The organism is Aeromonas sp. QDB17, assembly GCF_027705305.1.
GTDB lineage: Bacteria > Pseudomonadota > Gammaproteobacteria > Enterobacterales > Aeromonadaceae > Aeromonas > Aeromonas caviae.
The window spans coordinates 167,163-250,924 of sequence record NZ_JAPDBP010000003.1; the positions used below are offsets into that span (position 1 = coordinate 167,163).

79 protein-coding genes, 4 tRNA genes and 1 pseudogene are annotated in these 83,762 nt (G+C 62.5%); 42 read left to right on the forward strand and 42 right to left on the reverse strand.

The genetic code is table 11. From position 1 onward, the window contains the following. From OKC41_RS04200 to leuS, 3 genes and pseudogenes are all read right to left on the reverse strand, one after another. A pseudogene (locus OKC41_RS04200) lies at positions 1-108 on the reverse strand (DNA polymerase III subunit delta); the annotation flags it as partial. Between the two features lie 27 nt (positions 109-135). After that, positions 136-618, reverse strand: coding sequence for an LPS assembly lipoprotein LptE (lptE, locus tag OKC41_RS04205; RefSeq protein WP_010673765.1), 483 nt, complete (start codon positions 616-618; stop codon positions 136-138). Positions 619-731: 113 nt separating this feature from the next. Further along, the gene (gene leuS / locus OKC41_RS04210) at positions 732-3,308 is read right to left on the reverse strand and encodes a leucine--tRNA ligase (protein ID WP_201894358.1); all 2,577 of its coding nucleotides are present in this window, start codon (positions 3,306-3,308) and stop codon (positions 732-734) included. 251 nt (positions 3,309-3,559) lie between these two features. Here leuS and OKC41_RS04215 point away from each other — a divergent pair, with 251 nt between their 5' ends. Beyond that, entirely contained in the window at positions 3,560-4,048 is a 489-nt protein-coding gene (locus OKC41_RS04215; protein WP_039041127.1) for a zinc ribbon-containing protein, read from the forward strand. Between the two features lie 84 nt (positions 4,049-4,132). Here OKC41_RS04215 and lnt read toward each other — a convergent pair whose 3' ends face one another. The 5 genes from lnt to miaB all read right to left on the reverse strand — a co-directional run bounded on the left by lnt (position 4,133) and on the right by miaB (position 9,823). Next, the gene (gene lnt / locus OKC41_RS04220; protein WP_201894357.1) at positions 4,133-5,662 is read right to left on the reverse strand and encodes an apolipoprotein N-acyltransferase; all 1,530 of its coding nucleotides are present in this window, start codon (positions 5,660-5,662) and stop codon (positions 4,133-4,135) included. 180 nt (positions 5,663-5,842) lie between these two features. Then, on the reverse strand, positions 5,843-6,724 hold the full coding sequence (gene corC, locus OKC41_RS04225) for a CNNM family magnesium/cobalt transport protein CorC (RefSeq protein ID WP_010673769.1): 882 nt from the start codon (positions 6,722-6,724) through the stop codon (positions 5,843-5,845). 95 nt (positions 6,725-6,819) lie between these two features. Next, complete coding sequence (ybeY, locus tag OKC41_RS04230) at positions 6,820-7,284, reverse strand: rRNA maturation RNase YbeY (RefSeq protein ID WP_039041101.1); 465 nt, start codon at positions 7,282-7,284, stop codon at positions 6,820-6,822. Continuing rightward, on the reverse strand, positions 7,281-8,339 hold the full coding sequence (locus OKC41_RS04235; protein ID WP_010673771.1) for a PhoH family protein: 1,059 nt from the start codon (positions 8,337-8,339) through the stop codon (positions 7,281-7,283). The genes ybeY and OKC41_RS04235 overlap by 4 nt, the downstream gene beginning before the upstream one ends. Before the next feature lie 50 nt (positions 8,340-8,389). Further along, positions 8,390-9,823 carry a tRNA (N6-isopentenyl adenosine(37)-C2)-methylthiotransferase MiaB gene (gene miaB, locus OKC41_RS04240; RefSeq protein WP_010673772.1) on the reverse strand — a complete coding sequence of 478 codons (1,434 nt, stop codon included), beginning with the start codon at positions 9,821-9,823 and terminating at the stop codon, positions 8,390-8,392. Positions 9,824-10,047: 224 nt separating this feature from the next. On the opposite strand from miaB, the gene OKC41_RS04245 reads away from it, so the two are divergent. Both OKC41_RS04245 and OKC41_RS04250 read left to right on the forward strand, forming a co-directional pair. Continuing rightward, complete coding sequence (locus OKC41_RS04245; RefSeq protein WP_270671759.1) at positions 10,048-11,211, forward strand: FAD-dependent monooxygenase; 1,164 nt, start codon at positions 10,048-10,050, stop codon at positions 11,209-11,211. 140 nt (positions 11,212-11,351) lie between these two features. After that, entirely contained in the window at positions 11,352-11,927 is a 576-nt protein-coding gene (locus OKC41_RS04250) for a cysteine hydrolase family protein (protein ID WP_042014506.1), read from the forward strand. A 36-nt stretch (positions 11,928-11,963) separates the two neighbouring features. Here the strand turns inward: OKC41_RS04250 and OKC41_RS04255 are convergent, their stop codons facing one another. Further along, the gene (locus OKC41_RS04255; RefSeq protein ID WP_104455459.1) at positions 11,964-12,845 is read right to left on the reverse strand and encodes a LysR family transcriptional regulator; all 882 of its coding nucleotides are present in this window, start codon (positions 12,843-12,845) and stop codon (positions 11,964-11,966) included. A gap of 114 nt (positions 12,846-12,959) precedes the next feature. Between OKC41_RS04255 and OKC41_RS04260 the strand changes: the two genes are divergently transcribed. Both OKC41_RS04260 and OKC41_RS04265 read left to right on the forward strand, forming a co-directional pair. Next, positions 12,960-13,184 carry a hypothetical protein gene (locus OKC41_RS04260; protein WP_010673776.1) on the forward strand — a complete coding sequence of 75 codons (225 nt, stop codon included), beginning with the start codon at positions 12,960-12,962 and terminating at the stop codon, positions 13,182-13,184. After that, positions 13,181-13,852: an HAD-IA family hydrolase gene (locus tag OKC41_RS04265; protein WP_270671760.1), complete on the forward strand. Its 672-nt coding sequence runs from the start codon at positions 13,181-13,183 to the stop codon at positions 13,850-13,852. The genes OKC41_RS04260 and OKC41_RS04265 overlap by 4 nt, the downstream gene beginning before the upstream one ends. Positions 13,853-13,873: 21 nt before the next feature. On the opposite strand, the gene OKC41_RS04270 is transcribed toward OKC41_RS04265, so the two are convergent. Next, positions 13,874-15,334, reverse strand: coding sequence for a diguanylate cyclase (locus tag OKC41_RS04270; protein ID WP_270671761.1), 1,461 nt, complete (start codon positions 15,332-15,334; stop codon positions 13,874-13,876). Between the two features lie 105 nt (positions 15,335-15,439). Then, entirely contained in the window at positions 15,440-16,042 is a 603-nt protein-coding gene (locus OKC41_RS04275; protein WP_010673779.1) for a nitroreductase family protein, read from the reverse strand. A gap of 291 nt (positions 16,043-16,333) precedes the next feature. Here OKC41_RS04275 and OKC41_RS04280 point away from each other — a divergent pair, with 291 nt between their 5' ends. Next, positions 16,334-17,878 (forward strand): sensor domain-containing diguanylate cyclase, encoded by a 1,545-nt coding sequence (locus tag OKC41_RS04280; protein ID WP_201894353.1) that lies wholly within the window; start codon positions 16,334-16,336, stop codon positions 17,876-17,878. A 241-nt stretch (positions 17,879-18,119) separates the two neighbouring features. Then, positions 18,120-18,593 carry a YMGG-like glycine zipper-containing protein gene (locus OKC41_RS04285; protein ID WP_039041096.1) on the forward strand — a complete coding sequence of 158 codons (474 nt, stop codon included), beginning with the start codon at positions 18,120-18,122 and terminating at the stop codon, positions 18,591-18,593. Positions 18,594-18,680: 87 nt separating this feature from the next. Here OKC41_RS04285 and OKC41_RS04290 read toward each other — a convergent pair whose 3' ends face one another. Both OKC41_RS04290 and OKC41_RS04295 read right to left on the reverse strand, forming a co-directional pair. Continuing rightward, positions 18,681-19,637 (reverse strand): D-2-hydroxyacid dehydrogenase, encoded by a 957-nt coding sequence (locus OKC41_RS04290; RefSeq protein WP_201894352.1) that lies wholly within the window; start codon positions 19,635-19,637, stop codon positions 18,681-18,683. A gap of 121 nt (positions 19,638-19,758) precedes the next feature. Continuing rightward, on the reverse strand, positions 19,759-20,529 hold the full coding sequence (locus tag OKC41_RS04295) for a DUF3530 family protein (protein ID WP_039041094.1): 771 nt from the start codon (positions 20,527-20,529) through the stop codon (positions 19,759-19,761). Between the two features lie 309 nt (positions 20,530-20,838). Between OKC41_RS04295 and OKC41_RS04300 the strand changes: the two genes are divergently transcribed. Genes OKC41_RS04300 through OKC41_RS04315 form a run of 4 tightly spaced genes read left to right on the forward strand, consistent with a single transcriptional unit; the run spans position 20,839 to position 24,160 of the window. Further along, positions 20,839-21,879, forward strand: a complete 1,041-nt coding sequence (locus tag OKC41_RS04300) for an isopenicillin N synthase family oxygenase (protein WP_039041093.1) — start codon at positions 20,839-20,841, stop codon at positions 21,877-21,879. Positions 21,880-21,900: 21 nt separating this feature from the next. Next, positions 21,901-22,713 carry a MetQ/NlpA family ABC transporter substrate-binding protein gene (locus OKC41_RS04305; RefSeq protein WP_010673785.1) on the forward strand — a complete coding sequence of 271 codons (813 nt, stop codon included), beginning with the start codon at positions 21,901-21,903 and terminating at the stop codon, positions 22,711-22,713. After that, on the forward strand, positions 22,710-23,504 hold the full coding sequence (locus OKC41_RS04310) for a methionine ABC transporter ATP-binding protein (RefSeq protein ID WP_010673786.1): 795 nt from the start codon (positions 22,710-22,712) through the stop codon (positions 23,502-23,504). Before OKC41_RS04305 ends, OKC41_RS04310 begins: the two co-directional genes overlap by 4 nt. After that, a complete protein-coding gene (locus tag OKC41_RS04315) occupies positions 23,489-24,160 on the forward strand; it encodes a methionine ABC transporter permease (protein WP_010673787.1) in 672 nt (223 codons plus the stop codon). The genes OKC41_RS04310 and OKC41_RS04315 overlap by 16 nt, the downstream gene beginning before the upstream one ends. Positions 24,161-24,254: 94 nt before the next feature. On the opposite strand, the gene efp is transcribed toward OKC41_RS04315, so the two are convergent. The 3 genes from efp to OKC41_RS04330 form a co-directional block, all read right to left on the reverse strand. After that, the gene (efp, locus tag OKC41_RS04320; protein WP_010673788.1) at positions 24,255-24,821 is read right to left on the reverse strand and encodes an elongation factor P; all 567 of its coding nucleotides are present in this window, start codon (positions 24,819-24,821) and stop codon (positions 24,255-24,257) included. Positions 24,822-24,866: 45 nt separating this feature from the next. Then, entirely contained in the window at positions 24,867-26,063 is a 1,197-nt protein-coding gene (earP, locus tag OKC41_RS04325) for an elongation factor P maturation arginine rhamnosyltransferase EarP (RefSeq protein ID WP_270671762.1), read from the reverse strand. Positions 26,064-26,155: 92 nt separating this feature from the next. Continuing rightward, the gene (locus tag OKC41_RS04330; protein WP_039041089.1) at positions 26,156-27,199 is read right to left on the reverse strand and encodes a GMP reductase; all 1,044 of its coding nucleotides are present in this window, start codon (positions 27,197-27,199) and stop codon (positions 26,156-26,158) included. Between the two features lie 392 nt (positions 27,200-27,591). Between OKC41_RS04330 and OKC41_RS04335 the strand changes: the two genes are divergently transcribed. Next, the gene (locus OKC41_RS04335; protein WP_041201491.1) at positions 27,592-28,071 is read left to right on the forward strand and encodes an ATP-dependent zinc protease; all 480 of its coding nucleotides are present in this window, start codon (positions 27,592-27,594) and stop codon (positions 28,069-28,071) included. 67 nt (positions 28,072-28,138) lie between these two features. On the opposite strand, the gene OKC41_RS04340 is transcribed toward OKC41_RS04335, so the two are convergent. The 7 genes from OKC41_RS04340 to OKC41_RS04370 form a co-directional block, all read right to left on the reverse strand. Beyond that, complete coding sequence (locus OKC41_RS04340) at positions 28,139-29,578, reverse strand: ATP-binding protein (protein WP_039039559.1); 1,440 nt, start codon at positions 29,576-29,578, stop codon at positions 28,139-28,141. Continuing rightward, a complete protein-coding gene (locus OKC41_RS04345; RefSeq protein WP_041212544.1) occupies positions 29,575-30,267 on the reverse strand; it encodes a response regulator in 693 nt (230 codons plus the stop codon). The genes OKC41_RS04340 and OKC41_RS04345 overlap by 4 nt, the downstream gene beginning before the upstream one ends. 81 nt (positions 30,268-30,348) lie before the next feature. Further along, a complete protein-coding gene (locus OKC41_RS04350; RefSeq protein WP_039039561.1) occupies positions 30,349-30,996 on the reverse strand; it encodes a tetratricopeptide repeat protein in 648 nt (215 codons plus the stop codon). A gap of 1 nt (position 30,997) precedes the next feature. Next, positions 30,998-31,846: an SDR family oxidoreductase gene (locus OKC41_RS04355; RefSeq protein ID WP_039039562.1), complete on the reverse strand. Its 849-nt coding sequence runs from the start codon at positions 31,844-31,846 to the stop codon at positions 30,998-31,000. Then, the gene (locus OKC41_RS04360) at positions 31,843-32,499 is read right to left on the reverse strand and encodes a TenA family transcriptional regulator (RefSeq protein WP_039039563.1); all 657 of its coding nucleotides are present in this window, start codon (positions 32,497-32,499) and stop codon (positions 31,843-31,845) included. Before OKC41_RS04360 ends, OKC41_RS04355 begins: the two co-directional genes overlap by 4 nt. Further along, positions 32,496-33,977 carry an AMP-binding protein gene (locus tag OKC41_RS04365; protein ID WP_201894348.1) on the reverse strand — a complete coding sequence of 494 codons (1,482 nt, stop codon included), beginning with the start codon at positions 33,975-33,977 and terminating at the stop codon, positions 32,496-32,498. Before OKC41_RS04365 ends, OKC41_RS04360 begins: the two co-directional genes overlap by 4 nt. Next, complete coding sequence (locus tag OKC41_RS04370) at positions 33,974-34,639, reverse strand: thermostable hemolysin (protein ID WP_201894347.1); 666 nt, start codon at positions 34,637-34,639, stop codon at positions 33,974-33,976. The genes OKC41_RS04365 and OKC41_RS04370 overlap by 4 nt, the downstream gene beginning before the upstream one ends. A 187-nt stretch (positions 34,640-34,826) precedes the next feature. Here OKC41_RS04370 and OKC41_RS04375 point away from each other — a divergent pair, with 187 nt between their 5' ends. Continuing rightward, complete coding sequence (locus OKC41_RS04375; protein WP_201894346.1) at positions 34,827-35,468, forward strand: class I SAM-dependent methyltransferase; 642 nt, start codon at positions 34,827-34,829, stop codon at positions 35,466-35,468. Between the two features lie 74 nt (positions 35,469-35,542). Continuing rightward, positions 35,543-36,763, forward strand: a complete 1,221-nt coding sequence (locus OKC41_RS04380) for a winged helix-turn-helix domain-containing protein (RefSeq protein ID WP_201894345.1) — start codon at positions 35,543-35,545, stop codon at positions 36,761-36,763. 10 nt (positions 36,764-36,773) lie between these two features. Here the strand turns inward: OKC41_RS04380 and OKC41_RS04385 are convergent, their stop codons facing one another. Next, positions 36,774-37,415 (reverse strand): TetR/AcrR family transcriptional regulator, encoded by a 642-nt coding sequence (locus tag OKC41_RS04385; protein WP_201894344.1) that lies wholly within the window; start codon positions 37,413-37,415, stop codon positions 36,774-36,776. Positions 37,416-37,508: 93 nt separating this feature from the next. Here OKC41_RS04385 and OKC41_RS04390 point away from each other — a divergent pair, with 93 nt between their 5' ends. After that, positions 37,509-38,207: a hydrolase gene (locus OKC41_RS04390; protein WP_201894343.1), complete on the forward strand. Its 699-nt coding sequence runs from the start codon at positions 37,509-37,511 to the stop codon at positions 38,205-38,207. A gap of 132 nt (positions 38,208-38,339) precedes the next feature. Here the strand turns inward: OKC41_RS04390 and frdD are convergent, their stop codons facing one another. From frdD to mscM, 7 genes are all read right to left on the reverse strand, one after another. Beyond that, a complete protein-coding gene (frdD, locus tag OKC41_RS04395) occupies positions 38,340-38,696 on the reverse strand; it encodes a fumarate reductase subunit FrdD (RefSeq protein ID WP_010673803.1) in 357 nt (118 codons plus the stop codon). A gap of 14 nt (positions 38,697-38,710) precedes the next feature. Continuing rightward, positions 38,711-39,109 carry a hypothetical protein gene (locus tag OKC41_RS04400; protein WP_010673804.1) on the reverse strand — a complete coding sequence of 133 codons (399 nt, stop codon included), beginning with the start codon at positions 39,107-39,109 and terminating at the stop codon, positions 38,711-38,713. A gap of 16 nt (positions 39,110-39,125) precedes the next feature. Then, a complete protein-coding gene (locus OKC41_RS04405; RefSeq protein WP_005298338.1) occupies positions 39,126-39,860 on the reverse strand; it encodes a succinate dehydrogenase/fumarate reductase iron-sulfur subunit in 735 nt (244 codons plus the stop codon). Beyond that, positions 39,853-41,637, reverse strand: coding sequence for a fumarate reductase (quinol) flavoprotein subunit (gene frdA / locus OKC41_RS04410; RefSeq protein WP_010673806.1), 1,785 nt, complete (start codon positions 41,635-41,637; stop codon positions 39,853-39,855). Before frdA ends, OKC41_RS04405 begins: the two co-directional genes overlap by 8 nt. A 515-nt stretch (positions 41,638-42,152) precedes the next feature. Beyond that, positions 42,153-44,030 carry a methyl-accepting chemotaxis protein gene (locus OKC41_RS04415; RefSeq protein ID WP_010673807.1) on the reverse strand — a complete coding sequence of 626 codons (1,878 nt, stop codon included), beginning with the start codon at positions 44,028-44,030 and terminating at the stop codon, positions 42,153-42,155. Between the two features lie 156 nt (positions 44,031-44,186). Next, complete coding sequence (locus OKC41_RS04420; RefSeq protein ID WP_039039570.1) at positions 44,187-44,864, reverse strand: glycerophosphodiester phosphodiesterase; 678 nt, start codon at positions 44,862-44,864, stop codon at positions 44,187-44,189. Between the two features lie 29 nt (positions 44,865-44,893). Then, positions 44,894-48,169 (reverse strand): miniconductance mechanosensitive channel MscM, encoded by a 3,276-nt coding sequence (mscM, locus tag OKC41_RS04425; RefSeq protein WP_045525588.1) that lies wholly within the window; start codon positions 48,167-48,169, stop codon positions 44,894-44,896. 153 nt (positions 48,170-48,322) lie between these two features. Between mscM and OKC41_RS04430 the strand changes: the two genes are divergently transcribed. Further along, complete coding sequence (locus OKC41_RS04430) at positions 48,323-49,657, forward strand: MATE family efflux transporter (protein WP_270671763.1); 1,335 nt, start codon at positions 48,323-48,325, stop codon at positions 49,655-49,657. Positions 49,658-49,744: 87 nt separating this feature from the next. Here OKC41_RS04430 and OKC41_RS04435 read toward each other — a convergent pair whose 3' ends face one another. Further along, positions 49,745-50,572 (reverse strand): M23 family metallopeptidase, encoded by an 828-nt coding sequence (locus tag OKC41_RS04435; protein ID WP_039039573.1) that lies wholly within the window; start codon positions 50,570-50,572, stop codon positions 49,745-49,747. A gap of 137 nt (positions 50,573-50,709) precedes the next feature. Between OKC41_RS04435 and OKC41_RS04440 the strand changes: the two genes are divergently transcribed. Both OKC41_RS04440 and OKC41_RS04445 read left to right on the forward strand, forming a co-directional pair. Next, positions 50,710-51,030: a hypothetical protein gene (locus OKC41_RS04440; RefSeq protein ID WP_201984914.1), complete on the forward strand. Its 321-nt coding sequence runs from the start codon at positions 50,710-50,712 to the stop codon at positions 51,028-51,030. Between the two features lie 40 nt (positions 51,031-51,070). Then, positions 51,071-51,853, forward strand: coding sequence for a BPSS1780 family membrane protein (locus OKC41_RS04445; RefSeq protein ID WP_201894340.1), 783 nt, complete (start codon positions 51,071-51,073; stop codon positions 51,851-51,853). 61 nt (positions 51,854-51,914) lie between these two features. Here the strand turns inward: OKC41_RS04445 and OKC41_RS04450 are convergent, their stop codons facing one another. Then, the gene (locus tag OKC41_RS04450; protein ID WP_201894339.1) at positions 51,915-52,829 is read right to left on the reverse strand and encodes a LysR family transcriptional regulator; all 915 of its coding nucleotides are present in this window, start codon (positions 52,827-52,829) and stop codon (positions 51,915-51,917) included. A gap of 120 nt (positions 52,830-52,949) precedes the next feature. Here OKC41_RS04450 and OKC41_RS04455 point away from each other — a divergent pair, with 120 nt between their 5' ends. The 3 genes from OKC41_RS04455 to oxyR all read left to right on the forward strand — a co-directional run bounded on the left by OKC41_RS04455 (position 52,950) and on the right by oxyR (position 55,553). After that, complete coding sequence (locus tag OKC41_RS04455) at positions 52,950-53,807, forward strand: Vmh family MBL fold metallo-hydrolase (RefSeq protein ID WP_201894338.1); 858 nt, start codon at positions 52,950-52,952, stop codon at positions 53,805-53,807. Between the two features lie 75 nt (positions 53,808-53,882). Beyond that, positions 53,883-54,527 carry a DsbA family protein gene (locus OKC41_RS04460; RefSeq protein WP_201894337.1) on the forward strand — a complete coding sequence of 215 codons (645 nt, stop codon included), beginning with the start codon at positions 53,883-53,885 and terminating at the stop codon, positions 54,525-54,527. Positions 54,528-54,656: 129 nt separating this feature from the next. Beyond that, complete coding sequence (gene oxyR / locus OKC41_RS04465) at positions 54,657-55,553, forward strand: DNA-binding transcriptional regulator OxyR (RefSeq protein ID WP_010673817.1); 897 nt, start codon at positions 54,657-54,659, stop codon at positions 55,551-55,553. Positions 55,554-55,623: 70 nt separating this feature from the next. On the opposite strand, the gene OKC41_RS04470 is transcribed toward oxyR, so the two are convergent. After that, positions 55,624-58,113 carry a penicillin-binding protein 1A gene (locus tag OKC41_RS04470; RefSeq protein ID WP_010673818.1) on the reverse strand — a complete coding sequence of 830 codons (2,490 nt, stop codon included), beginning with the start codon at positions 58,111-58,113 and terminating at the stop codon, positions 55,624-55,626. A 298-nt stretch (positions 58,114-58,411) separates the two neighbouring features. Between OKC41_RS04470 and tapM the strand changes: the two genes are divergently transcribed. The 19 genes from tapM (at position 58,412) to OKC41_RS04565 (ending at position 76,923) form a co-directional block, all read left to right on the forward strand. Then, complete coding sequence (gene tapM, locus OKC41_RS04475) at positions 58,412-59,473, forward strand: PilM family type IVa pilus assembly protein TapM (protein WP_041212565.1); 1,062 nt, start codon at positions 58,412-58,414, stop codon at positions 59,471-59,473. After that, positions 59,461-60,030, forward strand: coding sequence for a PilN family type IV pilus biogenesis protein TapN (gene tapN / locus OKC41_RS04480; RefSeq protein WP_039039579.1), 570 nt, complete (start codon positions 59,461-59,463; stop codon positions 60,028-60,030). Before tapM ends, tapN begins: the two co-directional genes overlap by 13 nt. Next, positions 60,027-60,623 (forward strand): PilO family type IV pilus biogenesis protein TapO, encoded by a 597-nt coding sequence (gene tapO / locus OKC41_RS04485; protein ID WP_041212566.1) that lies wholly within the window; start codon positions 60,027-60,029, stop codon positions 60,621-60,623. The genes tapN and tapO overlap by 4 nt, the downstream gene beginning before the upstream one ends. A 2-nt stretch (positions 60,624-60,625) precedes the next feature. Next, the gene (locus OKC41_RS04490; RefSeq protein ID WP_029314119.1) at positions 60,626-61,153 is read left to right on the forward strand and encodes a pilus assembly protein PilP; all 528 of its coding nucleotides are present in this window, start codon (positions 60,626-60,628) and stop codon (positions 61,151-61,153) included. A gap of 16 nt (positions 61,154-61,169) precedes the next feature. Beyond that, positions 61,170-63,395 (forward strand): type IV pilus secretin PilQ, encoded by a 2,226-nt coding sequence (locus OKC41_RS04495; protein ID WP_128344347.1) that lies wholly within the window; start codon positions 61,170-61,172, stop codon positions 63,393-63,395. A gap of 191 nt (positions 63,396-63,586) precedes the next feature. After that, on the forward strand, positions 63,587-64,105 hold the full coding sequence (gene aroK / locus OKC41_RS04500) for a shikimate kinase AroK (protein ID WP_010673824.1): 519 nt from the start codon (positions 63,587-63,589) through the stop codon (positions 64,103-64,105). A 17-nt stretch (positions 64,106-64,122) separates the two neighbouring features. Beyond that, a complete protein-coding gene (gene aroB / locus OKC41_RS04505) occupies positions 64,123-65,205 on the forward strand; it encodes a 3-dehydroquinate synthase (RefSeq protein WP_039039582.1) in 1,083 nt (360 codons plus the stop codon). Continuing rightward, entirely contained in the window at positions 65,195-66,751 is a 1,557-nt protein-coding gene (locus OKC41_RS04510) for an SPOR domain-containing protein (protein ID WP_109111868.1), read from the forward strand. The genes aroB and OKC41_RS04510 overlap by 11 nt, the downstream gene beginning before the upstream one ends. A gap of 70 nt (positions 66,752-66,821) precedes the next feature. Next, positions 66,822-67,694 (forward strand): Dam family site-specific DNA-(adenine-N6)-methyltransferase, encoded by an 873-nt coding sequence (locus OKC41_RS04515; RefSeq protein WP_029314124.1) that lies wholly within the window; start codon positions 66,822-66,824, stop codon positions 67,692-67,694. A gap of 190 nt (positions 67,695-67,884) precedes the next feature. Then, positions 67,885-68,559, forward strand: a complete 675-nt coding sequence (gene rpe / locus OKC41_RS04520; RefSeq protein ID WP_010673828.1) for a ribulose-phosphate 3-epimerase — start codon at positions 67,885-67,887, stop codon at positions 68,557-68,559. Continuing rightward, positions 68,546-69,211, forward strand: coding sequence for a phosphoglycolate phosphatase (locus OKC41_RS04525; protein ID WP_052814888.1), 666 nt, complete (start codon positions 68,546-68,548; stop codon positions 69,209-69,211). The genes rpe and OKC41_RS04525 overlap by 14 nt, the downstream gene beginning before the upstream one ends. Before the next feature lie 39 nt (positions 69,212-69,250). After that, a complete protein-coding gene (trpS, locus tag OKC41_RS04530) occupies positions 69,251-70,255 on the forward strand; it encodes a tryptophan--tRNA ligase (RefSeq protein ID WP_010673830.1) in 1,005 nt (334 codons plus the stop codon). Positions 70,256-70,375: 120 nt separating this feature from the next. After that, positions 70,376-70,591 carry a hypothetical protein gene (locus tag OKC41_RS04535; RefSeq protein WP_010673831.1) on the forward strand — a complete coding sequence of 72 codons (216 nt, stop codon included), beginning with the start codon at positions 70,376-70,378 and terminating at the stop codon, positions 70,589-70,591. A gap of 321 nt (positions 70,592-70,912) precedes the next feature. After that, a complete protein-coding gene (locus OKC41_RS04540; RefSeq protein ID WP_041212570.1) occupies positions 70,913-71,494 on the forward strand; it encodes an aminodeoxychorismate synthase component II in 582 nt (193 codons plus the stop codon). 279 nt (positions 71,495-71,773) lie between these two features. Beyond that, positions 71,774-72,991: an aspartate aminotransferase family protein gene (locus tag OKC41_RS04545; protein ID WP_201894333.1), complete on the forward strand. Its 1,218-nt coding sequence runs from the start codon at positions 71,774-71,776 to the stop codon at positions 72,989-72,991. Positions 72,992-73,066: 75 nt separating this feature from the next. Further along, positions 73,067-74,086: an arginine N-succinyltransferase gene (gene astA, locus OKC41_RS04550; RefSeq protein WP_010673834.1), complete on the forward strand. Its 1,020-nt coding sequence runs from the start codon at positions 73,067-73,069 to the stop codon at positions 74,084-74,086. Between the two features lie 67 nt (positions 74,087-74,153). Beyond that, positions 74,154-75,623, forward strand: a complete 1,470-nt coding sequence (astD, locus tag OKC41_RS04555) for a succinylglutamate-semialdehyde dehydrogenase (RefSeq protein WP_201894332.1) — start codon at positions 74,154-74,156, stop codon at positions 75,621-75,623. A 69-nt stretch (positions 75,624-75,692) separates the two neighbouring features. After that, positions 75,693-76,490, forward strand: coding sequence for a DUF1338 domain-containing protein (locus OKC41_RS04560; protein ID WP_103259708.1), 798 nt, complete (start codon positions 75,693-75,695; stop codon positions 76,488-76,490). Positions 76,491-76,671: 181 nt separating this feature from the next. Next, the gene (locus OKC41_RS04565) at positions 76,672-76,923 is read left to right on the forward strand and encodes a hypothetical protein (RefSeq protein WP_039039590.1); all 252 of its coding nucleotides are present in this window, start codon (positions 76,672-76,674) and stop codon (positions 76,921-76,923) included. A 39-nt stretch (positions 76,924-76,962) separates the two neighbouring features. Here OKC41_RS04565 and OKC41_RS04570 read toward each other — a convergent pair whose 3' ends face one another. Further along, the gene (locus tag OKC41_RS04570; protein ID WP_201894331.1) at positions 76,963-77,589 is read right to left on the reverse strand and encodes an HAD family phosphatase; all 627 of its coding nucleotides are present in this window, start codon (positions 77,587-77,589) and stop codon (positions 76,963-76,965) included. A gap of 164 nt (positions 77,590-77,753) precedes the next feature. Here OKC41_RS04570 and OKC41_RS04575 point away from each other — a divergent pair, with 164 nt between their 5' ends. Continuing rightward, a complete protein-coding gene (locus tag OKC41_RS04575; protein ID WP_042014545.1) occupies positions 77,754-79,118 on the forward strand; it encodes an MDR family MFS transporter in 1,365 nt (454 codons plus the stop codon). Positions 79,119-79,222: 104 nt separating this feature from the next. On the opposite strand, the gene OKC41_RS04580 is transcribed toward OKC41_RS04575, so the two are convergent. The 3 genes from OKC41_RS04580 to yqfB all read right to left on the reverse strand — a co-directional run bounded on the left by OKC41_RS04580 (position 79,223) and on the right by yqfB (position 81,011). Then, positions 79,223-79,609, reverse strand: coding sequence for a DUF1622 domain-containing protein (locus tag OKC41_RS04580; RefSeq protein WP_010673839.1), 387 nt, complete (start codon positions 79,607-79,609; stop codon positions 79,223-79,225). A 61-nt stretch (positions 79,610-79,670) separates the two neighbouring features. Further along, on the reverse strand, positions 79,671-80,591 hold the full coding sequence (locus tag OKC41_RS04585) for an alpha/beta hydrolase (protein WP_134996621.1): 921 nt from the start codon (positions 80,589-80,591) through the stop codon (positions 79,671-79,673). An 87-nt stretch (positions 80,592-80,678) separates the two neighbouring features. After that, positions 80,679-81,011 (reverse strand): N(4)-acetylcytidine aminohydrolase, encoded by a 333-nt coding sequence (gene yqfB, locus OKC41_RS04590; protein ID WP_041215617.1) that lies wholly within the window; start codon positions 81,009-81,011, stop codon positions 80,679-80,681. Between the two features lie 270 nt (positions 81,012-81,281). On the opposite strand from yqfB, the gene OKC41_RS04595 reads away from it, so the two are divergent. Further along, a complete protein-coding gene (locus OKC41_RS04595) occupies positions 81,282-83,114 on the forward strand; it encodes an SLC13 family permease (RefSeq protein WP_042014550.1) in 1,833 nt (610 codons plus the stop codon). Positions 83,115-83,358: 244 nt separating this feature from the next. Here the strand turns inward: OKC41_RS04595 and OKC41_RS04600 are convergent. The 4 genes from OKC41_RS04600 to OKC41_RS04615 all read right to left on the reverse strand — a co-directional run bounded on the left by OKC41_RS04600 (position 83,359) and on the right by OKC41_RS04615 (position 83,761). Beyond that, positions 83,359-83,442, reverse strand: a tRNA-Leu gene (locus tag OKC41_RS04600). 8 nt (positions 83,443-83,450) lie between these two features. Further along, positions 83,451-83,527, reverse strand: a tRNA-Met gene (locus OKC41_RS04605). 36 nt (positions 83,528-83,563) lie between these two features. Continuing rightward, a tRNA-Gln gene (locus OKC41_RS04610) sits at positions 83,564-83,638 on the reverse strand. 46 nt (positions 83,639-83,684) lie between these two features. After that, a tRNA-Met gene (locus OKC41_RS04615) sits at positions 83,685-83,761 on the reverse strand. Position 83,762: the final 1 nt, after the last annotated feature.

Here is an 83,762-nt window from a genome sequence, read left to right on the forward strand (position 1 = left end):
GTCGATGGCTTGCTCATTCTTGAACAGGGGATCGTCCCCAAAAATGAGATAGCAGGGCTTGAGCCCTGCCTTGAGATGATCCGCAAACTGCTCGGGATAGACTCTCATCAACACCCTCTCATCAAGATACGCGCATCAGAACTTGACCTGACTGAGCTGGCGAATAACCAGGTTGGCGGCCTGCTCCTGCATCTCCTTGCCCAGCTGCTCCTGCTCGCGGGAGGAGGCGAGTGCCGCATCCGGCTTGTTCAGGAAGCTGCGGTTGAAGGTGATGGGGAAGACCTGGGTCGGTTTGCCCGGCATGACCACGGTGAACTGGGTGCTGTAACTGAGCAGGTATTCGCGGTCCTGGCCGATGGAGTCGACGGAGGCGACCTGGCTGCGGCTACGAACCCCGGCCAGGGTCAGCACCGGGATGCCCTCCTTGTCGGCGAGCTGCACGCCAGCGGCCTTGAGACGAGTGGTGACCAGTCGGTAGAAGTCGCTCTTGTTGTCACCGACCACTTTCATGGTCATCAGCTCGGGGGGAATGGCGGTGCCCCGCATCTGAAAACCGCAGGCCTGCAGCAGCAGTCCTGCCAGCACGATGGCCATCCAGCGCGTGAAGATGGTGCCCATAAAAAAATCCTCTTTGCATGAAGGGAAGAGCGGCGGGCGCAGGGCCCGCCGTCATCATCCGTGTGTCGTCAGCCCCTGGCCCGGACCGTCGACCGCCGCCAGGGGAGGCGTCATCAGTTGGCCACGATGTTGAGCAGTTTGCCCGGCACGTACACAACCTTGCGCACGGTCAGACCGTCGGTGAACTTCTGTACGGACGCATCGGCCATGGCCAGCTTCTCGACGTCGGCCTGGCTTATCTCGGCCGGCACGGTCAGCTTGCCGCGCATCTTGCCGTTGATCTGCACCACCACCAGCTTCTCGGTCTCGACCATGGCCGCTTCGTCAGCCACCGGCCAGGCCGCGACATCGATGTCCCCTTCCTTGCCCAGCATCTTCCACAGCTCGAAGCCGATGTGCGGGGTGATGGGGTAGAGCATGACCACGACCGCTTCCAGCGCTTCCTGCATCAGGGCGCGATCCTGAGCGTCACTGCCCAGTTTGGCCAGGTTGTTCATCAGCTCCATGATGGCGGCGATGGCGGTGTTGAAGGTCTGACGGCGACCCACGTCGTCGCTCACCTTGGCGATGGTCTTGTGCAGCTCGCGGCGCACGGCTTTCTGGTCGCTGGTGAGGGCGGCGACGTCCAGTGCGGCAACGGCGCCACCGGATACGTGCTCGAAGGTGATGCGCCACAGGCGACGCAGGAAGCGCTGGGCACCCTCTACGCCGGAGTCGGACCACTCCAGGGTCATCTCGGCCGGAGAGGCGAACATCATGAACAGACGGACGGTATCGGCGCCGTAACGCTCCACCATCAGTTGCGGGTCGATGCCGTTGTTCTTGGACTTGGACATCTTGGTCATGCCGGAGTGCATCACTTCACGGCCTTCGAGGTCGACCGCCTTGGTGATGCGGCCCTTGTCATCACGTTCCACCTTGACGTCGAGGGGGCTGACCCAGACGTTGCCGCCCTTCTCATCCTTGTAGTAGAAGGCGTCGGCCAGCACCATGCCCTGGCAGAGCAGGCGCTTGAACGGCTCGTCGCTGTTCACGAGGCCCGCATCACGCAGCAGCTTGTGGAAGAAGCGGGCATAGAGCAGGTGCATACAGGCGTGTTCGATGCCGCCGATGTATTGATCCACCGGCAGCCAGTGGTTGGCAGCCGCCGGATCCAGCATGCCCTTGTCGTAGTCCGGGGAGCAGTAGCGGGCGTAGTACCAGGAGGACTCCATGAAGGTGTCGAAGGTATCGGTCTCGCGGAACGCTTCCTGGCCGTTATACGTGGTCTTGGCCCACTCTGCGTCGGCCTTGATCGGGCTCTGGATGCCATCCATCACCACGTCTTCCGGCAGCAGTACCGGCAGTTGATCTTCCGGAGTCGGCACCACGGTACCGTCAGCCAGGGTCAGCATCGGGATGGGGGCGCCCCAGTAGCGCTGACGGGAAACCCCCCAGTCGCGCAGACGGTAGTTGACGGTGCGCTTGCCCTTGCCGAGCCCTTCCAGCTTGTTGGCGATGGCGTCGAAGGCACCCTGGAAGTCGAGGCCGTCGAACTCGCCGGAGTTGAACAGCACGCCCTTCTCGGTATAAGCCGCTTCGCTCACGTCGACGTCGCCATCAACCGGCTTGATGACAGGCTTGATCTCGAGGCCGTACTTGGTGGCGAATTCGTGGTCACGCAGGTCGTGACCCGGTACTGCCATCACGGCGCCGGTGCCGTAGTTCATCAGCACGAAGTTGGCGACCCAGACGGGCACCTTGCGGCCATCCAGCGGGTGAATGGCGTAGAGGCCGGTGGCCATGCCCTTCTTCTCCATGGTGGCCAGTTCAGCTTCGGCCACCTTGGTGTTCTTGCACTCTTCGATGAAGGCGGCCAGCTCCGGATTGTTCTGGGCTGCTTGCAGCGCCAGCGGGTGGCCGGCGGCGATGCCCACATAGGTCACGCCCATGAAGGTGTCCGGACGGGTGGTGTAGACCTCCAGATGCTCAGTCTGACCCTCGATAGCGAAGCTGATGTTGACCCCTTCGGAGCGGCCAATCCAGTTGCGCTGCATGGTCTTGACCATCTCCGGCCAGCCTTCCAGATTGTCGATGTCGTTCAACAGCTCTTCGGCGTAGTCGGTGATCTTGATGAACCACTGGGGGATCTCTTTCTGCTCCACCGGGGTATCACAGCGCCAGCAGCAGTTGTCGACAACCTGCTCGTTGGCCAGCACCGTCATGTCGTTCGGACACCAGTTGACGGAGGAGGTCTTCTTGTAGACCAGGCCCTTCTCGTAGAGCTTGGTGAAGAACCACTGCTCCCAGCGGTAGTAGTCCGGCTTGCAGGTGGCCAGCTCCCGATCCCAGTCATAGCCCAGGCCCAGCATCTTCAGCTGGTTCTTCATGTATTCGATGTTTTCGTAGGTCCAGGGGGCCGGCGCCGTGTTGTTCTTGATGGCGGCGTTTTCTGCAGGCAGGCCGAAGGCGTCCCAACCGATGGGTTGCAGCACGTTCTTGCCATTGAGCCGTTGATAACGGGAGATCACATCACCTATGGTGTAGTTGCGAACGTGCCCCATGTGTAGACGACCAGACGGATAGGGGAACATGGAGAGGCAGTAGAACTTTTCCTTGTCTACTTTCTCCACCGCCTTGAAGGTTTTCTTGGCATCCCAGTGCTTCTGCACTGCTGGTTCTATGGATTGGGGAACGTATTGCTCTTGCATGGGTGACATCCGGATCTGTGAAATGAATAGATAAAACGGCTGGGAAATCCCGATAGAATACCCATATCCTGCGGCGGCAACAACCGCCAGCATCCGCCCGGTCTCGGGCCAGGTCCGGTACCCGCGAGGATTTGCAGAGCCGCAAGAGCCGCGAGAGTCGCAACGAAGTGAGAATGGCAACCGCCACCCGTATCCGCCGAGCCCGAGGTCAGGGTCTGGCTCGATCGGGATTCAGCAGAGGAGTGATGGCCATGGACAAACGTCGACAAGGGTATGAAGCCTTTATCGCCCAGCTCAAGAAGCAGTGGGAAGAGACGGAAGCGTTTCAGGGAGAGCGCCTCAACCGGATGATCGCCAAGGTGCAGGCCTATCTGGAGGCGGCCGGGGATCTGACCCAGGACGAGCTGGCGCTCATCGCCGAGTATGTGAAGCGGGATCTGGGCAACTATGACGAAGGGCGCAAGGATGATCAGGTGGAGGAGTCTGCCTTCATGCTGGCGCTCAAAGACACCGCCTGGTCCTGGCTGGCAGACGTGACCGACCGCACCCAGGTGGAGTGGCAGGAGTTGGCGGACGAGCTGGAACACAAGGGGGTCTACCGGGCGGGGGACTGGGTGGGACTCGGGGTGCTGGTGTGCGATCACTGCGAGTGGCGCCATACCGTGCTGCACCCGGAGCAGCTTGGCACCTGCCCGGAGTGCGGGGCCGATGAATATCACCGTGAGCCGCTGTCTCCTTGAGCCGCCAGACTGTGCCAAGCCATAAGCCAAACCATAAAAAAGGCGCCCAAGGGCGCCTCTTTTGTTTATCGGCGTTGTGTGGTCTTAGCCCTTGCGTGCCCAGGGGTGGGCACGGGGGCGCAGCCACAGGGCCAGCCCCAGCAGGGCGGCGGCCAGGCCATACATGGGCCAGCTGCCAAAACGCAGATAGGGGGTCACGCCGTGGGCGGGGCGTACCTCGGCACGCAATACTCCAGCCTCGAACTGCGGGATCTGGGCGATGATGCTGCCGTCTATCTCGGTGACGATGGTGATGCCAGTGTTGGTGTCGCGCAGCAGTGGGCGGGCCAGCTCCAGGGCGCGCATGCGGGCGATCTCCATGTGCTGCCAGGGGCCGATGCTGGTGCCGAACCAGGCGTCGTTGGAGACGGTCAGCAGAAAGTCGGTATCCGGCTGCACGTTGCGGCGCACCTCGTCCGGGAAGATGATCTCGTAACAGATGGCGGCGGCAAACTTGAGCCCCTTGGCGATCAGGTTCGGCTGTACCTCGTCACCCCGGCTGAAGGAGGACATGGGCAGGTTGAAGAAGGGGGCGATGGGACGCAGCAGATCTTCAAAGGGCACGAACTCGCCGATGGGCAGCAGGTGGAACTTGTAGTAGCGGTTCTTGTGCTCGTAGTAGTAGGACTCCTTGCCCTCAGCATCCTGTACCCCCATGCCGAGCACGGTATTGAAGAAGCGCTGCTGTTTCAGATCGTAATGGATGATCCCCGCCAGCAGGCCGGTGTCGTTCACCTTCATCGCCTTGTCCAGGCTCTCCAGATAGGTACCCATCTCCTTCTCGATGGCCGGGATGGCGGACTCCGGCCAGACGATGATGTCGGCATCCTGGTTCTCGCGGCTGAGATCCTGATACTTGCGCACGGTCGGCACCAGGGCCTCCGGATCCCACTTGAGGGACTGCTCGATGTTGCCCTGCACCAGCGCGACCTTGACCGGCTCACCCCGGGTCACCCAGTTGAGCTGCATCAGCCCCTGGGCGGCGCCCACCAGGGCGACGGGGAGCAGCAGCCAGGCCGGCTTGCGGTGCTGCCATACCAGCCAGAGGGCGGAGGCGGTGAGCAGCAGGGCGAGGGTGATGCCCTGCACCCCGAGAAGGGGAGCGAAGCCCTTGAGGGGGCCGTCTATCTGGGTGTAGCCGAACCAGAGCCAGGGGTAGCCTGTCATCACCCAGCCCCGCAGCCAGTCGGCCATCAGCCAGAGCGCCGGGAAGGCGAGCAGCCAGCGGCTCCAGTGGCGGCCGGCAAAGAAGCGGGCGAAGAGCCAGCAGGCCAGGGTCGGATAGAGGGAGAGATAGGCGCAGAGCCCGGCCAGCAGCACGAAGGCGGCCGGCAGCGGAATGCCGCCAAACTCCGTCATGCTGACGTGGATCCACCACTGCCCGGGCAGGAACAGACCCATGGCGTAGCCGAAGCCGCGCCAGGCTGCCTGTTTGGGGGTGGCCTTGTCCAGCAGGGCGTAAAGGCCGAGCAGGGAGGGGATCACCAGGGGCCAGTAGCCGAAAGGGGAGAAGGCCAGCACGGCGATGGCGCCGCTGGCAATGGCAAACAGGCTGGTCAGGAGTTTCGATTTCACGGGGGATCGGGGCTCGAATTGGACTGAATGGAAACACAATGGCCGACATCTTAACCGCAAACCGGGTCAACGGCGAGCCTCGTGGTCGGCGTGGGCCAAGTGGCGGTAGCGCGGCGGGAGGGAGGCAAAAAAAGCGCCCCTGACGAGAGGGGCGCGGGATGTGCGTGGTGCTGGGCGGGATCAGGACTCCGGCTGCGCCGCCGCATGATGCTCGGGGATCTTCACCTGCAACTGTTGCAGGCGACGGCGATCGGCGTGCATCACCTTGAACAGGTAGCCGTCGAGTTCGATCTCTTCCCCCTTCTTGGGCAGGTGGCTGAAGGCGTGCATCACCAGACCGCCGACGGTGTCCACCTCTTCATCGCTGAACTGGGTGCCGAAGAAGTCGTTGAAGTCCTCGATCTCGGTCAGCGCGCTCACCGAGAAGACCCGCTTGCTGATGCGGCGGATCTCTTCCGGCTCGTCCTCGATGTCGTCGAACTCGTCGTCAATCTCGCCGACGATGAGCTCCAGAATGTCCTCGATGGTCACGAGACCAGAGACACCGCCAAATTCGTCCACCACGATGGCCATGTGGTAGCGCTCTTCCCGGAACTCCTTGAGCAGGCGATCGACCCGCTTGCTCTCCGGCACGATCACCGTGGGACGCAGGATCTTCTCCAGCTGGAGCGGTTCGCTGGCATGCTGGCCGCCAAAACCGAACGGCAGCAGATCCTTGGCGAGCAAGATGCCCTCCACGTGATCCTTGTCTTCGTTGATCACCGGGAAGCGGGAGTGGCCGGATTCGATGATGACTGGCAGGAACTCGTCCACCGGCTGGGACTTCTCGATGGTCACCATCTGGGAGCGGGGGATCATGATGTCACGCACGCGCAGCTCGGCAATTTCGAGCACGCCCTCGATCATGTCCTTGGTGTCCTGATCGATGAGGTCCCGCTCTTCGGCATCGGCGATGACCTCTACCAGATCGTTGCGGTCTTTTGGCTCGCCCTGGAAGAGTTGGCTGAGTTTGTCGAGCCAGGTTTTCTTCGGCGAGCCGGTACTAGGGTGATCGTCGGTCATTTTCTCTCTTGGTTACTCGTATGAACACACTTGAAATCGTTGTGGCTATATGAGGATGGGCATCGGCTGTTTCAAGACGATCACCATCCGGTTCGTTACTCTTCGTCGTTCAGATAAGGATCGGCGAAGCCCAGTTCCTGCATGATGTCGCGCTCGAGCTGCTCCATCTCTTCGGCTTCCTCGTCCTCGATATGGTCATAACCTAGCAGATGCAGACTGCCATGCACAACCATGTGAGCCCAGTGGGCCATCAGGGGCTTGCCCTGTTCGACGGCTTCGGCCTCGACCACCTGGCGGCAGATCACCAGATCCCCGAGCAGGGGCAGCTCGAGACCCGGTGGCGCCTCGAAGGGGAAGGAGAGCACGTTGGTGGGCTTGTCCTTGCCGCGATAGGTGTGGTTGAGCTCGCGGCTCTCCGCCTCGTCCACCAGGCGCACCGTCACCTCGGCCTCGGGCTGGAAGCCCAGAATGGTGCCGTCGAGCCAGCCTTGCAGCTGGGCCTCGGTCGGCAGGCCGTCCGGGCTGGCGCAGGCCAGTTGCAGATCCAGGGTCACGCTCATTGGGCACTCTCTTTGCTGGTGTTCTCGTTGCGGGGAGTGGCTGCGCTCTTCTCGGCCGCCTGCTGGGCATCGAATGCCTCGTAGGCCTGCACGATGCGGGCCACCACGGGATGGCGCACCACGTCCTTGGACTCGAAGAAGTTGAAGGAGAGACCATCGACCCCCTGCAACACCTCCAGGGCGTGGCGCAGACCGGATTTGGTGCTGCGAGGCAAGTCCACCTGGGTGATGTCGCCGGTCACCACCGCCTTGGAGTTGAAGCCGATGCGGGTCAGGAACATCTTCATCTGTTCCGTGGTGGTGTTCTGGGCCTCGTCCAGGATGATAAAGGCGTCATTCAAGGTTCTGCCTCGCATGTAGGCAAGCGGCGCCACCTCGATGACATTGCGCTCCATCAGCTTCTCCACCCGCTCGAAGCCCAGCATCTCGAACAGGGCGTCGTAGAGGGGGCGCAGGTAGGGGTCCACCTTCTGGGAAAGATCGCCGGGCAGAAAGCCGAGCTTCTCACCGGCTTCCACCGCCGGGCGGGTCAGCAGGATGCGGCGGATCTCCTGGCGCTCCAGGGCATCCACGGCGGCGGCCACGGCGAGATAGGTCTTGCCGGTCCCTGCCGGGCCGATGCCGAAGCTGATGTCGTGGCGCACGATATTGGCGATGTACTGGGCCTGGTTCGGGCTGCGGGGCTTGATGAGACCGCGCTTGGTCTTGACCGTGACCTCCTTGCCGTAGGGCAGGGAAGGGGCGGGTTCGTCGTCCTGCTCCAGCACGCGGGACTCCTGCACCGCCAGGTGCACCATCTCGGGGGTGATGTCGCTCACCTTGCTCCCCTTGAGGGGCTGGGTTTCCACATAGAGGTGCTTGAGGATGACGGCAGCCGCCTCCACCTGGGCCTGCTTGCCGATCACTTGGAAGTGGTTGTCCCGGTAGCTTATCTCGATGCCGAGACGTCGCTCCAGCTGCTTGAGGTTGTCGTCAAAGGGTCCGCACAGGCTGGCGAGGCGCTGGTTGTCGGCGGGTTCCAGGTGCAGATTCAGGGTGGAGATGTGTCGGCTCAAGGTGTCCTCTTATCGGTTGTTCCCCCGCCAGGGGGCGGGGGAGAGAGTCATCAATGGGGTCTGAAGGCCGCAACGCCCAGATCATCGGGCACGTTGTCAGGACGACGGGCGAGGATCTCGCTCGGGGCCGTGGCGATGCGCAGGTTCATTTCGTCCTCGCCGCGGATGAAGCGGCCGCGCAGGGAGTAGGGGCGTACGTCGGTGATCTCCACGTCGGCGAAGCCGCCGATGAGGCGGTGCGGCCCCTCGAAGTTGACCACCCGGTTGTTCTCGGTGCGGCCACTGAGCTGCATGGGATCCATCTTGGAGGGCCCCTCCACCAGGATGCGCTGCACCGAGCCCAGCATGGCGCGGCCGATGAGCATGGACTGGTGATTGATGCGGTTTTGCAGTCGGGTCAGGCGGGCCTTCTTCACTTCCATGTCGACGTCATCGGGCAGGTCCGCGGCCGGGGTGCCGGGGCGCGGGCTGTAGATGAAGCTGAAGCTCATGTCGAAGTTGATCTCCTCGATGAGTTTCATGGTGGCCTCGAAGTCTTCGTCCGTCTCGTTCGGGAAGCCGACGATGAAGTCGGAGCTCATGGTGATGTCGGGACGCACGGCGCGCAGGCGGCGGATCTTGGACTTGTACTCCAGCACGGTGTGCGGGCGCTTCATCATGGTCAGGATGCGATCCGAGCCGCTCTGGATGGGCAAGTGCAGGAAGCTGACCACCTCGGGGGTATCACGATAGACCTCGATGATGTCGTCGGTGAACTCGACCGGGTGGCTGGTGGTGTAGCGAATGCGGTCGATGCCGTCGATGGCAGCCACCAGGCGCAGCAGTTCGGCGAAGGTGCAGACCTCCCCGTCGAAGGTCGGCCCCCGGTAGGCGTTGACGTTCTGGCCGAGGAGGTTCACTTCGCGCACCCCTTGCTGGGCGAGCTGGGCGATTTCATAGAGCACGTCATCCAGCGGCCGGCTCACCTCCTCGCCACGGGTGTAGGGCACCACGCAGAAGGAGCAGTACTTGGAGCAGCCTTCCATGATGGAAACGAAGGCGGTCGCCCCCTCGGCACGGGGTTCGGGCAGGTTGTCGAACTTCTCGATCTCGGGGAAGGCGATGTCCACCTGGGCACCGCGCCCCTCCTGCACCTGCTTGATCATGGTCGGCAGGCGGTGCAGGGTCTGGGGTCCGAAGACGATGTCCACATAGGGCGCCCGGCTGCGCAGGTTCTCCCCTTCCTGGGAGGCGACGCAGCCGCCCACCCCGATCACCAGCCCCGGTTTTTTCGCCTTGAGCTTCTTCCAGCGACCGAGCTGGTGGAACACCTTCTCCTGGGCCTTCTCGCGGATGGAACAGGTGTTGAGCAGCAGCACATCTGCCTCTTCCGGCTCCTCGGTAAGCGTGTAGCCATTGCTGGCATCCAGCAGGTCCGCCATCTTGGACGAGTCGTACTCGTTCATCTGGCAGCCCCAGGTCTTGATATGAAGTTTCTTGCTCATTGCTTCTCGTGACTGGTTTTGAAATCGGCAGGGTCAAAGGACCGGCCATTTTACTCCGCAATCCCGGTGCTGACCAGTCTGGGGCCGCCCGCCGCCATCAGGGCCGGCTTGTCGTCGGCAATTGCGCATCCCCCTCACTGTTTCTGCCGCCTCCTTGCGTTATCATGCCCCATTCGGTTCGGCCCTTGCCCCTTATCGCGGGGACTCCTTGCAGGAATCAAGTTATGGAACAGTGTGATATCGCCATCGTCGGCGCCGGCATGGTGGGCGCCGCCACCGCCTGCCTGCTGGCGGCAGAGGGGCTCTCGGTGCGGGTCATCGAGACCCGGTTGCCCGAGCCCTATGCCCCCGAGCAGTCGCTGGATCTGCGGGTTTCCGCCATCAGTCAGGCCTCGGTGGCGCTGCTGACCCGGGCCGGTGCCTGGCAATATCTGCAGCAGATGCGGCTGTGCCCCTATCGCCGGCTGGAGACCTGGGAGCTGGACGGCTTCGCTACCCGCTTCGACGCGGTGGATCTCGGGCTGCCCCAGCTCGGCTACATCATCGAGAACCGGCTGATCCAGCTCGCGCTGCTGAAAAGGATGGAGGATTTCCCGACCATCCAGACCCATACCCCGGCGGCGGTGACGAGCCTGCGCCAGAGTGCGGATGACGCGGTGCTGACCCTGGATGACGGCACCGAGCTGCAGGCGCGCTGGGTGCTGGCCTGCGACGGTGCCGAATCCCACACCCGGCGATTGGCCGGCATCGGGGTGTCGCGTTTCGAGTACCGCCAGCACTGCATGCTGATCAACATCGACACCGATTTTGCCCAGGAAGACATCACCTGGCAGCAGTTCACCCCGAGTGGCCCGCGCGCCTTTCTGCCGCTGCCGGGCCGCCATGGCTCCCTGGTCTGGTATGACAGCCCGGCCCGCATCCGGGCGCTGGCCGCCATGAGCAACGAGGCCCTGGCCGTCGAGGTGCGCCGCCACTTCCCGAGCCGCCTTGGCGGTTTCACCGTGACGGCCAAGGGGAGCTTCCCCCTGGTGCGCCGCCACGCCAACGACTATCACGCCGGGCGAGTGGTGCTGCTCGGGGATGCGGCCCACACCATCAACCCGCTGGCGGGGCAGGGGGTCAACCTCGGTTTCAAGGACGTGGCCTGCTGGGCCGAGTTGCTCGGCAAGGCGGGGGCACAGTGGCACGAGCTGGCGCTGGCCGGGCGTTACGAGGGGCGACGCCGCCCTGACAACCTGCTGATGCAGTCGGGGATGGATCTCTTCTACGGGGTCTTCAGCAACGAGATAGGCCCCCTCAGGCTTGCCCGCAACCTGGCGCTGAATCTGGCGGACAAGGCGGGCCCCCTCAAGGAGATGGCGCTACGCTATGCGCTTGGGCTGGTATGAGGCAGTGCGTGGCACTGCCAGGTGCCAATCGGGTGGTATATCAATCCGTGTGATGGCGCCAGCCGGTTTTTTATATGGCCGCGAGGAGTGATCCTGGCGGCGCAGGGGCAAAACGGCCTCAGGCAAGGGGGGAGCACACCATGAACAAGGCATTGCTGGTGATCGATTTCATCAACGACATCGCCCACCCGGACGGGCGCATCGCCGCCTCGGCGGCCCAGGTGATCGAGCAGGACGCCATTGCGCACGCCAACCAAGCGCTGGCTCATGCCCGCGCTCACGGCTGGCTGGTGGTGCTCATCAAGGTGGGGTTTGACGAGGGCTATCTGCTGCAACCCAAGGGCTCCCCCATGTTTGGCCGTGCCCGGCAGTTCGGGGCCCTCTCCCTGGCCGACAGCGGCACCGACTTTCACCCGGAGCTCGATGTGCAACCCGGGGATCTGGTGCTGACCAAACCCAGGGTCAGCCCCTTCTACGGCACGGCGCTGGAGCCTGCGCTACGGGCCAATCGCATCGAGCATCTCTATGTGTGCGGCGTGAGCACCAGCTGGGCCATTCAGGGGGCGGTGCGAGATGGCCACGATCGGGACTACGCCATCACCATCCTGGAGGATGCCTGCGCGGCGGCGGATGCCGCAGAACACCAGGCTTCCCTGCGCATGCTCGGTCGCATTGCCGAGATCATCAAGGTCGCGGAGCTGGCGGAGCGGGACTGAGCCCGGCCATCCTCTCCTGCAGGAATCTCATGCACCTCATGCGGGCTCGGGGTGCGTTTCTCTCACCATGGCGAGGAAGCGATCCCGGATGGGATCGGCAAATTCCGGGTTCCACACCAGGCTGATTTCCCATTCCGACCAGGGGCCGGAGAGGGGGTAGAGGGTAACATCTTTGCCCGCGATGAATCCCACGCTGCGCGGCAGGATGGCGTTGCCGATACCGGCGGCCACCAGGGCCACCAGGGTCTGGATGTCTTCCGCCTCCTGGATGAGACCGGTCAGCCGGTTGGCACCGAGGAAGCGGGCGATCTGCTGGCTGAGACCCGGGCAGCGATGGCCCACCATCTGCAGCAAGGGATCGCGGATCAGCGCTCGCTCCAGGTCGAAGTCCGGCCCTGCCACCCGGGTGGGGACGGCCAGCACCAGTCTGTCCGTCAGCAACCTGTGTTCCCTCAGTTGTGGCGCATCAGGCCGTCGCATGAAGCCCAGTTGCAGCCGACCCGCCAGCAAGTGCTCCTGCTGGATGGCGGAGGTGGTGTCCCGCAGGTGGACCAGCACGTCGGGGGCCTGCTGTTTGAAACGGGCCACCAGGGAGGGGGCCAGTGCGAAGCTGGAGAGCCCGAACCCGATGTTGAGGCGTCCGGCGGCACCGCTTGCCAACGCCAGGGCATGCCGCTCGAATCCCTTGCCGTGATCCACCAGAGCCCTGGCCTGGGGCAGCAACTGGAGGCCGATGGCGGTCAGCTCGGCCCCGTGGCGGCCCCGGTTGAACAGGGTGCTGCCGAGGGCCTGCTCCAGCCCCTGGATCTGCTTGGTCAGGGCCGGTTGTGTCACAAAAAGACGGCTGGCCGCCTCCCGGTAGTTGGCACTCTCGGCCAGCATGACGAAGGCCTGCAATTGTCTCAGGTCGAATCTCATTCCATTTGGTTATCAAATGTGGCGATTTATTGATTATAAATTATCTAATCTCCTTGTTCTAATGGTCTCGAAACGGGCCTGCTTGCCCGCTGTTCAGCCACAAGGAGTCATGTCATGTCGAGCGAACGCTATCTGTTCTTGATCAAGGGGAGCCTGGTGATGGCTCAGCCGCTGGCCGCACCGGAGACCGGGGAGCTGCTGACCAGCCTGTTGCAGCAGGGGTTCGTCGTCGCCCCCTTGCCGGTGTGGGCCAGCAATGCGGAGCAGGCGCTCGCCTGTTACGAGGCCGCTGCCCAGCGGCAGGTCTTCGCCGATGCGCTGGCGGGGAGAGCCCTGTGAGCGCGGTGCGCGTGAAGGCCGCGGCCCTGCTGCTGGACATGGACGGGACCCTGGTCCACTCCACCGGCGACGTGGAAGTCGTGTGGCGGCGCTGGTGTCAGCACCATGGGCTGGATCCCGCTCCCGTGCTCGCCATGTGTCACGGCGTGCGCTCACGGGAGGTGATAGGGGCCCTGGCTCCCCAGCTGGACATGGCAGTGGAGGTGGCCCTGCTCGACGATCTGGAGATGGAATACGCTGCGGCGCCGATGCCCCTGGACGGTGCCCGGCGACTGCTCGAACAGTTGCCGCCGACGCACTGGGCGCTGGTGACCTCCGCAAGCCGGAGGGTGGCAGAGCACCGGCTGCTGCACGCCGGATTGCCGCTGCCCCGTCTCCTGGTGTGCGCCGGGGATGTGGTACGGGGCAAGCCGGATCCCGAGCCTTATTTGCTGGCTGCCAGCCGGTTGGGACTGGCTCCGGCCGATTGCCTGGTGTTCGAGGATGCGCCAGCGGGCATCGCCAGCGCCCTGCAGGCGGGTTGCCAGGTGGTGCAGATGGGGGGAACAAGGCGGTATGACGACAGGCTCAAGGGCTGGCTGCGGGACTGGCGCGGGATCGAGATCGAGGTGGCATCGGACGGGCTCCATCTTCATCTGCCCGCCCCGCTGCCGGCAGAGGCCGGATGATGACGACAAGAGCCACGCCATTCAGGTGCCGCAAGATTGCCCTACGCTGGGGGAAGCCTGCTCAGGCGAGTAGCGTTCCACCCGGTTGCGGCCATTGTGCTTGGCCAGATAGAGCGCCTGATCGGCGCGAGAGAGCAGCTCGTCCAGATTGAAGGGGCCCTGTCTCTGGGAGGCGATACCGATGCTGACCGTGATGCAGACGGCGGGCTCGGCTCCATTTTCTTCCCCTGGCTGCGCGACGATTTTTCGCAGCCGCTCGGCCACCGCCATGGCCTGCTCCTCGCTGAGGCCGGGCAAGATGGCCACGAATTCCTCTCCCCCCAGGCGACAGAAGAGATCCCCCGGTCGAAGCTGGTCGCGCACCCGGGCCGCGAAGCCGCTCAACTGGTTGTCCCCCTCTTCGTGACCGTGACGATCATTGATGCGTTTGAAATGATCGATGTCCAGCATGCAGATCGCCACAGGGTAGCGCTGCACCGTGAGGTGCTGGAGCAGTTCGTTGGCGGCCGACCAGAAGCCGGCCCGGTTCAGCGCACCGGTCAGGTGATCGTGGTGGGCCAGGTGTTTCATCTCCCGCAGCAGGCTGTTGCGGGCCGCCATGATGCTGGCGGCGGTCAGGGGGGTGAGAGCGATCAACATGACCCCTATCCGAACGGAGAACATCCAGTACTGGGTCTGGACATCGTGATTGATGACGAGATGGCCGTTTGAGAGGGCGATCAGGATCAGGGTGCTGTAACCCAGGGTCAGCAGGCTGGTGGCGAAGACGGAGTAGGTGACTGCGCACCAGAGCAGTGCCGGTACCGGGAAGGCGATGGATCCCGGCCCCTCGATGAGCAGGGTGAGCAGCAGGGAGGCCACCAGACTCAGCAACGGCATCAATCCGGCCCAGGAGAACTCGGTGCGGTAGAGGAGGGTGCGCCAGGGGGGCACGCTGTCATGGGGAGGCAGTGTCAGGAGCACCGGCAGTATGGTCATGTAGTTCACCAGCTCGCTGGCAAACCAGAAGCCCAGCCCGTAGAGCGGGGGGCCCAGAGACAGGATGGGATTGATGATGGCGCCGACCACGCCGGCGGCGAGGGAGGCGGCCAGGGTGTTTCGCAGCAGGAGCACGAGGGAGGTGGGGCGCCTGAGGAGCTTGTCGGCAGACGCGAGCCGATGCATCAGCAGATACCCGACGCCGATGCCGGCCAGGTTGCCGCAGGTCAGCAGGATGGTTTTGAACAGGGGCTCGCCGGTGAAGAGGGCGGCGAGAAAAAAGCCCAGTATGCCGCCGGCCCAGCCCGCCGGTGTGGCCAGGCGTGGATAGCGCACCATGCAGCCGAGCATGACCGCATTGGCAGGCCAGAAGGCCGCCAGCAGGTTGGGGGGGCGGGTGAAGATGCCGATCAGCGAGAACAGCAGTACCAGGGCGGCGACACACAACAGAGCGGACAAGGGCGTCAATGTGCATGAGGTACGTTGGCGTGCGATGTCCCCCATGGGGACCTCCTGACAAGAGAGCGTTTGTTCAGAGTATGGCTGGCACGTGACAAGGGTGAACGTGTGAGAGAAGAAAACGCCCCCTGGTGGAGGGGGCGTGAAGGCTTACTTGAAGACCCGGAAACGCACGTCGTCGTCGATGAAGGTCTTGTCGCCGGCAGGTTGCTCTATGCTGCCAAAAGGCATTTGGGCACGGAGCAGCCAGCTGGCGGGCAGGTCCCACTCCTTGCGCACCGCATCGTCGATGAGCGGGTTGTAGTGTTGCAGGGAGGCGCCGATGCCCTCCTGGGCCAGGGTGGTCCAGACCGCGAACTGGGCGATCCCGGTGGCATGTTCGGACCAGATGGGGAAGTTGTCGGCATAGAGAGCGAATTTCTGCTGAAGATCCTCGATGACGGCGGTGTCTTCGAAGAAGAGCACGGTGCCAGCCCCGGCGCGGAAGCTGCCGTTGATCTTGGCTTCACTCTGGGGATAGGCCTCCGGCGGCACTATCTTCTTGAGCTCCGCCTTGACGATGTCCCACAGCTTGTGGTGCTGCTCGCCGAACAGGATGACGGCGCGGGAACTCTGGGAGTTGAACGAAGAGGGGCTGTGCTTGACGGCATCCTTGATGAGGGCGGTCAGCTGGGCCTCGGAGTGGGTCACCCGGTTGCCCAGGGCATAGATGGTACGACGTGCTTTGATCTGTTCGATAAACGGACTGCTCATAACATCTCCTTGGTTGATGAATCATCACCGCCAGCGTTGCCGACAAAGGTCATCTGGCTCCGATTTCTCGAGTCATCGACTATAACACCTTGCGGGCAATAAACCGTCAACGACGAGTAATGACTGTTTCTACTTTTTATGGATATTCACATGACGGATGTGAATATGGCCGCGAGATACCTTGATATCTTTTTTATCATTAGCAGTGGAGGTTAATGACTTCAATCAATATCTTTTGCAGATTTTTAATCTATAAAATTCATCCAATATGACATTTTATAGAAGGGTGGCATGACGGCGGCGCTGATCAAGGAACGCTATTACATACTGACTCCGCTGTCGTTTCTCCTGGGAGGGCTGGTGCTGATCGCCACCCTGTTGCTGGCGGCAGCCAGCTACCTGAGCAGCATCGACAAGACGGTGGCGGGTTACGGTCACATGCTGGCCGCCCTCGACGCCACCCTGTTCCAGGACATGGCGCAGGACAACCGCCGCCAGCTTGGCGTGCTGGAGGCGTCCCTGGACAAGCAGGCCATCGCTGCCGGGGCATCGGCCATCAATCCCATCTGGCCCATTGCCCATCAGTTCAAGTACGACGCCCACTTCCTCTATTTCTACAATGCGCGCACCCATCGGCTCGACGGCTATCCCGACTGGCAGCAACCGGAGGGCTACCGGGCACAGGCGCGGCCCTGGTACCAGACCCTGTCCGGCGAGGGTGATGATCTCGTCTGGTTCGGTCCCTACCCGGAGTTCGATTCGGCCGGAGAGGTACTGACCCTCATCAAGCGGGTCAAGGATGATGAGGGGCAACTGCTTGGGCTGCTGATGGTGGACATGTCGTTCAGCGCCTTGCAGGGGGCGTTGCACCGGGCGGTGGGTGAGGATCCGGTGGCCCTCTACATCACCGAGCGCAAGGGCGGCAAGCTGGTGGTGGGGCACAATCTGTCGCTGTTGCCGCCCCGCCTCGAGCAGGAGACGCAGGCGGCCGGCCTGGACGGGTTCTGGGAAGGACGCCACCTGCAACACGCTCTGGAGGGGATGGAGTGGGATCTCAACGTCTATCTCCCCCCCTCCCATTTTCATGAAAACCTGCAAGACACCCTGCTGATGGTGGTGCTGCCCGCCCTGGCATTGCTCTGCATCTGGCTGTGCAGCCTGTGGTTTCTGGTGCGGATCTTTCGCCAGGAGCAGGCGCTGGTGCAGGGCTCGCTCAGCGGCCTCATCCGGGATGAGGCGCGAAAGGAGATCCAGCGGCGTCAGCGAACCTGGTTCGTGCACGGCAGCCTTGGGGAGATAGAACAGGTGCGAAACAGCCTGCTGCAAGGGCAGGATGCCCTGCTCCACGACCCTCTCACCGGCATCCTGAACCGGCGAGCCTTCGATCAGCAGCGGGCGGGGCTGGAGCAGGCGGGGAGGCCCTACTGGCTGGTGCTGTTCGATGTGGACAACTTCAAGCGCGTCAACGACAGCTGGGGACACGGTGTGGGGGATGCGGTGCTGTTTCGGGTGGCCACCATCATGGCGAGAACCCTGGGGGATGAGCGGGTCTACCGCATCGGGGGCGATGAATTTGCGGCCTTGCTGCCCTGGGAGCAGGCGGAGGTGGAATGCCGCCTGACCCACCTGCTCGGTCGGGTGAAGGCCCTGAAATGGCGGGAATTCGCCGACGCCATCACCCTGAGCGCCGGCGGAGCGCGCTATCCGGATGATGCCCTGACGCTGCTCGAGCGGGCGGATGCCTGCCTGTACGAGAGCAAGCACCAGGGGCGGGATTGCTGGCATCTGGCGGCGTCGTCGCCCGTTGACGGGGAGGTTGTGACAGTATCTGTCTGACGGTGATCGCTGCAAAAAAGGGCCTTTGGGCCTAGAAAAGGGTCATGACGGGGATGATTTCTCGTGTGACCTTTTTTTTTGATGTGGTTTCAGGTGGTTAGCCTGCTTTCTTGCATTGTGTCGCGAACCGGAGACAGGGAGGGCTGGCCGTGAGGTGCCCCTTGCGGCAGTGGCGCAGGTCAGGGGGCTTTGTATAGTGCAGGGAAAAATAATCAATCATCAGGTTTGACAGGAGTACCCCATGAAAATGAAACCGTTTGGCATGAGCGCACTGGCGCTGCTGGGGGCGTTGCTGTTGGGCACAGGACAGGTGCAGGCATCCGAGACCCTCAATACCATTCTCGGCGGCGGAGCCGGCGGGGTGGCGGGCACCATGATCGGCAAGGAGCTGGGTGGCGACACCGGCGCCCTGGTGGGGGCAGCCCTGGGGGGCGCGGCCGGTGGTGCGGCCACGGCCAATAGGGGCAACAAGAACGAAGCTGCGCTCGGCGGCGCCGTCGGTGCCCTGGGCGGGGCAGCCATCGGCAAGAGCGTCGGTGGCAGCACGGGCCAGCTGATCGGCGCCGGTATCGGTGGTGCCGGTGGCTCCGCCATCGGAGCCAGGACCGGGGATGGTCACGAGAGCCGCGGCGATCGCTATTACGATGACAGGCGCTATCACAAGCACCACAAGAAACACAAAAAGCACCGCAAGCACAGATGGCATGACGACTGATGCCGCGGCAAGCTGACCGACAAAAAGGGGCCTTTGGCCCCTTTTTTTGATCCCGCTGCCGGCCCGTAAGGGGCGGCGAGCGGCCTCTTACACCAGCCGGTGCTGGCGCCTGCCAAGGGAGAAGGCGTTGATGTTGTCGATGAGCTGATCCGCGAGGCGCTGCATCGACTCTTCGCTGGCCCAGGCCACGTGGGGAGTCAGGATGAAATTGGGGTAACGCAGGGCCTGCATCAGGGGGTGATCCGGAGGCGGCGGCTCGACGCTCGCCACATCGAAACCGGCGCCCCCCAGACGGCCGTTGCCGAGGGCTTCTAGCAGCGCCTGCTCGTCCACCAGGCCGCCACGGCCCACGTTGATGAGCAGGGCGCCCGGTTTCATCAGGGCCAGCTCCCGCTCCCCGATGAGATGGCGGGTGTAGGGGGTGAGCGGGCAGTGCAGGCTGATCACATCCGAACTTTGCAGCAGGGCATCCAGGGGCAGCCTGTCGTCATCCCCCGGGGAGCCGACCTGGCTCTGAGCATAGTAAACCTCCATCCCGATGGCGCTGGCCCGCTGTCCCAGCGCCTGTCCCAGGGTGCCCTTGCCGATGATCCCGAGGCGCTTGCCATGCAGATCCGTGATGGGGTGGTCGAAGAAGCAGAACTGGCCGCTTTGTTGCCAGCGCCCCTCCAGCAGGGACTGGCGCCAGGCGAACAGGTTGCGCGACAGGGCGAGCATCAGGGCCATGGCGTGCTCGGGGACGGAAGGGCCCGAGTAGTTGCGGATATTGCACACGGCGACATTGGCGGCACGGCACGCCTCCAGATCCAGGTTGTCGCTGCCGGTGGCGGCGAGGGCGATCAGGCGCAGTTCGGGCAGCTGGGCCAGTTCATCGGCCCCGATGCGTACCTTGTTGATGATGGCGATGCTGGCGCACTTGAGCCGCTCCACCACCTGATCCGGCACCGTGGTCGGGTAGCTTTGCCAGTGATGGGGAAAATCGGGGCGGCGCAGATTGATGCCGGTGTCCAGGGTGTCGCTGTCGAGAAACACGATTTGCTGCATGAAGCCTCCTGCCATTGGTTCGGACATGATGCCAAACATGGAGGGCGGCTGACCAGCGCGGTGGCATCGGGCCAAGTCCGATGGGGAAGGCAAAAGGCGGGTGGCTGTGCCTCGGAGGGACTCAGATCCAGCCCAGGTGCGTCAGCCAGCCCTGGATGCGGCCCGGCGTCTCCTCCAGATCCATCAGGGCATAGGGGCGGTAGTTGAGCTTGTGGCTGCGGCGGCTCTCGCTTCTGCGGGCTTCGGCCGCCAGCAGGGGCCAGCGTCCTCCCTCCTCCTGATAGAGATCCAGGGTAGGGATGCTGCCCTGGGCTATCTGCTTGGCGAGGGTCTGGTTGCTCAGCTGGTTGGGGAAAAAGCCGTCGAGCAGCACCAGGGCATCGGGGGCGGGCAACTGCTCGCTGGCGATGAGGTTGGCGGCCCAGGCGGCGCTGGTACCCTGGGCCAGCAGCAGCTTGAAGCCCCCCTCCTGCAGCTTGGCATCCCCCAGCTTGCTGATGCGGGAGGCAAACTGCTTGCGAAAATCGTCGATGACCTGCTGTTTCTTCTCGGCGGCGGGGTCGAGCTCGGTCTGCTGCGGCGAGGGGAGCAGCAGCAGGGTATCGAAACCGAGGCGCCCCAGCTCCCGGGTCAGTTGCCACAGCTGGCCGCTGCGCTGCCAGTCGGGCAGCAGGATGACCAGACCCACGTAGTTGTCGCTGTCGTGCTTTGCAAACAGTACCTGTTGTTTGTCCACCCTGGTGCTGTCGGGTATTCCCTGCCAGTCGCTGCTCTGCCAGTAGTCGGGGGGAACCAGGGGGGCTGGATCCGGGGCGGCGCCTGACGGTGCCTGCCCGGCGCCGTGGGCGGCAAAAGCAAGCAGGGTCAGCAGCAGATAGGGGCGAAATGTCATGGGGGATCCTCCAGCACTCCCTCATAGCGGCCTCGCCGGGGGTTTCTTTAGGGCAAGGGGGCACATCGGCATCGGCGGTGGCGAAGAGGGTCTGACCGGCGGGCCGGACACGGGCCCGGGATTGTTCCAAATGGCAAAGCATTCCCGGTTTTGATTGTTCCATCCCGTGACCCATACATGGTTCAGTAAGGGCAGACAGACAGGGGGCCGGGGCATGTCGCCACTGGCCGCAGGCGGAGAATTCTCCCCCCTGTCTCGTCAGAACGAGAGGTTCACCCTCACTTTCCATCGACAGGGAGCGTTATCGCCATGAGCACCTTGGTTCACTTGCCCATCCTCGACCTGAGGCAGCTGGATGCCTCGCCCGACGCTCGGGCCGATTTTCTGGCATCGTTGCGCGATGCCGCGAGAGAGACGGGATTTTTCTACCTGACCGGCCACGGCATCGATCCCGAGCTGCAACAGGAGGTGCAGCAGCTGTCGCGGGCCTTCTTTGCGCTGCCTCTGGCGGCCAAGCAGCAGGTCGCCATGATCCACTCTCCCCATTTTCGTGGCTACAACCGACCGGGGGCGGAGCTGACCCGGGGTCAACCCGACTGGCGAGAGCAGTTTGATATCGGTGCCGATCGCCCTGCCTTGCCGCGCGCGGCGGGCGACCCGCCCTGGTGGCGGTTGCAGGGGCCGAATCAGTGGCCGGAGGCGCTGCCGACACTGCAACCCGTGCTGACGCGCTGGCGTGGGCAGATGACCCGCATGTCCCGTACCCTGCTCGGGGCTTTTGCCGAGGCGCTCGCACTGTCGCCAGATGCCTTCGATGCCCTGCATGGAGAGCGTCCGAACGAACATATCAAGCTGATCCGCTATCCCGGTGAGCGGGGCGCCACCCAGGGGGTCGGTCCCCACAAGGATTCGGGCTTCCTGAGCTTCCTGCTGCAGGATGACCAGCCCGGCCTGCAGGTGGAGGTGGCGCCGGATCACTGGATCGACGCGCTCCCGCTCCCCGGCACCTTCGTGGTCAACATCGGTGAGCTGCTGGAGCTCGCCAGCAACGGCTACCTGCGGGCGACCGTGCACCGGGTGGTGCCGTCGGCGCCGGGGCAGGAGCGTCTCTCCATCGCCTTCTTCCTGGGGGCCCAGCTCGACGCCGTGGTGCCCGTCTATCCGCTGCCCGAGGCACTGGCCCGTGAAGCCAGGGGGCCTGCCACCGACCCGCACAATCCGCTGCTGCGGGAGGTGGGCTGGAACTACCTCAAGGGGCGGCTGCGTTCTCACCCTGATGTGGCATTGCGCCACCATGCCGATCTGTTGCCGGCGCCCCGGGCGCTGGCGGTCGGCGAAACCACCCATTGATTGCATTGCAAGGAGCACAAGATGAACAAGCACGGACTGTTTTCCCTGAGCGGCCTGGTATTGGCCCTCGGACTCTCTCTCTCCGCCCAGGCCGCCCAGGCGCTGCGGGTTGCCGCGGATCCACTGCCCCATGCGGATATCCTCGGCGAGGTGAAACGCCAGGACCCTTCGCTGGATCTGCAGGTGATCGAGCTCAGCGGCGGCATCAATGCCAATGCCCTGCTGGTGGCGGGTGATGTGGATGCCAACTATTTCCAGCACGTCCCTTACCTGCGGGATCAGGAGAAGGCGCTCGGCACCGAGCTGGTGGTGGCCGCGACCGTACACGTGGAGCCTCTTGGCATCTATTCGAAGAAGTTCAAACACCTGAGGGAGGTACCGGAAAAGGCGGTGATCGCCCTGCCCAACAATGTCACCAACCTGAGCCGGGCCCTCTATCTGTTGCAGCACGAGGGGCTGATCACCCTCAAGGCCGGCCATGAAGATCCGGCGCGGGATCTGGCGACGGTGCACGACATCGCCACCAACCCCAAGGCGCTCAAGATCCTGGAGATCGAGGCGCCGCAGCTGCCGCGCTCCCTCGACGACGTGGATCTGGCGGTGATCAATGGCAACTATGCCCTGGAGGCGGGGCTGGAGCCTGCTCGCGATGCCCTGGGGCTGGAGAGCGCCCAGAACAATCCCTACGCCAACATCCTGGTGACCACCCCGGCGCTCAAGGATGATCCGCGGATCCGCCAGTTGGCGCGGGATCTGGAGTCCAGGGCGATCGCCGACTTCATTCGCAAGAGCTACAAGGGGTCGGTGATCCCGGTGGCCGGGCGGCAGTCATGATAGTGCTGGAGGGGCTCGGCAAGCAGTACCCGGGGCACGGGCAACCCGCTCTGGAGGGAGTGTCGCTCGAGATTCCGGATGGGGCCATCTACGGCATTCTCGGGCGCAGCGGCGCGGGCAAGAGCACGCTCATTCGTTGCCTCAATCTGCTGGAGCGGCCAAGCCGGGGCCGCATCCTGTTCGATGGCCGCGACATCACGGCCCTGGAGGGAGCGGCCTTGCGCCGCCACCGTCAGGGGACCGGCATGATTTTCCAGCACTTCAATCTGCTGCACGCCCGCAGCGTGGAGGAGAATGTGGCGGTCCCGCTGGAAATCGCCGGTGTGGCGCGCCGGGAGCGGGCTGCCCGGGTCAGCGAGCTGCTGGAACTGGTGGGGCTTGGCGAGCACCGTCGCGCCTTTCCCTCCCAGTTGTCGGGGGGACAGAAGCAACGAGTGGGCATCGCCCGCGCCCTGGCCGCCAATCCGCGCCACTTGCTCTGTGACGAGGCGACCAGTGCCCTGGATCCGGAGACCACGGAGTCGGTGCTGGCGCTGCTTGCCGACATCAACCGCCGCCTCGGGATCACCATAGTGCTCATCACCCACGAGCTGGAGGTGGTCAGGGCCATCTGCGATCACGCGGCATTGCTTGAACGGGGTCAGCTGGTGGAAAGCGGCGCTCTGGGCACCCTGCTGGCCAACCCCGACTCCCGCGTGCGGCAGGCCCTGTTGCCGGATCCCGAGATCCTGCGGCGTTTCATGGCGCGTCACGGAGTCACAGAGGAGGTGCGTTTATGCAGAGTCGCCTGAGTGTCGATGCCTTGCTCGAACTGATGTATCAGGGGTCGCTCGAAACGCTCTACATGGTGGGAGTGGCGGCCGTGTTCACCCTGTTGCTGGGGCTGCCGACCGGGGTGCTGCTGGTGGTGACCCGTCCCGGGGGCGTGCTGCCCTTGCCCCGTCTCAACATGGTGCTGGGGATCGGTATCAACATCGGGCGGTCGCTCCCCTTCGTGGTGCTCCTGATCGCCCTGATCCCCCTGACCCGGCTGGTGGTCGGCACCTCACTGGGCAGCACCGCCGCCATCGTCCCCATCACCCTGGGGGCCTTCCCCTTCTTTGCCCGGGTGGTGGAGAGCGCCCTCGATGAGGTGGACAAGGGGCGCGTCGAAGCCGTGCTCGCCATGGGGGGCAGCGGCTGGCACGTGGTCGTCAAGGCGCTGCTGCCCGAGGCCTTGCCGGCGCTGCTGGCCGGACTCACCCTGACGGTGGTGATGCTCATTGGCTTCTCCTCCATGGCGGGGGTGGTCGGTGGCGGCGGGCTCGGGGATCTGGCGATCCGCTACGGCTACCAGCGCTTTGATGACAAGGTGATGGCAGGGACCGTGGTCATGTTGCTGCTGCTGGTGCAACTGGTACAGGGGGTGGGGGACAGGCTGGTGCGGGCACTGGCCCATCGCCGCTAGGGGCACGGCTTCTCATCAGGCTGGCCGTGAGGTGCCAGCCAATAAAAAAGCGAGCCTGGGCTCGCTTTTTTTGCAATCACATCAAGGGGTCAACTTAGTTGACGCGACGCTTGAATTCACCGGTACGGGTGTCGATTTCGATCTTGTCACCGATCTCCACGAAGGCGGCAACGGCCAGCTCGTAGGAGGTGCCCTTCAGGCGGGCAGGCTTGGTCACTTTACCGGAGGTGTCGCCACGGGCGGCCGGCTCGGTGTACTCGACTTCACGCACGATGGTGGTCGGCAGTTCTACGGAGATGGCTTTCTCGTTGTAGAAAGTCACTTCGCAGAGGTCTTCCATGCCGTCTACCAGGTAGTTCAGGGCATCACCCAGGTTGTCTTTCTCGACGTCGTACTGGTTGTACTCGGTGTCCATGAAGACATACAGCGGGTCGGAGTAGTAGGAGTAGGTGCACTCTTTACGCTCCAGCTGAACGACTTCCAGCTTGTCGTCGGCCTTGAAGACGGTCTCGGTGGCGCTGCCGTTCAGCAGACCCTTCAGCTTCATCTTGACCACGGCGGAGTTACGGCCGGATTTGTTGAATTCAGCCTTCTGGACCACCATCGGCTCGGTGCCGATCATGACTACGTTACCAGCGCGGATTTCCTGTGCGGTTTTCATGTAAAAAATTCCTGTTCGTGAAACGGACGGATAAAAACTGCCAGATTATATACGGCTTTCTAAAAATTTCACCAACCTCGTGACGAGATCCCCGTCCGCCAGCAGCCTCTGTGGCCAGGTGCGCCCATGTTGCTGCCATATGGCCGCGTATTGCGGCCATTGTGCCCAGAGTTCACCGGTGTGTTCCCCCCGGTTGAGGGCATGGTTGAAGCGGCGCAGCCACTGACCGGCCGGCGCTGGCAAGGGGGAGAGGTAGTGGTCGAGAAAACCGTCCAGCTTGATCATGTGGGCATCCTCTTCCTGCTGGTAGATGTGCCAGAGGAAGGGGCGCCCCGCCCACTGGGCCCGCACGAAGGAGTCCTCCCCGCGCACCAGGTTGAGATCGCAGCTCCACAGCAGGCGATCGTAGCCCCTCTGATCGGTCATCGGCAGCAGCTTGATGGTGAGGTTGCCCGCCTGGAGCAGATCTCCGGCCCGGGCACCGGGAATGGCCTCTGCCAGCCCTGCGCCGATGAGCACGTCGTCGAGGGAGCGCCCCAGCGGCAGCAGCAGGGTGACGGGGGTGACGCTCTGGCGCCAGCCCTCGACCAGGCTCCTGAGCGCCTCGCTCTCGTAGGTAAAGAGGCTGACCCGCAGTTCGTCTTCTCGTTGGGGTGGCAGGCCGAGGCTGGCCCAGTAGGCGGTCAGTCCCGCTTCATCCTGCTGCCAGCGCTCGCGCTCGACGATGAGGCCGTGCTCGCACAAGAGGCCGCCGGTTCTGGCGGTGAAACCCGGGAAGAAGAAGTACTTGTCGAGGCGCCGGCTGCCGACCTGCTGGGGCGAGGCGAGGCCATGGCAATCCTCGACCCAGCTCTCGGCCGAGAGGTACTCCAGGTTGATCCAGCAGGGGGGCGTGGTCTGCTCGGCCATGCGTTCGATAAAGGGGGCGGGCAGCTCGCAGGCAAACGCCTCGATGACCACCCTGGCCGGGGTCATGTCGGCGGGGAGGCGCTCGTGCCAGTGCTGGACATAGATGCCATCGACCCACTGACCGTCCTGTGCGGGGTCGAGCGCCGGGCAGATGCGGGCGAAGCTAGCCAGATCGTCCACCCAGAGCCGCACCTGCACCTCACTCTTCTGCGCCGGGAGCGCGCCTGCCTGTTTGAGCTGGCGGGCGAGTCGCCAGGTGACGCCGATGTCACCGAAGTTGTCGACGACGCAGCAGAAGATGTCCCAGTCGAAGGGGGGGAGAGGGCTTGTCATGGCGCGGGATCCCAGATGCAAAAAAACCGGTGCGCAGGGTAGCACACCGGTTGGCTGGCTTCTAACGGTCGGCTCGGGGCCGAAGGAGGGACTTACTCCTTGCCGTAGACGTTGTTCTCCTGCTCGCGCACCCGGATGAAGGTGGTGCGTTTGGTGAGCTCTTTCAACTGGCTGGCCCCCACATAGGTGCAGGTGGATCGCACCCCGCCCAGGATGTCGCGCACCGTGTTCTCCACCGGGCCGCGGTAGGGCAGCAGCACGGTTTTGCCTTCGGAGGCGCGATACTCGGCGACGCCGCCAGCGTGCTTGTCCATGGCGCTGGCCGAGCTCATGCCGTAGAACTTCATGAAGGGCTCGCCATCGACCTCGACGATTTCACCGCCGCACTCTTCGTGAGCGGCCAGCATGCCCCCCAGCATCACGAAGTCGGCGCCGCCGCCAAATGCCTTGGCCACATCCCCCGGGCAGGTGCAGCCGCCGTCACCGACGATCTGGCCACCCAGGCCGTGGGCCGCATCGGCACACTCGATGATGGCGGAGAGCTGCGGGTAGCCGACCCCGGTCTTGACCCGGGTGGTGCAGACCGAGCCCGGGCCTATGCCCACCTTGACGATGTCGGCGCCGGAGAGGATGAGCTCCTCCACCATCTCGCCGGTCACCACGTTGCCCGCCAGGATGACGTGGTTCGGGCAGGCCTCGCGGATCTTGCGCAAAAACTCGACGAAGTGCTGGGAGTAGCCGTTGGCCACGTCCACGCAGATGAAGCGCAGGGCGCTGGACATCGCGAGGATCTGGCGTGTCTTGGTGAAGTCCTCCTCCGAGGTGCCGGTAGAGACCATCACATGGCCCAGCAGGGCCGGGTCGGTCTCATTGACGAAGGTTTGCCACTGCGCAAGGCTGTAGTGCTTGTGCACCGCCGTCATCATCTCGAAGCTGGCCAGGGTACGCGCCATGGCGAAGCTGCCGACGGTATCCATGTTGGCGGCGATGACGGGCACGCCCTGCCATTGGGTCTGGGTGTGCTTGAAGGTGAACTGGCGGGTCAGGCTGACTTGGGAACGGCTCTTGAGAGTAGAGCGCTTGGGGCGAAACAGGACATCCTTGAAACCGAGCTTCAAGTCTTCTTCGATACGCATTGCGAATTCCTTATTGAGCCTTGTGTGAGAGGTCACTTTGCAGTGGCAACTTTTCGGCAGGCGCAAAAAAAACCGGTGGTTTTCAGGCCCTCCGGTTTACAGCAGTGTAGGCAAAAATCCCGTCAGAACAAGACTGATAATTCACGCACCGCTGTGGTAGCCTTTGGCGTCACAACCTGAGGATGGCCGCCAGCGTCATCCAGCACCTTGTTCTCCCCTCGTTTTCCTGCTGCATTCCCCACTCACGCGCCGTGCCCGGCATGGATTGTCGCCTGTTGGCACCGCGTCCAGAGCCCGCTCCCCTGCACGCCAGAATCCGGTTGACCCGGCAGTTGGCTGTGATACATCTGGGCGCAAGACTGACAAGGCGAGAGAGCAAGATGGGCAAGAGAATGGTGGCGGCGGCCATGATGTGGGCGCTGTGCGGCAGCGCGATGGCGGCCCAGACCAGCTATGGCTGGATCGAGAAGGGGGTGCTGATGCCCTACGGAGTGGCGGTCAAGATGAAGCTCGATACCGGTGCCCTCACTTCGTCGCTGGATGCCCGCGACCTGAAGCATTTCAAGAAGGATGGCAAGCCCTGGGTGCGCTTCAACCTGGTGCTGACCGATGCCAATACCGACAAGGTGGTGCGCCGGAGCGTGGAGCGACCGGTGGAGCGCAGCGTGACGGTGCGCGGGGCGGGCGGCATGGAGCAGCGCCCGACGGTGACCATGTCCGTCTGCGTCGGGGACCAGGTCTACAAGGAGTGGTTCACCCTGCGGGATCGCAGCAAGATGATCTACCCGGTGCTGCTGGGGCGCCGTCTGCTGGCGGAGCTGGGACCGGTGGATTCGAGCCGGACCTTCACGGTACAGCCCACCTGCGACTAGGGTGGTGCAGCCATGAAAAACGGGGGCCTGGCCCCCGTTTTTCATGGCGTGCGCAAAGGCTGACCCCTCATGCCTGGCGCGAGGCGGGCAGCAGCACGCTCACTTCGAGCCCCCCTTCGGGCCGGTTGTGGATGTCGAGATCCGCTCCGTGAAGCTGGGCGATGCGCGAGACGATGGCCATGCCAAGGCCCACGCCATCCCCCTGCTGGGGATTGACCCGGAAGAAGCGCTCGCACAACCGGGAGAGGGCGGCGGTGGGGATGCCGGGGCCGTTGTCCCGCACATCCACTCGGATCCGGTTGCCCACCTGGCTCACCACCACGGCGACCTCGCCGCCCACCTGGGTGTAGCGCAGCGCATTGTCGATGAGGTTGCCGAACATCAGCTCCAGCAACATCGCCTGTCCCATTACCTGCACCTGTTCGGCGCCCTCCAGGGACAGCTGCTGATCCTTTTTCAGGGCGATGGGGGCCAGGGTCGCCAGGGTGCCCTGCAACAGGGGGAACAGGGGGAGGGCGGTGAGGGCCGGGCTCTGCTGGTTGTCGATGCGGGCCTGGGTCAGCAACTGGCGGATCAGCCGATCGCTGCGATCGAGGGCCAAGAGCATCTTGCGCAGGGCCTGCTCCCGGCTCTGATCATCCTCGGCCGTCATGGCGTTCTCGCTGTGGATGCGCAGTACCGCGAGGGGGGTGCGCAGCTCGTGGGCGGCCTCGTTGGTGAACTGTTTCTCCCGATCCAGGGTGTCTGCGAGGGCGTGCATCAGCCGGTTGATCTCCCCCACCAGCGGCGTCAGCTCCTCGGCCTTGATGGCAAGATTGAGTGGGCTCAGGTTGGCGGGATGACGCTCGCCGATGGCTTGCGCCAGCTGGTGCAGCGGTGACAGCCCCCGGGTGATCAGCCACCACAGCAGACCGAGCAGGAAGGGCAGGGTGATGAAGAGGGGCAGCATGGTGAGGGTGGCCATCTTGCTGGCCAGCTCGCTGCGTTCGTCATCCCGCTCCGCCACGATGAGCCAGGTCTGTTCATCTTCGTTGTAGAGGGTAAAGGTGCGCCACTCGTGATGATCCTTGGTCTCGCTGTTGAAGCCCCGCTCCAGGGTGGTCAACGGTTGGGCCGGGGCATTGGGCGAGCGCAGCAGCACGGCGCCCTGCTCGCTCAGCAACTGGAAGTAGAGGTTGTGTTCGAATTCATGGCCATAGGGGGTGAACTCGTTGTCCTGGCCGAACTGGAAGAAGCCGCCCTTCTCGATGTGGGGCGTCTCGGGGACGGCCTGCACCCACTCCTGGTACACGGTGCCGTTGCGCGGCAGCTCGCCGCTCTGCTTGAGATAGCGGCTGAGCAACTGGTTGGTGATGCGGGCAGACTGGGCGAGACGGGCATCAAACAGCTCTTCCATCTCGTGGTTGGCCTGCAGGTAGCCGATAAGGCCGCTGATGGCGAGGCTGAGGCTGACCAGGGCCAGGATGCCGGAGAGCAGAAAACGGCGGATGGAACGGACACGGCTCATGGGGCGGAGGCTCCTCTTGCGCCCTGGACGTCGAGCTGGGGCACGATGTAACCGACGCCGCGAATGTTGCGGATGAGCTCGGGGAAGAATTTCTTGCGCAGATGGTGAATGTGCACCTCCACCGCGTTGCTCTCTGCCCCCTCGTCCCAGCCGTAGAGGCTCTGTTGCAGTTGATCCCGGCTCAATACCCGGCCGCTCTGGGTGATGAGCTCCTGCAACAGCTTGTATTCGTGGGGGGTGAGCTTGACCGGCTCGCCCCGATAGGTGACCTGTTGTGACGCGGGGAAGAGCTGCAGCTCCCCGTACTCCAGCACCGCCTGGGCCTGCCCCTTGCTGCGCCGCACCAGGGCGCGCAGCCGGGCGTTGAGCTCCTGCAGGGCGAAGGGTTTGACCATGTAGTCGTCGGAGCCTGCATCCAGCCCCAGTACCCGGTCGTCCAGGGCATCACGGGCGGTCAGGATGAGCACGGGCAGGGTCTGCCCCTCCCGGCGCAACTTTCGCAGCAGGCTGATGCCGTCGATGTCCGGCAGGTTGAGATCCAGGATGAGGGCGGCAAACTCCTCGCTCTTGAGCGCCGAGAGGGCCGGCATCCCCTGCTGGAGCCAGTCCACCGTGTAGCCGCTGCTGCGCAGCGCATCCACCATGCCGTCTCCCAGCATCACATCATCTTCCACCAACAGGATCCGCATTGTTCTCTCCCTCAAACGACACTGCCCACCAGTATGCAAGCTGGTGGGCAGAGTTGAAATAGCGCACTGTGCTGCTTGTGTTTACAGCTTGGCGAGACGCTCGCGAATTTCCATTCTGCGGCCCTCGTCCGCCACCTCGCGGCCAGGGCGCGCCGGGGCGGCCAGGGCCTTGTCCAGATAGATCTTCGCCTGTGCCTTGTCACCCTGATCCAGCAGGAAGTCGCCGTAGAAGAAGTTGGGGTCGATGCCGGTGGGATTGATGGCCAGCGCCTGCTTGAGCAGCTTCTCCGCCTTCTCGTCGTCTCCAAAGCCCACCGGCCAGCCCGGTACCTGGTAGTAGAGGGAGCCCAGGCTGGTGTAGGCCGAGCCTTCCAGCGCCTTGGGATCCTGCTTGATGGCGATCTCGAGCTTGGCCTTGGCCTCCTTCACCAGACCAAGGGCGCCGAGGCCGCCCTTGGCCCCCGCCCAGGTGCTCTTGACGATGGCGGACCAGATCAGCAGATCGGTGCGAAATGCCTCCTTGGCGCTCGCCTCATCGGCCTTGGCACTCAGGCTCTCCAGGCAGCTCTCCTTGGCTTTTCCGGTCTGCTGGTACTGGCAGTGGGCCCACTCCTGCTGAATGGTGGGCAGGGCATCGGCGGCCTGGGCCAGACCGCTTGCCAGCAGGCCTCCCAGGGCGAGCAACAGGGGGCCGTGACCAAATCGGGGACGGAAAGTGGTGTGCTTCATCTCAATGTTCCTTCTCGTTTGTCGCACAGGCGGGATCGCTCCTGTGATCGGGGGCTGGGGAGGCGGTGCGGCGGGCGTGGCGCTCGATGATCGGGCGCTGCTTGGCCAGGGCCATGTCCACCAAGGCGGGCAGCAGGCCGTTGAGCCGCACAAAGAGCTTTTCCGGCCAGCCGAGCCAGCGGCGGCGTGTCTCGTTGCACAGGGCGATGACGGCCTCCTCGGCCACGTCCTGTGGGCTGTCGGTCCGGGTGCCAAGCTCGGCATTCATGGCATAGGCCGCCTCGGAATTGAGGTGGGTGCGGGTGGCGCGGGGGGCAAAGTGCAGCACCTTGATGCCGGTTCCCTCCAGCTCCCGCCCCAGGGACTCGCTGAAGCCGCGCATGGCGAACTTGCTGGCGCAATAGACGCTGTAGCCGGCAAAACCGATGGCCCCGAGGCTGGAGCCGATGTTCATGATGATGGCGGGCTTGCGCAGCCGGGGCAGCAGGGCCCGGGTGAGCTGGATGGGCGCCTCGACGTTGAGCAGCAACTGGCGTGTCACCTGCTCGCTGCTCTGATCTTCCAGCCAGGCGAACTGGTTGCAGCCTGCACTGTTGATGAGCACGTCCAGCCCCTCGTCCAGGGCCGGATGTTGCAGCAGCTGCGCCCGCTCATGGGGAGAGCCAAGATCGGCCGTCACCGTCTGGTGGCGATCCGGATGAGGCAGCTCCCGGCGCAGGCGCTCCAGGGCGCTGGCCCGACGACCGTGCAGCAGCAGATGGGCACCCTGGGCCGCCAGTTCATGGGCCAGGGCTTCACCAATGCCGCCACTGGCGCCAGTCAGCAGTATGCGTTTGCCTTCAAGCTTCATTGGCAGGATCCCGTGAGCTGATAGAGCATGTCGCCATAGAGGCGGTAGACCACCTTGGCGGCGTGAATGATGGCGGCCTGATCGGCGGCATCTTCCACCCGGTTCATCAGGGATTCGAAGAATTTGAGGTGCTCCTGGTCCAGGGCCCCGTGGGAGCTCAGGTAGCTCATGGCCTGGGGCGGCAGACCCAGACCGCTCTTGAGCTGGTCGGCGACGGTCAGGGCGATGGCGACGCTGGTGCCTTCCAGCACCTGCACCATGCCGAAGAAGCCCATGGGGTTGCCGCGCTGGATCTGATCGTAGAGGAAGGCCACCATCAGCTCGATGGGCAGGCCCGGCTGGCCGTGGCGCACCGCCTCGGCATCACCGCCGCAAGCACGGATGTCGTTCAGGATCCACTCCTGATGGCCGTACTCCTCGTCGATGTACTCCCTGATGGCGCCTCGCACCCATTCGTACTCCTGCCCCAGCTTGCCGCCGGTGGCCATCAGGAGCGGCACCGTGTGGCGCACGTGGTAGTAGGCCTGTGCCAGGAAGGCGAGGTAGGTGTCACGGCTGATGTCGCCGCGGCGGCAGGCCTCGATGATGGGGGCGTTGAACAGGCGTTCGCGCTCGCAGGCGGTGGCTTGTTGCAGGGTCTGGTAGAAGCTCATGAGGTCTCTCCTGTGAGGCATTGGCTGATCTGCCGGGAAAAGTGGTGATAAATCTCGTTGCGACGGGGGCGCCCGTTGGCCGTCAGGAGGCCAGGGAGCTGATCCAGGGAGACCGGCAACCAATGATGGATGCGGGCGTAATCGGGCAACTGCTGGTTGAGCCGGGCAATCTGCTCTGGCAATTGGGACTGGCTGCCCGGCAGCGGCTGGATAAGGGCCACGTTGGCGGGCTGACCGTCACCGAAGATGACGATGCGGGCGATGGCCGGGCAGAGCTGGGCCTGGGCTTCCACCCACTCCGGGGAGAAGTTGCGGCCAAAGGCGGTGATCTGCACGTTCTTCTTGCGCCCCGTGATATGGAGATAGCCCTCCTCGTCGATCCGACCCAGATCCCCTGTGGCGATCTGGCTGCCCGTCTCGCCCTCTTCCCCCAGGTAGCCCAGCATGGCGCTGCCGCTGACCATGACTTCGCCGTCTGCGGCGATCGTCACCTGGCAGTGGGGCAGGGGCAGGCCGACGCTGCCGGGACGATCCCCGTGGGGGCCGTTCAGGGCGACCACGGAGCCGCATTCGGAGAGACCGTATCCCTCATAGACCGGCAGCCCCGCCGCACGGGCGTGAGCGATGAGTTCGGGGGCGACCTTGCCGCCGCCCACGGCGACGAAGCGCAGGGTGCCGAGCTGTGTCGCCAGGGCAGGGGTATTGAGGCACAGGGCCAGCAGCAGGCGCAGCAACTCGGGTACCAGCACCAGGCTGTGGCTGGGCCAGCGCAGCAGTGCATGGGCCAGGGCCGCAGGATCCAGCTTGCTGGAGCCCGAGAAGCCGAGTTCCCCCAGGGAGGGGATGCGGCTGCAGGCGCCGGTCAGCAGCGGTACATACAAGCCGGTCAGGTTCTCCAGCAAGGTGGTGAGGGGCAGCAGGGTCAGGTGTTTCTCAACCCGGGCAGGGGCCACCCGCAGGGCAAGGGATCCGCAGACCGCCGTCATCTGTTCCAGCGACAGGCAGACGCCCTTGGGTTGCCCCGTGGTGCCCGAGGTATAGGTGATCTTGGCGGTGCCCGCAGGCAGCTCGGGGAGGCGGGCCGGGATGCGGCGCCACAGGGGCACGGCCTGCTCATCGGGCCTGCCTGCCATGAGCACGAGGGGTGAGGCGGCTTGCCACCCCTGGTGCTCCGGGCCGACCAGGGCGTCTGCTCCGCTGCTGTCCAGCAGCCACGTCTGCTGCGCCGGACTGAAGAAGTGGGGAACCGGGATGACCACGATGCCGGCCCAGGTGCAGGCGAGATCGATCAGCGCCCAGGGCAGGCCATTGTCGAGTTGCAGGGCCAGGCGGCGGATGCCGGCCCCTTGCAGCACGCCTGCCAGTTGCTGGATCTGCTGCCACAGGCTCTGGTAATCCAGCTCACCCTGGCTGCCTAGCAGTGCAGGCTGGCGCGGGGTCTGGCTGGCATGGTGGGCGATGGTGTCGAACAGCGTCATTGCGCGCACCTCCTGTCGATGTCGGCATGGTTAAAAAGGCGGGGCATGGGCCCCAGCAGGTTGAGCAGCAGGCTGCTCTGTGCGAGCACCTCGCGCCCCTGGTTGATGTCGCCTGCCATCACCTTGGGCTGGCAGCGGTAGTATTCGCCCCAGGCGCTGGCATCCTCTCCCACCTGATGGGCCTGGGCGGGGGCCAGCTCCACCGGGTTGAGACGCAGGCGGGTAAAGCTGTTGCGCAGCTTGGCGGTGCCGGTGAACACCACGTAGTCCAGGGCGTTGTCACACAGCAGACGGCACAGCGCGGCAAACATCAGGCGGGCGTGACCCGGTTCGCTGCAGGCAAGATTGCCCACTTCGATGATGCGGTGGCGGGCCGGACGTACCCCGAGACGGGTCTCGATGGCGGCCTCGACAGGCTGCTCCAGATATTGCTCCAGATAGAGCGGTTGCTCGTGCTCGCCATGGCAGGCCTGGTTAAGGCCGCAGGCACCGATCAGCACGCCATCTGCCCGGTAGAGCCCGAGCAGGCAGGGCAGGAAATGGGGAATGCGGGCGTTGAACTCGAGGGTATAGGCGGCCTGGATATAGGTTTGCAGCGCCATGACCTGCTGCGGGGATTCGGCCAGGATCAACCGGTAGGGGGCTTGGATCTCGATGGTCATGGTTGGCTCCTTCTCTTGCGATGGGATGAGAGTAAAAGGGCAAACTTAAGAAACCCTTAAGGCGCAAAAAAAGACGAAAAAAACTGGCGGGGGGTGAACGGGGGTCGATGGGGGCTCCAGACAAAACAGTTGCCAGCAGCGGGCGTGGCAGGCAATCTGCCCCGCTGTCGCCACCCGAGGAGCTGCCATGTCATCCCCTGTTCACTGTCCCCTGTGTCTCTCCCCTCGGCACCATGCCCTGCCGGTGGCGGGCAAGGGCTATTACCGCTGCCTGGCGTGCGAGCTGGTCTGGATGGACGAGGCGGACCACCTGGACGAGGGGGCCGAGAAGGCGGTCTATGATGGGCACGACAACCGGGTGGACGATCCCCGCTACCGGGCCTTTCTGATGCGTGCCTTTGGCGAGGTGCTGGCCCGGGTGTCGCCTCCTGCCAGCGGCCTCGATTTTGGCTGCGGCCCCGGGCCTGCCCTCATCGCCATGGGGCGGGAGGCGGGCTTCGAGATGGCGGGCTACGACAAGTTCTATGCCGACAACCCCGAGTGCCTGACAAGGCAATATGACTTCATCACCAGCACCGAGGTGATCGAGCACATCGCCACCCCCCGCGCCGTGCTGGACACGCTCTGGGGCTGTCTCAAGCCCGGCGGGGTGCTGGTGTTGCAGACCCAGCGGGTGCTGGGGGACGAGCGCTTCAAGACCTGGCGCTATCGCCACGATCCCACCCATATCGTCTTCTTCGCCGAGGCCTCTTTCCGTGCCCTGGCGGCCCGCTGGCAGGCAGCGGTCGAGTTTCCTCATGCCGATGTGGCGGTGTTCACCAAACCCTGAGCCGGGCGTTTTCATTTGGCCATGAGTTGGGCATGCTGGTGGCCTGATACCCAGGAACGGATGCCCCTATCTCCATGTCGATCCCCCACCTCTCATTGCAAGACGCCCGCCACCTGCAGCTGGCGGCCCAGGGGCTGCTGACCCCGCGCCGCGCCAGAGCAACCCCCGCCGACCTGCTCGCCTGCATTCGCCGCATGGCGTTGCTGCAGATAGACACCATCTCCGTGGTGGCCCGCAGCCCCTATCTGGTGCTGTTCAGCCGTCTCGGCCACTACGATCCGCGCTGGCTGGAACAACTGCTGGCCGATGGTGACCTCTTCGAATACTGGGCTCATGAGGCCTGTTTCGTCCCCCGGGAAGATTACCGGCTGCTGCGCCATCGCATGCTGGATCCCGCCGCCATGGGCTGGAAGTTCTCCGCCCAGTGGCTCAAGACCCACGGCGGCGAGATAGCGCAGATAGTCGAGCGCATACGCCAGGATGGCCCGGTGCGGGCGGCAGACTTCGAGCGCAAGGGGGACAAGGGCAACGGCTGGTGGGACTGGAAGCCCGAAAAGCGCCACCTGGAGGTGCTGTTTACCGCAGGCCAGCTGATGGTGCGCGAACGGCGCAATTTCCAGCGGGTCTACGATCTCGCCGAGCGGGTCATGCCGGAGTGGAACGACGAGCGGGATCTGCCGAGTCCTGATCTCGCCCGGCGGGACATGGTGCGAGCCAGTTGCCGGGCGCTGGGGCTGGTCAAGACCGGCTGGGTGGCGGATTACTATCGCCTTAAACGGGGGAAATACGACGCCCTGCTCCACCAGCTGGCGGACGAGGGGGAGCTGTTGCCGGTACGAGTGGAGGGGTGGCAGCACGGAGCCTTCGTTCACGCCTCCCTGGCCGATGAGCTGGTCCGGGCCCAGGCGGGCTCCCTCAAGGCGAGCCACACCGCCGTGCTCTCGCCCTTTGATCCGCTGGTGTGGGATCGTAAGCGGGCCAGCGAGTTGTTTGGTTTTGACTATCGCATCGAGTGCTATACCCCGGCCCCCAAGCGCCAGTACGGTTATTTCGTGCTGCCGTTGCTGCATCGCGGCAAGCTGGTGGGCAGGATGGACGCCAAGGCCCATCGCAAGGAGGGGGTGTTTGAGGTCAAGAGCCTCTATCTGGAAGACGGGGTCAGGGTGACCCGGACCCTGGCCCAGGATCTGGGCAAGGCCATCCAGAAGCTGGCGCAGTGGCACCAGACACCGACCCTGCGCTACGGCGCCATCCCTGCGCCCCTGCTGGCTCAATGGCAGGAGGTGGCACGCTGAGGAAGGACGCCTACCCTCGCATCAAGCCGGGCAGCACCAGCGCAACGGCCGCGATGATGCGCGCGCGGATGTCGCTGCCCGGCGCCAGCAAGCCGAGCGCCATCTGGCGCAGCGGCTCCGCCATGGTCATCGCCAGCAACAGATCGCTGGTCTGGGCAGCGTCCAGCTCGCGCAGCCAGCCCAGTTGCTGCTGGCGCTGTAGCCACGCCGCCAGGGTCGCCCTGCCGCGGGCAATACCGTTCTCCTGATAGGCCACCAACAGGGCATCCCGCCCCGTGAACTCATGCTGCAGCAGCCGGAACATGCCCACCGCCGGTGCGCTCAGCACCTGATCTGCAATCGCCTGCAAGCCCTGCTCCAGCATCTCTCCCAGTGCCTCGGGGTGGGTTGCATCCTGCTCGAAGGCCGGCTGGAAGGCATCGGTCCAGCTGCGCACCGCCTGCGCTACCAGCTCGTCGCGATTGGCGGCGAAGCGGTAGAGGGTCTTCTTGGCAACCCCCGCCTCTTTGGCCACCGCATCCACGGTCGCAGCGCCGTAGCCTCCCTTGAGCAACAAGGTCAGCGTCGCCTCGGCGAGGGCGGCGCGAAGGTCGGCTTCCGGGGTGACCGGACGGCCTCGTGAGCGTGTTTCTTCATCGTTCGGGTGCGACATATGGGCTCCTGGAAAGCATTGACAGACCCAGCATACAGGCATAGCGTAATTTAAGAAACGAACTTCGTTTCCTAAATTTATGGGAGTCATATCATGCATCTTTCTGCCCTGTTTGCCCCTTGGGGCGTCAATGACATCAACGAGTTGCTCAGCCCGCAACCCCTTCGCCTGGAAATGGGTCTGACCCGCAGCACCGACGGCCTGCTGACGGTCGCCATCCGCACCGATCTGCACGGCTGCAAGGGGCGCATGCTGGATTGGTGGTTCACCTTCTTCGAGACGACCCAGCACATCAGGTGGTGGCACCCCCACGATCATGTCGAGCACCGGGGCTGGGATCATCACTGGAAAAAAGGGGAGCGCTTCGTGGGAGCCAGCATAGAGGCGGTGGAGTGGCTTGCCGAGCTGCCGCCGGTGGCAGCTCGCCTCAAGTTCCACGGCGCCGAAGAGGTGTTCGCCCCGCAATCGCTACACGAGGCGCGGGAGAAGCAGGCTCTCTCTGCCGCCATCTGCGCCCGTATCGGCTTTGGCGATGAGGTGGCGCTGGATGAGCAGGGGGCGCCGCTGGATGGCGAGATGTTGCACCTGGCGCGTGATACCCCATACGGCTGTGTGCTGCGCAGCCGCTTCCTGCTGGGCAAGGCCTGCGCCAACCCGTTTGACGAGGTGCCGGACGAGGTAGGTTTCAACCTGATGCGCCACTGCTACAGCGAATTCAGCTATCTGGCGCAGTTTCTGCCGTCGCTCTACTACGCGGAAAATGGTCGTGAACCGGCGCCGACGCTCTGGTGATGGGGCTGATAGTTGGCATTGAACGTTGCTGGGAGCAGGGAGCATGCCGGCTATCGGGCTGTGGCGTGAGCCGCCGAGGGGCCATAAAAAAACCGGGCACTGGGCCCGGTTTGTCATGCAGTCAGGATGTGCTTACTGGAGCACCAGCACCATCAGCAGGCCGACGGTGATGGCGGACACCAGGAAGGCGAAGCCATAGAACACATAGTGGTGCAGCTTGGTGGTGTGGATCCCCAGATCATGCAGGCCGTGGTAGATGCGGTGCATGCCGTGCCAGACGGGCAGGGCGATGATCACCAGCAGGATGCAGGCACCCCACCAGGAGCTGGCGAATGCCAGCACGCGCTCGTAGCTCATGGTCTCCACATCCATGATGCCCATGGGCACCAGCAGACCTGTGATGAGGACAATGACCGGCAGCAGCATGGCAACCACCATGCCACCCGCACCAAACAGACCCCAGTAAATTGGCTCGTCAGAACGTCTCATATTTTTTCCTCAAATTAGGCCACGATGATCAGGACAAGCAGGGATACCGCCGCCAGCGCCACATACTGGGCGATGACGATCGGCTTCTCCGGCACCAGGTCTTCGCCACGGAAGATGCGCATGGCTTTCGGGGCCAGGGCGAACCAGGTCTTGGCGTGGAACAGGCAGGCTGCCAGGGCGATGACGTGGAACAGGATGGCAATGGGGCTCTGCAGGGATTCCAGCCAGCCATTGAATGCCTCCTGACCCTGTACCAGCCGCAGCAGACCCCACATCAGCACGACGGCGTAGATGGAGACGAAGATGCTGGTGCCTTCGCGGATCATGTAACCGGTGTAGAAGGCATTCTTCAGCCACCAGTCTTTTTTCATCTCGCGCACGTAAGGCTTACGTTTGCTCTCAGTGTTGTTCATGGTCTCACTCCTGGTCTCAATCCGGCTTGAACATGGCGATCATGTAGTCCTTGGCGCTCTCGACCTTGCCAAGCTGGATGGCGGCGGCCGGATCCACGCCTTTCGGGCACACTTCGGAGCAGTAGCCCACGAAGGTACAGCCCCAGACGCCCTCGTCCTGGCTGATGATCTTCATCCGCTCCTTGGACGCGCTGTCGCGATTGTCGGCGTTGTAGCGATAGGCCAGTGCCAGGGCCGCCGGACCGGTGAACTTCTTGTTGATGCCATATTGCGGGCAGGCCGCGTAGCACAGACCGCAGTTGATGCACATGGAGAACTGGTGATACTTCGCCATGTCAGCCGGGGTCTGGGTGTACTCGCCATCGCACAGGTTGCGCGGCTCGGACGGGATGATGTAGGGCTTGATGCTCTCCAGCTTCTCGATGAAGTCGGACATGTCGACCACCAGATCGCGCTCGATGGGGAAGTTGTTGAGCGGCTCGATAGTCATCTTGCCCGGCAGGTAATCCCGCAGGAAGGTCTTGCAACCGAGTTTCGGAATGCCGTTGACCATCATGCCGCAGGAGCCGCAGATCGCCATCCGGCAGGACCAGCGGAAGCTCAGGGTAGAGTCCAGATGATCCTTGATGTATTGCAGCGCATCCAGCAGGGACATCTCTTTGAGGTAGGGCACCTGGAAGGTCTGCATCCAGGGCTCGTTATCCTGCTCGGGACGGTAGCGCAGGATTTCAATTTCGATCATCTCAGCCATTCTTCTTAGCCTCGTCTTGTTTCTCACCCTCGGAACCGTACACGCGCTTGGCCGGTTGGGATTTAGTGATCTTCACATCGGAATAGTCGATGGTCGGGGCCCCTTCGCCGTTGTAGAAGGAGAGAGTGTGCTTGAGGAAGTTGACGTCATCGCGCTCCTCGTAACCGTCCAGACGCTGGTGGGAACCGCGGGACTCTTTGCGGTTGATGGCGGAGTGCGCCATGGCTTCCGCCACGTCCAGCATGTAGCCCAGCTCGATGGCGTACAGCAGGTCGGTGTTGAAGACCGAGGACTTGTCGTTGATCTTGATCTTCTTGTAACGGGCTTTCAGCTCGTTGATCTTGTCGATGGTGCCCTGCATCAGCTCTTCGGTACGGTAGATACCGACACCGGCTTCCATGGACATGCCCAGTTCGTTGCGGATATCCGCCGGGTTTTCGGTGCCGTCGATGTCCAGCAGGGAGAGGTGCTGCTTGATGAGCGCCTCGGCCTTGGCGACCAGCGCCTGGGTGTTGCCGTGTTGCTGGGTGGCGGCAAACTCGGCTGCCTGCTCACCGGCCACCTTGCCGAAGACCACGATCTCGGACAGGGAGTTGGAACCCAGACGGTTGGCGCCGTGCAGACCGACGGAGGCACATTCGCCAGCGGCATAGAGACCGGCCAGACGAGTGGCGCACTTGCCGTCGGTTTCGATGCCACCCATGGTGTAGTGGGCGGTCGGACGTACCGGGATCGGCTCTTTCACCGGATCCACACCCACGTAGGCCTTGGCCAGTTCGCAGATGAAGGGCAGACGCTCTTTCAGGTACTTCTCGCCAAGGTGGCGCAGGTCGAGGTGAACCACGTCGCCCATGGGGCCCTGGATCACGCGGCCTTTTTGCTGCTCCTGCCAGAAGGCCTGGGAGAGACGGTCGCGCGGACCCAGCTCCATGTGCTTGTTCTTCGGCTGGCCGACGGGGGTTTCCGGGCCTAAACCGTAATCTTGCAGGTAGCGATAGCCATCCTTGTTCAGCAGGATGCCACCCTCACCACGACAACCTTCGGTCATCAGGATGCCGGTGCCCGGCAGACCGGTCGGGTGATACTGGACGAACTCCATGTCCCGCAGCGGTACGCCGTGGCGGTAGGCCAGGGCCATGCCGTCCCCGGTGACGATGCCACCGTTGGTGTTGTAGCGATAGACACGACCGGCGCCGCCGGTGGCCAGCACCACGGACTTGGCCTGGATGAAGCGGGTGATGCCGTTCTGGATGTCAAAGGTGACGACACCCTGGACACGGCCATCTTCCACGATGAGATCCAGACAGAAGTGCTCGTCGAAGCGCTTGATGGTCGGGTACTTGATGGAGGTCTGGAACAGGGTGTGCAGGATGTGGAAGCCGGACTTGTCGGCGGCGAACCAGGTGCGGGGGATCTTCATCCCGCCGAAACGGCGCACGTTGGCCTTGCCGTCCGGTTTGCGGCTCCAGGGGCAACCCCAGTGCTCCAGCTGGATCATCTCGTTGGTGGCGTTGTTGACGAAGTACTCGACTACGTCCTGCTCACACAACCAGTCACCACCGGAGACGGTGTCGTTGAAGTGGTTTTCCAGGGAGTCGTCATCACGGACGACGCCTGCGGCGCCACCTTCGGCGGCCACGGTGTGGCTGCGCATCGGATAGACCTTGGAAATCAGGGCGATCTCCAGCTCCGGGTGGGCTTCTGCAATGGCGATTGCGGCACGCAGGCCACCGCCACCGGCACCGATGATGGCAACATCGGTCTTGATAATATCCACATCTGCCTCCTTAGGGATAGATTTGCTGGGCACGATTTTGCTCTATGAAAAAAATTCAGGCTTGATGCAAGTCAAACTGCTTTGTTTTAGTGCTTGGCAACGGTGATTTTTATTACAACCACCCCATTCCTTGGATGAAAATGCCGTCATTATCGCCATCCATCAGTGATCTGGATCAGCCGTACTCGCTACTCTGGTGATTTTAACTCCAAGATTATACGTAGTTTTCTTTCAAAAAAATGAGAAATGCCTCTCTTTTTGGGTATTGCCCATAAAGTTTTTAAGTTTTTTATCAAAACAGTTTAATGATAACTATTATCACGATGACATATCGAGGTTAGGCATCAAAAAAGTAATGCGAATATAGCCATGACAGACTGAGCCCGTCTCCCACACATGGGCAAAAGGAGATGTCGATCACAGGGTTGAGGGTCTCGAAAGGGGATTATAACCGTTGAAACAAAAAGGGTTTATAAAAAAAGGGGCCTGAACGGCCCCTTTCTTCCCATGGTCGATCAGATGCGGAACATGCCGACCTGATTATTCAATTCACCTGAAATATTTTTAAGCTGGGCCGACAGATTGCGGGAGCTGTCCGCATCCACTGCCAGCTCGTCCGAGACATCCTTGACCGCCTGAATGTTGCGGCTCACCTCGTCGGTGACGGCACGCTGTTCCTCTGCGGCGCTGGAGATCTGGGTCGCCATGTCGGAGATCTGGTTGATGGAGGTGGTGATCTGCTCCAGCGCCTGGGTCGCATCGTTGGCATCTTCCACGCTGTTCTGGGCCAGCAACTGACCCTCGTGCATGGTACTGACGGCGCCCTGGGTGTTGCGCTGCAGGGTCTCGATCATGCTGCGGATCTCGACGGTGGAGCTGTGGGTGCGCTGGGAAAGCACCCGCACCTCGTCGGCCACCACGGCAAAGCCGCGTCCCTGCTCGCCAGCCCGGGCGGCCTCGATGGCGGCGTTGAGCGCCAGCAGGTTGGTCTGCTCGGCGATGCCCTGGATGGTGGAGAGGATGGTGTTTATCTCCTGGGCGTTCTTCTCCAGCTCCTGGATGATGCCGGAGGCCTGCTTGACCTGGGTGGCCAGATCCGTGATGGAGCGCTGGTTGCGGGCAATCACCTGCTTGCCGTGCTCGCAACTGCTGGAGGAGCTGCGGGCCGCTTCCGCGGTCTGCTCGGCGTTGCTGGCCACTTCGACGGCGGTGGCGGACATCTCGTGCACTGCTGTCGCAATCTGGGAGATCTCGTTTTGCTGGCGGGCCAGCCCCTGGTTGGATTTCTCCGCCATGTCGTGGGAAGACCTGGCCTGCTGGTTGAGCTGGGTGGAGGAGTTGGAGATGTCCTGCACCATGACGTGGATGCGCTCGATGAAGGTGTTGACGTGCTTGGCGACGGTACCGACCTCGTCTTCACGCTCGATCTTGATGCGACGGGTGAGATCGCCGTTGCCGCGGGAGAGATCGGCAATCGCCTCGCCCAGGGTTTTCAGCGGCGCCAGGGAGCCGTTGATGGCGACATAGGAGAAGCCCGCCACGATGAGGATGGTCAGCAATCCCTGAATGAGGGCGGAGGTGACCATGCGGGAGACGGACTGGTAGGCGACCGCTTCGTCCACCACGATGCCGAAATACCAGTTGGTGTTGGGGATCTCGGTGAGGTCGAACACGCTCGCCTTGCCGCTGATATCCATCTCGGAGATGGTGTTGTCATGGGCCAGCTCGTTGACCTTGGCTGCCGTCAGTTCCGGAGAGATGGCGGTGGCGGGTTTGAGGGTCAGATCCTTGTCCGGGTGGGCGATGATGGTGCCGTTGCTGTCCACCAGAATGGCATAGGTGCCTTCCGAGTTCATGGCAAGCACGTCTTTCACCAGACCGTCGATGGAGACGTCACCGGCGATGACGCCGTCGGTGTTGCCGCGACTGAAGGGCTCGGCGATGGTGATGATGAGCTGGCCGGTGGTGATGTCGGCATAGGGAGCCGTGATGGCGAGCTTGCCGGCGGCCATGGCGTCCTTGTACCAGGGGCGCTGACGCGGATCATAGCCGGCCGGCAGATCGGTCGGCTTGCTCTGGATCATCCGGCCATCCTTGGTGCCCACGTAGACGAGATCGAAGTTGCCCGCATTCATGGACTGGGCCAGGTGGCTGAGGGGCTCGTCTTCCTTGGCGAAGGCTTCCTTGGTGGCGGTGACGAGATTGATGCGGGCGTCGAGCCAGCGGGAGATCCCCTTGACGTTGGCGACCGAGCTGTCGTCGATGAAGCTCCAGATCAGCCGCTGGGTTTCACTGCGCAACTGGGAGGTGTTGTACCAGACCTGCAGGCCGGTGATGACCAGAATGATGGCCCCGATGGAGAGGACCAGCTTGTTCTTGATGGATAGGTTCATGTTTACATCCTTGTGAGCGTCAGTCAGAGATCCATGGTGTTTGTTATTGTTATGAGCCAACTCTGTATCGGCTGGCTATGGACTTTATGTATCCCGATGCACCGCATTTTTTCAATTCTTTTCACCTCCTTGTGGCCTGCCAGGCCGCGCCGATACTCAGCTGAATCGATCTGGCCGGTTGGTGAAGATGCCATCGACACCCATGCTGGCGAGGGCGATCCCATCACTCACCTCGTCGACTGTATAGACCAGGATCTTGAGCCCCCGGCGATGGGCATCCGCCACCAGGGTCTCGTCGACGAAATCCACGTCGCAGTTCAGTGACCAGGCCCCCAGCGTCTCGGCGAAGGCCGCGCCGTCGAGGGGCAGGCTGGCCGTGAGAGCGCCTATCCTGATTTCCGGTCGCAGTCCCTTGAAGCGTAACAGCTCGGGATGATGAAAGGAGGAAACGATCCAGTGCGCCTGGGTAAAGCCAAGCTCGGCCTCGGCCCGCCTGGTCAGGGCGGCCACCGGCTTGGCGGTGTGGGCGCCCTTGAGCTCGATGTGCAGTTCGCAGCGCCCCGCCACCAGTGCCATCACCTGCCACAGGGTCGGGATCCGCTCCCCGTCCCCTGCATCCAGGCTCGCCAGGTACTCCCGGGATTGCCCGGTCAGCACACCCTGGCCGTTGGTGCAGCGCTCCAGCCGCCGGTCGTGGAAGACCCAGAGCTCTCCGTCGGCCCACTGCACGTCCAGCTCGATGGCTTTGGCACCCAGATCCAGCGCCAGGCTCATCGCCTTGAGGGTATTCTCCGGGGCCATGCCGCTGGCACCGCGATGGGCAATGATCTGCATGATGGCTCCTGTTGTCGTCTTTGGGGGCTTCATCCCCGGCTCATCCGGATGTCGATCTGCTGATGTGGCAGATGCATGCCGACCTGGCCGAGTTTCTCCAGGATCAGGGAATGTACCTCGTGCGTAATGGGCATCCGGTGATCCATGTTGTTGACGTAGAGCCGGATCTCGTAGATGAGGGCCGAGTCGGTGAACTCGATGAGGAACACCTCCGGGGCGGGCGTATCCAGCACCAGGGTGGATTCGCGCACGCTCTGCTCCAGCAGTTGCTGTACCTGCTTGGGATTCTGGGTCAGGCCGATGCGAATGCGCAAGCGGACCCGGGTGATGGCATCGGACAGGGACCAGTTGATGAACTGCTCGGTGATGAAGGCCTTGTTGGGGACGATGATCTCCTTCCTGTCCCAGTCCACTATGGTGGTGGCGCGGGTCTTGATCTTGGTGACGGTGCCGGTGAGATCCCGGATGGTGACGGTGTCACCCAGGCGGATCGGTTTTTCGAACAGGATGATGAGGCCGGAGACGAAGTTGGCGAAGATCTCCTGCAAGCCGAAGCCCAGACCCACAGAGAGTGCCGCCACCAGCCACTGGGTCTTGGACCAGTCGATGCCGAGCATGGAGAAGCCGGTGAGGGCGCCAATCAGCAGTACCAGGTACTTGCTCACCGTGGTGAGGGCGAAGCCGGTGCCGGGGGAGAGGCTCAGATGCTGGAGCAGGGTGAGCTCCATCAACCCGGGCAGGTTGCGGGCGGTGACCACCGTCAGGATAAACGCGAAGACGGTCAGCATCAGATCCTGCAGGGTGATGGCGGAGAGCTGCTCGATGCCGGCCACCTTGCTGCTCACCTGCCACACCTCGATGCTGCTGAGGAAGCTGAATGCCGAGTTGAGATCCGACCATTGCACCACCACCAGCATGGTGAAGCCCAGCATCAGCAGGGTGCGCACCAGGCCGAGGGACTGGGCGCTGATGGTATCCAGGTCCAGCTCGGGCTCCTCCACCACATCGGGGATCTCGGAGCTGAGATCGTCCTCTTCCCGCTCCCGCTGCGCCAGGATCTCGGCCCGCTTCTGCTTGGCGCGATCGAAGGCGAGTCGGCGGCGCTGGATCAGCATCCAGCGGTGGGCCAGATAGTAGACGAGCAGGCAGCCGAGCCCCGCCAGCAGGCTCAGCTCCAGCTGGCGCAGCAGGGTGCGGGAGGTGTAGAAGTAGCCGAACAGGGCGCCCAGCACCGCCAGCAGCGGGGCCAGCATCAGGCTGTTCCAGATGAAGTGGTGCAGCAGATGGGGCTTGGTCATGTCTGCCTGACCCCAGGTGAGGGGCAGTTTTTCCCGGTTGAGGCGGGCAAAGAAGAGCAGCAGCCAGAGGGCCCCGATGATGAAGGCGAGGCGTCCCAGGGAGTCGTAGAAGGCGTGTTCCTGATAGCTGCTCGCCATGCCCTGTACGAAGAAGCTCGGGATCAGCACCAGCAGCAGGGTACGAAACTGTCCCCACACTCGCTGCACCCGCTCCTTCTGCCAGCGGAAGTGGAGTATGAGGATCCCCTTCTCCAGGGTGAGGTGGCGCGCCACCAGCAGGGCCAGCAGCAGGAACCAGATTTCACCCAGGCCCCGGGCCACCGCCACCGCGAAGGGATATTGCCAGGCGCCGTCCAGCAGGCCGTGCACCATGAGCACCATGGCGGGCAGCGGCAGGGCGGCGAGCACGGAGCGCACCAGCAACCGGCTGGTGAGGCTGAACTTGTCCTGGGTTACCTTGCCGATGCGCGGGGCAATGTACTGGCTGTATTGAATGAGGTGGCGGGCCAGTTTCAGCCAGCACCAGGCCAGCCCCAGCAGCCCGAGGCCAGCCAGGGTCAGGCTCAGGGGGTTGTTCTCGGCGATGGCCCTGGGCAGTTGCAGCCAGTTGGCCGGATTGAAGGCAAGGCCGAGGGCGGCCGGGACGCCGAGCAGCACCGCCGGGCTCAGGGGGCGCACGTCCGGCATCCAGAACAGATGGCTGGCGCTGAGTTCGCGGATCTCGTCGATCTTGCTGTTCTGGCGGCTGTAGAGCAGCTTGAGGCGGGTCTGCTCCTGAATGAGGGTATCGGAGGCATCGTTGAGCCGGGTCAGCAGTTGCCGTCTCGCCTTGAGCAGGTTGTCCAGCACGGCGCGCTGGGCCCTGTCCAGGGTGATGCCGTCTCCACTGAGCAGGCTGTTGCGCAGTTGCACCGGATCCTTCAGGGCATCCTGCTCGGTCTCGTACTGGTATTTGGCCATGCGCGCCTTGACGATGGCGGACTCCAGCCGCTCCAGCGGGAAGTAGGCGGGCAGATCGGCCAGCTTGCTGCGCAGGTTCTCGCCGTAGGCGTTGCTTATCTGCAACCACTCCAGCTGTTCGCGCACCGAATTGACCAGCTCGTTGAGCCCGGAGAGGGAGGTGTCCACCCCCCGTTGCTCGTCCTGCACCCGTTCAATCTGGTCCTCCAGGGCCCCCAGTTGGAGGGAGAGGGCCTGGTTTTGCTGCTGTTGCTCCTGCAAGAGGGGGAGGTCAGAGGTGAGCTGGCGGCGCAGGCGTTCACTCTCGGCCAGGGCCTGCTCGGTCTTGTCCCGGCGCAGCTGGTTCTGCTGGGCAAGCAGACTGGTCTGCCACTCATCCTCGTCGGTGATGGCGAGGTTGAGCTCCTGCAGCTTGAGCTTGCCCAGATCGTTGCGCTGCTGGGCGGAGAGCTGCTCCAGCTCCAGCATCTGGATCCGGTCGGAGAGGCTCTGCTCCTTGAGTCGGGTGGCCAGTTGCTGGGCCTCCTGCAACCTGTCCGACTCGTTGCTGAAGCTCAGGCGATCGAGCAGGGAGCGGGTCTGGAGCAACTGCTTGCGCAACTCGTCGACCCGCAGGTGATATTCCTGGCCCGTGCTCTCAAGCTGGTTGAGGCTGTCTGTCACCGCCTGACGCTCCTTGCGCAGGTTGAGCTGGCGGTTGCTGCTCAGGCTGATGGCCTGGCGCAGGGCATCCTCCTTGAGGGAGGAGAGGGACGGGCGGGACTGGGGCTGATAGTTGTGCAGCCCCTCCTTGAGACGGGCGGACTCCTTGGGGTAGTCGATGAGGATCTGCTGGTAGGCCTTGCCCTGTTCCCGGTAGCGCTGGGCATCCCGGGCATATTGCAGGGCCTGCTGGTAGCTCTCCCGCAGTTGCTGGTTTTCCGGGGTATCCGTCTTGGGGATGCTTTGCAGCAGCTCCTCTACCTGAGTGATGGCATCATCAGCCTGGACAGCGGAGAAGGGGAACAGGCTGAGACAGAGCATCAGACAGAGCAGGCGTTGCAACATGGCGCACGTTTCCGTTCAGGAGAAGTCGCCCTAGCCTAAAGCAGGGGCCGGGGCGGGTAAAGCCCTCAAGATGAATGATCCACGGCACAAATAACGGGTGATCCGGGTCTTGTTTGGCTATTATTCTGGCCATTCCCCTTCATTGAGCAATTTATGTCCTCCGTCGATCTGGGCACGGCCCCCCTTTCCCGCCTCTTCTTGCGTTACGTCACCCCCACGGTGGCCGCCATGCTGGTCACCGGCATCTATGTCACCATTGACGGCATCTTCGTCGGCCATATCCTGGGCCAGGACGGGCTGGCCGGCATGATGCTGGCGTACCCCATCTGCGCCGTGCTCTATGCGGTGGGGGCTCTTATTGGCATGGGATCCTCGTCGCTGGCCTCCTTCTATCTGGGCAAGGGGGAGCAGGCCAGGGCGCGCCACATCGTCGGCAATGCCCTGGTGATGGTGCTCATCGCCTCCGCGCTGCTCGCCTTCATTGGCATTCGTTACGGCGAGGCCATGCTTGTCTGGATGGGCGCGCAGGGGGTCATCTTCGACGCAGGCTTTGCCTATCTGCAGTGGTACGCCTGGCTCGGTGTGTTTGCGGTGCTCTCCATGGCCTTTACCGCCCTGCTGCGCAACGACGGGCGACCCGGCCTCACCACCTGGATCCTGGTGGGGGGCGGCGTGCTCAACGTGTTGCTCGACTACCTGCTGATGGCGGTGCTCCCCTGGGGGCTGGCGGGGGCCGCCATCGCCACCATGCTCTCCCAGGCGGTCACCGGAGGCCTGTGTCTGTGGCACTTCTTCACCCCCCGCAGCCAGTTGCACATTCGCTGGGACACCCTGGTGCCCGACTGGCGGCTGATGGGGGAGACATTGCGACTCGGGGTGTCGAGTTTTCTGATGTACCTCTACCTCTCGGTGGTGCTGGCGCTGCACAACAAGGCGCTGCTCTCGGTGGGCACTTCGCTGCACGTGGCCGCCTATGGGGTCATCAGCTACAGCGAGGCCTTCTTCTATCTCATCTTCGAGGGGATCGCCATGGGCATCCAGCCCATCGCCAGCTTCAATGCCGGGGCGGGCAACTGGTCGCGAGTGCTGCGGGTGCGCAACCTGGCATTGGGAGTGACCATGGCGGTGGCACTGTGCGGGATGATCCCGCTGTATCTGTGGCCAGAGGCAGTGGTTTATCTGTTTGCGGGGGACAATGCTGCCCTGTTGCCGGTGGCGACCCTCGGTATCTGGCTCTACTTCTGGGGGCTGCCCATGGAAGGCTTGCTGCTGGTGGGGGCCACCTATTTCCAGGCCATCAACCGGGCCCGCATCGCTTCCCTGCTCACCGGCGGCAAGCTGGTGCTGATCGGCGGTTTACTGTGGGGCTTCTCCTCCCTGTGGGGAGTGGCCGGTGTCTGGCTGGCGCTGCCCACTTGCAGCACTCTGCTGGTCCTGGTGATGTGGCGGGCGATGAGCAGGGAGGGGCGCCAGCACAGCGCTGCCTGAGATGTGGTCATGCGTCCATGAAAAAGGCAGCCAAGGCTGCCTTTTTCATTTTGAGTGCCCCTGCCTGTGGGCAGCAGGTCGCCGGCCTCAGGGCTTGAAGGCGCCGATAAAGATGGCGGGGTCGACGCGGGCGTCGTTGAGGCTGACGTTCCAGTGCATGTGGGGGCCGGTGGCGCGACCGGTGGCGCCGACCCGGCCGACGATGCCGCCGCGGGGCAGGCTCTGGCCCAGCTTCACGTCCACCTTCGACATGTGACAGAACATGCTGATGAGGCCCTGGCCGTGGTCGACGAACACCGTATTGCCGTTGAAGAAGTAGTTGCCGATGAGGATGACCTTGCCAGCGGCTGGTGCCTTGATGGGAGTGCCGGCTCCGACCGCGAAGTCGAGGCCGGAGTGGGGGTTGCGCTCCTCGCCGTTGAAGAAGCGGCGCAGCCCGAAGGGACTGGAGAGCGGGCCCTGGACCGGCTTGTCAAACAGCAGGTTGCTCGGCTGAGCCGGGCTGAAGGTCTGGTAGGCGCGGGTCTGTTCGGCAAGCTCCCGGTTGATGCGGGTCATGTCTTCGGCCAGCGGATTGACCTGGCGGCTGTTCTTGAGCTTGATGTGCTGCTCACGGTAGTGCTTGGTGCCGACCGTGAAACTCAAGGTGCGGCCATCGCTGGTGGTCACCTGATGGGGGCCGGGCGCGCTCTTGAGCGGGATGCCGACGATGGCGATCCACGTCTTCCCGTCTTCCTGTACCACCAGCACAGGCTTGTCCTGATAGCGCACTGCGGGCGCCTTGGCCCCGCTTCCCAGTGGTACCACGGCCACGCCCCCCGGCACCGGGTGGTTGAGCAGGCGGCTGATAAACCCCGGTTCAGCGTGAAGCGCAGGGCTGCCGAGCAGCAGGAGAAGAAAGAAGAGGCGGCGCATGATGGCTCCATTGGATCAGGGGGAAAGCAAGAGGGGGGAGATGATGCCACATTCTGGCGGTGCTGTCCGTCAACCGTGGCCGATAAACTCATCGGCTGCGGCCCAGAAGGACGCAACGGATACGCCATTGCAGCGAGGTGAATGCGCTGGTTGCGGGTGCCCGCTTTCCCGTCGACCTTGCCAGCCTGATCAGGGGGCCGCTGCGCTACAGCTTCTCGGGGGGGCTCGCGAGCGACAACCGCTTCATCACCACCAGCCTGGCCGGTGTCGGGGTGGGCATGGTCGAGCAGGGGGCCCTGACCCCTATTCCATTCGATACCGCCATCGCGGTACCCTACTCGGCGGCGACCCAGGCCACCGACTACAAGGTGAGGCTCTACCCGACCCGGCTGCCGGGCCAGGTAGTACGCACCGGCCCCTACACCGGCACCATCATGGTCACGGTGAGCGTGCCCTGAGGAGACGCCGCTTCGCCCCTATTTTTCGACGAGGTCAATGATGAACAGTGACAGGGCCCTGCGCCACGAACCCAAACGCCATGGCATAGGACAGGGCTGGATCTGGATCCGCACCGGATTCGACATCTTCAACAAGGGGATGGGTGCCAGCGTGGCCATGATAGTGCTCTGGTTTGTGGTGGGCATCGTGCTGGATCAACTGCCGGCGGGGGGCTTGATCTCCCAGTTGCTCTACATGGTGTGGGGGGCTGGCTGGGTGGCGGTGGCGCGGCGGGGTCACCAAGGCGAGGCGCTGCAATTTGGCGACTTCTTTGCCGGTTTCCGCCATCGGTTGACCCCCTTGATGCTGGGGGGCCTGATGGTGCTCGGCCTCATCATGGGGATCCTGATGATCTGCGTATTCCTGCTGCACCAGTGGGGACTCACCAGCCTGTTGTCCGCGGATCCGGGCTCCCTGGCGCTGACCCCGGAGCAGGCACAGGGCTTCCTCGTCTGCGCCCTGGTGGGATTGGCACTGTTCGTTCCCGTGCTGATGGCCATCACCTTCGCCCCCGCCCTTATCCTCTTCCATCAGGTCGGGGTCTGGCAGGCAGCCAGGCTCAGCTTCAAGGGATGTCTGCGCAACATGTGGCCCTTCCTCTGGTGGGGGCTGCTCGGGGCCGTGCTGATCTTCTTTGGCGCACTCCTGATGCTGGTGGGCTTGCTGGTGGTGCTGCCTGCCATCAACTACTCCATCTATGCCGCCTATCACGACATCTATCTGGAGGATCAGGAGGCCGAGGAGGGAGAGACCCCGGTCAAGGCATTCGGTTTCGAAGCCTGACCGGGCACAGGATGGAGCAAAGAGGGGCCGCGAGGCCCCTTTTTTGTGCGGCTAGCAGGGATCAGAGAGAGGGAGGGGCTTCCTGCCACAGGGGATCGTCCGCCATCCGCTCCACGAGAAAGTCGAGGAAGCTGCGCAGCAGGGGGGACATCTGTTTGCGGGTGCCATAAACGGCATAGACGCCGAGACGCTTGGGCTGCCAGGGGGTGAGCAGGGGGACCAGGGCGCCGCTTGCCAGATGGGGGTGAACCGAGTAGGCGGGTTGCAGGCTGATCCCCGCCCCGTCCAGGGTGGCGGCCAGCAGCAGGTTGGAGATGTTGGCGCTGAGGTTGCCGCTCACCGGGACGGATTCGGGACCATTGGGCCCCAGAAACTCCCACAGGCTCTTGCCGAAATAGGTGTAGGTGAGGCAGTTGTGCAGTGCCAGATCCTGCACCTGCTGCGGCGGAGTATGGCGGGCCAGGTAGGCGGGGCTGGCGCACACCACCGAGTGGCAGGTGCCGAGCCTGCGGGCCACCAGGTTGGGATCGAGGTCGTTGGTGATGCGCAGGGCGAGATCGATTCGCTCCTCCACCAGATTGACCGTCCGGTCCAGCAGCAGGATGTCGATCGCCGTGCCGGGGTAACGGGCCAGGTAGTCGTTCGCCGCCCCGACCAGCAGGGCTTCGGAGAGAGAGTAGCTGCTGGTGATGCGCAGTTGCCCCTTGGGGGCCTCGTCATGGCGGATGGCCAGGTGTTCCATCTCTTCCCCCAGGGCCAGCATGGCTCTGGCCCGGTTCAGCGCCTCTTCTCCCGGCCCGGTCAGGCTCAGCCGGCGGGTGGTGCGGTGCAGCAATCTGGCCCCCATCCAGCGTTCCAGCTCGGCCAGGTAGCGCGACACCATGGCGCGGGACATCTCCAGTTTCTCCCCGGCGCCGCTCAGGCTGCCCTGTTCCACCACGCAGACGAAGACCCGCAATGCGGTCAGCCTATCCATCTTGTGCCCCTATATGCTCGATTTGTGCAACAGTGATGCGCCTATTATGCGGTATTTGTATCGATGATTATGCAATAAACTGCGCTCATTCCATTAATCCACACCGATGAGCGTTATCTGATGAACAACACACTGCGTACCCTGACCCTGACCAGCCTCCTGATGACGGGAACCGCCCTGGCGGCCCCCCTGACCGTGACTGTCTACAACCCCGGCGAGAAGGCGATCTTCCCCGTCTCCTCCTCACTGGTGACCGGTGACAAAGAGGCCATCCTGATCGATGCCCAGTTCGACGTGCAACATGGTCAGGCGCTGGTGGACATGATCAAGAAGAGCGGCAAGAAGCTGACCACTGTCTATATCAGTGCCGGTGACCCCGACTTCTACTTCGGTCTGGAACCCGTCATGGCGGCGTTCCCGGATGTCAAGGTGCTGGCCGACCAGCATGTGGTCGACCATATCAAGCAGACCAAGGATGCCAAGCTGAGCTACTGGGGCCCGATCCTGGGCAAGGATGCACCCAAGAGCCTGACCGTGCCGCAAGTGATGACGGCCAGCCACCTGACGCTGGATGGCGAGAAGATTGACATCAAAGAGATGAACACCCCGAATGCCTACCTCTGGGCCCCTTCCATCAAGACGGCCTTTGGGGGTGTGCCGGTCTACAGCGGCGTGCACGTCTGGATGGCGGACAGCCAGTCCAAGGCCGCTCGCAGCCACTGGGTCAAGGCGCTGAACAACCTGCTGGCGCTGAAACCCGAGCGTGTGGTGCCGGGTCACTTCCTGGGGACTGCGCCCAAGGGTACCGAAGCCGTGACTTTCACCCGTGACTACGTGCAGCGTTTTGAGCAAGCGCTGGCCAAAGCCAAGCACTCCGGCCAGCTGATTGAAGCGCTGAAGAAGGCTTACCCCTCCCTGCCGGTCGACGATGGCCTGGCCATCGGTGCCAAGGTCAATACCGGCGAGATGAAGTGGTAACTCCCTGACGCCTACTTCCCTGTGTTTTTTTACCGGGCCCGAGTGCCCGGTTTTTTATCCAGCCTTGAAGCGAGAATGATGATGAACGAAGCGCAAACAACCCTCCATTATGTCTATGACCCCCTCTGTGGCTGGTGCTATGGCGCCGCCCCCCTGCTGAAAGCCGCTGCCGAGATCCCGGGCCTTCGCATCGAACTGCATGGGGGGGGCCTCTGGATGGGCGCCAGGCGCCAGGCCATGGGCCAGCCCCTGCGGGACTATGTGCGCCCCCATGACGAGCGCATCCACGCCCTCACCGGACAGCGCTTTGGTGAGCGCTACTTCAACGAGCTCCTGCTCAACGAGTCGCTGCTCCTTGACTCCGAGCCGCCCATTCGCGCAGTGCTGGCGGTGAGCGAGCTTGGCGGCGACGGCCTTGCCTTGTTGCACCGCATCCAGGAGACCCACTACCGGGATGGGGAATGGGTCGGTTCCCCGACACGGCTGGCGGCGCTCGCGCTGGAGCAGGGGCTGACACCGGAGGCATTCGCACTGGCCTTTGGTCGGGTCGATCTTGTGGGCCATCTGGCCACAAGCCAGGCGTGGCTGCACCGGCTCGGCGGGCAGGGGTTCCCGACCCTGGGATTGATACAAGGGGAGCGCGTCGTTGCGCTGCCTGTCTCCTCCTATCTGGGAGAGCCATCGGCATTCGCGGATCACATCGCCTCCCTGATGGGGTGAGTCTCTCGCCCATCGCCTGCGGCTTGTCAAAGGAGAGGGAGAGGGCAGACCCGTCTGCGCGCCTCCCTTGTCCCCCGCACCGTTCTTGTGCATGCTATCGGCCTCATTGAACGGCAGGATGCAGTACCTATGAACCTTCGCGATCTCGAATATCTGGTAGCGCTGGAAGAGGAGAAACACTTTCGTAAGGCAGCGGAGCGCTGCTTTGTCAGCCAGCCGACCCTGAGTGGCCAGCTGCGCAAGCTGGAAGATGAACTGGGAGTGATCCTCATCGAGCGCACCTCCCGCAAGGTGCTGTTCACGCCCGCCGGCGATGCCATGGCCCGTCAGGCGCGCAAGGTGCTCAAAGAGGCGCGAGAGCTCAAGAGCATAGGCCAGCACTTCGCCGAGCCCATGTCCGGCGAGATCCACATCGGTTTCATTCCCACCGTGGGCCCCTACCTGCTGCCCCACATCATCCAGGATCTGCGTGAACACTTCCCCAAGCTGGAGTTCTACCTCTACGAAGATCAGACCCAAGTGCTGCTCAAGCGGCTGGAGGAGGGGGAGCTGGATTGCCTCGTGCTGGCGGAGCTGGAAGGGATGGAGGGGTTTGGCGCCATCCCCCTCTATCAGGAGCCCATGTGGCTGGCCGTGCCTCAGCATCACCCGGAGGCGAGCGCCAAGGCGGTGCCCCTGCACAATCTCAAGGGCAAGAAATTGCTGATGCTGGCCGACGGTCACTGCCTGCGGGATCAGGCGATGGGTTTCTGTTTTGCCGCGGGCATCGGTGAGGATCAGCGCTTCAAGGGCACCAGTCTGGAGACCTTGCGCAACATGGTCGCCGCTGGCAGCGGCATGACGCTGGTGCCCAGGCTCGCCGTGCCCGCCAACCCGGAGGAGGGGGGCGTCAGCTATCGTCCGGTAATCAACCCCGTGCCGGGGCGCACCATCTCCCTGCTCTATCGTCACTACTCGGTGCGCCGCCCCTGCTTCAATGAGCTGGCGGCCCGCATCTCGAGTCTGATGAAAGCCCTGCTGGGCTGACGCAGCCCGCTCGTCATCCCGAAACAAAAACCGGCGCCTGGGCGCCGGTTTTTGTTGTTTCTAGGGGGACCTAGAAGATGTCGTCGGTGGAGACGGGACCGTCTGTGGTCGCATCGTCACCGCCATACACCTGGTTGCCATCGGAGATCTGGCTCGCGTAGCGGGTGGGCTCTGTGCCCTCTTTGAAGAACTCCTCCGTGGTACTGCCATCGGCGCGATTGGTCAGCAGACCGGTTTCACGATCGATGCGGACCTGCATGATCCCTTCGGGGACCGGCATCTTGCGCTCGGGCACCTGTTGCAGAGCCGTCTTCATGAAGTCAATCCAGATGGGCTGGGCGGCACCACCGCCAAACTCGGCCCGGCCCAGACCGCGCTGGTGGTTGTCAAAACCGATCCAGGAGGTGGCCACCAGATTTGGGGTATAGCCGGAGAACCAGGCATCCCGGGATTCGTTGGTGGTCCCCGTCTTGCCCGAGATGTCGTGACGCTTGAGGTCACGGGCTGCCCGCCAGCCGGTACCACGCCAGCCATTGCCACCCCAGATGGCGGTGGTCAGGGTGTCGGTGATGAGGAAGGCGCTCTGGGCACTGATGGTCTGCGGTGCCATGTTGTTGGGCACGACAGGATCGATGGGGCACTGGGCCTTCCAGTCTGCCGTGGTATTGGCATAGGCATCCGCGCTGTCGAGACCGGCGGCGGCCAGCACGCCGCAGTCGCGGCAGGCGGCGGCCGGGTTGGCCTCAAACAGGGGGGTGCCGAAGCTGTCGGTCACTTCGGTGATGAAGTAGGGGGTGACTTGGAAGCCGCCATTGGCCAACACCGAGTAGCCGCGCACCACTTCCAGCGGGGTGAACTCCGCCGCACCCAGCGCCAGGGATTCGTTGGCAGAAATGTGATCACGGGCGAAGCCGAAGCGGGTCAGGCCGTCGATATAGGTATCCAGCCCGATGGCGCGCATCAGCCGGACCGACATCACGTTCTTGGACTTGGCAAGGCCGAGGCGCAAGGTGGTCGGCCCTTCATAAATGGCGGGCGAGTTCTTGGGCTGCCACATGGGGCCCTTGGCAGGATCCCACTGGTTGATCGGTGCATCGTTGATGAGGGACGCCAGGGTATAGCCCTGCTCCAGCGCGGTGGCATAGAGGAAAGGCTTGATGTTGGAGCCGACCTGACGACGGGCCTGATCGACCCGGTTGAACTTGGAGAGCTCGAAGCTGAAGCCGCCGACCAGGGCCTCGATGGCGCCGTCTTGCGGGTTCATGGCCACCAGGGCGGCGTTGACGTCGGGGATCTGGGAGAGCAGCAACTCTTCCCCTTTCTCCCTGACCCAGATCTGGGCGCCGACTTTGAGTACATCCCGCGCCGATTTCGGGGCAAAGCCCTGGCGATCGTCGGTGATGAAGGCACGCGCCCACTTGATGCCATTCCAGCCCAGTTCGGCCTGTTTGCCATTCTTGAGCACCAGGGTGGCGCTCTTGTCGCCGAGCTGGGTGACCACGGCGGCCATCAGGGGCTGATAGGTCGGCTGCTTGGCCAGATGGGCCATGATCTGCTCGTAGTCCCAGGCCGTTTCACCGGCTTTCCACAGCAAGGCGGTCGGGCCACGGTAGCCGTGGCGGGTGTCGTAGTCGAAGACACCGTCCAGCAGCGCCTGATGGGCGGCGCGCTGACGCTTGGCGGTGACGGTGGTGTAGACGTGCAGCCCCATGGTGTAGGCATCTTCACCAAACTGCTCCACCATCTTCTGGCGCACCATCTCGCTCAGATAAGGGGCGTTCAGCGTGGTCTCGGCACCGTGAAAACGGGCCTTGACCGGCATCTTGGAGGCTTCGTCATACTGGGCCTGGGTGATTTTGCCGGTTTCCAGCATGCGACCCAGTACCACGTTGCGGCGGGCGAAGGCGCGCTCCGGGGAACGGATCGGGTTCAGCATGGAGGGTGCCTTGGGGAGACCCGCGATGATGGCGATCTCGTCCAGGGTCAGATCCTTGACCTCCTTGCCGAAGTAGACCTGGGCGGCCGCGCCGACCCCGAATGCCCGGTAGCCGAGGGGGATCTTGTTGAGATAGAGGGTGAGGATCTCGTCCTTGGAGAGGTTCTGCTCGATGCGCCAGGCGAGGAACACTTCCTTGATCTTGCGTACCAGGGTCTTCTCGTTGCTCAGGAAGAAGTTGCGGGCCACCTGCTGGGTAATGGTACTGGCGCCCTGACGCGCCTGGCCGGAGACGGCCCAGACGGTGGCGGCACGGATGATGCCGATGGGATCTATGCCCGGGTGCTCATAGAAGCGGGCATCTTCGGTGGCGAGTACGGCATCGATCATGGACTGGGGAATTTCGTCCAGCCGCAGAGGGATGCGACGAATTTCGCCAAACTGGGAGATCAATTCCCCGTCCCGGCTGTAGACCTTCATGGGGGTAGCCAGTTTGACATCGCGCAAGGCGCTGACGTCCGGCAACTGGGGCTTGATGTAGAAGTAGATGCCGATGAGGCTGGCAACGCCCAGCACAGCACCCAGCATCATGACAATAAACAGGCGAACGAGCCATTTCAGCATGGAAGAACTACCAATCGTCTTAAAATTAGCCAACGGGCGCAGAGTATAGCCTTTTTACCCTCGCGGATTCGAGGTTTTCCTCTCCGCAAACAGGCGACCCCGAGAAGAGGCGGGAGGGTAGCACTCCAGGGCACAATTACCAAGGGGGCCGCAATCAAGGCCGAAAGGAGAGGGGCGTCAACTTTTGACACAAACTTTATGACATTGATAGATAGAGCATTATATTGAGTTAAGCCGTCACATCATGACGCGCTGTCCTACAATAAGTCCGAAAACCCAATAACGCATGGATGTGTATATGTTTGGGCTATTAAGTAAGGGATCCCTCGTCTCCATGGCGGGCATTGATTTTGGCAGTCAAACCATCAAGGCCGTCACCATCAGCGGACGTCCCGGCAAGGTGCACCTCGGTTCGGTTGCCGAGATCCCCATGCCAAGAGGAACGCTGGTCGACTATCAACTTCAGGACATTGAACGGGTCAGTCAGTCCCTCAAGTCGCTCAAGCGGCTCGTGCAGGGGGATTGCCAGAACGTGGCCACGGCCGTGACCGGTTCCAATGTCATCACCAAGATCATTCAGGTCGATACCAACATCAACGAGAGCGAGCTGGAGAACCAGGTTCACCTGGAGGCAGAGCAGCTCATCCCCTTTCCCCTCGATGAAGTGAGCCTGGATTTTGAAATCCTCGGCATGGCGGGCGACAACGGGCGTCAGGAAGTCCTGCTCAGTGCCGCGCGGACCGAGAGCGTCAGTGGCCGGGTCAGTGCCCTGACGGAGGCAGGCATGACGACCATGGTGGTGGATGTGGGGGCCCATGCGCTCGGACGCGCCGTGCTGGCCTGCCTGCCCGACCTGCAAACCTCGGAGAAACCGGTTGGCATCGTCGACATCGGTGCCAGCGCCCTGACTTTCGCCGCCCTGCTACGGGGCCAGGTCATCTATTCCCGGTTGCAGAATTTTGGTGGTGATCAATACAGCCAGGCATTGGCCTCTTTTTACAGCATGAGTATGGAAGAGGCGGAACTGGCCAAGCTCCAGGGCTCCTTGCCTGCGGATCATGAGGTGGATGTCCTGTTGCCTCATCTCAGCACCCTGGTGTTGCAGATACGGCGCAACGTGCAGCTGTTTTGCAGCTCCTCGGGGAACAAGGAGCTCTCCAGGCTGGTGCTGACCGGAGGGGGGAGCCTGCTGCCGGGGCTGGCCGGACAAATCGGCAGCGAGCTTAACTGCGAGGTGCTGCATCCCGATCCCTTTGCACTCTTTGGCAAGCCGCAGGGAGAGGGGGGGCTGACTCATGGAGCCAAGTACATGACGGCGCTCGGGCTGGCACTGAGGAGCTTCACACCATGTCAAATATAAACCTTCTGCCCTGGCGGCAGGCTCGGGCGCAGCGTCAGAAGAAACAATTTGGCATCCTGTTCGGTCTGTTCCTGGCGGGGACGGCAGCCATCGCCTTTGCCGCAGACTGGCTGGTGCAGCAGCAGATCGGTTACCAGCAGCAGCGCAATCAGCGGTTGCAGCAGGAGATGGCAACCCTGGACACCCAGCTTGGGGAGATCAGGCTTCTCAAGGAACGGCGCAAGGAGTTGATTGACCGCATGCAACTCATCGAGCAGTTGCAGATGCGCCGCAACATCCCTGTGCGTCTGTTCAATCAGCTGCCGGTGCTGGTCCCCAACGGGGTGTATCTTGATAGTCTTGCTCTGCAAAACAACAAGATAGATGTGAAGGGAAAGACCGAAGCCTATGGCAGGGTTGCCAGCATGATGCGCCGAATCGACGGTTCCGGCTGGCTGACACAATCCCAGCTCAGCACAATCTTCACGGCCGAGGTGGCCCCCATCGCCCTGAGCCAGTTCTCCATGATGTTCCAGATTGCCACGGCGCTACCCAACGTGGCTAAGGGGCAAAAATGAACCTGCAACAACTCAACGACCTGGATCTCAATGACATTGCCCGCTGGCCGCCGATCGCCAAGGGCATCTTCGTCTTCTTCTGCTGTGCTCTGCTTGGCGGGGCACTCTATTACTACGTGATTGCCAATTCCCTGGCGGCCCTGGGTCGGGAAGCCGCAAAAGAGACTGAGCTCAAGGGACAATTCGAGAGCAAGGCCATGTTGGCCGCGAACCTGGAAGCATACAGAAAGCAGATGGTCCAACTGGAACATCTGGTCGACACTCAGCTCAAACAGCTGCCCAACACCCACGAAGTCGCCGGTTTGCTGGATGACATCAGCTTCATTGCCACCGACAACGGTTTGACATTGAACAGGATCAACTGGGAGCCAGAGGTGAAACACGAGTTCTCCACCGAGCTGCCCATGCGCATCGAGGTCGTGGGCACCTATCACGAACTTGGCAAGTTCACGGCGGACATGGCTGCTTTGCCCCGCATCGTGATCCTGGATTCTTTCCAGCTCAGCCAGGGGAAGGGGGGTGAGCTGATCGGTATGTCCATGCAGGCCAAGACCTACAAGTACAACGGCAAAACCGTGGAGAAAAAGCCATGAGCATGAGAGCGGGCGTACTTCTCTTGTCGGCGCTGCTGTTGACGGCCTGTGGGGGACAGGAGGACATGGATGAGTATGTCAAACAGACCAAGGCCAGAAAGCCGGTACCGATCGAATCTTTGCCGGAGATAAAGCCCTTCTCTCCCATGGTCTATCAACGCAGCGATCAGCGTAGTCCGTTCATTGCACCCCAGCCGGAAACCAGTTCCAGGCTGGATGCCAAGGCCAAGCCGGACTGTGCCCAGATAGTGGCCAATCGGGAAAAGGAGGTGCTGGAACGCTACTCGCTTGCCAGCCTGAGCATGAAAGGCTCCATCGGCAAGCAGGGGCAGTTGTGGGCATTGATCAAAACCCCGGACGGGCAAGCCGTGCGCGTCGGGCTCAACCAGCACATGGGGCTGGATCAGGGCAGGGTCATCAAGATAACGAACACGCATGTTGACTTGATGGAGACGGTACCGGATGGCAAAGGATGCTGGGTCACCCGAGAAACCCAGCTGGCCATGGCCAATCTCGACGCAAAACTATGATCAGGGATGAGCAGAGATGAGAACAACAATAAGAAGGATGACCGGTGTGGCGCTGCTGTGGCTGGGCGGATGCACTCAGGTGTGGGCAGTACCCGCGTTGCAGGAGGTCAAGGTGAATCCCCTGCTGGCCGATCAACTCCTGCTGGAGCTCAGCTTCAGCGAACCGGTCAGCGGTTTTACGGACAGGTTGACCTATGAACCCAATCAGCTTCTGCTGCACGTACCCGGGGCCATCGGTGCCCTGACGGTCAATCCCCTGCCCATCAAGCAGCAAGGGGTGAACAACCTCCTGGTGGAGGGGAAGGGGCAGGGGCTCGACATCAAGATCGCCCTCGATCAGCTCACCCCCTATCAGGTCCATCAGCAGGGCAATAAATTGCTGGTGGCGCTGGGAGACAAGGCAGGGCAGCCGGTCGCTTCCTCGGCGGCGCCTGTTGCAGCCGGTCAGTCTGCGCTCGTCAGAAGCCAGCCAGTGACCCAGTCTGCGCTGATTGACACCCAGCGGGTTGCCCAGAACCAGTCCCAGTATCAGGCTCAGCCTGCCGTGGCTGCCACGCCTACCGTGGCTCCTTCGCCCGTTGCCCCCGGCAAGCCGGTGTTGTCCGTGTCTCAGGCAAACATGGGTGGCGCCTACTTCAACTCGGTCAAGGGCGTGGATTTTCGTCGTGGCAAGGAGGGGCAGGGGGAGTTCCTTGTGACGCTGGACAACAGTTCGGCGGCGGTGGATGTCAGCAGCCGTGGTCAGAAAGTGCTGGCCAAGTTCCATGGTACCCGGGTGCCTGATGATCAGCTCAACCTCATCAATGTGCAGGACTTTGCTACCCCGGTCTCCCAAGTGGAGGTGTTCCGCCAGGGCAATGACACCCTGTTCGAGCTCTCGGTGAACGGCCAGTTTGACTACCGTTACGATCAGGCCGACAAGATGTTCATCATCGAGGTGAAAAAACGGGTGGCCACCACGGCGGCGAAGCAGTACCAAGGAAAACCCATCTCATTGAACTTCCAGGATATTCCTGTTCGTACCGTGTTGCAGATCATCGCCGATTTCAACAATCTGAACCTGGTGACCACGGACTCGGTCTCCGGCAACATCACGCTGCGTCTCGATGGCGTGCCCTGGGAGCAGGCGCTGGACATCATCCTCAAGGTCAGAGGGCTGGACAAACGGCTGGACAACAACATCCTGCTGGTGGCGCCGGCGGATGAGATTGCCGCTCGCGAGAAACAGCAGATGGAGAGCCGCAACCAGGTGGCGGATCTCGCACCCCTCTACACCGAGTATCTGCAGATCAACTATGCCAAGGCATCGGAAGTGGCGGCCCTGCTCTCCTCCGAGAGTACCAAGCTGCTCTCCCCCAGAGGGGCGGTCAGCGTGGATGAACGTACCAACGTGCTGGTGGTCAAGGACACGGCGGATGTCATCAGCAACGTCAAGCGGATGCTGGATATTCTCGATATCCCGGTCAAGCAGGTGGTGATCGAGGCGCGCATGGTGACCATTGATGATGGTTTCGATGAGGCACTGGGGGTGCGCTGGGGGGTGACCAAGACAGACGGTCATGGCAACGGCACCTCGGGCACCATAGAGGGTAATGATGGCGCCGGAAACAATGATGGCAGTTCCACCATCACTCGCCCCAACGTAGAAGACAGACTCAACGTCAACCTGCCGGTGACCAACGCGGCCGGCACCCTGGCATTCCAAGTTGCCCGTCTTGCCAATGGCACCCTTTTGGATCTTGAGCTCTCAGCTCTGGAAAAGGAGAGCAAGGCCGAGATCATCGCCAGTCCGCGTGTCACCACGGCCAACCAGAAGCCGGCCCTGATCGAGCAGGGGACCGAGATCCCCTATGTGGAGTCCTCTTCGAGCGGGGCGACCTCGGTCACCTTCAAGAAGGCGGTGCTGAGCCTCAAGGTCACACCGCAGATCACCCCGGACAACAGGGTGATCCTGGACTTGACCGTGACTCAGGATACCAAGGGTGAAACCGTGCCGACCGGAACCGGGGATGCGGTGTCCATCAACGCCCAGTCCATCACCACCCAGGTGTTGGTCAACAACGGTGAAACTCTGGTGCTTGGCGGCATCTATCAACAGACCATCAAGAGCGATGTCAGCAAGGTGCCGCTGCTGGGGGATATCCCCGGGTTGGGCTATCTGTTCAAGAAAACCACCAGTGAAAACAAGAAGCGTGAACTGCTGATCTTCGTGACCCCGAGGATAGTGACCGACGCCCTCTGAAAACTTTACTTGTGAGAGTAAAACACATATAACCTTACGCCCCGATGAGGCTGGGGCGTAAGGGCTGCGGTTGCCAGTCCTGGTTTCTACTGAGATAATCCCCCTCCTGATCCATCGCAAGATAAGGTTCATAGGTACCCCGGTCGAGTGTTTACCGGGGCCATACAGTTTGTAATTACTAACGAAAAGACATGGCTGAGAAACGCAATATTTTCCTGATAGGTCCCATGGGTGCGGGCAAGAGCACCATAGGTAGACATCTGGCAGAACAACTGCACATGGAGTTTTTCGACTCAGATCATGAGATTGAGCGCCGCAGTGGTGCCGATATCGGCTGGGTGTTCGATGTTGAAGGCGAAGAAGGTTTCCGGATCCGCGAAGAGAAGGTGATCGGTGAGCTCGCCGAACAGCAGGGTATCGTGCTGGCAACGGGTGGCGGTGCCATCAAGAGCCGTGAAACCCGCAACAAACTCTCCGCACGCGGCATCGTGGTCTACCTCGAAACCACCATTGAAAAGCAATTGGCGCGAACCCAGAGAGACAAGCGTCGTCCCTTGCTGCAAACCGAAGAGCCGCCCCGTGAAGTGCTTGAGCGTCTTGCGCAAGAGCGCAACGCCCTGTACGAAGAGGTTGCCGATTTTGTCATCCAGACGGATGACCAGAGTGCCAAAGTTGTCGCTAATCAAATCGTCAAGTTGATTGGTATGTAATTCATTAGAGGACGTCCATGGAAAGGTTGAAGGTCGAACTGGGTGAACGCAGCTACCCGATAGAGATAGCTGCCGGTCTGCTGCAACGCCCCGAGGTACTGGCGCAGACGATCAAGGGCAAGCGGGTCATGATTGTGACCAATACCGTGGTCGCGCCCCTGTATCTTGAACAGATCATTCAGTTGCTGTCCGGTTTTCAGGTGGAACACCTGATCCTGCCCGATGGCGAGGCCTACAAAACCCTGGCGACCTTCGAGCGGATCATGTCTGCTCTGCTGGAAACCAGCCATGGTCGTGATACCACTCTGATCGCTCTGGGGGGCGGTGTGATAGGTGATGTTGTCGGCTTTGCTGCGGCAAGCTACCAACGAGGCATTCCGTTTATTCAGGTGCCTACCACGCTGCTCTCCCAGGTTGACTCTTCCGTCGGCGGCAAGACCGCCGTCAACCATCCCCTCGGCAAGAACATGGTGGGTGCCTTCTATCAGCCCAAGCATGTGATCATCGATACCGACTGCCTCAAGACCCTGCCTGCCCGGGAATTTGCCGCCGGCATGGCCGAGGTGATCAAATACGGCATCATCTGGGATGCCGCCTTCTTTTCCTGGCTCGAAACCAACATGACCCGCCTGCAGCGCCTCGATGGTGATGCACTCTCCTATGCCATTCGCCGCTGCTGCGAGATCAAGGCCGATGTGGTCGGTCAGGACGAGACCGAGCACGGCGTGCGCGCCTTGCTGAACCTGGGACATACCTTCGGCCATGCCATCGAGGCGGAGAAGGGTTATGGCAACTGGCTGCACGGTGAAGCCGTGGCGGCGGGAACCATGCTGGCGGCCGAGACGGCCCTGGCCCGTGGCGACATGACGGCGCAAGAGGTGGCACGAGTCCGCGATCTGCTGTTGGCCGCCGATTTGCCGGTCAAGGCACCGTCCGATATGGATTTTGCCGCCTTCATTCGCCATATGCGCCGTGACAAGAAGGTGCTGGAAGGCAAACTGAGGCTGGTGCTGCCGATCGGGATCGGACAGGCCCAGGTCGTGGCCGATGTGACAGACGAGCAATTGATGGCGGTGATCGAGTCTGGTCGTGACCACTAATAAATTGCTCAAGCTGCCTTCTCAGCGGCAGTTGGTTGACCGGCTGCTGCACCTGATCGAGTTCAACCACCCCTTTGTTTTTCTCTCCGGCAAGCCAGGCAGTGGCCGTGGCACACTGTGCGAGTCGCTACTTGCCCAACTGCCCGATGCGGTGCGGGTGGCCAGCCTCATCGGCAGCCCGTCCATGAAGATGGCGGATGTGCGCCAGCTGCTGTTGCAGCAGGTGGTGGCACGTCCCCTGTTCAACGCGCAGGATGCCCTGGCGGACAGCTTCTTTCGCATGGTGGGTGACAAGCCTGCCAGACTGCTGCTCATCATCGAACGTGCCGATACCTTGCCTGCCGAGCTGGTGGGGGAGTTGTGGGCGCTCTGTCGTCACAACGATACTCTGGCATCTCCTCATAAACTGGCCATCCTGCTCTCGGGTGATGACGCCTGGTGTCGCAACCAGAAGGCGCTCCTCAAGGGACGAGCCATGCCAGCCCTCGAGCTGGAAGTCGCGCCACTGAGCGCTCCTGAGCAACGTATCTTCTTGTATGAGAAGGCCAAAGAGCTCAAGATCCCGACAGCCCTCTTGCCCAAGCCGAAAGTGGAAGAGATCCTGAATGGGGCGGGCGGACATCCGTCAGCCATCATGCAGTTACTGGAGGATACCATGACCGACAGAAGGCCCAAGAAACGTCAGGCCGAGTTGCCCGTCAAGAAGATAGCGATCGTGCTTGCCCTGTTGGCGGGCGGGTTGCTGGCCCTGAGCTATCTGCCCCTGTTCGACAGTGCAGGCCAGGACCCCGCCCAGGCACCGTCCCAGGGGACGGCGTTGCCCGATCCCGTCTCAAGCGATCCTGTGAACGTCGGTGCGGCGAGCGGGGCTTTGGGTACTCAGGCGAACAGTGGCGCCGCTGCCATCCCGTCAGGGAATCAGGTTGCCCGCGATTGGCAGTCCGATGCCAAGCCCTTGCCCAAGAAGGTCGAAAGCGAGACGGTCACCACGGAGTCAACCAACTATGAGGGGCGCCGGGTCGTCATCTCCGACGAAGTGGTCGAGAAATTGATGAACCAGCCGAACGTCAGCGGCGCCTTGCCCACGGCCGTGGTGGATGAGCTGGTGGGGAGCGGTTCCCGTGCGGTCCCGACCGGAACGACGGCCCAGGTCAAGAATCCGGCCCCGAGCAGTGTCCCGGCCCGGACAGAGGCTCAACCGGCCAGTGGCGCGCAGACAGCGCCGGTCGCAGCCCCAGCGGCCAAGGTGGCGTTGACGCCGGTGGCGACTCTCAACAAGAAGCCGAAGAATCACTACAGCATCCAGTTGATGGGGGCGAGCAACACCAAGGCGGTAGACAGCTTTGTGGCCGAGCATGGCTTGGCGGGCAAGGTGTGGGTTTACAAGACCCGCTTCCGTGGCAGTCCCTGGTATGTAGTGGTGCAGGGAGACTACGCCAGCAGTGCCCAGGCCAAGGCGGCCATTCGCAAGCTGTCACCTGCCTTGCTCAAGGGACAACCCTGGCCCAAGTCATTCGCCCAGATACAAAAAGAATTGAAGCAATAGCCAGCCACCCGAAGAAGGGGGTAGAATCACCCCCCTTTTTTGGGCATAGCCTTGTCAACACCGGACTTCCATGAAAAAAACACGCGCGTTTTTAAAATGGGCCGGGGGAAAATACTCCCTGGTCGAAGAGATCGCCGAGCGTTTGCCGGCCGGGCGTGTGTTGCTGGAGCCCTTCGTCGGGGCGGGATCCGTGTTTCTCAACACGGATTACGACGCCTATGTGCTCAACGACATCAATCCGGATCTCATTGGCCTCTACAACCACCTCAAGCAGCAGCCGGACAGCTTCATCAGCGAGGCCCGCAAGCTGTTCGTGGCCGAGCACAACCACAAGACCGCCTATTATCGGCTGCGTACCCAGTTCAACCAGACCGCGGCCGGGTTTGAACGGGCTCAGTTGTTCCTGTTTTTGAATCGCCATGGTTTCAACGGCTTGTGCCGTTACAACAAGAAGGGGGGTTTCAACGTTCCCTTCGGTTCCTACAAGAAGCCCTACTTCCCGGAGAAAGAGCTGTGGGCCTTTGCCGAGAAGGCGCAGAAGGCGACGTTCATCTGTGAAAGCTATGCCGACGCCATGGCCCGTGCAGAGGAAGACTGGGTGATCTACTGCGATCCGCCCTATGCCCCCCTCTCCACCACGGCGAGTTTCACCACCTATTCGGCAGGCGGTTTCACCCTGGACGATCAGGCGCTGCTGGCCAGGCTGGCTCGCCACACCGCCGCCCATAAAGGGGTGCCCGTGCTCATCAGCAACCATGACATCGAGTTGACCCGCGAGCTTTATCGTGGCGCCCGGCTCGACGAGATCCTGGTCAAGCGCACCATCAGCCGCAACGGCGGTGGTCGCAACAAGGTGGCCGAGCTGCTGGCGCTCTATCCCCCCGGCATCGAGCCCGAACAGGGCTATTATCCCGGTGAGGCGGAGCTGGTTGCCGTCGGCTGAGTGAACAACGGTCCCTGAGGGGGCCGTTGTCATTTCTGATGCTGCCGCTGGCATTCCGTGAGCCGCGCCTGGCATCGTGTGCCAGCCATGGTGCCGGAGCGGCGTGTTCTGTAGATGCGGGTCGTTTTCATCGCCCTTTTGCGATAAAATTGCGCCGTTTTTTCTGCCACGCTGCCAATGGATGACGCTGATGAAAGACTTTCTGATTGCCCCCTCTATCCTTTCCGCCGACTTTGCCCGTCTGGGTGAGGATGTGGCCAAGGTGCTGGCCGCCGGGGCCGACGTGGTCCATTTCGATGTGATGGACAACCATTATGTCCCCAACCTGACCATAGGCCCCATGGTCTGTCAGGCGCTGCGCGATTACGGCATCGAAGCGCTCATCGACGTGCACCTGATGGTCAAGCCGGTGGATCGCATCGTGCCTGATTTTGCCAAGGCCGGTGCCAGCCTGATCACCTTCCACCCGGAAGCCTCCGATCACGTGGATCGCACCCTGGGCCTCATCAAGGAGCAGGGTTGCCAGGCTGGTCTGGTGCTGAACCCCGCGACCCCGCTCACCTGCCTGGAGTACGTGATGGACAAGCTGGACGTGATCCTGCTGATGTCGGTCAACCCGGGCTTTGGCGGTCAGAGCTTCATCCCCGGCACCCTCGACAAGCTGCGCCAGGTGCGCCGCCTGATCGACGAGAGCGGCCGCGACATTCGCCTGGAAATCGATGGCGGGGTCAAGGTCGACAACATTCGCGAGATTGCCGAGGCGGGTGCCGACATGTTCGTGGCGGGCTCTGCCATCTTCGGCAAGCCGGATTACAAGGCAGTGATCGACCAGATGCGCGCGGAGCTTGCCCATGTCCGTCGCTGATCGCCCCTTTGACCTGGTGCTGTTCGATCTGGATGGCACCCTGATTGACAGCGCCCCGCAACTGGCGCTGGCGGTCAACCGTACCCTGGCGGATCTGGGGTTGGCCGAGGCCGACGAGTCCGTGGTGCGTACCTGGGTCGGCAACGGCGCCGACAAGCTGATCCAGCGGGCTCTCGATTACCGCGACGCCCCGGAGCAGTTTGCCAAGGCCCGCCCCCTGTTCGACCGTCACTATCAGGCCTGTCTTCTGGAAGGCCTGGCCATGTATGACGGAGTGGCCCGTAGCCTGCGCCGTCTGCAGGGGCTGGGTTATCAGCAGGCCGTGGTGACCAACAAACCGAGTCACTTCGTGCAGCCCATTCTGGAGGCCCTCGGCATCAGCGACTGTTTCGCACTCTGGCTCGGGGGCAACTGCGTACCCGTCAAGAAGCCGAGCCCGGAGCCGCTGTTGCACGCCTGCCACGAGCTGGGTGTCAGCCCGTCCCGCACCTTGATGGTGGGGGATTCCGAAAATGACGTGCTGGCCGCCCAGGCCGCCGGCATGAAGGTGGTGGGGCTCACCTATGGCTACAACTATGGCCGCCCTATCGCAGACTCCCGCCCCGACTGGGTTTGCGAGCAGTTTGCCGAACTCGACGCCCTGCTGGTCTGATCCAGACCGGGCTGGCGGATAACAAGGATTACTACTCTGATGACTAAACCAATCGTATTGAGCGGTGCCCAACCCTCGGGCCAGCTGACCATCGGCAACTACATGGGGGCCCTGCGTCAGTGGGTCAGCATGCAGGATGACTTCGACTGCCTCTATTGCATCGTCGATCTGCACGCCATCACCACTCGCCAGGATCCGGCCGCCTTGCGCAAGGCGTGCCTCGACGCAGCCGCCCTCTATCTGGCGGTGGGGATCGATCCGGCCAAGAGCACCGTCTTCATCCAGTCCCACGTGCCCCAGCACGCCGAGCTCGGCTGGATCCTGAACTGCTACACCCAGATGGGCGAGCTGTCGCGCATGACCCAGTTCAAGGACAAGTCCGCCCGTTTCGAGAACAACGTCAACGTCGGCCTGTTCGGTTATCCGGTGCTGATGGCGGCCGACATTCTGCTTTATCAGGCCAATCAGGTGCCGGTGGGTAATGACCAGAAGCAGCATCTGGAGCTGACCCGCGACATCTGCACCCGCTTCAACAACCTCTATGGCGAAGTCTTCACCCTGCCGGAACCCTTCATTCCGACCGAAGGGGCCAGGGTGATGAGCCTGCAGGACCCGACCAAGAAGATGTCCAAGTCCGACGACAACGAGGCCAACTTCATCGGCCTGCTGGAAGATCCCAAGCAGATCGTCAAGAAGATCAAGCGGGCGATGACCGACTCCGACGAGCCGGCCGTGGTGCGTTTTGATCCCGAAAACAAGCCGGGGGTCTCCAATCTGCTGACCCTGATGTCCGGTGTGACCGGCCGCTCCATCCCGGAGCTGGAGCAGCACTTCGAAGGCAAGATGTACGGCCACCTCAAGAGTGAAACGGCCGATGCCGTGGTCGCCTTGCTGGAACCCATCCAGGCGCGCTTCCGCGAGCTGCGTCAGGATGAGGCCCATCTGCAGGCCATTTTGGCGGCTGGCGCACAAAAGGCGCGTGAAAGGGCTGAAAAAACCCTGATCAGCGTATATGATGTCGTCGGCTTCGTTCCTCGAGCCTGACATACTGGGAAGGTGTAGTAGAAGAGAGCTGGGTGGATGCCTGGCTTTCTTTGTTTTACACCTTCCGGTTTGTCGCAACCTCCCCCAATGTCAAACACGGGCTTTGCCCCAAGAGAAAGCATGTCTGTCGAATCACAAACCCTGAGTGAAGAGTTGGGTGACAAGGGTCACTGGCTGCGCAAGTTTCGCAAGGCCAAGAGCCTCAATACCTTGCAGTTGATGGTCTCCAACGCCATCGACAAGCACCACAAGACCCCGGCCATCGCGGCTGCCATCTATCTGGCCGAGTGCCAGCGGGAACGGGAACTGGAACAGGGCCGTTATCTGGACCGCTGAGGTCCGTTGTCAGCCCTTGCCAAGGTGACTCCTTCCCATCTGCCTGTCACGACCTGTGCCCTTTTCCCGGTCGCCTCCCGTCTCTTTTACCTTGCCATCCTGACATGGAGCGGCTGATTCTGCCCGATCGGGGACAGGCCCACCGCCGGGTGGGGTCGACAGGCCTGGATCGCCATTGAAGAGCGGACAGACTGCACAGCAGGTGAGGTGATCGCCGGTTTATTAACGCAATGAGACATGCCAGAATGCGCGGCGTTTGTCTGCCCGCGCTCGTAACGGGCTGTCCGATCACCGTCTCTGTCTTATTCCCAGGGTGTTTGCATGCTGCTACTCATCGACAACTACGACTCTTTTACCTGGAACCTGGTGCAATACTTCGGCGCTCTGGGGCAAGAGGTGGTGGTCAGGCGCAACGATGAGCTGAGCCTGGAGGAGATAGCCCGGCTTGCCCCCCGCCATCTGGTGATCTCTCCCGGCCCCTGCACGCCAAACGAGGCGGGCATCTCTTTGGCCGCCATCTCCCGTTTTGCCGGCGAGATCCCCATCCTCGGCGTCTGTCTTGGCCATCAGTCGCTGGCACAGGCCTTTGGTGCCCGGGTGGTGCGTGCCCGTCAGGTGATGCACGGCAAGACATCTCTCATCCGTCACAAAGGGGAGGGGGTGTTCAAGGGGCTCAACAACCCGCTGCGGGTGACCCGCTATCATTCTCTGGTGGTGGAGGCGGCGTCGCTCCCCGACTGTTTCGAGGTCACCGCCTGGAGCGAACATGCCGACGGCAGCCCGGACGAGATCATGGGGCTGCGGCATAAAACGCTGGCGCTGGAGGGAGTGCAGTTCCATCCGGAGAGTATTCTGAGCGAACAGGGGCACCAGTTGCTGGCCAACTTTTTGGCCGTTTCCTGAAAAAATTGCGATGTCTGTCTCAAAACCGTCATGAGGCAAAAAAAAAATTTCCCTGAGACTTTATTCACCCTCCTCCCTGTCCAAATTATCTCTTGCCAACACCCCCTGAGCCGTTATGCAATGCGGTTGCCTAAAATCTCAAAGGCAATCGAACATTGTTCCTTATAGGCGGTTAAGTTACAGACTTTTTACTTTTTTTCTGTGATAATTCCGCCATGTTTACACGGATTTAACTTTTGGGCGGTGGATTATTCTGCCGCGAGATAGCAGGAGAGCAATATGTCAGAGTTGTTGGCAGTGACACGTGAAGTGTTTGATGAAGTGATGGTTCCCAACTATGCGCCGGCCAAAATCATCCCGGTGCGCGGCGAGGGGTCACGTGTCTGGGATCAGGAAGGCCGCGAGTATGTGGATTTCGCGGGCGGGATCGCGGTCAATGGCCTGGGCCATTGCCATCCCAAACTGGTCGAGGCCCTGAAATCCCAGGGTGAGAAGCTGTGGCACCTCTCCAACGTGATGACCAACGAGCCGGCCCTGCGCCTGGCCAAGAAACTGGTCGCCGCCACCTTCGCCGAGAAGGTCTATTTCTGCAACTCCGGTGCCGAAGCGAACGAAGCGGCCCTCAAGCTGGCCCGCCGCTACGCCATCGAGAAGTTCGGGGCCCACAAGACCCAGATCATCGCCTTCCACCAAGGCTTCCACGGCCGTACCTTCTTTACCGTCAGCGTCGGCGGCCAGGCTGCCTACTCCGATGGCTTCGGTCCCAAGCCTGCCGACATCACCCACGTCGCCTACAACAACCTGGAGGAGCTGGCTGCCGTCATCTCCGACAACACCTGCGCCGTGGTGATGGAGCCGCTGCAGGGCGAGGGTGGCATCATCAGCCCCACCGACGAGTTTGCCAAAGGGGTGCGCGAGTTGTGCGACAAGCACAACGCCCTGCTGGTTTATGACGAGGTGCAATCCGGTGTCGGTCGTACCGGCGAGCTGTTTGCCTATATGGGTCTGGGCGTCACGCCGGACATCCTCACCAGCGCCAAGGCGCTGGGCGGCGGCTTCCCCATCGGGGCCATGCTGACCACCACCGAGATCGCTTCCCACCTGAAAGTGGGCACTCACGGCTCCACCTACGGCGGCAACCCGCTGGCGTGTGCCGTGGCCGAGGCGGTGATCGACGTGGTCAACACCCCGGCAGTGCTGAGCGGCATCAAGCAGCGCGAGCAGCTGTTCCGCGAAGGGCTGGAAGCCATCAACGCCAAGTACCACTGCTTCAGCGAAGTGCGCGGCAAGGGCCTGCTGCTGGGCGCCGTGCTCAACGATGACTTCAAGGGCCGCTCCCGCGACTTCCTGCTCGCCTCCATCGATCAGGGCCTGATGGCGCTGGTTGCCGGTACCAACGTGGTGCGTTTTGCCCCCTCCCTGGTGATCCCGGAAGCGGACATCAAGGAAGGGCTGGCCCGGTTCGAGAAAGCGGTCGCTCAGGTGGTCAACGCCTGATCCAAATTGAGGTGGGGAGCCCTCCCGGCAGGAGCCGGGACCCCACCTGTCGTCAATGAAAGGGAGTTGTCATTTATGTTGGTTATCCGTCCTATCGAGCAGCGCGACTTCGCCGGCCTCAAGACCTGTGCCATCGAATCCGGCACCGGCATGACATCCTTGCCGGTCAACGACGAGCTGCTGCAACGCAAGATCGATGCCTCGACCCAGACCTTCCTGGACAAGCCCGCTGGCAAGGGCGAGTGCCTCTATTTCTTCGTGGCCGAGGATCTGGAGACCGGGGAGATGGTCGGTACCTGCGCCATCGACGCGGCGGTCGGCCTGTCCCAGGCGTTTTACAACTATCACATCGGCAAGGTGGTGCACTCCTCTCCCAAGCTCGGCATCTACAATGTCGTGGAAACCCTCACCCTCTCCAACGACTACACCGGCAATTCCGAGCTCTGCACCCTGTTTCTGCGTGAATGCGCCCGCGAGGGGCTCAACGGCCGTCTGCTCTCCAAGCACCGTTTCCTGTTCATGGCCGAACACCCCGAGCTGTTTGACAGTACCGTCTTTGCCGAGATGCGTGGTGTCTCCGATGGCAATGGCCACAGCCCCTTCTACGAGTGGCTGCAAAAACATTTCTTCTCGATGGATTTTCCCACCGTCGACTATCTGACCGGCATCGGCAAGAAGCGCTTCATCGCCGAGCTGATGCCCAAGTACCCCATCTACGTCAATCTGCTGAGCAACGAGGCGCGCGCCGTCATCGGCAAGACCCACGAAAAGACCCGACCTGCCCTCAAGATGCTGCAGGATGAGGGGTTCGTGAATCGCGGTTATGTCGACATCTTCGACGCAGGCCCCACCGTTGAATGCGAGGTGAAGAACATTCGCAGCGTGCGCCGCAGCCAGAAGTTGGCGGTGCTGGTGGGTGAACCCATCGGCGGCCATACCTACCTCATCTGCAACGCCAGGTTCGAGCAATACCGCGCCTGCTACGGCAACATCCGGGTCGATCTGGACAAGCACGAAGCCATCATTCCGCCCAAGATGGCGGCCGCCCTCAAGGTGGAAAATGGCGACATGGTGCGCGTCGTCGATCTGGATTGACCCGCCCCGCAGCACAGCATTGAGACAGGCTGCCGAGGCGGCCTGCGTACCCACAGGGAGTGAATTGATGATGTCTTTAGTCCAGTTTATCGATGGCCAGTGGCTGGCCGGTGAAGGCAAGCCGTTCGAATCCATCGACCCGGCCAAAAACGAGGTGATCTGGCGTGGTGAGGCGGCAAGCCAGTCCCAGGTGGATGCGGCCGTCAAGGCGGCCCGCACGGCCTTCTACCATTGGTCCGATCTGGCCCTTGAAGAGCGCCTTGCCATCGTGCGCCGCTATGCCGACCTGCTCGGCGAGCACAAGGAGGCGCTGGCCCTGACCATCGCCCGTGAAACCGGCAAGCCGCTGTGGGAGACCCGCACCGAAGTGGCGGCCATGCAGGGCAAGATTGCCATCTCCATCCGCGCCCATGACGAGCGTACCGGCACGGTGGAAAACCCCATGCCGGGCGCCAAGGCGTTCGTGCGCCACAAGCCCCATGGCGTCGTGGCCGTGTTCGGCCCCTACAACTTCCCGGGCCACCTGCCCAACGGCCACATTGTGCCGGCGCTCATCGCCGGCAATGCGGTCGTGTTCAAGCCTTCCGAGCTGACCCCCATGGTGGCTGAAGCCATGGTCAAGGTGTGGCAGGAGGCGGGGCTGCCCAAGGGGGTGCTCAACCTGGTGCAGGGGGAGGTCGACACCGGCAAGGCGCTGGCCGGCAACCCGGACATCGACGGCCTCTTCTTCACCGGCTCCTCCCGTACCGGCCACTTCCTGCATCAGCAGTTTGCCGGCCAGCCGGGCAAGATCCTGGCACTGGAGATGGGTGGCAACAACCCGCTGATCGTGAAAGATGTGAGCGACATTGACGGCGCCGTCCATGCCATCGTGCAGTCCGCCTTCATTACCTCCGGCCAGCGTTGCACCTGCTCGCGCCGTCTGTTTGTCGAGCGCGGCGAGCGGGGCGATGCCCTGGTCAAGCGCCTGGTGGAGGTGGTCGGCCAGATCAAGGTCGGCCTCTATGACGCCGCCGAGCAGCCGTTCATGGGCGCCATGATCAGCGAGAAGGCCGCACTCGGCATGGTCGAGGCGCAAGCCAACCTGCAGCGCCTAGGTGGTGAAAGCCTGCTTGCCCTCAAGCACCTGGAAGTGGGCACCGGCTTTGTCTCCCCGGGCATCATAGACGTGACCGCGGTCAGCGCGCTGCCGGATGAAGAGTACTTCGGCCCGCTGCTGCAGCTCATTCGCTACGACGACTTCGATGTGGCCATCGAGAAGGCGAACGCCACCAGTTTCGGTCTCTCGGCCGGTCTGCTCGGTGACAACGAAGCGGACTGGAACCACTTCTTCAAGCGGATCCGTGCCGGTATCGTCAACTGGAACAAGCCCATCACCGGCGCCTCCAGTGCCGCCCCCTTCGGCGGCATCGGTGCCTCCGGCAACCACAGGGCGAGCGCCTACTACGCCGCCGACTACTGTGCTTACCCGGTCGCCTCCGTCGAAGACAGCAAGGCTGCTATGCCGGATCAGCTGTCTCCCGGTCTGACCTTCTGATAACAAGAAAATAAAAGAGGGGCACTGAACAGGTGCCCCTGTCTGTACCCGCAATCAAAGGAAAGAGAGATGCAAAAGGATATCGACACCCTGTTTGGCCATCTGTGGGACAACTACATTCAGGTCACCCCCAGTGCTCACAAGGTTCATCAACTGTTGGGCGGCGGTGCCCCCATCATCAACGATCACGTGGCGTTTCGGACCTACAACCTGCCCAAGCTCGGTCTCGAGAAACTGGCGGCCCACTTCCGCGCCCTGGGGTATGAAGAGAAGGGCGAGTATGTGTTCAAGGCCAAGAAGCTCTATGCCAAACACTTCGAGCATAAAGATCCTGATGCGCCCAAGGTGTTCATCAGCGAGCTGAAGGTGGAAGAGCTCTCCGAAGTTGCCCAGGCCATCATCCACAAGCTGGTGGATCAGGTACCCGATCACCTCACCGACACCCCGGCCTTCCTCTACGCCGGCGCGCCCTGGCAGGTCTCCCACACCGACTACCAGACCCTGCTGGCAGAGAGCGAGTATGCCGCCTGGATGGCCGCCTGGGGTTATCGTGCCAACCACTTCACCGTCAACATCAACCGCCTGAAGGACTTCGACACCATCCAGCAGGTGAATGCGGCGCTCAAGGCGGCAGGCTTCGTGCTCAACACCGTTGGCGGCGAGGTGAAGGGCGATCCCGAGGTGATGCTGGAGCAATCCTCCACCATGGCAGACAAGGCCGAGGTGCCCTTCAGCGACGGCGTGCGCACCATCCCGAGCTGCTTTTACGAGTTTGCCCTGCGCTACCCGCAGGCCGATGGCGTGCTCTACCCTGGCTTCGTCGAAGCGTCGGCCGACAAGATCTTCGAATCCACCAACGCCATGTAATGGCCGCCATGAAAACAACGCCCCGCCTGGGGCGTTTTTTTATGGATTTACGCCGACCTGACACCCTCTTTACCTCCCCTTGACCCATCAGTTCGCGGCGATTCGCTAGCATGATGCCGTCCGCTGCCGTGGGCCATCGCCGCACCGTGCCGGTGTATGCCACCCGTTTTGGAGTCATACCATGAAGATTGTTCTGCCTTTGCTGTTTTCCCTCACTACTCTGACCGCCGCAGCGGGCGATCAGGGCAGCCGTACCCCGCCCAAGCCTCCGCACGAGCTGTCGGCCGAGATGAAAGCGGCGTTTGAGAGCTGCAAGGAGCATGGCAAACCGGGGGAGTCGGAATTTGACAACTGCATGTCAGATCTGGGATTTGAGCGGCCGGACGGCCCGGCACCGGCAGGTGGGAAGGAGGGGGAGAATGAGGCCGAGTAAGCTGGTGCGGGTCCGTCGGTTAGGATGGGCCCGCACCGCTCACACCCGTTGCAGCGTCCCTTCGGTGGCCAGCAAGGTGGTCATGCCGGCGGCCTTGCCCGCCTGAATGCCTATCCGGGTGTCTTCAAACACCAGGCAGTTGGCCGGGTTGGCGCCGAGCTGCTCGGCCACTTTCAGGAAGGTGTCCGGGTGGGGCTTGTGATTGACCACATCATCGGCACTCACCAGCACGGAGATGAAGGCATCGAGCCCGGTCTGACGCAGGATGTGCGCCGCATGTTCCCGGGTTGAGCCGGTGCCTATGCCCATGGGCACCTTGCCGTGGTACTGCCTGACCAGCTCCCACATGGCGGGAAACACCCGGACGTCGTCGATCCGTGCCAGGTAGAGGGCGACCTTGCGCCGGGCAAAGGCTTCCACGTCGATGGTCATCCCGTGCTGCTCTGCCAGCATGGTCACTATCTTGCGGGTGGGGATGCCGCCGTACTCGTTGAGCTGTGCCCGATCAAACGGCAGGCCGAACTCGGCACTGGTGATTTCCCAGGCATCCAGGTGCAGAGGCATGGAGTCCACCAGGGTGCCATCCATGTCGAAGATCAGGGCGTCGTACTCGTCGAATCGGGGCTGTTCACTCTGGTGATGATCGCAGGGGGATGAGTGGGGCATGGGGGGCGTCCTCTTCGGCAAAGACTTACCCTAGCAGATCCGGCGCGCAGATGTCGCGACCTTCATCATGGTTGGCAGTGGTTTTGACCATCGGCTAATGATTTATGAGACAATAATGTGCCTTGCACCCCCTATGCCGATATCTCACATGAGCGAGCCTGCCTATGTCCCCCAAAACCGTCTTCTCGAGCGTGGCCCTGGTGATCGCCCTGGGCTCACTGGAAAAGAGCATCGTCACCACGCCCTTGCCCATCATAGGAGTTGAGCTGAACGCCGGTGCCGCCCTCACCTGGGTCGTGACCGCCTATCTGCTGGCGGCCACTGCGGCCCTGCCCATCTATGGCAAGTTGAGTGACATGTTCGGCCGAGTACGCATGCTCAACATCGGTATCGGCCTGTTTCTGGCTGGATCCGTGGCCTGCGCCCTGGCCCAGGATCTGCCGACCCTGCTGGCCGCCCGCGTGCTGCAAGGGTTGGGGGGCGGGGGGCTGATCGCGCTCGCCTTCACCGTCATCGCCGACTGTATTCCGCCACGGGAGGTGGGTAAGTATCAGGGGTATATCTCGGCGGTCTATGCGGTCTCCAGCATCGCAGGCCCGCTGCTCGGTGGCTATTTTACCGAGCAGCTCAGCTGGCGCTGGATCTTCTGGATCAATCTGCCTCTCGGTGCCATCGCCCTCTGGCTGGTGAACCGCAATCTGGGTCACCTCAATGTGCGTCGCCACAGCCGCTTCGACTGGAAGGGAGCGGCACTGCTCATTACGGTCACCACCCTCACCCTGTTGCTGCTCTCGCCGGAAGCGGCCTTGCCCGCCGTCTGGCTCGCGGCTGCGCTGGGGGTTGCCCTGTTGCTGCTCGTCCTGGCTGAGCGGCGGGCGCACGACCCCATACTGCCAGCCCACCTGGTGCGCCTGCCGGGTTATCTGGTGAGCGTGCTGCTGGCGCTGGCCTCGCAGTTGCTGATGTTTGCCGTGCTGGTCTACCTGCCGTTGCAGATGCAGTGGCAAAAGGGGATGAGCGCCAGTGACAGTGGCGAGATCATGGTGATCTTCATGGTCTGCATCACGGCGGGTGCCTTCGTCGGCGGCAAGCTCATCGGTCGCACCGGTCACTACAAGCGTTTCGTGGTGGCAGGTTTTGCCCTGGCAGCGCTGGCCCTGTGGCAGATCCACTTCGACGTCTGGGCCAGACTGGGACTGGCGTTTGCCGGTATCGGCCTTGGTCTGGTGCTGCCGGCGCTGTCGGTGGTGGTGCAAAATGCCCTGCCGCGAGAAGATCGCGGCATCGGCATGTCCCTGTTCAACTTCGGCCGGGAGCTGGGCGGGGCGGTCGGTGTCGCCATCTGCGCTGTGTTGTTCCATGCCGCCCTGCCAGCAGGCAGCAGCCCCAATCTGGCCAGCCTGAGCCCGGCCGAACTGGCACCCGGTTTCAGCGCCACCTATATCGGCATGGCGCTGATCGCCACCGCCGCCCTGCTGGTCACCTTGCTGGCATTGAAGCGCCACGAGCTGGCCAGCAAGCACGCCTGATGGTTGCTATCGGATACAAAGAGGGCTCCCCGCGGGGAGCCCTCTTCATGGGATCAGGCTGGTGCCTTTCCTTCCGTGTCGTGGCCTTGTGCCACTCAGCCTGCTCATCGGGCGTCGGGGCGGGAAGGTGACCTGACAGGCTCGGGTTGCTGGCGCTCGGCCTGGGCATCGAGCTCCTTGCCGAGGAAGTAGTTCAGGAAGGTGCGGATGACCGCGATGATGGCGAGGCGCACCAGCTCCTCCTTGCTCGGCGCCACTGTGGTGGCCAGGATGTCGGCGGCGAGCTGGAACTCCAGCGCCAGGATAAGCCAGCTGCCGAAGCAGAGGCGGATACGGGGAAAGCCGGGCTCGTGATCCCGCACTCTGGCCGCCAGCCAGAGGGTCTTGCCAAGGCCGATGACCACGCAGGCGATGGAGATGATCTCCAGCAGCAGCTGGAACAGCTCCACTCCGTGCATCATACCCTCTTTCAGGCTCGCTATCTCGAACACTCGGGTTACCTCTCTGATTCAAAAGAGACACTTTTAACACGGCTTGGGGGCCGGTTCCAACTCAGAGTCTTCTGAGCATCATGGCTATCTGGTCGATGAGCTGACGAGCGGCAGGGCTGATGGCCGCCAGTTGGAAGTAGCCATGGATGACGCCATGCTGCCGCTGGCAAGTGGCATCGACGCCAGCCTGCACCAGCTTGCCATACAGGGCTTCCCCTTCGTCGCGCAGCGGATCATATTCCGCCGTGACGATATGGGTCGGCGGTAATCCTGACAGGGCGGGATGGTGGAGCGGGCTGGCTTCGGGATGGCTGGGGGGCAGGCTGCCAAGGTAGGCGTGAAAACCGCTTGCGAGCATGTCCCGGGTGATGAGGTAGTCGTCACCGAGATCGCGGTAGCTTTGGCTCTCGCAGAGGGCATCCAGCATGGGATAGAGAAGCAGCAGGGCCTTGGGCAAGGGGGCGCTGGCAGCCTTGAGCCGCAAGGTGGTGACCAGGGCGAGATGACCCCCTGCGCTGTCGCCGGCAATGGCGAGACGTGCCGGATCTCCATGCCATTTCTCCACCTCTGCCATGATGGCCCGCGTGGCGGCCAGCGCATCGTCGTGAGCCGCAGGATAGGTGTGTTCCGGGGCGAGGCGGGTGTGTACGGCGAAGATCAGGGCACTGGCCCGGTTACACAGCATCCGCATCTGGCGATCGTGGGTCTCGAAATCCCCGCTGACAAAACAGCCGCCGTGAAAATAGATCAGCACCGGATACGCGGGGTCCGGTTTGTCTGCGGGCCGATAGCAGCGGATGGCGTGGTGATCGGCCTGCCACTCTTCAATGGCGCCCACCTCTTCCCGCTCACCGCCCAACAGGGCAGAGGCTAGGTAGCCGTCACGGCGCGCCTGCCAGCTCAGCTGGCTCGCCTTGGGACGACCTGCGGCGATGAAGTCTGCCACCATGGCTGCGATGGCCGGTTCGAGTTGTTTTTCCATAAGACACCAATGACTGTATATAAAAACAGTCATTGTGCGCTTTTGGCCCGTGAGCGCAACCGGCGTTAGCTGAGGCAGCTCACAAAATCAGGCTTCAATCAGCACGAATTCAATCACATAGAGGGGCGGCAGTGCGGGGTAGATATCGCGGATCACATCTTTAAGCTCGGGGAGGGTCATGTTCTCCTGACGGGCGTGCTCGTCGCTCAGCGCCTCGAAGGCGACCGCCTTGACCGAGATGACCTCAATGGTGCCAAAAGGCTGGTGTTCCGGGTTGGTGAACAGGGCCAGGCGCTGGCCGGGCTGCCAGTTTGCCTCGCTCTCGTCGCGGATGGTGATGGTCTTTCGGCCAGCCTGGATGTCGGCGACAAAGCGGCTGAAGAAGGTGAATGCCGGGTAGGCCGGGGTGTGCTGGGTCATGTCGTCTCCGAAGGGCAAGGGGTGAGAGGGCGGCTCAGGCCGCGGCGGGCCCATTTTAGGAGGGGCGGGGGGAGCGTGCAGCACTTTTTACCCCGACATGTGAAGGGCGACCGACTGCGTTCACTGACCGGTAAAATGGCCGCAACTGAACCTGAATGTGAGATGATGCGGTCTCCTCTTTCTTGATATGTAACAAATCAGGGGGACGGGCTCTGTGGTCTGATGGCGTCCGAGGCCGGCCGTGGTTGACGTTGAACAAAAGGAGCAAGTGTGAATTCCGAGTTGATCTGGGTGCTCAGCATGCTGGTGGGTGCCATTCTCCTGTTTATTACCAACAAGGTCCGCATGGACGTGGTCGCCTTGTTGATCATCATCCTGTTCGTGTTGAGCGGCACCCTGACCCTGCCGCAGGCGCTGGCAGGATTCAGCGATCCCAACGTCATTCTGATTGCCGCCCTGTTCGTGGTGGGGGAGGGGCTGGTGCGTACCGGCATCGCCTATCAGGTGGGAGATGCCCTGGTGAAGGTGGCCGGCAGCAGCGAAACCCGCATGCTGGTGCTGCTGATGGTGGCGGTGGCGACCCTGGGGGCCGTGATGAGTTCGACCGGGGTGGTGGCCATCTTCATCCCCGTGGTGTTGAGCGTGGCGAACCGGATGGGGATCCCGGCGGGCAGACTGATGATGCCGCTCGGCTTTGCCGGCCTTATCAGCGGCATGATGACGCTGGTGGCAACCCCTCCCAACATGGTGGTGAACAGTGAACTGATGCGGCACGACATCCAGGGGTTCGGCTTCTTCGGCTTCACCCCCATGGGGGTCATCATTCTGGGGATGGGGATCCTCTACATGCTGCTGATGCGCAACCGTCTGGTGCGTGAAGGAGAGGAGGGCAAGGGCAAGCAGATGGGACGCAGCACCATGCGGGATCTCATCCGTGACTACCGGCTGGCGGGGCGAGCACGCCGACTGGCGATCCGACCCGACTCCCCCCTGATCGGCCAGACCCTCGACGAGCTGCAATTGCGTGCCCGCTTCGGGGCCAACGTCATCGGGATGGAGCGCTGGCGCAAGTTCAGGCGGGTGATGGTCAGTGTCACCGGGGTGACCGAGTTCCAGGCCAAGGACGTGCTGCTCATCGACATGTCGGATCCCGAGGTGGATGTGCGGGAGTTTTGCAGCGAGGCGCGGCTCGAGCCCATGATATTGCGCGGGGAGTATTTCTCCGACCAGGCGCGGGAGGTGGGCATGGCGGAGGTCTCCCTCATCCCCGGTTCCCGGCTGCTCGGCAAGAGCATCCGCGAGGTGACCTTCCGTTCCCGTTACGGTCTGAGCGTGGTGGGGATCCGCCGGGATGGAGAGGCGCTGACCGGCAAGCTGGTGGACGAGGCGCTGCAGATGGGGGATACCCTGCTGGTGGTGGGGAACTGGAGCCTCATTCGTCAGTTGCAGACCCATCATCGCGATTTTTTGCTGCTGGGCCTGCCTGCGGAAGTGGACGAGATGGCGCCGGCCCGCAGCCAGGCCATCCACGCCCTGATTGCCCTCGGGGTCATGATAGTGCTGATGGTGACGGATCCCGTGCCCAACGTGATCGCGGCGCTCATCGCCTGCCTGCTGATGGGCAAGTTCCGCTGCATCGATCTGGAGAGCGCCTACAAGTCCATCCACTGGCCGACCCTGATCCTCATCGTGGGCATGCTGCCCTTTGCCCTTGCATTGCAGCAGACCGGCGGGGTGGATCTCATCGTCGGCGCGCTCATCTCGGCAGTGGGGGAGATGGGCCCCAGGGTGATGCTGGCCAGCCTCTTCGTGCTCTGTGCCGTCATCGGGCTCTTCATCTCCAACACGGCGACGGCGGTGCTGATGGCGCCCATCGCGCTGGGGACGGCCCATCAGATGGGGGTGTCGCCTTATCCCTTTGCCATGACCATCGCCATCGCCGCCTCGGCAGCCTTCATGACGCCGGTCTCGTCGCCGGTCAACACCCTGGTGCTGGGCCCGGGCAACTACAAGTTCATGGACTTTGTGCGCATCGGCGTGCCTTTCACCCTGCTGGTGATGGTGGTGAGCGTCATCGCCATCCCCTGGTTCTTCCCGTTCTGACGACAGCAAACGATATGGCGGCCTGCGGGCCGCCTTTTTATTGCCCGCAGTGCTCTGCGAGATGAAAAGGGCGGCATCACGCCGGAGCAGGGCATTGCGCCGTCGCAGAGGAGAGCACAAGGCTCAGCCGTTGATACATGAGGTGGCGTTGCAGGCGTGCGATGGCGTGGAGAGGGGAAGAAGAGCGGCAAACGCCGGATACAAAAAAACCAGCCTGAGCTGGTCTGTTTGGTACTGCTTTCGATGGTGCGGAAGGAGAGACTCGAACTCTCACGCCTAGGGCGCCAGAACCTAAATCTGGTGCGTCTACCAATTTCGCCACTTCCGCAAGAATAATGGTGGCTATGACGGGATTCGAACCTGTGACCCCCGCATTATGAGTGCGATGCTCTAACCAACTGAGCTACATAGCCGTCTTGTGCACGACTTGCGTCGAATACAAGCAAAAATGGCTGGGGCACTAGGATTCGAACCTAGGTATGGCGAGATCAAAACCCGCTGCCTTACCGCTTGGCGATGCCCCAACAGTGTTCTTTGCAATCGGATGATTGAAGGAACATTTTTCAAACATGGTGGCTATGACGGGATTCGAACCTGTGACCCCCGCATTATGAGTGCGATGCTCTAACCAACTGAGCTACATAGCCT

What these genes read in the sequence shown, in the direction of transcription:
- OKC41_RS04390 (WP_201894343.1), top strand. Translation starts at nt 37,509, where the DNA reads ATGCATCTTTCTGCCCTGTTTGCCCCTTGGGGCGTCAATGACATCAAC.
- OKC41_RS04250 (WP_042014506.1), top strand. Translation starts at nt 11,352, where the DNA reads ATGAACAAGGCATTGCTGGTGATCGATTTCATCAACGACATCGCCCAC.
- OKC41_RS04565 (WP_039039590.1), top strand. Translation starts at nt 76,672, where the DNA reads ATGAAGATTGTTCTGCCTTTGCTGTTTTCCCTCACTACTCTGACCGCC.
- OKC41_RS04405 (WP_005298338.1), bottom strand. Translation starts at nt 39,860, where the DNA reads ATGGCTGAGATGATCGAAATTGAAATCCTGCGCTACCGTCCCGAGCAG.
- OKC41_RS04430 (WP_270671763.1), top strand. Translation starts at nt 48,323, where the DNA reads ATGTCCTCCGTCGATCTGGGCACGGCCCCCCTTTCCCGCCTCTTCTTG.
- OKC41_RS04345 (WP_041212544.1), bottom strand. Translation starts at nt 30,267, where the DNA reads ATGCGGATCCTGTTGGTGGAAGATGATGTGATGCTGGGAGACGGCATG.
- OKC41_RS04380 (WP_201894345.1), top strand. Translation starts at nt 35,543, where the DNA reads ATGTCGATCCCCCACCTCTCATTGCAAGACGCCCGCCACCTGCAGCTG.
- OKC41_RS04385 (WP_201894344.1), bottom strand. Translation starts at nt 37,415, where the DNA reads ATGTCGCACCCGAACGATGAAGAAACACGCTCACGAGGCCGTCCGGTC.
- OKC41_RS04215 (WP_039041127.1), top strand. Translation starts at nt 3,560, where the DNA reads ATGGACAAACGTCGACAAGGGTATGAAGCCTTTATCGCCCAGCTCAAG.
- OKC41_RS04280 (WP_201894353.1), top strand. Translation starts at nt 16,334, where the DNA reads ATGACGGCGGCGCTGATCAAGGAACGCTATTACATACTGACTCCGCTG.
- OKC41_RS04270 (WP_270671761.1), bottom strand. Translation starts at nt 15,334, where the DNA reads ATGGGGGACATCGCACGCCAACGTACCTCATGCACATTGACGCCCTTG.
- astD (WP_201894332.1), top strand. Translation starts at nt 74,154, where the DNA reads ATGATGTCTTTAGTCCAGTTTATCGATGGCCAGTGGCTGGCCGGTGAA.
- OKC41_RS04350 (WP_039039561.1), bottom strand. Translation starts at nt 30,996, where the DNA reads ATGAAGCACACCACTTTCCGTCCCCGATTTGGTCACGGCCCCCTGTTG.
- rpe (WP_010673828.1), top strand. Translation starts at nt 67,885, where the DNA reads ATGAAAGACTTTCTGATTGCCCCCTCTATCCTTTCCGCCGACTTTGCC.
- OKC41_RS04455 (WP_201894338.1), top strand. Translation starts at nt 52,950, where the DNA reads ATGAACAACACACTGCGTACCCTGACCCTGACCAGCCTCCTGATGACG.
- frdD (WP_010673803.1), bottom strand. Translation starts at nt 38,696, where the DNA reads ATGAGACGTTCTGACGAGCCAATTTACTGGGGTCTGTTTGGTGCGGGT.
- OKC41_RS04290 (WP_201894352.1), bottom strand. Translation starts at nt 19,637, where the DNA reads ATGCAGCAAATCGTGTTTCTCGACAGCGACACCCTGGACACCGGCATC.
- OKC41_RS04285 (WP_039041096.1), top strand. Translation starts at nt 18,120, where the DNA reads ATGAAAATGAAACCGTTTGGCATGAGCGCACTGGCGCTGCTGGGGGCG.
- OKC41_RS04445 (WP_201894340.1), top strand. Translation starts at nt 51,071, where the DNA reads ATGAACAGTGACAGGGCCCTGCGCCACGAACCCAAACGCCATGGCATA.
- OKC41_RS04470 (WP_010673818.1), bottom strand. Translation starts at nt 58,113, where the DNA reads ATGCTGAAATGGCTCGTTCGCCTGTTTATTGTCATGATGCTGGGTGCT.
- OKC41_RS04355 (WP_039039562.1), bottom strand. Translation starts at nt 31,846, where the DNA reads ATGAAGCTTGAAGGCAAACGCATACTGCTGACTGGCGCCAGTGGCGGC.
- OKC41_RS04300 (WP_039041093.1), top strand. Translation starts at nt 20,839, where the DNA reads ATGAGCACCTTGGTTCACTTGCCCATCCTCGACCTGAGGCAGCTGGAT.
- OKC41_RS04365 (WP_201894348.1), bottom strand. Translation starts at nt 33,977, where the DNA reads ATGACGCTGTTCGACACCATCGCCCACCATGCCAGCCAGACCCCGCGC.
- tapO (WP_041212566.1), top strand. Translation starts at nt 60,027, where the DNA reads ATGAACCTGCAACAACTCAACGACCTGGATCTCAATGACATTGCCCGC.
- oxyR (WP_010673817.1), top strand. Translation starts at nt 54,657, where the DNA reads ATGAACCTTCGCGATCTCGAATATCTGGTAGCGCTGGAAGAGGAGAAA.
- OKC41_RS04255 (WP_104455459.1), bottom strand. Translation starts at nt 12,845, where the DNA reads ATGAGATTCGACCTGAGACAATTGCAGGCCTTCGTCATGCTGGCCGAG.
- OKC41_RS04545 (WP_201894333.1), top strand. Translation starts at nt 71,774, where the DNA reads ATGTCAGAGTTGTTGGCAGTGACACGTGAAGTGTTTGATGAAGTGATG.
- OKC41_RS04310 (WP_010673786.1), top strand. Translation starts at nt 22,710, where the DNA reads ATGATAGTGCTGGAGGGGCTCGGCAAGCAGTACCCGGGGCACGGGCAA.
- miaB (WP_010673772.1), bottom strand. Translation starts at nt 9,823, where the DNA reads ATGAGCAAGAAACTTCATATCAAGACCTGGGGCTGCCAGATGAACGAG.
- OKC41_RS04375 (WP_201894346.1), top strand. Translation starts at nt 34,827, where the DNA reads ATGTCATCCCCTGTTCACTGTCCCCTGTGTCTCTCCCCTCGGCACCAT.
- OKC41_RS04460 (WP_201894337.1), top strand. Translation starts at nt 53,883, where the DNA reads ATGATGATGAACGAAGCGCAAACAACCCTCCATTATGTCTATGACCCC.
- OKC41_RS04295 (WP_039041094.1), bottom strand. Translation starts at nt 20,529, where the DNA reads ATGACATTTCGCCCCTATCTGCTGCTGACCCTGCTTGCTTTTGCCGCC.
- ybeY (WP_039041101.1), bottom strand. Translation starts at nt 7,284, where the DNA reads ATGAGCGTGACCCTGGATCTGCAACTGGCCTGCGCCAGCCCGGACGGC.
- corC (WP_010673769.1), bottom strand. Translation starts at nt 6,724, where the DNA reads ATGACCGACGATCACCCTAGTACCGGCTCGCCGAAGAAAACCTGGCTC.
- OKC41_RS04495 (WP_128344347.1), top strand. Translation starts at nt 61,170, where the DNA reads ATGAGAACAACAATAAGAAGGATGACCGGTGTGGCGCTGCTGTGGCTG.
- OKC41_RS04585 (WP_134996621.1), bottom strand. Translation starts at nt 80,591, where the DNA reads ATGGAAAAACAACTCGAACCGGCCATCGCAGCCATGGTGGCAGACTTC.
- mscM (WP_045525588.1), bottom strand. Translation starts at nt 48,169, where the DNA reads ATGTTGCAACGCCTGCTCTGTCTGATGCTCTGTCTCAGCCTGTTCCCC.
- OKC41_RS04275 (WP_010673779.1), bottom strand. Translation starts at nt 16,042, where the DNA reads ATGAGCAGTCCGTTTATCGAACAGATCAAAGCACGTCGTACCATCTAT.
- OKC41_RS04370 (WP_201894347.1), bottom strand. Translation starts at nt 34,639, where the DNA reads ATGACCATCGAGATCCAAGCCCCCTACCGGTTGATCCTGGCCGAATCC.
- OKC41_RS04420 (WP_039039570.1), bottom strand. Translation starts at nt 44,864, where the DNA reads ATGCAGATCATTGCCCATCGCGGTGCCAGCGGCATGGCCCCGGAGAAT.
- OKC41_RS04435 (WP_039039573.1), bottom strand. Translation starts at nt 50,572, where the DNA reads ATGCGCCGCCTCTTCTTTCTTCTCCTGCTGCTCGGCAGCCCTGCGCTT.
- tapM (WP_041212565.1), top strand. Translation starts at nt 58,412, where the DNA reads ATGTTTGGGCTATTAAGTAAGGGATCCCTCGTCTCCATGGCGGGCATT.
- OKC41_RS04575 (WP_042014545.1), top strand. Translation starts at nt 77,754, where the DNA reads ATGTCCCCCAAAACCGTCTTCTCGAGCGTGGCCCTGGTGATCGCCCTG.
- tapN (WP_039039579.1), top strand. Translation starts at nt 59,461, where the DNA reads ATGTCAAATATAAACCTTCTGCCCTGGCGGCAGGCTCGGGCGCAGCGT.
- aroK (WP_010673824.1), top strand. Translation starts at nt 63,587, where the DNA reads ATGGCTGAGAAACGCAATATTTTCCTGATAGGTCCCATGGGTGCGGGC.
- OKC41_RS04535 (WP_010673831.1), top strand. Translation starts at nt 70,376, where the DNA reads ATGTCTGTCGAATCACAAACCCTGAGTGAAGAGTTGGGTGACAAGGGT.
- OKC41_RS04340 (WP_039039559.1), bottom strand. Translation starts at nt 29,578, where the DNA reads ATGAGCCGTGTCCGTTCCATCCGCCGTTTTCTGCTCTCCGGCATCCTG.
- OKC41_RS04260 (WP_010673776.1), top strand. Translation starts at nt 12,960, where the DNA reads ATGTCGAGCGAACGCTATCTGTTCTTGATCAAGGGGAGCCTGGTGATG.
- OKC41_RS04415 (WP_010673807.1), bottom strand. Translation starts at nt 44,030, where the DNA reads ATGAACCTATCCATCAAGAACAAGCTGGTCCTCTCCATCGGGGCCATC.
- OKC41_RS04490 (WP_029314119.1), top strand. Translation starts at nt 60,626, where the DNA reads ATGAGAGCGGGCGTACTTCTCTTGTCGGCGCTGCTGTTGACGGCCTGT.
- OKC41_RS04305 (WP_010673785.1), top strand. Translation starts at nt 21,901, where the DNA reads ATGAACAAGCACGGACTGTTTTCCCTGAGCGGCCTGGTATTGGCCCTC.
- OKC41_RS04330 (WP_039041089.1), bottom strand. Translation starts at nt 27,199, where the DNA reads ATGCGTATCGAAGAAGACTTGAAGCTCGGTTTCAAGGATGTCCTGTTT.
- OKC41_RS04245 (WP_270671759.1), top strand. Translation starts at nt 10,048, where the DNA reads ATGGAACAGTGTGATATCGCCATCGTCGGCGCCGGCATGGTGGGCGCC.
- OKC41_RS04570 (WP_201894331.1), bottom strand. Translation starts at nt 77,589, where the DNA reads ATGCCCCACTCATCCCCCTGCGATCATCACCAGAGTGAACAGCCCCGA.
- OKC41_RS04400 (WP_010673804.1), bottom strand. Translation starts at nt 39,109, where the DNA reads ATGAACAACACTGAGAGCAAACGTAAGCCTTACGTGCGCGAGATGAAA.
- astA (WP_010673834.1), top strand. Translation starts at nt 73,067, where the DNA reads ATGTTGGTTATCCGTCCTATCGAGCAGCGCGACTTCGCCGGCCTCAAG.
- OKC41_RS04515 (WP_029314124.1), top strand. Translation starts at nt 66,822, where the DNA reads ATGAAAAAAACACGCGCGTTTTTAAAATGGGCCGGGGGAAAATACTCC.
- OKC41_RS04360 (WP_039039563.1), bottom strand. Translation starts at nt 32,499, where the DNA reads ATGAGCTTCTACCAGACCCTGCAACAAGCCACCGCCTGCGAGCGCGAA.
- OKC41_RS04525 (WP_052814888.1), top strand. Translation starts at nt 68,546, where the DNA reads ATGTCCGTCGCTGATCGCCCCTTTGACCTGGTGCTGTTCGATCTGGAT.
- yqfB (WP_041215617.1), bottom strand. Translation starts at nt 81,011, where the DNA reads ATGACCCAGCACACCCCGGCCTACCCGGCATTCACCTTCTTCAGCCGC.
- efp (WP_010673788.1), bottom strand. Translation starts at nt 24,821, where the DNA reads ATGAAAACCGCACAGGAAATCCGCGCTGGTAACGTAGTCATGATCGGC.
- OKC41_RS04540 (WP_041212570.1), top strand. Translation starts at nt 70,913, where the DNA reads ATGCTGCTACTCATCGACAACTACGACTCTTTTACCTGGAACCTGGTG.
- trpS (WP_010673830.1), top strand. Translation starts at nt 69,251, where the DNA reads ATGACTAAACCAATCGTATTGAGCGGTGCCCAACCCTCGGGCCAGCTG.
- OKC41_RS04315 (WP_010673787.1), top strand. Translation starts at nt 23,489, where the DNA reads ATGCAGAGTCGCCTGAGTGTCGATGCCTTGCTCGAACTGATGTATCAG.
- lptE (WP_010673765.1), bottom strand. Translation starts at nt 618, where the DNA reads ATGGGCACCATCTTCACGCGCTGGATGGCCATCGTGCTGGCAGGACTG.
- earP (WP_270671762.1), bottom strand. Translation starts at nt 26,063, where the DNA reads ATGACAAGCCCTCTCCCCCCCTTCGACTGGGACATCTTCTGCTGCGTC.
- leuS (WP_201894358.1), bottom strand. Translation starts at nt 3,308, where the DNA reads ATGCAAGAGCAATACGTTCCCCAATCCATAGAACCAGCAGTGCAGAAG.
- OKC41_RS04450 (WP_201894339.1), bottom strand. Translation starts at nt 52,829, where the DNA reads ATGGATAGGCTGACCGCATTGCGGGTCTTCGTCTGCGTGGTGGAACAG.
- aroB (WP_039039582.1), top strand. Translation starts at nt 64,123, where the DNA reads ATGGAAAGGTTGAAGGTCGAACTGGGTGAACGCAGCTACCCGATAGAG.
- OKC41_RS04335 (WP_041201491.1), top strand. Translation starts at nt 27,592, where the DNA reads ATGGTGGCGGCGGCCATGATGTGGGCGCTGTGCGGCAGCGCGATGGCG.
- OKC41_RS04560 (WP_103259708.1), top strand. Translation starts at nt 75,693, where the DNA reads ATGCAAAAGGATATCGACACCCTGTTTGGCCATCTGTGGGACAACTAC.